This window comes from Saccharopolyspora mangrovi, from assembly GCF_035320975.1.
GTDB classification, from domain to species: Bacteria; Actinomycetota; Actinomycetes; order Mycobacteriales; family Pseudonocardiaceae; genus Saccharopolyspora; species Saccharopolyspora mangrovi.
On record NZ_JAWLNX010000012.1, the window covers coordinates 1 to 115,100 of the forward strand.

The window sequence follows — 115,100 nt, forward strand, 5'->3', positions numbered from 1 at the left end:
GACGTCGGCGACGAACTCCCGGTAGCTCCAGCGCCTGCCCGTTTCGCACTCCACCAGCGCGTCGCGGTCCGGGAACCGCGCCGCGGTGCGGTCCAGGTTCGCGCCGATCGTGTCGCCCAGCAGCGGCACGTCCGACACACCGGAGTCGTAGCTGTTCAGAGTCGGCTCGGTGTCCACGTCGACAACCTCCCCATCGCAGTGGCGCAGGTCACCAATCTTCACCTGCACCGCCGCCTCGGGCCAACCGCCGGGAGCACGCTGCCGCACGAGCCCACTTCGAATTTCGCGCGAAATTCGAAGCCCGGACGTAGCCCTCAAACTTCGCGCGAAATTCGACACGTCCCCCGCGCCCGGGTGTGTCTTCGCAGGTCAGAGCCCACCCCTGGCGTCGGGTGTCAGATTTCGCGCGCCATTCGACGCCCGAGGCCCCTGGTCTGACTTCGCGCGAATGGGACCGGGGCCTCGGGGATGCTCCGGTTCGTCAGGCCTTGAAGGGGTCCGTGACGTGGTCTCGGAGGTCCGCGATGGAGCGGACGACCTTGGTGGGGCGGTACGGGAACAGCTCCGCCGTGTCCTCGTCGGAGATGCCGGAGAGCACCAGGATCGTCTGCAGGCCCGACTCCAGCCCCGAGCGGACGTCGGTGTCCATCCGGTCGCCGATCATCAGCGTGTTCTCCGAGTGCACGCCCAGGTGGCGCAGCGCGGAGCGCATCATCAGCGGGTTCGGCTTGCCAACGTAGTACGGGGCGCGGCCGGTGACCCGCTCGATCAGCGCCGCCACCGCGCCGGTGGCCGGCAGCGTGCCCTCGCGGCTCGGGCCCTTCTCGTCCGGGTTGGTGGCGATGAACCGGGCGCCGTTCTCCACCAGCCGGATGGCCTTGGTGATGGCCTCGAAGCTGTAGGTGCGGGTCTCACCGAGGATCACGTAGTCGGGATCCCGGTCGGTGAGCACGTAGCCGATGTTGTGCAGCGCGGTGGTCAGCCCGGATTCACCGACCACGAACGCCGACCCGCCGGGGCGTTGCTGCTCCAGGAACTGCGCCGTGGCCAGCGCGGACGTCCAGATCGCCTCCTCCGGGATGTCCAGCCCGCTGCGCAGGAGCCGGGCCCGCAGGTCCCGTGGGGTGTAGATCGAGTTGTTGGTGAAGACCATGAACGGGATGCCGTGCTCGCGAAGAGCGGCGACGAACTCGTCCGCGCCGGGCACCATGTGCTCCTCGTGGACCAGCACGCCGTCCATGTCCATCAGGTACGTCCAGGTGGTTGGCTCAGTCACGCCCCTGATGATCCTCCGGATACCGGGTGGATGGCCACCTCGGTCGCTTTGATCACGAACCAGACTTCCTCACCTGCGGAGAGCCCGAGATCGGCGACGGCCGCCGGGGTGACGTCGGCGGCCAGTCCCGCCTCGGACGGGCCCGTCGCGCGCACCCGGACCACGTCGCCGCGCGGTTCCAGGGCGCTGACCGTCACCGGCAGGGCGTTGCGGGGACTGCCGTGCGGGCGCTCCCGGTGCACGGCCACGACCGCCGGGGCGAACACCGCGGCGGCCGGTTCCCGCGCCTGGAGCTCCTCGGCGATGCGGCCGCTGATGATCTCCTCGCCGATCCGCACTCCCCCGTCGATCGCGGTGCCCGCCAGCAGGTTCAGCCCCGCCAGCCGGGCGGTGAACGCCTCGCGCGGGCGGGACAGGACGTCGCTGGTCGGGCCCTGCTCGACGACGCGGCCGTCCTGCAGCACCAGCAGCCGGTCGGCGAGCACGACGGCGTCGAGCACGTCGTGGGTGACCAGCACGGTGGGCATCTCCTGGCGGCGGAGCACCTGGTGCAGCAGGCCGCGCATGGCCGGAGCGGCGTCGACGTCCAGCGCCGCGAGGGGCTCGTCGAGCATCAGCAGCCGGGGTTCGCCGGCGAGCGCGCGGGCCAGCGCGACCCGCTGGGCCTGCCCGCCCGAGAGCCGCGACGGACGGCGTCCGCCCAGGTCGGCGACATCGGTCTCGGCCAGCCAGCGCTCGGCGACCTCCCTCGCGCGCGCCTTGCCGAGCCCGGCCGCGCGGGGACCGAAGGCGACGTTGTCGCGCGCGGTGAGGTTGGGAAACAGCAGCGCCTGCTGGGCGAGCAGCCCCACTCCCCGGCGATGCGTCGGGACGTTGATGCGGCGGTCGGTGTCCAGCCAGGCGGTCCCGTCGAGCTCGACGACCCCGCGGTCCGGCACCAGCTGCCCGGCCAGCACCGACAGCAGCGTCGACTTCCCAGCACCGTTGGGGCCGAGCACCGCCAGCACCTCGCCGGGCGCCACCTCGAAGTCGGCGCGCAGCGAGAACTCCGCGCGGCGCAGCTCGACGTCCACCCGCAGGCCGTTCACAACCGTCCCTCCACGGCCCTGGGCCGGGCGATCACGATCACCAGCAAGGCCACCACGACCAGCAACAACGACATCGCCACCGCCGCATCCACATCGGACTGCGCGGTGGTGTAGATGGCCAGCGGCAGGGTCCGGGTGCTGCCCTGGAGGCTGCCCGCGAACGTGATCGTCGCGCCGAACTCGCCGAGCGCCCGCGCGAAGGTCAGCACCAGGCTCGAACGCAGCGCCGGGAGCAGCAGCGGCAGCGTGACGCGCCGGAACGCCAGCCACGGACCGGCGCCCAGCGTCGCCGCGACCTGCTCGTAGCGGCCTCCGGCCGTGCGCAGCGCGCCTTCCAGGCCGACCACCAGGAACGGCATCGCGACGAACGCCTGCGACAGCACGACCGCCGCGGTGGTGTAGGGCAACCGGATCCCGGCCACCGCCAGCACCCCGCCCAGCGGCCCGGTCCGGCCCAGCAGGTACAGCAGCGCCAGACCGCCGACCACCGGTGGCAGCACCAGCGGGAGCAGCACCAGCGCCCGCACCACGCGGAGCCCGCGCAGCCGGGAGCGGGCCAGCACCACGGCCAGCGGTATTCCGAGCACCGCGGCGAGCGCGGTCGCGATCAGGCCGGTGACCACCGACAACCGCAGCGCGTCGAGCGCGGACGGGCTCAGCAGCAGCGCGGGCAGCCGGGCCGGTTCGACCCGGGTGAGCAGGCCGAACACCGGCAGCGCCACCAGCGCCAGCGCGAGCGCCGCGGGCACCCACAGCACGGCGGGCACCTGCGGCGGGTGGCGCCGCATCACGGAACGTCGAAGCCGTGCGCGCCGAGCACCTCGCGCCCCCCCGGGCCGCGCACGAACGCCACGAAGTCGTTGGCCAGCTGCTCCTGCTGGGAGTCCTTGACGGTCGCGATCGGGTAGCTGTTGACCACCTGCGGGGACTCCGGGAAGTCGATCGCCTGGACCTTGTCACCGGCGGCCTCGGCGTCGGTGACGTAGACCAGACCGGCATCGGCCTCGCCCGCGACGACCTTCTGCAGCACCTGCTTGACGTCGTTCTCCTCGCTGACCGGCCGCAGTCCGACGCCTGCGGCCTTGGCGACCTGCTGCGTCGCCGAGCCGCAGGGCACCTGAGGTGCGCAGACGACGAGCCGCTTGTCCGCGAGATCGGCCAGCGAAGCCACGTGGGCGGGGTTGCCGGGCGGGACCACGATGGTCAGCCGGTTGGTGGCGAAGGGCTGCGGGGGCGAGACAAGGTCGGCGACCTTGGCCATGTTCTTGTCGTCGGCCGAGGCGAAGACGTCGGCCGGGCGGCCCTGCTCGATCTGCTCGGCCAGCGTCGAGGAGCCCTGGTAGTCGAACTGGACCTGCACGTCGGGGTGCTCGGCGGTGAACCGCTCGCCCAGCTCGTCGAAGGACTCGGTCAGCGAGGCGGCGGCGAGGACGGTGACCGTTCGCTGCTGCGCCGGGGCCTGCCCGGACTGGGCCTGGCCGCAGCCGGCCAGCAGGGTCAGCGCGAGCACCCCGCCCGCGATCATCTTGAGCTTCGACATTCAGCCCTCTCCCGGTGTTTCCACCACGACGTTGGTCGACTTGACCACTGCGACCGCCAGCGACCCGGGCACCAGCCCGAGCTCGCGGACCGCCTCGGTGCTCATCAGCGACACCACGCGGTGAGGCCCGCACTGGATCTCCACCTGCGACATCACCTTGTCCGAGACGATCTCGGTCACCAGCCCGACCCAGCGGTTGCGCGCGGAGCGCCCGACGGCCGACGGGTCCGGGGCGGACCTGGCCTGGTCGCGGGTGAACTCGGCGAGCGCGGCGCCGTCGACGACCAACCGTCCGGCGGCGTCGCGTTCCGCGGGCAACTGCCCGCCGTCGACCCAGCGGCGCACGGTGTCGTCGCTGACACCGAGCAAGGCGGCGGACTCTGCGATCCGATATTGCGGCACGCGCACGACAATACTTCCGCAGGTGCGGCGAAACCAGGGGGTATCGAACCGCGAACTCGGATGGTTAACCCCCGTCACGGCCCTGTTGACCAGGCATCTTGATCCGACCAAATCGCCGCTCGCGATCGAAAAGCGTCGGTGCGAGGAGATAGGGTCGAGTTGTGAACGCGGTGGACTTGGGAATCCCGCTCGTGCGCCGCACGACCGACTCCTCCGAACGGCCGGACACGCCGTACTTGGTGGACCGATTCGGCCGGGTGGCGACGGATCTGCGCGTCTCCCTGATCGACAAGTGCAACCTGCGCTGCACCTACTGCATGCCCGCCGAGGGTTTGCCGTGGCTCAAGCGCGACGAAATGCTCGACACCGACGAGATGAACCGGCTGATCCGCATCGCGGTCGAGGAGCTCGGGGTCACCACGGTCCGCTTCACCGGCGGCGAACCGCTGCTGCGGCAGGACCTGGTCGACGTCATCGCGGCCACCTCGTCGCTGCCCAGCCGGCCCACGACCTCGCTGACCACCAACGGCATCAACCTCGGCGGGTTCGCCGAGAAGCTGGTGGCGGCCGGGCTGAACCGGGTCAACGTCTCGCTGGACACCTTGGACGGAGCGGTGTTCAAGGAGCTGACCAGGCGCGACCGGATGCAGGACGTGCTCGACGGGCTGGCCGCGGCCAAGACGATGAAGCTGGAACCGGTCAAGGTCAACGCGGTGCTCATGCGGGGCATCAACGACCACGAGGCCCCCGAGCTGCTGCGGTTCTGCATCGAGCGCGGCTACCAGCTGCGGTTCATCGAGCAGATGCCGCTGGACGCGCAGCACGGCTGGGAGCGCTCCGCGATGATCACCGCGGACGAGATCCTGGAGCGGCTCAGCCGGGAGTTCACCCTCACCCCCGACGTCGCCGAGCGCGGCTCGGCACCGGCCGAGCGCTGGCTGGTCGACGGCGGACCGGCGACCGTGGGCGTGATCGCCTCGGTGACCAGACCGTTCTGCGCCGCGTGCGACCGAACGCGGTTGACCGCGGACGGGCAGCTACGCTCGTGCCTGTTCTCGACGACGGAGACCGACCTGCGCGGCCCCATGCGCGAAGGCGCCACCGACGCCGAGCTGATCCGGCTGTGGCAGGGCGAGATGTGGGCCAAGGCCGCCGGGCACGGGATGGATTCCGGCGAGTTCGCCCAACCATCAAGGCCGATGAGCGCAATCGGGGGTTAGCGGAGATGACCGCGGTGTCGGAGCACAGCGCCGGTTCGGCGAAGCGTGCGGTATCGGTTCAGGTCCGCTACTTCGCCGGCGCCCGCGCGGCGGCCGGTGTGCCGGAGGAGACGGTGCGGCTGAGCCCTGCGGAGGGCTCAGCGCCGACGGTCTCCGACGTCATCGCGGCGGCACTGAACCAGCACGACGAGAAGCTGGCCAAGGTGCTGCCCGCGTGCAGCTTCCTCCTCGACGGCGTGGCCGTGCGGGACCGCGCCACGCGGATCCCGGCCGACGCCACCCTCGACGTCCTGCCGCCGTTCGCGGGCGGCTGAACCTGCCGATCAGAGCAGGGCACTGTTCTCTTCTGCGCGCGTGCGGGTACGCGCGAATACAACATGCCCTGGCGTGTCGTACAGCCTCGTTCAGGTGACTTTTTGCTTGATTTATCCCTCATTCGATCTTGCTTCTGAGGGTGCCCGCCGGGTCGGCCGCTCGCCAGTCTGAACGCCACCCGTTCCAGCGATAGACCACTCACGCTCCGTCATTTCACGAACACGCATCGCGTCGGCGCTCTGCCACCCGTGTCCCCCACGACCCGAGGTTGCGCGGGCTCGCTCGACAGTTGGTGACCGCGTGACGGGGGTTCCCCAGTGGGAGCAGCGAGGTGACCCAAGCCTCACTTACGGTGATCGATATCGGCCCGGAAACGGTACGGTAACGACGCTCTGATCAGGGAAAATGAACGGGATCGCACCCCCTTTCCCCGGTGTTACTGTGACCAGCGTCACATGCTACAAGATTTCCGATCTTCGGATTGGTTACGTAGTGTCGCTCCTCGGTCGGCCCCGAACCGATCAGCAAGGAACTCGAGAGCCCGCAGCGCCGAACCTGTCCAGCGGGCTCTCACCCCGAAAACGAAACAGAACCGGACAGGAACGAGGGACATCTCAGGGCTCCCCGAAAGCTCCGAGATGCCGCCGGCTCCCCCGAGACCGGCGGACGCGGACCCGGCTCCCCCGAAGGAGCCAGACGAGGGTTCGACCCGAGGCGCGGCAGGAGAGAGGGACATGTCCAGCTATAAGGGCAAGCACCGTAAGCCTTCGAGTACCAAGCGCAACTTCGCCCGGTTCGCCGTCGCCGGCGCTGTGGTCGCCACCCCGATCGCGATCGCCGCTCCCGCCAACGCAGCGGACTGGGACGCCCTCGCCAAGTGCGAGAGCAGCGGCAACTGGAGCGCCAGCACCGGCAACGGCTTCTACGGCGGCCTCCAGTTCACCCCGTCGACTTGGGCCGCGTACGGCGGCACCCAGTACGCCAGCAGCGCCCACAACGCCACCCGCGAGCAGCAGATCGCCGTCGCGGAGAAGGTTCTCGCCTCCCAGGGCAAGAACGCGTGGCCGGGTTGCAGCGCGAAGCTGAACTGGACCAGCGGCTCGACCAAGTCGAGCACCAAGACCGAGACCACGCCGAAGAAGAAGACCACCACGACCAAGACCAAGTCGACGGTCAAGGCGGACGGCGCGGACTACACCGTCAAGGCGGGCGACACCCTGGGCAAGATCGCGCAGCAGTTCGGCGTGAACTACCAGGACATCGCCGCCAAGAACTCGAGCGTCATCAACGACCCGAACCTGATCTTCCCGGGTCAGCAGCTCGACGTGAAGTAAGACTGCACGGTCCGGCATCCCCCAACGCCGACCGGCAAAGGAGCACGCGCCGTCTCCCCCGACACGGCACGTGCTCCGCCAGGGAAACCCCCTCCACCGCAAAAGCCCCCTAAGCGGTGGAGGGGGTTTCCTGCTGGACGGAGACGGGGTCGGTTTGCTTGGCGGTGCCAGTGGCGGAACCTGAGACGCCGCCTGGACTCCGTGCGCCACTCCTGATGTATGGGTCAATACACGGCGTCGCGGCGTACTCGCCAGACGACGTCTCAGAACCCGCGGCGGTGCCAGCTGCGAGGGTGGGGTACGGAGAAAGCGGCTTCGCCGCTTGCCTGACGTTCTAGGGGCAGTTGACCCATTCTTCTGTGTTGTCGTCGAAGACCTGGCGCTTCCAGATCGGCAGGCGTCGCTTGACCTCGTCGACGAGTTCGGAGCACGCGTTGAACGCCTGCTTGCGGTGCTCGGCGGCGACGGCGCAGCCGAGGGCCACGTCGCCGATCTTCAGCATCCCGATGCGATGCGACACGGCGATGGCGCGGACGCCGTCGAACCGCCCGGCGATGTCGGCCGCGACCTCCTGGATCACGTCCTGGGCGATGGGGTGCCCGGTGTACTCCAGCTCCAGGACGCCCCGGCCGCCGTCGTGGTCGCGGACGACACCGCCGAAGGTCACCACGGCTCCGGCCGCGTTGTGCTCGACGGATCGGGCCAGCGCCTCGACGTCGATGGGTTCGTCGACGACGTCGGCGCGCAGCACGTCGGCGGGGTTCGGGGCGGCTGCGGTCGCGGATCCGGGGTGGTCTCCGCCGTGGAGCTGGTCGACGGCGTGGTCGAGGACGCCTTCGAGGACTCCGAGGCCGTCCTTGACGCCGCCGCTGGAGCCCGGGAGGTTCACGATCAGCGTGTGGCCGCTGACCCCGGCGAGGCCCCGGGAGAGCACCGCGGTGGGGACCTTCGGCAGCCCGGCAGCGCGGATGGCGTCGGCCAGGCCCGGGATCTGGTGGTCGAGCACCTGGGCGGTGACCTCGGGAGTGCGGTCGGTGGGGTTGATCCCGGTGCCGCCGGTGGTGATCACGACGTCGACGCCGCCGTTGACGGCGCTGCGCAGCTGGTCGCCGACCGGGTCGCCGTCGGGCACCACGAACGGGTCGGGGGTGTCGTAGCCCCGGTCGCGCAACCACTGCACGATCACGGGACCGGTGCGGTCCTCGTAGATCCCGGCGGCGGCGCGGTTGGACGCGGCGACGACTCGCGCAGTCCTCGTCATGGAGACCTCCCGTGGATTTCCCGGTTCCGGTGCAACGACGGCGAGCGGCGGATTAGTCCGCTTCGCGCTCCCAGAGGCCGGTCTTGCCGCCTTCCTTGCGCTCGACCTGGACCGCGTCGAGCACCGCGCCGGGATCGACGGCCTTGATCATGTCGTGCAGCGCGAGCCCGGCGACGGCGACCGCGGTCAGCGCTTCCATCTCGACGCCGGTGCGGTCGGTGGTCTTGACCGCGGCGGTGATGCGGACGTCGGTGTCGCCGAGCTCGAGCTCGACCTTCGCGCCGGAGATGGCGATGGGGTGGCACAGCGGGATGAGGTCCGGGGTGCGCTTGGTGCCCATGATCCCGGCGAGGCGGGCGGTCGCGATGGCGTCGCCCTTGGGCAGGCCGTCGCGGCGCAGCAGCGCGATCACCTCGGCGGTGGTGCGCACGACACCGCTGGCCACGGCCCTGCGGGCGGTGGCGTCCTTCTCGGACACGTCGACCATGCGCGCGGCACCGGCCGCGTCGACATGCGTGAGCTCATCCTGCGCCATGCCCCGAGCTTAGAGCAGCCCATCCCCCGACCGAATGCAGGGAAGGTCGAGAAACCGCAGGATTCGCACTGCCGAATCCTGCGGTTCTCGACCCGGTCGGTCGACCTCAGACGTCGAGGTCTTCGGCCATGCTCCAGGGCATGGAGGAACCGCCTCGGGATGCGGTTTCAGCGGGTTTGGCCGCCAGGGCCGCCTTCTTGACCGCGTCGGCGACGGCGGGGGCGACCGCGTTGTCGAAGACGCTGGGGACGATGAACGAGGCGTTGAGGCGGTCGCCGTCGACGACGTCGGCGATCGCGTTGGACGCCGCGAGCATCATGTCGTCGGTGATCTCGTGCGCGTGCGCGTCGAGCAGACCGCGGAAGACGCCCGGGAAGGCCAGCACGTTGTTGATCTGGTTCGGGTAGTCGCTGCGCCCGGTGGCCACGATGGTGGCGTGCTGCTGGGCCTCCAGCGGGTCGATCTCCGGGTCCGGGTTGGCCAGCGCGAACACGATCGCGTCGGAGTTCATGGTGGCCACGTCGTCGGCGGAGAGCAGGTTCGGGGCCGAGACGCCGATGAACACGTCGGCCTCGCGCACCGCGTCGGACAGCGTGCCGGTGCGGCCCTCCTTGTTGGTGCTGGCGGCGATGTTGCGCAGGTTCTCGTCGGTGTCGCCGCGACCGGAGTGCACGATGCCGTTGATGTCGACCGCGATGATGTCGGCGGGCTGCTTGTTCTGCAGCAGCCGGATGATCGCCGAACCGGCGGCACCCACGCCGCAGACCACGATGCGGCAGTCGGAGATGTCCTTCTCCACCACGCGCAGCGCGTTGCGCAGGGCGCCGAGCACGACGATGGCGGTGCCGTGCTGGTCGTCGTGGAATACCGGGATGTTGAGCTTCTCGCGCAGCCGCGCCTCGATCTCGAAGCAGCGCGGGGCCGCGATGTCCTCGAGGTTGATGCCGCCGTAGACGGGGGCGATCAGCTCGACGGCGCGGATGATCTCCTCGGTGTCCTGGGTGTCCAGGCAGACCGGCCAGGCGTTGACGCCTGCGAACTTCTTGAACAGCGCCGCCTTGCCCTCCATGACCGGCAGCGCGGCCTCCGGGCCGATGTTGCCCAGGCCCAGCACCGCGGAGCCGTCGGTGACCACGGCGACGGCGTTGCGCTTGACGGTCAGCCGGCGGGCGTCGTCGGGGTTCTCGGCGATGGCGGTGCACACCCGGGCGACGCCGGGCGTGTAGGCGCGGGAGAGATCGTCGCGGTTGGCCAGCGCGACGCGGGAGTTGACCTCGATCTTGCCGCCGAGGTGGACCAGGAAGGTCCGGTCGGAGACCTTGCGGACGCGCACGCCCGGCAGCGCTTCGAGGGTTTCGGTGACCTCACCTGCGTGGTCGGCCGAGAGCGCGTTGCAGGTGATGTCGACGACGATGCGGTCGGCGTGCGACTCGACGACGTCGAACGCTGTGATCACCCCGCCCGCGCGGCCGATCGCGCTGGTCAGGTCGCCGGCGGCGGTCGTCGACGGCGGAGCCTCGACGCGAACGGTGATCGAGTACCCAGGACCTGGAACCGGCATTGGCACACCCCTGTCGAGCGAACGGCTATGGACGTGGGTGCCGTTCTCCGGCGGCCTCCGGAGGGGCCGCGGCAGCAGATCGCCCAACCGCAGCGCAAGTCCCTCGAACCCGCTAAGCGACCGGAACTTCACCCAACACGAAAAAGCCTAAAACTTTCCTCGCTGTGAGCTAGATCCGGTCCGCTACTCGCCGGTCAGCCTTGACAGGAGTCGTTCGACGGGTGGTGAGATCCGGCGGCGCCGAACCGGCTGAGCGCCGGTTCGGCGTCAGGTCTCACTTGTTGATGACCGTGACCGGGTGCTCGTACGGGACGGCGTCCTCGTTGAGCGGGAACGTGGTGTCCCCGAACGGCGACAGGGCGCCCTGCTTGTCGGCCACCAGCTCGCTGACCGGGTGCTCTCCGGCACCGGCCTGGGGCCAGCTCGGGTCGATGCGGTCCTTCTTGTTCTTGCCGGCCACGTCGTCCTCCTGTGCATTCCGGCTACGGGCAACTCCAGTTTGCCGGATCGCGGCGATCGAACTCACCCAAGGGTGTCGGAGCTTGCACAACTCGTTCCCCCGGGCTGCCCAGGCACGTCACGTCGGGACGTGGGGCGGCCCGATTTCAATGGAAGTCGGGGACGTGATTTCCATTGAAATCGGGGATCTGATTTCCATTGGAATCGTGTCGACCCCGGTGGGGGCGTCGCGAGGGGGTGGGTCGGTGAGTTCGGGGAGTCGGGGACGACTACTGGGTATCGTGGGTTCGATGCCTCCAGTGGGAAATTGGCTCCGGGACCGCAGCGACGAGCAGCTCGTGGCGTTGCTGCGCGCTCGACCGGATCTGGCGACTCCGCCGCCCGCCGACCTGTCCGTGCTCGGTTCGCGGGTCGCGCAGCGGTCGTCGGTGGCCCGCGCCTGCGAGGAGCTGGACTCCTTCGCGCTGAGCACGATGGAGGCGCTGGTCCTGCTCGACGCCGACAAGCAGCCCGTCGCCCTGGACGCGGTGGCCGAGCTGCTGGGCGCCGAGGTGACGGTGCAGCGGGCCCGCCGGACGGTGACCGCGCTGCGCGACCTCGCACTGGTGTGGGGCGGCGACGACTCGCTGGAGATCGCCGGCACCGCGCGCGAGGTGCTGCCGACCTTCCCCGGCGGTTTGGGCCGCCCGGCCGAGGACCTGACCGAGGTGACGGCCAAGGCCGCGCTGGCGGAGATGGACGAGGAGGAGCGGCGGCTGGTCGGCAAGCTCGCCGACGGCTCCCCCATCGGCCGCACCAAGGACGCCTCCGCGCACGTGCCGCTGGAGCGCGCGACCAACCCGGTCCAGCGGCTGCTGGCCAAGGGTCTGCTGCTGCGCCGCGACACCGAGACCGTGGAACTGCCCCGGCAGCTGGCGCTGGCGGTGCGCGGCGACCACCCGATGGGCCGGGTCGAGCCCGAGGAACCGGCCCCTGAGCTCACCCAGTCCGACCGCGAGCGGGTCGACAGCACCGCCGGTGGTGCCGCGCTGGAACTGCTGCGGCACGTCGAGGAGCTGCTGCAGGCGTGGGAGGCCGAGCCGCCGGACGTGCTGCGCTCGGGCGGCGTCGGCATCCGCGACGTGCGCCGCACCGCCAAGACCCTCGAGATCGGCGAGCAGCACATGTCGCTGCTGGTGGAGGTGGCCGTCGCGGCCGGTCTGCTGGACCGCACCGAGGACGCCGAACCGCGCTGGCTGCCCACGATCTCCTCGGACACCTGGCTTGCCTCACCGGTCGAGCAGCGCTGGGCCGCGCTGGCGGCCGCGTGGCTGGACCTGCCCCGGCTGCCGGGCCTGACCGGCGCCCGCGACGAGAAGGACCGGTTGATCGGGCCGCTGTCGGACGAGCTGAGCCGTCCGCTGGCGCCGAAGGACCGCCGCCGCATCCTCGACTACCTCGACGAGCTCCCCGGCGGGTGCGGTGCCCGCCCGGACGACGTGGCCACCGTGCTGGCCTGGCGCGCGCCCCGGCACGCCGGTCGGCTGCGCGACGACCTGGTGCGCTGGACGCTGTCGGAGGCCACCGCGCTGGGCGTCGTCGCGCTGGACGCGATGACCACCGCCGGTCGGGCGCTGCTGTTCGACGGCCCGGCCGAGGCCGGGCACCGGCTGGGCGAGGTGCTGCCGGAGCCGCTGGACCACGTGCTGGTGCAGGCGGACCTCACGGTCGTCGCGCCCGGACGGCTCGAACCCGACCTGGCCGCCGAGATGAAGCTGGTCGCCGACGTCGAGTCCGCGGGCAGCGCCACCGTCTACCGGGTGAGCGAGGGCAGCGCGCGGCGGGCGCTGGACGCCGGCTACACCGCCGACGACCTGCACGCGCTGTTCCGGGACCGCTCCAAGACACCGATCCCGCAGGCGCTGACCTACCTGATCGACGACGTGGCCCGCCGCCACGGCAAGCTCCGCGCCGGGACCGCAGCGGCCTTCCTGCGCTGCGACGATCCGGTCGTGCTGACCGAGGTGCTGGCGACCCCGGCGAGCGAGGAGCTGGAGCTGCGGCGCATCGCGCCGACCGTGCTGATCAGCCCGCTACCGCTGGCGGACCTGGTGGACGGGCTGCGCACGGCCGGGTTCGCGCCGGTCGCGGAGGGACCCGACGGCAACGTGCTGGACCTGCGGTCGAGCGGTCGCCGCACCCGCGGCAAGACCCGGCAGCGCACGTCCTACGGGCCGCCGGTGCCCAGCGCCGAGCAGCTGGGCGCGATGGTCACGCAGCTGCGCGCCAACGACATCGCCGGATCGGCCCGCCGGGGCCGGGCGGTGGTCCCGGAACGCGGCCGACCGAGCGCTGAGGCAACGCTCGCGCTGCTGCGCGACGCCGCGGCCGACGAGCGCAGCGTGTGGCTGGGTTTCGTGGACACCCACGGGGTTCGCAGCCAGCACGTGGTCCGCCCGGTCAGCGTCGGCGGCGGGATCCTGCAGGGCGTGGACGCCGCCAACGACGAGCTCGGCAACTTCCCGCTGCACCGCATCACCTCGGTCGCCCTCGTGGAGGACTGAGCGGAGGTCAGTGCGAGGTGGCCAGCCGCTGGCGCATGGCGTGTTCGACCAGGGTGATGAGGGCCTTCTTCGTCGATTCCCGGTCCCGGGCGTCGACGGTGATCATCGGCACCGACTCGGCGATGGTCAGGGCCTCGCGGACGTCCTCCATGCGGTGGTGCGTGAGGCCGTCGAAGGTGTTGACCGCGACGATGTAGGGCAGCCCGCGGTCGTCGAAGAAGTCGATCGAGGCGAACGCGTCCGCCAGCCGGCGGGTGTCGACGAGCACGACGGCGCCGATCGCGCCGCGCACCAGGTCGTCCCACATGAACCAGAACCGGTGCTGGCCGGGCGTGCCGAACAGGTACAGGATCAGGTCCGAGTCGAGCGAGACGCGGCCGAAGTCCATCGCGACGGTCGTGGTGACCTTGCCGGGCGTGGCCGTCAGGTCGTCGACGCCGACGCTGGCCTCGGTCATCACCGCTTCGGTGGTCAACGGAACGATCTCGGAGACCGAACCGACGAACGTCGTCTTCCCGACACCGAAACCACCGGCGACCACGATCTTCGTCGAGGTCTTCTGGTTGCTCGGCTGCTGCGACCGGGGATCAGAGCCTGCGAAGCCCACTGAGCACCCTCTCCAAGAACTCCATGGACGGCCGATCACCGACGACCATGCCACTGTCATGAATCAGAACCAGCCCGGTGTCGGCCATGTCGCCGATCAGCACCCGCACCACGCCGAGCGGCAGCCGCAGGTGAGCGGCGACCTCGGCGACCGAACGGGCCTCCTGGCACAGCTCGGAGATCGAGCGGTGCTCGGGCCGGGATTGGGTCGCCTGGTTGCGACCTCGTTCGCTGGTGCTTACCAACGTCTCGATAGCAAGATCATAATCGGTGCGGGTGCGCCCCCGAGTGCGGGCGTACGGCCGAACGAGTGAACCGCCGCTGTCCTCGGCTTCCGGGTCGTCCATCGCCGGGATCGCCGGCATGGAGCCGGAAATCGACGGCATGGACTGGGAAATCGGCGACATCGACTGCGAGATGGACGGCATCGACACCGATGGCGGCCCGTTGTCCGGGCGCGGGGGCGGGGTGCCGCGGTCTTGCGAGCCCCAGCCGTCCTGCGACATCCAGCTGTCCTGGGACGCGCGGGGGTCCTGCCCCCACCCGTCCTGCTGGGCTTGGGCGCTCTGCCCGCCCGAGGAAGTGTCGCCGTATCCGCCGGACCCGAACAGGTCGGCACCCGGTCCCCCGAACAGCGCGCGGTCGTACCCCCCGCCGATGGAGTCGTCTCCCTGCGCGGACGGGTTGTCGTCGACGAAGTCGTCCTGCCAGGACTCCGCGCTCAGCCGCTTGTTGTAGAGGCGGAACAGGTCACCGTCCCAGCTGGGCTCGGAACCGGCGTTCATGGTCAGCTCCCCTCAGCTCTCCCCAGCCGGAATCACCGGCGACCCATGCCCTGCAGCTGCGCGCGCAGTTCCGGCGTGAGCTGACGGCCGACCCGCTCCACGAGCAGGGTCATCTCGTAGGCGACCAAGCCGATGTCGGCGTTGGGCGCGGCGAGCACGGCCAGGCACGAGCCGTCGCTGATCGACATCAGGAACAGGTAGCCCTGCTCCATCTCGACGACGGTCTGGGTCACCTCGCCTGCTTCGAAGCAGCGCGCTGCGCCTTGGGTGAGGCTGACCAGACCGGACGCGACGGCGGAAAGCTGCTCGGCGCGGTCACGCGGCAAGCCCTGGGAACCGGCCAGCAGCAGACCATCCGCGGACACGACCACCGAGTGCGCCACGCCGGGCACCCGGCGCACGAAGTCGGTGATCAGCCAACTGAAGCTGTTGCTGCTCATCGGTTGCTGCACGGACCCGTTCACTCCTGCTCCTCGGGACGGCTCGGATTCGAGCGGGGAAGTTCGGTGGAAACCGGTTCGGACTTGGCGTGCCTGCCCCGATGGACGCCCTGCTGGAAGTTCGCCATCCGGCCGCGAACGGCGTCAGCCGAGCGCGGGGCGGCGGGCTTGCGGCGAGGGGTCTGCGGGGAGCGGGGCGCTGCCGAGCCGGGCACGAGGTTGGTCTTCGGGACCCGCTTGGGAAGTCCGGCCGCGGTCGTCTCCTGGACCTCGTGGGTCTGCAGGAGCGCCTCGGCGGCTTTCCAACCGACGTCCGCTTGGCCCCAGCCCGGTTCGGGCGTGGTGGTGCGCGGAACTTCGTCGACGACCGGTTCCGGCTCGGAGCTCGACTGGGTCGAGGACTCGGCGCCTTCCGGCTCGGCGGGCTTGGGGTCAGCAGCGGCCGGGGTCGAGTCCTCGACGTCGGACTCGCGGAACCACTGCGAGAGCACGGCTTCGTAGATCGGCAGGCGTTGGGTAGGCGCATCGTCCATGTCCCAGGACTCCCTCGGCTCGTCGTCGGCGTAAGCCGTCGACCCGCCGTCGGAGCCCGGGTGTTCCGGACCGGAAGTGCCTCGCAGGGATGCGTTCTCGGACTCCCAGGACTCCGACGCCGACTCGGGCCGGCTTCCGTTTCCTGGGGCGCCCTCATAGCCGCCGCCGAAGGCCGCGCCGATTCCACTGCCGTTCAGGCCGTTGCCGTTCAGGGAGCCGCTGTCGGACTCGCTCCCGTTCAGGCCGCCACCGCTGAAGCCGTTCCGGCTGTCTTCGGAGCCCAACGGCTGGGACGGGGCGAAGTTCTTGGTCTTCTCCGCCTCGAACGGGCTGTGGAACAGGTCGGTCGACGAGGTCTCCGACGGTGCACCGCACTGCCCGTCGAAGCCCGGATCGATATCCGGCCAGGCTTCCGCCCCGACTTCGTCGTCGTGGGGCGCCCGGCCGTCATCCTCCCATTGGGGGACGCTCGTCGCACCGAACGAATCGCCGGAGGACGTCGTGAAGGAGTACTGCGCGGGCAACTCGGCGTCATCGTCCGGCTCGCCGGCGTGCCCCTGACCGTTGAACGACGCGATCCCCGGCATGGAGATCTCCGAGTCCATCGCCGCCTGGTTCATCGAGGTGAACGAGGTCGGCGGCTCGGAACCGCTCAGGCTGGGCAGCTCCGCGCGCGTGGTCGGCGCGTCCAGGCCCGGCTGCTGGCCGTTGCTGCCCGCGGCGGCGCGACCGCCGAAGGCCGCGGCCAGGCCCAGCTGGGTGCCGGTCTCGGTGAGCGAACCGCGCTCCTCCGGCTGCACCGTGCGCGGCATGTCGGGCATCGGCACCGGGCCGTCCGGCGTGAGCTGCACGACGAGCTCGCCGCTGAGGCGCACGGTGGCGGTGACGCCGCCCTCCAGGCCCTCGTTGTTGCCGAGCTCGACCTCGATGTTGTGCCTGCGGGCCAGCTGGCCGACCACGAACAGGCCCATGCGGCGGGAGACCGCGACGTCGATGTCCGGCGGCCGCACGAGCCGCTCGTTGATCTCGTCGATCTCGCCGGCGTCGATGCCCACACCGCGGTCGCGGATCTCGATGACCAGCTGCTGGCGGCGGTAGGCGGTGCGGACCGTGACCTCGGTGTCGGGGTTGGAGAACACCGTGGCGTTCTCCAGCAGCTCGGCGACCAGGTGCACGAAGTCGTTGACGACGCGGCCCTGCAGGGCCAGTTCGGGGGCGTCGACCACCGCGACCCGGGCGTACTGCTCGACCTCGGAGACGGCGGCGCCGAGGACCTCGTTGAGCGGGACCGGGCGCATGGTGCGCCGGGTGAGGTCGGTGCCGCCGAGGATCAGCAGGTTCTCGTTGTTCCGCCGCATGCGGGTGGCCAGGTGGTCCAGCTCGAAGAGGCTGGAGAGCTGGTCCGGGTCCTGCTCGTCCTGCTCCAGGCGGTCGATCAGGGCAAGCTGGCGCTGCACCAGGGTCTGCGACCGGCGGGCGAGGTTGACGAACAGGTCGTTGACGTTGTTGCGGAGCATGGCCTGCTCGACGGCCAGCCGCAGCGCCTGCTGGTGCACCGCGTCGAAGGTGCGGGCGACCTGCCCGATCTCCTCGTCGGTGTAGACCGGCACGGTCGGCACCGTGGTCTGGTGGGACGCGCCCGGGTTCTCGGTGACCCGGTTGATCGCGTCCGGCAGGCTCTGCTGGGCGATCTCCAGCGCGCTGTAGCGCAGCGTCCGCAGCGGCCGCAGCATGGAGCGGGCGATGAAGGTCGCGACGCCGAAGGCCACGATCAGCAGCAGCGCCACCAGGGCGGAGTCGCGGATCAGGGTCCAGGTGGCCGAGTCGGCCAGCGCGGTGGCATCGGAGTGCAGGTCGTCGAGGACGTCGGACTCGACCTCGCGGACCAGGTCGGTGCGCTGCCCGGACTGCTGCCCCCAGTCGGCCGGGGAGACGCCGAGGTTCTGGTTCTGCTGATCGTTGTCGTAGGCGATCAGCGAGCTCTGCTCCAGCTGCTCGGTGCGGTCGATCGCCGCACCGGCGACCCGCTCGGCGAACAGGGCGCGCTGCTCCTGGGTCGCCGCGGCCTCGAACTCGCCGTAGGCGGCCTCGTAGCGCGCGTCGGCGGCGCGCATCTGGTCGGGCTGGCCGGTGAGGAACTGGTTCCGCAGCGAGGCGCTGAGCAGGACCGAGCGCTGCCGCGCGAGCTGCTCCTTGGCCTGGCCGAGAGCGTCGGCGGCGCGGGCGGTCTGCGCGGTCGCGGTGTTGGCCGCGGAGTTGGCGACTTGGTTGTTGATGGTCAGCAGCGTGTCGATCACCGAGTTGTAGGCGATCATCGTCTGCGGGCTGGTGAAGCCGCTGTTGACGGTGCCGCGCAGCGCACCGAGGCTGCCGATCCGGTGCTCGGCGCTCTGGTAGGCGAAGCGGACCTCGGGGGTGAAGCCGGCGATCTGCGGCTCGAAGGCCAGCACCTGCTGGACCGCGGCGTCGACCCGCTGCCCCTGGGCGGCGTAGTCGCTGCCCGCGCTGCCGCCGTTGGCGGTGGTGAGCACGATCGCGAAGTCCCGCTCGCGCTGCAGCTCGTGGGTCAGGTTGGAGGTCTGCTGCGCCAACTCGACCTGGTCGACGATGGTCTGCATCTGGGACTGGCTGTTGAGACCGTCGTAGATGCGCACGCCACCGACGCCGAGCGCGGCCAAGGTCGGCACGAGCAGAACGGCGGCCATCTTGTACCGGAGGCGCCAGTTGCGCAGCCACCACTTCTTGGTCCGGGCGGCAGCCGGATCGGCTGCACCGGCTGCGGTCGCGGGGTCGTTGTTGAGCATCCCTGTTTCCTGCGCTGCGGCGGACATGTGCGGAACCGCCACGGCTAGCTGCCCTTCCTGGCCGTGGCGGTGGAGATCATCGTGCTGGGAATGTGCCCGCGAACCGACGCTGCCGCGCCGGGTACCCACGAGCGGGTCCACGTCACCTCGGTGATCGAGTTTCCGCAGACCCCGACTCTGTCAGCCGGGCTTGCCATCACACTCCCTGGTCACAACGTGCATTCCCCCGAAGCAAGAGGCCGGTCACCTCGACGGGCGAGACTATACTTAACCCGGCGTCACAAGTCAGGCCCCCAATATGGGTGTCCGTCACCCTTAAGAGTGCTGTGGACAACAGCTGGGCCGAACGTGTGACCCGTACTTAGTTACGCCTAGTTGTAAGCCGATAGTTCAAACCTTTACAGTCCTTTTTGCGCCCCACCCGTCACGACCGTCGATTATGAGGCCCGGCCCGCTCCGGCGCGCTCCATCGAAGGTCGTGGCCAAGTCCACAGTGCACAGACGCACCTGCGGGACCCTGTGCGGGGTTGTCCGCGCCGAGCCGGCGGAGTGCACGCTCCTCGGCGCGCCATGTCGTGCGTTCGCAAGGAGGACTCGATGACCCTGGCCAGTCGCGCTATGTCGCGGAGAGGGCTGCTCAAACTCGCAGGTGGCACAGCAACCGCAGGGGCGCTGATGGGCGCCAGCGGATGCGGGCTGCTCGGCGGTTCGCAGTCGGCCGGCGGTGGCGACGGACAGCTCGAGAAGCCCAACCTCAAGGTCGGCGCGATGCCGGTCACCGACCTCGCGCCGCTGCACCTGGCGGTGCGCAACGGGATCTTCCAGCAGGAAGGCCTCAACGTCGAGATCGTCACGACCTCCGACGGCAGCGCGGCCCTGACCAGCACCATCGGTGGTGACTACGACATCACCTACGCCAGCTACGTGCCCTTCTTCGCAGCTCAGGCCCGAGGCGTGGCCGACCTGAAGATCGTGGCCGACTGCGGAGCGGGCGCGCCGAACACCACCACGATCATGACCTCGCCGAGCTCGAAGGTGCGCACCCCGCAGGACCTGGCGGGCAAGACCATCGCCATCTCCGGCCCGCGCACCATCTCGGAACTGCTGGTCAAGGCGACCATGCGCGCCTACGGCGTGGACTTCTCCAAGTCCGAGTTCACCGCGATCCCGTTCATCAACATGCCGGCCGCGCTGCAGCAGGGCCGGGTGGACGCCGCGATCCTGACCGAGCCGTTCCTGACCCAGGCCGCGCGCGCCAGCGGCGCGGTCCCGGTGGCCGACACCAACACCGGCCCGCTCGAGGACCTGCCGCTGACCGGCTACGGCGCGACCGCCAAGTTCGTGCAGGAGAACCCCAAGACGGTGGCCGCGTTCCAGCGCGCGATGGACCGGGCCGTGGCCGAGTCGCAGGACCGCTCCAAGATCGAGCCGCTGCTGCCGGAGTTCGCCAAGATCGACAAGGAAACGGCGGCCATCATCTCGCTGCTGAAGTTCAACTCGCGCGCCGACGCCACGCGTCTGCAGCGGGTCCCGCGCCTGATGAAGGACTTCGGCTTCCTGGACAACGAGGTCGACGTCGCGAAGATGATCGTCCCGCCGACCCCGGCCTGATCTCAGCCGCAGGGCTGAGCGACGGTCCGCCCGGCGGATGAGCCCGGCGCCGGTCCTCCTCCGCCGAAACGCCGGTCGGGAACACCCTTCGATGCCCTGAAGTTGTCCGGAATCCGCCACGACGCTCGAGAAGCCGCAGATGGTTCGTCCGTTTCGAACCATCTGCGGCTTTTGTCACATCGGCATCCGTGTCATTGCCGTTGTTGACGCAGGGCCACTCGAACGCGATGCGGAAGCCACGCTTCGTGTTCTTTGCTTTCGCCAATGACGTGACCAGTGACACATGTTCGAGTAATGGCCGCAACGAGCCCATTACGGCGTGTTGTCGCCTCCTGATCAGGTCTCTAGAGTTCTGCAGGCACCGATGCAGCCGGTGATCCGGAGGACGCGGGACGTGCACAGCGGTCGCCATCGCCCCGGAACCCGCAGCGCACGAACTACCGCCTCCCGGCCGCGGCCTCGGTCCACGCAAGTCGCTCCAGCCGGCCCGCACGGGCCAGACCCCGCCATGCCAGGAGGAAACGAAATGCGTCCCAAGAACCGCCCGTTAGCCCGTCGAGACCTGCTCAAACTCGCCGGAGGTGCGGCCACGGCGGGAGCGCTGATGGGAGCCAGCGGGTGCGGGCTGCTGGGCGGAGCGCAGCAGTCGACCGGCAACGGCCAGGTGGAGAAGACCAAGCTGCGCGTCGGCGCGCTGCCCACCGCCGAGCTCGCCCCCCTGCACCTGGCCGTGGAGGCCGGCCACTTCCAGCGCGAGGGCCTCGACGTCGAGATCGTCACCGCCTCGGACGGCGGTGCCGCGCTCAACAGCACCATCGGCGGCGACTACGACATCACCTTCTCCAGCTACGTGCCGATCTTCGCCGCGCAAACCAAGGGCGTGGCCAACCTCAAGATCGTCGCCGACTGCATGTCCGCGGTGCCCAACAGCTGCTTGATCATGTCCGGGCCGAACTCCAAGGTGCGCACCGCGCAGGACCTGGCGGGCAAGCGGATCGCGATCTCTGGACCCGGCACCATCTCGGAGCTGATGGTCAAGGCCGCGATGAAGGCCAACAACGTGCCCTACGACAAGGCGCAGCTGATGCCGCTGGGCTTCATCAACATGCCCAACGCCATCAAGACCGGCCAGGTCGACGCCGCGTTCGTCGTCGAACCCTTCCTGACGCTGGCCGCGCGCGACGCCGATGCCGTGCCGGTGCTCGACACCGCCACCGGCCCGCTCGAGGACCTGCCGCTCGGCGGCTACGTCTCCAACGCGGAGTTCACCGACAAGAACCCCAAGACGGTCGCGGCGTTCCAGCGTGCGATGACCGCCTCGGTGTCCGAGGCGCAGGACCGGGCCAAGATCGAGCCGCTGCTGCCCAAGTTCGCCAAAATCGACAAGGAAACTGCGTCCATCATCACATTGCTGAAATTGAACGCCCGCGCAGACGCCACCCGCTTGCAGCGCGTTCCTCGTTTGATGCTGGAATTCGGTTACATCAACAAGGACGTCGACGTGGCGAGCATGATCATTCAGCCGCCGCAGAGCTGATCGGGACATGACCAGAACACTCCGGGGTCTGCTCGGACTGCTGGGCTTCCTGCTGTTGTGGGAAGCCTTCAGCAGGTCCGGGCTCGTCGACCCGCAGTACTTCCCACCGCCCACGGTGGTGCTGACCAGGTTCGTCGAGCTGCTCGGCGACCCCTCCTTCCTGCTCGACCTGATCGCGAGCGTGCTGGCCTGGGCCATCGCGCTGGGCATCTCGATCGCCATCGCCGTGCCCGCCGGCCTGCTGCTGGGCAGCGTGCGGAGCATCCGGGTGGCCACCCGGGCGATCATCGAGTTCCTCCGGCCGATCCCCTCGGTGGCGCTGATCCCGCTGGCCATCGTGCTGGTCGGGTCCGGGCCGGAAACCAAGATCACGCTCGCGGTGTACGCGGCGGTCTGGCCGATCCTGTTCAACACGATCTACGCGTTGGACGAGGTCGACCCGGTGATGGTGGACACCGCGCGGTCCTTCGGCTTCGGCCGGGCCCGCACGATGTTCACCGTGCTGCTGCCCAACGCCGCGCCGTTCGTGCTCACCGGCATCCGCATGTCGGCCTCGGTGGCGCTGATCCTGGTGGTCAGCACCGAGTTCCTGGCCGGTGGCGGGTCCGGGCTGGGCAGCTTCGTGCTGGACGCCTCGACCGGCGCCGGCCGGATGGACCTGGTGCTGGCCGGGACGATCGTCGCGGGCATCGTCGGCTACCTCATCAACGAGGCGCTGGAAACGGTGCACAAGCGCGGTCTCGCGTGGAGCGCGATTGATCGGGAGGCGGTGTGATCGGCCTTCATTTTCCCGGCGTTCACAATTTCCCGGGAATTGACATCGTGAATTCACTGGAATTCAACGTCCGGCTGCGGGGTGCGCTGTGAACAAGACGCGTGGATTTCTCCGCCAATGGCTCGTGTTCATCATCGTCGTGCTGCTGTGGGAACTGGTGACGCGGCTCGCGCAGCACCCATTCTTCCCGTCGCCGAGCCAGATCCTGGCCACGGCCGGGCGGAAGTGGTTCTCCGGGCCGCCGCAGTCGCTGTTCCTGACCACCGAGGCCACCGGCGACCTGCTCGCCAGCCTCGGCCGGGTCGCCCTGGGCTGGGTGCTGGCCGCGGTCATCGGCGTCGCCCTGGGCACCCTGCTCGGCCGCTCCCGCCACCTGCTGGACTTCGTCGGGCCGCTGATGGCGTTCATGCGCGCCATCCCGTCCCCGGTGCTGGTGCCGGTGTTCATCGTGCTGCTGGGCATCGGCTCGTCGATGCAGATCACCGTGATCGTGTTCAGCGTCGTGTGGCCGATCCTGCTCAACACGGTCGACGGCGTCCGCTCGGTGGACCAGGTCAAGATCGACACCGCGCGCTCGTTCCGGATCCCCCGCGCGCAGTGGATCACCGGCGTTGTGCTGCCCGCCGCGACGCCCAAGATCTTCGCCGGACTGCGCGTTAGCCTGTCGTTGTCGCTGGTGCTGATGGTCGTCTCGGAGCTGGTCGGCTCCACCAACGGCATCGGCTACCAGCTGATGTTCGACCAGCGGCAGTTCGACTTCCCGGCGATGTGGGCGGGAATCGTCCTGCTGGGCGTCCTCGGATACGTTTTGAACACCCTGCTGCTCGTGGTGGAACGCCGTGCGCTGAGCTGGCAGCCCTCGCAGGCGTCGGCGGACCAAGTTGTCGGAGGCTGACCAATGACCCGAACGAACACGATGCTGGAAGTCTCCGGACTCGGTCACCGCTACGGCGGGGCGAACGGGCACCAGGCCATCGCCGACCTCACCTTCGAGGTCCGCACCGGTGAGCTGGCGTGCATCGTCGGCCCGTCCGGCTGCGGCAAGTCGACCATGCTGCGAGGCATCTCCGGTCTGATCAAGCCGACCAGCGGCGACGTGAAGCTGCACGGCGAGCCGGTCGACGGCGTGCCCAGCGACCTGGCCGTGGTGTTCCAGGACTACAGCCGTTCGCTGTTCCCGTGGAAGTCGGTCCGCGCCAACGTCGAGTTCCCGCTGCAGGCCCGCGGCGTCAGCCGCGCCGAGCGCCGGGAGCGCGCCGACGAGGTGCTGGAGTGGGTCGGCCTGTCGGGTGCGGCGAAGAAGTACCCGTGGCAGCTCTCCGGCGGCATGCAGCAGCGGGTCTCGATCGCCCGCGCCCTGGCCTGCCGGCCGGCGCTGCTGCTGATGGACGAGCCGTTCGCGTCGGTGGACGCCCAGACCCGCTTCGAGCTGGAGGACCTGCTGCTGCGGGTGCGCAAGCAGTTCGACAGCACGGTCCTGCTGGTCACCCACGACATCGACGAGAGCATCTACCTCGCCGACCGGGTGTTCGTGCTGTCGAAGTCCCCGGCGACCATCGTCAAGGACCTGGAGATCCCGCTCGGCAGCGAGCGCGACCAGATCACCACGCGCGAGTCGGAGACCTTCGTGCACCTGCGCAGCGAGGTGGCCCGCCTCCTCGACGTCAAGAGCGCGGGTGCCGCCCCCGCTTCGGCGGCGGAGACCACTCAGGCCATGTGAGCAGCGAAGAAGGGGCGGTCCCGGGTCGGGACCGCCCCTTCTTCGCGCCTCAGTAGAGGAAGCGCTGGCCCGGGTCGACCTTGATGTGCAGCAGGCTCGGGCCCTGCTTGCCGGCGAACTCCTCCGGGAGGGCCTGGGAGAGCTCCTCCGGGGTCTGGATGAGCTTGGCCGGGCAGCCGAGGCTGGTGGCCAGCGCGACGAAGTCGATGCCGCCGAGGTCCACGCCGGGCAGCTTGCTGCCGCCCGCGGCCTCGCCGAGCACGGCGACCGCCGCGTACCGCGAGTTGTCCATGATCACGAAGGTGACCGGGGCCTGCTCGCGCACGGCCGTCCACAACGACTGGATGCCGTACATGCTGGAACCGTCGCCCAGCAGCGCCACCGTCCGCCGCGCCGGGTCGGCCATGCCGACGCCGACCGCAGCCCCGATGCCGTAGCCCAGCGCGCCGGAGAAACCGGTGAAGAACCCGCCGTCGGTGGAGCGGACCGGGAAGTACTCGTGCAGGTCGTTGCGGTGGCTCGGCGCCTCCTCCACGACGGCCGCGTCGGCGGGCAGCTGCTCGACGATGGTGTCGAAGACGTAGGAGGCGGTCATCGGCGTGGTCGCCGCGGGCTTCTCCGGCCGCGCCATCGTCGTCGGCGCCTGCCGGTCCAGGTCGTCGAGCTGCGCGTTGACCTGCGGAACCGCGTGCGCCATCGTGCCCATCACGCCGCGCCCGGAACGGGCCCGCGCCAGCACGTCGGGATCGTCGTTGACCAGGAACAGCTCGGGCAGCGCGATCTCGGCCTCGCCCCGGTAGACGTGGTAGGTGAACGCGGGCGCGCCCCACACCACGACCAGGTCGTAATCGGAGAGCTCCTTGCTGAGCAGCCGCTGCTCGGGCTGCAGGAACCCGGCGAAGCACGGGTGGTCCTCCGGGAAGGAGCAGCGCGGCGACATCGGCGGCACGAACACGGCCGCCTTGGTCTTCTCCGCCAGCCGCACCATCTCGTCCACCACGCCGTCGGCGTCGACCGCCGGACCGGCCACGAACGCGGGCCGCCGGCAGGTGCGCAGCGCCTCGGCGAGCTCGGCGACCGCGGCCGGGTCGGGCGCGAACCCCGGGGTGCGCGGGCGCGCGGGGACCTCGACGCCGGGCTCGTCCCAGTCGTCGGCCGGGACGGACAGGAACACCGGGCCGAACGGCGGCGTCGTCGCCATCTGGTAGGCGCGCACCAGCGCGGCCGGGACGTCCGCGGCGCGAGCCGGCTCGTAGCTCCACTTCACGTACGGCTTGGGGAAGTTCGCCGCCTCGGTGGCGCCCAGGAACGGCTCGCCGAACATCAGGCTGCGGGCCTGCTGACCAGCGGTGATGATCATCGGCGTGCGGTTGCGGTAGGCGGTGAACACCGCGCCCAGCGCGTGCCCGACCCCGCCTGCCGAGTGCAGGTTCACCAGCACCGGTTCGCGGCGGGACTGCGCGTAGCCGTCGGCCATCGCGACCACCGCGGACTCCTGCAGGCCCAGCACGTAGTGGAAGTCGTCGGGCCAGCCGGTCAGGAACGGGACCTCGGTGGTACCCGGGTTGCCGAAGACCGTGGTCAGCCCGAGCTCGCGCATCAACCCCCGGGTGATGTCCCGGACCGTGCGATCCTCGCTAGCCATTTCGCCCCCGATGTCCATGTCGGTAGTGCCTCCTCGCCGCCACGATGGTCGGTCACATCACAGCAGACCGCCTTCATTAGCGGTAGTAAAGATTAGATGCCCTGGACGTCGCCGAAGCAGACGGTTTTCCGGCTGAAGACGTAGTAGCCCTCGTCCTCGCCGCAGGCGGACTCCGGATCCTGCCCGCCGACGACCTTGGTGACCTGGTCCTCCGACTTCGAGCACTCGATCTTGAGCGGCAGGACCGACTCGTCCTGCTGGAAGGGCGTCAGGCAGTCGCCCGCCTTGACGTCGAGCACGACGCAGTAGGTGGTGCCGTCGGAGTAGTTGACGTAGTCGTCGCCGCACCCGTTGAGGCCGCGACCTTCCTGGACGTCGACGACCTCGTAGTCGGAGTCGGGCGTGCCGCAGTCGGCGGCGGCCATCCGGCCACCGCGCTCGTCGATCAGCGCCATGCAGTCGCCCGCCTCGACCCGGTTGCTCGCGATCACCGCGAGCGAGACCGCGATGATGCCTCCGACCAGCAACAACGCACCGCCGATGGCGAGACCGATGATCAACCCGGTGCGCTTCTTCCGCGGCGGCGGGGGCTGCTGGTTGTTCGCGACCTGGCGCCAGAACGCGTCCGACCCCTGCTGCGGGTACTGGTAGCCCTGCGGGCCGGGGCGGCCGCCGGTGTGCCAACCGCCCGGATACGGGCCGGACTGCGCACCGTGGGGATCCGGTTGCGGTGGGTAGGTCACTGGTCCTCCGTGGTCTTGTTCGCCAGGAGCAATCTACCCAGCCGGGGAAAACACCTGGTTAGGCGGCATCCCGGCGAAGGACGAACATGAACGGCTCGGCCAGGCCGCGCAGGTCCATCGCGCACAGCAGGGTGTCGTCGTCGACCTTGCGGAACGGGTCGTGGATCGGCAGCGCGTCGTAGACCATCGCCGCCGAGGACACGCCCCGGTACTCGACCACCCGCAGCCTGGCGCGGGGTTTCGCCGTGGTCATCAACGGCATCAGCAGCCGGAACAGTTTCGCCACGACCGGGTTGTGGAGCTTGTCGGCGATGCCGAGCATGAGCCCGACCGGCATGAAGGCCGGGTTGATGCTGACCACCCGGCCACCGCGCGCCGAGAACAGCAGCGGGTGCGCGTCCTCCGGGCCGCCGAACCGCTTGCCGTACCAGCCGAAGCGCTCCAGCAGCCCGTCGAACGGGTTGCTGGTGTCGATCCCGTTGCCCCGCCAGGTCCCGGCGAGTTCCTCGACCCGCACCGGCGGCAGCGAGTCGAACAGCTCCAGCACGTCCGGCAGGGAGGCTCCCGCCTCCAGCTCCCGCAACCTCTCCCCCGCGTTCTCCACGGTCATGACGCTCCTCACAGCCGGACAAGATCAACGAAACGCTCCCACCGCACCCCCGCCGCCACAATCCCCCAACCGCCCCACCCGCGTGCGTCGTCGCCTGGGAGTTCTGGTCAGAACCGCCTGCGGTCGATGTCCTCGTCGCCGGGCAGTACTGATCAGAGCTGCCCCCTGGCGAGGCCCGCACCGAGCGGCCGATCCGGTCCGGACCCGGCGGGAGCGGTGCCCGGCGAGTGGAATACTGGACCGGGACTCCGATCGGTGGCCGCCAATTGTGCCGATCACCTGCGGAAATGCCACCCGAACCCGAGGGAGCGCTCACCTTGACCGACGGACCTCTGATCGTCCAGTCCGACAAGACGTTGCTGCTGGAGGTCGATCACGACCTCGCCGACGACGCGCGCACCGCCATCGCTCCCTTCGCCGAGCTGGAGCGCGCTCCGGAGCACGTGCACACCTACCGGATCACGCCGCTGGCGCTGTGGAACGCGCGCGCCGCCGGGCACGACGCCGAGCAGGTCGTCGACGGGCTGGTGCGCTTCTCCCGCTACCCCGTGCCGCAGCCGCTGCTGGTCGACATCGTCGAGACGATGGGTCGCTTCGGTCGGTTGCAGCTGGTCAACGACCCCGCGCACGGGCTCGTGCTGAGCTCGGTGGACCGGGCGGTGCTGGAGGAGATCCTGCGCAACAAGAAGATCATCCCGATGCTGGGCGCCCGCATCGACGACGACACCGTCGTCGTGCACCCCAGCGAGCGCGGACGCCTCAAGCAGATGCTGCTCAAGGTCGGCTGGCCCGCTGAAGACCTCGCCGGCTACGTCGACGGCGAAGCGCACCCCATCGAGCTGGAGCAGAACGGCTGGAACCTGCGCGACTACCAGCGCCAGGCCGTGCAGTCCTTCTGGGCCGGCGGCTCCGGCGTCGTCGTGCTGCCCTGCGGCGCGGGCAAGACGCTGGTCGGCGCCGCGGCGATGGCCGAGGCCGCAGCCACCACGTTGATCCTGGTCACCAACACCGTCGCGGGCCGGCAGTGGAAGCGCGAGCTGATCGAGCGGACCTCGCTGACCGAGGAGGAGATCGGCGAGTACTCCGGTGAGAAGAAGGAGATCCGGCCGGTCACCATCGCCACCTACCAGGTCATCACCCGCCGCTCCAAGGGCGAGTACAAGCACCTGGAGCTGTTCGACTCCCGCGACTGGGGCCTGGTCGTCTACGACGAGGTGCACCTGCTGCCCGCCCCGGTGTTCCGGATGACCGCTGACCTGCAGTCCCGCCGCCGCCTCGGCCTGACCGCCACCCTCGTCCGCGAGGACGGCCGCGAGGGCGACGTGTTCTCGCTGATCGGCCCGAAGCGCTACGACGCGCCGTGGAAGGACATCGAGGCGCAGGGCTGGATCGCGCCCGCCGAGTGCGTCGAGGTGCGGGTGACGCTCACCGACGACGAGCGCCTGCAGTACGCCACCTCCGAGGCCGAGGACCGCTACAAGCTCTGCGCGACCGCGCGCACCAAGGCCCCGGTGGTCAAGGCGATCCTCGACCAGCACCCGGACGAGCCGGCGCTGGTCATCGGCGCCTACCTGGAGCAGCTGCACGAGCTCGGCGAGGCGCTGGACGCGCCGATCGTGGAGGGGTCGACGAAGAACAAGGAGCGCGAGGAGCTCTTCGACGCGTTCCGGCGCGGCGAGATCAACCGGCTCGTCGTGTCCAAGGTCGCCAACTTCTCGATCGACCTGCCCGAAGCCTCGGTCGCCGTGCAGGTCTCCGGCACTTTCGGATCCCGGCAGGAGGAGGCGCAGCGGCTCGGACGGCTGCTGCGGCCCAAGGCGGAACGCAAGCAGGCCCACTTCTACTCGGTCGTCTCGCGCGACACCTTGGACACCGACTACGCCGCGCACCGGCAGCGGTTCCTCGCCGAACAGGGCTACGCCTACCGGATCGTGGACGCCGATGACCTGCTCGGCCCGGCCCTCCCGGACGCAGGGTGAGGACGAACTCCGGGTGAGCCCCGGATAGCCGTCACTCAAAAGGGGTCCGCGTTCGGCTGCTTTGCAGCTACCGTTGCGATGAACGAACGCAGCGTCTGAGCTGCAAGACACTGGAGATCGGATGGAAACCGAGCACGAACGGCCGGCGATGGGCGGTGCGCACCGCTTCGTCGGCCTCGCGGAGAACCTCGAACGCTACGCCGGCACGCCCACCGGGGCTGAGCCGCCGAACGTGCACGGCAGCAACCGCGGCTACGGTCTGGTGTTCTTCTTCCTCGAAGAGCTCCATCTGACGACGGTGATCAGCAGCGGCCTGCGGTTCCAGCCGCTGGGCGCCGAACCGGCGCAGGAGCTGGCCTGCACGGTCTACAAGGAGCAGGCCGAGGCCGCCCGCCACCTGGTCGACCTCACCTCGGAACTGCTGGTGCAGCAGCGCACCTTCCTGGTGCCCGACCAGATCATCCCGAACGAGAAGCCGCTGCTGCCGGGCACGGAGTTCCACGGCGTCCTGGCCAGCGGTCACCCCATCTTCCCGTCGGAGTTCACCCGCTTCACCGACCCGGACGGGGTCGAGCAGCTGCAGGTGTTCACCCTGCTCCCGGTCACCCTCGGCGAGCTCAACTACATCCTCGACCACGGCGTGACCTCGCTCCGCCAGCAGTGGGCCCGCTTCGAGGTCGACGTCTTCGACCTCGGCCGCCCCAGCATCGCCTGACCCCTCACAACCACAGCGACATCCCGGAGGAACCGGATTACGCCGGTAATCGGGCACCTGAATACCGGCGTAATCCGGGTTCCGACCCCACTCCCCCGCGAGGGGACACTGATTACCGCCGTAATCGGGTTCCGGAATACGGCGGTAATCGGTGCTGAACGTGGCCGTCGTCGCGTCGCCCTCGGGGGCGCGGGGTTGGGTTCGGGCTGAAAGGATTGGGGCATGGCGAGCTTTGATCCTGCGGCGTTGGATGCGGTCCGGGTGTACGCGTTGCCGATGCGCAACCGGTTCCGCGGGATCACCGTGCGGCGCGGGGTGCTGATGTCCGGGCCCGCCGGGTGGGGGGAGTTCTGCCCCTTCGAGGACTACGACGACGCCGCGGCCGTGCCGTGGTTGAAGGCCGCGTTCGAGGCCTGCGGTGAGCGGTGGCCGGAACCGGTGCGGGACCGCATCCCGGTGAACTGCACCGTCCCCGCCGTGCCCGCCGAGAAGGCGGCGCAGATCGTGGCCGGTTCCGGGTGCCGGACGGCGAAGGTCAAGATCGCTGATCCGGGCCAGTCCGCCGCCGATGACCTGGAGCGGGTGGCGGCCGTGCGCGACGCGCTCGGGCCGGGCGGCGCGATCCGGGTGGACGCCAACGCGGCGTGGGACGTCGACACCGCCATCAGCCGCATCCGCGAGCTCGACGAGGCCGCCGGTGGCCTGGAGTACGCCGAGCAGCCGTGCCCGAGCATCGAGGAGCTGGCCGCCGTGCGGCGCAAGGTCGACGTGCGCATCGCCGCCGACGAGAGCATCCGCCGCGCCGAGGACCCGCTGCGCGTGGCCGTCGCCGGAGCGGCCGACGTGGCGATCATCAAGGCGGCGCCGCTGGGCGGGGTCCGCCGGGCGCTGCAGGTCGCGGAGGCCTGCGGGCTGCCGTGCGTGGTGTCCTCCGCGGTCGAGACCAGCGTCGGACTATCGGCCCAGCTGGCGCTGGCCGGGGCGCTGCCGGAGCTGCCGTTCGCCTGCGGTCTGGGCACGATGGCGCTGCTCGACGGCGACGTCGTCGCCGACTCGCTGCTGCCCGAGCAGGGGTTCCTGCCGGTCCTCTCGAAGCCCCCGGAGCCCGACCCGGCGCTGGTCGCGGCGGCCACACCACCCGCCGACGTGCAGCGCTGGTGGCTCGACCGGTTGGGCCGGGTCGGGGCTCTCCTGCGGGACTGAGTCAGGCGGCGCGCTTGCGGGCGCGACGCTTCTTGAAGCGGCGAAGCACGACGAACGCGACGAACAGGCCGACCGCGGCCGGGGCCAGGCGCTTGAGCACCGGGGCACCCGCGGTGCCCAGCAGGTCGATGGCCTCGTCGTTGGCGGCGGGCTCGGCGATCGTGGTCGTGCTCGACGCGTCCGCGCTGGCCGGGGTGACCCGCCAGCTGGTGTCCTTCCGCGCCGAACCCACGGCAGCACCACCGGCTGCGGCCGCACCGGCCGCTGCGGCGGTGCCGTTGCCGTTCGAACCGCCCGCGCTGCTCTGGGACTCGGCCGACGTCGACTCCTGCCCGGCCGAGCCCTCGCCCGCCGGTGCCTCCTGCTCGGACTCCAGCTTCTTGGCGAGGTTGTCGGCGAACTGGTTCAGGATCTTGCCGCCGACCTCGGAGATCAGCCCGCGGCCCAGCTGAGCGGGCTTGCCGGTGACCTTGAGGTCGGTGTCGACGGTGCCGGAGGTGGTGCCGCCCTCGTCGGTCAGCTTCACCACGACCGTCGCGGCCGCGGTGCCAGCGCCCCGCGAATCCTTGCCGCTGGCGTCGATGACCAGGCGGCGGTTCGTCTCGTCGATCTCCTTGAAGACGCCGGTGCCCTTGTACAGCAGCGTGACCGGGCCGAGCTTGACCTTCACCGAACCGGCGAACTCGTTGCCCTCGGCCTTGGTGAGCGTGGCGCCGGGCATGCACGGAGCGACCCGCTCGGGATCGATCATCGCCTTCCACGCCGCATCGATCGGCACCGGAACGCTGAACGTGTGCTGCATCTCCACTGGAAGGTCCTCCTGATTGACCGTGCTCGGCTCAGGCGCAGAGCCGTCGTTGAGTCTGAAGCTATAACGCCGTCCGCCCCTCAGCCTCCCAGGCCGGACGGCGTGCCGGTAGCCCGTTCGGCGCAGCGAGGCCGGACCACCCGCCCACAAGAACGATTCGGGCCTGGCGACGATTCCTCGGAAGCGCCGCCAGACCCGAACCCCGGTGATCGCGATCAGCCGCCCGCAGCCGCCAGGACCGCGCGTCCGGTCAGCACTTCGGCGAGGTGCTCCCGGTAGTCGGCGTCGGCGCTGGAATCGCCTGTCGCGCTGGTGCCTTCGGTGGCGTGCCGAGCCGCCGCGCGGACCGCGTCGGCGGTGGCCTGCTGGCCGACCAGCGCCTGCTCCACTCCTCTCGCCCGGATGGGGATGGCGCCCATGTTGGTCAGCGCGATGCGCGCTTCGGCGATCGCGCCGCCGGAGACCCGCACGCACGCGGCGACGCCGACGATCGACCAGGCCTGGGCGACCCGGTTGAACTTCTCGTAGTGGGCGTTCCAGCCGGTCCACTTCGGCATCCGCACCTCGACCAGCAGGTCCGCCGGTTCCAGCGCGGTGGTGAAGTAGTCGACGAAGAACTCCTCGGCCGGGACGGTCCGCCGGCCGGACGGACCGGCGATGACCATCTCGGCGTCCAGCGCGAGCGCCGGCGCCGGCAGGTCACCTGCCGGGTCCGCGTGCGCCAGCGAGCCGCCGAAGGTGCCCCGGTGGCGCACCTGCGGGTCGGCGACGGTGCGGGTGGCGAGCGTGATCAGCTCGGCGTGCTGACCGACCAGCGGATCGCGCTGGACGTCGTAGTGGCTGGTCATGGCGCCGATGACGAGCTGGTCGCCGTCCTCGCGGACGCCTCGCATCTCCGGGATGCGGCCGACGTCGACGACGGTGCTCGGATCGGCCATCCGCATCCGCAGCACCGGCAGCAGGCTCTGCCCGCCGCCGAGCACCTTGGCGTCCTCGCCCGCTGCGGCGAGCGCGGCGACCGCCTCGTCGACGTTCGACGGCGCGACGTATTCGAACTGGGCCGGGATCACCGGGCACCTCCCTCGGGGTTCATGGAACCGAGTCCGCCGCCCGCCTCGGGCGCCGTCTTCCCGGACTCACGAGCGCCGGTCATCGCGCGCCACACGCGCTGCGGCGAGCAGGGCATCTCGACGTCGTTGACGCCCATCGGGCGCAGCGCGTCGACGATCGCGTTCACCACCGCCGGTGTGGAGGCGATGGTTCCGGCCTCGCCCACGCCCTTGACGCCCAGGGCGTTCGAGGTCGCGCGGGTCTCGGTGCGATCGGTGGTGAACTCCGGCAGGTCGGCCGCCGAGGGCACCAGGTAGTCGGCCAGCGTGCCCGTGGTGAGCGTGCCGGTCTCGTCGTAGACGGCCTCCTCGTAGAGCGCCTGCGCGATGCCCTGGGCGAGACCGCCGTGCACCTGGCCCTCCACGATCAGCGGGTTGATCACCGATCCGATGTCGTCCACGCACACGTACTTGCGGATCTTCACCCGCCCGGTCTCGGTGTCCAACTCGGTGGCGCAGAGGTGGGTGCCGTGCGGGAAGGAGAAGTTCTCCGGGTCGAACGTGGCGTCGGAGTCCAGGTTCGGCTCCACCCCGTCGGGCAGGTCGTGCGCGGCGAACACCGCGAGCGAGACCTCGGCCATCCCCACGCCCCGGTCGGTGCCGCGCACCCCGAACCGGCCGGCGGAGAACTCCAGGTCCTCCTCGGCGCATTCGAGCATGTGCGCGGCGATCGGCCGGGCCTTGTCGATGACCTTGTCGGCCGCCGCGACGACGGCCATGCCGCCGACGGTCAGCGACCGGGACCCGTAGGTGTCCATGCCGCGCGGCGAGATCTGGGTGTCGCCGTGCAGCACCTCGACGTCCTCGAACGGCACGCCCAGCCGGTCCGCGACGATCTGGCTCCACGCCGTCTCGTGCCCCTGGCCGTGCGGGGAGGAACCCGTGACGACCTCGACCTTGCCGGTGGGCAGCATCCGGATCGACGCGTGCTCCCAGCCGCCCGCGCCGTAGGACAGCGAGCCCAGCACCCGGGAGGGCGCGAGACCGCACATCTCGGTGAACGTGGAGATGCCGATGCCCAGCTGCACCGGGTCGTTCTCGCGGCGGCGGCGCTCCTGCTCCTCGCGCAGCGAGGTGTAGCCGAACAGCTCCATCGCCTTGTCGGTCGCGGCCTCGTAGTTGCCCGAATCGTAGGTCAGGCCCGCGACCGTGTCGTACGGGAACTCGTCGTGGGCGATCCAGTTCTTCCGCCGCACCTCCAACGGCTCCATGCCCAGCTCGGCGGCCAGCTCGTCCATCATCCGCTCGATGCCGAAGGTGGCCTCGGGACGTCCGGCGCCGCGGTAGGCGTCGGTCGGCGTCTTGTTGGTGAACACGTTGGTGCAGCTGAAGTGGTAGGCCGGGATCTTGTAGATCGAGTTGAACATCAGCGCGCCCAGGATCGGCACGCCCGGCGTGACCAGCCGCAGGTAGGCGCCCATGTCGGCGAGCAGCTCGACCTTGAGCCCGGTGATCCGGCCGTCGCGGGTGGCCGCCATCGACAGCTTCTGGATCTGGTCGCGGCCGTGGTGCGCCGAGATCATGGTCTCCGAGCGGGTCTCGGTCCACTTGACCGGGCGGCCGAGCCGCTGGGCCATCAGGAACGCGAGCACTTCCTCGGGGGTGACCTGCAGCTTCCCGCCGAACCCGCCGCCGACGTCGGGGGCGATGACGCGGATCTTGCTCTCCGAGACGCCGAGCGTCATGGCCAGCATGACCCGCAGGATGTGCGGGACCTGGGTGGCCGACCAGACTGTGATCTGCTCACCGGTCGGGTCCACGACGACCGAGCGCGGCTCCATGAACGCCGGGATCAGCCGCTGCTGCCGGAAGGTCCGCTCGACGAGCACCTCCGCGCCGGACAGCACCTGCTCGACGTCGCCGCCGGTGCCGGCCTCGGCCGAGTCGAAGGTCCACACCGCGTTGGTGTTGGTGCCCAGGTCCTGGTGGACCAGCGGCGATCCCGGTTCGATCGCCGAGGGCATGTCCAGCACGACGGGGAGGTCCTCGTAGTCGACGTCGATGGCGTCCATCGCGTCGCGCGCCTCGGCGGCCGAGCGGGCGGCGACCATCGCCACCGCCTCACCGGCGAAGCGCACCTCGTCGACGGCCATCGGCGGCGCGGGAGGGGCCTTCATGTCCTCGGTGATCGGCCACGCGCACGGCAGGCTGCCCTGGACGTCGGCGATGTCGCGGCCGGTGACGACCGCGACCACGCCCGGCGACTGCTTGGCCGCTTGGGTGTCGATCGCGGTGATCTTGGCGTGCGCCATCGGTGAGCGCAGGATCGCCAGGTGCATGGTGCCGCTGGGCGCGAGGTTGTCGGTCCAGCGCGTGCGGCCGGTGATCAGCCGCGCGTCCTCCTTGCGCTTGCGGGAACGACCGAGTTCCGGCTCTGCCACTGCGGTCATGACTGGCGACCTCCCGCGGCTTCGGCGCCGGTCCGCTCGTCGGCGGGCCTGCGCTGCATGGGCGTGTCATCGGTGTGCTCGGCGGCGGGGCCGGCGCCGGGTTCCATGCGCTGAGCGGCGTCGCGCACGGCCCGGACGATGTTCTGGTAGCCCGTGCAGCGGCAGAGGTTGCCCTCCATGCCCTCGCGCACGGCCTGCTCGTCGGGTTCGGGGTCTTCGGCCAGCAGGTCGAGCGCCTGCATGATCATGCCGGGCGTGCAGAAGCCGCACTGCAGCGCGTGGTTGTCGTGGAAGGCCTCCTGCAGCGGGTGCAGCTTGCCGTCCTGGGACAGTCCTTCGATGGTGGTCACGTCGTGACCGTCGGCCTGCACGGCCAGGACGGAGCACGCCTTCACGCTGTGCCCGTCCATGTGGACGGTGCAGGCACCGCAGTTGCTGGTGTCGCAACCGACCACGGTGCCCGTTTTGCCTAGCCGCTCGCGCAGGTACTGCACGAGCAGCGTTCTCGGTTCCACTTCGTCGGTGTACTTGGTGCCGTCGACGTTGACGGTGATGCGGGGCATGGAACGGCCTCCTCGCCAGGAGCGCGGACGTTCGGGAACACGACTATCCGCCGAGTGACGGATGTCACTCCGCTAGAGGGTCCTACTCCGTCCCGGCGAGAGCAAGAGCACTCAGTCGTGGTGGTGGATCGGTCCCTCCACGTCCGAAAGCCTCACACCGCGGCCGCCCCAGCGCAGCGCGATCAGCTCCGCGCCGATGGAAACGGCGGTCTCCTCCGGGGTCCTGGCGCCCAGGTCGAGGCCGATCGGCGAGGACACGCGGGCCAGCTCCTCCTCGGTGACGCCTTCCTCGCGCAGCCGGTTCATGCGGTCCTCGTGGGTCCGCCGCGAGCCCATCGCGCCGATGTAGCCGACGTCCATGCGCAGGGCTTCCTTGAGCACCGGGACGTCGAACTTCGGGTCGTGGGTGAGCACCATGATCGCGGTGCGCTCGTCGAGCCGCCCCTCCTCCGCCTCGTTGGCGAGGTAGCGGTGCGGCCAGTCGACGACCACGTCGTCCACGCCCGGGAAGCGGCTGTTGGTGGCGAACACCGGGCGGGCGTCGCAGACCGTGACCCGGTAGCCGAGGAACGCGCCCATCCGGGCCATCGCGGCGGCGAAGTCGATCGCGCCGAAGACCAGCATCCGGGGCGGCGGCTCGAAGGAGTTGACGAACACCCGCATGCCCTCGCCGCGGCGCTGGCCCTCCGGGCCGTACTCGATGACGCCGCTGCGGCCGCTGGCCAGCATCCCGCGGGCGTCGTCGACCACCGCGTCGTCCACCCGCGACGCGCCGAGCGTGCCGCGCACCCGCTCGCGCCAGATCAGCAGGTGGGTGCCGACCTTCGCCTGATCGGGGTGCTCGATGACGGTGGCCACCGCGACCGGCTCCTCCGCGCGCACCGATGCGGCGACCTCGTCGAGGTCGGGGAAGGTCTCGCGGTCGATCCGCTCGACGAAGATGTCGAGGATCCCGCCGCAGGTCAGACCCACGGCGAAGGCGTCGTCGTCGCTGACGCCGTAGCGGCGCAGCACCGGTTCGGAGCCCTCCAGGACCGTCGTGCCCTCCTCGTAGACGGCGCCTTCGACGCAGCCACCCGAGACGCTGCCGACAGCTTCACCCTCCTGGGTGACGAGCATCGAGGCTCCGGCCGGGCGGGGCGCGGAGCGGAAGGTGGCCACCACGGTGCCCAGTCCGACGGACTCGCCGGCCTCCCAGCGCTTGGTCAAGTCGTCCAACACGTCACGCACAGCACACCTCCACGGGCCTTCCAGGCCCTTCAAGCATCCACCTGGGCCGGTGTCAGGCGAAACCGACCGGTACGCCGGGGAGCTGCTCCCCGGTCTGGGAAAGTCTGCGAACCCATGACCAGATGTCTTCCAGCGACCTCAGGCTGTGACCGGCCACCATCCGGTCAACGTGCGGGAGGGCCGCCACAATTCCGGATTGCACGGGTTGATACCCGTCGTGCCCGGCGTGCGGGTTCGCCCAGATGACGCCGCGCGCCAGGCGGTGCAGCCTGCGCATCTGCTCGGACAGCTCGGAGGCGTCGCCGCGCTCCCAGCCGTCGGAGAAGAGCACCACCACGGAACCGCGCGCCATGCCGCGCTGGCCCCACCTGTCCAAGAACACCCGGAGAGTGTCACCCAGTCGTGTTCCGCCGGAGAAGTCGGGGACCGCGCGAGAAGCCGCCTGCAGCGCGGATTCCGGGTCGCGCTGGCGCAACTGCCTGCTCACGCGAGTCATCCGGGTCCCCAGCGTGAAGACCTCGGTGCTCACCGGGGCGCGCCGGACCACGACGTGCGCGAAGCGCAGCAGCGCATCCGAGTACGGGCTCATCGAACCCGAGACGTCGATCAGCAGCACGACCCGGCGGGCCCGCCGCGAGCGGTGCTGCTTGGGCAGGCGCACCGGCTCACCACCGGAGCGCAGCATCGCCCGCAGCGTCGCTCGGGGGCTCAGCGCCCCGCGCTTGCCCGGCTCGCGCCGCAGCGCAGGGCGCGTCGGCGGCTCCGGGCGCAGCACCGCCAGCATCCGGCGGAGGTGATCGCGCTCAGCGGCGCTGAGCTCGGTGACGTCTCGGTTGCGCAGCACCTCGGCATCGCTGGCGGCCGCCGCGAGGGGGTCCTCACCGCCCTCGCCTTCCCCGTCGGAGGTCTCAGCGCTCAACGCCGCGATCTTCGCGGGCCGAGACACCGGCTTCCCGGGCTGCTCGATCGGCATCGGCTCGGTGCTGAACCAGGTCGCGAACGCGGCGTCGTACCGGGCGACGTCGTCGGGCTCGGAGCACAGGGTCAGCCGCCCGGCCCAGTACACGCCCTCCCGCTCGTCGAGCCCGACCTGCTCCACGGCGGCCAGGAAGCTCTGCACCCGGTTCGGCCCCACGGCCATCCCCGAGTGCCGCAGCGCCCGGGCGAACCCCACCAGCCCGGTCACGGTCTCCGCCATCAACACCCCTCCCTCCGCAGCTCACCACCTGCACCGGATCTCAGTGGAACTCGTGTTGCCGACTTCCACTGAAATCGCAAACCCGAGTTCCGCTGAAATCGGGGTCCCGAGTTCCGCTGAAGTTCGGTCAGGGGGTGAGGACGCCTGCTGAGCGGACTCGTTCCGCGTCTTCTCGGTACTTGAGGACCGCGCCGAGGGTGGTGGCGGCGGTTTCGGTGTCGAGGGAGGCCGTGCCCAGGGCCTGGAGGGCCTGGGTCCAGTCGATGGCCTCGGCCACGCCCGGGGGTTTGAGGAGTTCCATCTGGCGCATCCGCTGGAGGGCCGCGGCGACCTGCTCGGCCAGCCGGGTGTCCACGCCCGGGAGCCGGCGGCGGAGGATGGCGACCTCCCGCTCCAGGCCCGGGTGCTCCAGCCAGTGGTAGAGGCAGCGGCGCTTGAGGGCGTCGTGGACCTCGCGGGTGCGGTTTGAGGTGAGGATGACGATCGGCGGCTCCTCGGCCCGCACCTCGCCGTACTCGGGGATGCTGACCGCGTACTCCGACAGCACCTCCAGCAGGAACGCCTCGAACTCGTCGTCGGCCCGGTCGATCTCGTCGACCAGCAGCACGCACGGAGCCTCCTGCAGGGCCCGCAGCAGCGGCCTGGCCAGCAGGAACCGCGGCGTGTAGAGGGAGGATTCGGCGGCGTCGGCGTCCAGCTCACCGCCGGAGGCGGCCTCCAGGGTGCGCAGGTGCAGCAGCTGCCGGGGGAAGTCCCAGTCGTAGAGCGCCTGCGCGGCGTCGATGCCCTCGTGGCACTGCAGGCGGATCAGGTTCACCCCGAGCGCCGAGGCCAGGGCCTGCGCGAGCGCGGTCTTGCCGGTGCCCGGTTCGCCTTCGGTCAGCAGCGGGCGCCGCATCCGCATCGCCAGGAAGGCCGCGGTCGCGATCCCGTCATCGGGCAGGTAACCGGTCTCGTCCAGCGCCGCCGCGACCTCGGCCGGTGATTTCATCTCGGGAGCGTCAGCCACACCCCGAGCCTATTCGACCGCACGCCGTCACCCCATAGGATGCGCCTCGGTCGATCTAGGGGTGGTTCATGAGCAGGTTCCAGGGGTTCCCGGCGCACGTGGAGAAGCACGTCGGGCGGGTTCGGGGCGCCGACAGCCGCAGCGCCGGTGGGCGCGAGCGGGCCTACAACCTCGTGTACTGCGACCACGCCGACGGCGCCCACGTGACCGTGCTGACCAGCGGGCTCCGCGAGCACACCGCCGGTGCGCCGCTGCCGCAGGAGCTGCTGTGCACGCTGCGCGCGGACCAGGAGGTCTACGCCAAGCACCTGGTGGGCGTGGTCGCCGAGCTGCTCACCGAGTCGCAGGCCCGGGTCGGCTACGGCGCGCTGATCATGAACGACCGGATCCTGCTGCCCGACACCGCGATCGCCGGCGCCCTCGCCGCCCCGCACCCCTACCTGGGCGACGAGTTCGACGTCCTGCTCGACGACGGGCAGCCGGTGCTGCAGCTGATCACCCTCGTCCCGATCACCCGGGCCGAGTCACAGCTCGTGGCCCGGTACGGCCGCGACGCGCTCTACGACCGGTGGGAGGCCCAGGAGACCGATCTGGTCGACATCTTCCGGACCGACGTCGGCAGCGGGCAGATCTGACCGGTCGGAGGCACGGACAGCTCCGGCCCTGATCACCGCAGTCCGGGCGCCTGGGCGATGAAGGTGTCGAGGACACCGTCGGCCACCAGCACCTGACCCGCGGGGCGGACCTCGGCGGGGGTGGAGTGGATGCGCTTGGCCGAGTCGACCGCCCAGCCCGCCTCGTCGAAGCGCGCCCTGGCCATGCCCTCGTCACCGGCGGCACGGGCGTCCAGGCCGTTGGCCGTGGCCAGCAGCGCCTGACCCCACTGGTCGGTCGCGGCCAGCCAGTGGTCGGTGTCGGTGACGAAGTCCCTCGGCGCCCCGGCGCGGATGCGCTCCGGCGCGTTCGCGATGAGCTGCGCGTAAGCCCGCAGGTCCTGGACCGCCGCCCGGCGGTCGCCGCCAGCCCACGCCGCGCGGAACGCGTCGAGGCGCCGGGAGAGCTCCGGAGCCGGCGGCAGCCAGGCGGAACCGTTGGCGACCGGGGCCATGTGCTCCAGGTCGAAGAACGCCAGCAGCGACTCCACCGTCGCCGGATCGGCCTGCACGCCCGGCTCGTCACCCGCGAGCCGCTTGCCCGCCAGGTACTCGGCGGCGGCCCGCCACGACCGCTGCGGGTCGAAGTGCTCGTCGTTCCAGGAGAAGTCGGCCGCGCCGATCTCCACGACCTTGCTCGCCGCCGCCTGGTTCATCGGGTTCACCACGCCACCGGCCAGCTGATCGCTGAGCCCGCGCTCGCGCTTGTCGTAGGAGCCCAGCATGATCCGGCCGCGCGAACCGTTGAAGTCGTTGACCGGGTAGTTGTCCCACAGGAACACCTTGCGGCCCCACACGGTTTCGGCCTGCTGCGCGTCGGAAACCGTGATCTGGCGCGGGATCACGCCATCACCGGTCCACATCACCAGCACGCGCGGGTCCAGCACCTCGCGGATCGCCGTCTTGTACTCCGAGTCCTCGACGTCGGAGTACTCGGTCGGCACGAACTGCAGCGGCGCCACCCCGGGGTGGGTGTCGACGAACTCGCGCTGCACCCTGTTGAGCAGGTCGGCCTGCGCCCGGCCGGCCGAGCCCTCCGAGGGACGGCCGTAGGCCTGCTCGTCACCGGCGCAGTTCCAGCGGGTGTAGGAGATGTCGTCCAGCGGCAGCGAGAAGTCGCGGACGCCCTCGTCGTACATGGCCTGCAACTTCGCCTGCAGCGCCTGGAAATCGCGCGGATCGCTGTAGCAGATGGAGTTGCCCGGCGAGAGCGCGAAGGTGAACTTCACGTGGTGCGCCCCGGCCTGCCCGATCAGCTCGCGGACCTCGCCGAGCTCCTGCTCCGGGTAGGGCTCGCGCCACTTCTCCCGGTGGTACGGGTCGTCCTTGGGCGCGTAGACGTAGGTGTTGAGCTTGACGTCACCGTAGAAGGCCAGCTGGTCCATCCGCTCCTGGTGCGTCCACGGTGGACCGTAGAAGCCCTCGATCGCACCGCGCAGCGGCATCGCGGGCCGGTCCAGCACGCCGACACCGGCGATGCGGCCGGGCGAGACGAGCTGCCGCAGCGTCTGCACGCCGTAGTAGGCACCGGCCGGGTCGGAGGCTCCGATGAACACCTCCATGTCGGTGTCCGGGCGGACCGCCAGCACGTAGGCCTCTTTCTCCATCGGCACCGGCGCGCCCATGCGCGCGTCCTGCAGACCCTTGACCACGGTCGGCGAGGTGCGCTCCCCGATCCGCACGCGCAGCGCGGCGTCCTCGGCGGGGGCACCGGGTTCGCGGACCACGACCTCGTCGGCACCGGCGAGTTCGAGCACCTGCTTGGCGAGGTCCTGGGTCTGCCGGTCCACCAGCGGGTCGACCACGACCTCGACCTTGCCGCGCACCGCGACGTCCTGGCCGAGCCGGTCGATCGACTCCGGCTGCGGCACCACCGCCGGAACACCCTCGCCGGGCAGCGCGTCGGAGCTCTGCGGGGCGGGCTCCTCAGGCTGCGGCGGGGAGTTGGTGCAGCCGGCCAAGGCCATCATCCCGGCCACGCACACCGCGAACGACCTGGCACAAGCGCGCATCGAGCTCCCCATCCACTCCAACGGTGACACCCCAGTCCAACACACCGGGGCGTGACCCGACCGGGTCACCTACCCGCCTGGCGCGAAGACGAAGGGCCGCCCCCTGGTGGGGACGGCCCTCGTCAGCTGCGGGATGGACTCAGAAGCCCATGCCACCCATGCCACCGGTCGGGTCGGCGGCCGCGGCAGCCGCGTCCCCGCCCTTCTCCGGCTTGTCCGCGACCACGGCTTCGGTGGTCAGGAACAGCGCGGCGATCGACGCGGCGTTCTGCAGCGCCGAGCGGGTGACCTTGGCCGGGTCGATGACGCCGGCCTGCACCAGGTCCTCGTACTCGCCGGTCGCGGCGTTGAGGCCGTGGCCGGAGGTGAGGTTCTTGACCTTCTCCGCGACGACGCCACCCTCGAGACCGGCGTTGATCGCGATCTGCTTGAGCGGGGCCTCGACGGCCAGCTTGACGCTGTTGGCACCGGTCGCCTCGTCGCCCTCGAGCTTGAGGCCGTCGAAAGCGGTCTGCGCGGCCTGCAGCAGAGCCACGCCACCACCGGCGACGATGCCCTCCTCGACCGCGGCCTTGGCGTTGCGGACCGCGTCCTCGATGCGGTGCTTGCGCTCCTTGAGCTCGACCTCGGTCGCCGCACCGGCCTTGATGACCGCAACACCGCCGGCCAGCTTGGCCAGGCGCTCCTGCAGCTTCTCGCGGTCGTAGTCGGAGTCCGAGCGCTCGATCTCGGCGCGGATCTCGTTGACCCGGCCGGCGATCTGCTCGTCGTCGCCAGCACCCTCGACGATGGTGGTCTCGTCCTTGGTCACCACGACCTTGCGGGCCTGGCCCAGCAGGCTCAGGTCAGCGGTGTCCAGCTTGAGGCCGACCTCTTCGCTGATGACCTGACCACCGGTGAGGATGGCCATGTCCTGCAGCATCGCCTTGCGGCGGTCGCCGAAGCCCGGGGCCTTGACGGCGACGGACTTGAAGGTGCCGCGGATCTTGTTGACCACCAGGGTCGACAGGGCTTCGCCCTCGACGTCCTCGGCGATGATCAGCAGCGGCTTGTTGGCCTGCATGACCTTCTCCAGCAGCGGGAGGAGGTCCTTGACGTTGGAGACCTTGCTGCTCAGCAGCAGGATGTACGGGTCGTCGAGGACGGCCTCCATGCGCTCCGTGTCGGTCACGAAGTACATCGAGATGAGGCCCTTGTCGAAGCGCATGCCCTCGGTGAGCTCGAGCTCGAGCCCGAAGGTGTTGCTCTCCTCGACGGTGATGACGCCTTCCTTGCCGACCTTGTCCATCGCCTCGGCGATGAGCTCGCCGATCTGGCGGTCGCCGGCGGAGATCGCGGCGGTGGCGGCGATCTGGTCCTTGGTCTCGATCTCCTTGGCGTTCTTGAGCAGCTGCTCAGCGATCGCCTCGGTGGCCTTCTCGATGCCCTTCTTCAGGGCGATCGGGGAGGCGCCGGCCGCGACGTTGCGCAGACCCTCGCGAACCAGGGCCTGGGCGAGCACGGTGGCGGTGGTGGTGCCGTCACCCGCGACGTCGTCGGTCTTCTTCGCGACCTCCTTGACCAGCTCGGCCCCGATCTTCTCCCACGGGTCCTCGAGCTCGATCTCCTTGGCGATCGAGACGCCGTCGTTGGTGATGGTCGGCGCGCCCCACTTCTTCTCGAGCACGACATTCCGGCCCTTGGGGCCGAGCGTCACCTTGACGGCGTCGGCGAGGGTGTTCATGCCGCGCTCAAGACCGCGGCGGGCGTCCTCGTCGAACGCGATCATCTTGGCCATTGCGGTGTGGTCCTCCACCTATCAGGACGCCGACGGTGCACACTGGTGCGTGCACGACGGCAGGACTCTGCTCGGCCAGGCTCGGTGCCCGCGACGGACGATCGTGCGACGGCGCCGTCATGTGGCACCGCCGGAACGACCTCACCGTCCCGACCTGGCACTCAACCCTGATGAGTGCCAGTACCGTGTTTAGCACTCACCGGGGTCGAGTGCAAGCGACCTGACGCGGGCTCACCCGTCGGCGGTCGGCACCGAGGTCGGCAGTTCCCCGGAAGACGGCGTCGAGGGCGCGCCCGAACCGCCGCCGGACGTGGCCATCGCCACGAACAGCAGCACGATCACCAGCAGGGCGACGCCCACCAGCACCGGCACGATCCACTTCGCCGCACCGCCGGACGAGGTCTTGGCGAACGACGAGGACCCGGCGGGCATCGGCGGCCGCAGGCGCACCGGCTGCTGCTGGTAGCCGGGGTAGGACTGCTGCGCGTACGGCCCGGACTGCTGGGGCACCTGCTGCGGGAACGGCTGGGACGCGGGCTGCGGCACCGGCTGCTGCGCGACGCGCGGCGGTGCCGGGGCCTCCCCCGCGGCCGGTCCGAGCGCGGTGCGGGCCGCGGCGATCAGGGCCTGGCAGCTGGCGTAGCGCTGGTCGGCGCGCTTGGCCATGCCCCGGCGGAGCACCTCGTCGATCGGCGGCGGCAGCAGCACCAGCGATCCCGGCGTCGGCGGTTCGACGCCCAGGTGACCTTGGATGACCTCCTGCACCGACCCGCCGAACGGCGGGCGCCCGGTCAAGCAGGCGAAGAGCATGCAGGCCAGCGCGTACTGGTCGGTGCGGCCGTCGACCGGCTCGCCGCGCAGGTGCTCGGGCGCGGCGTAGGTCGGCGAGCCCAGGAAGTCGCCGGAGGAGGTGCGGTGGCCGGTGGCGCCCCGGCGGGTCAGCCCGAAGTCAGCGAGGTAGACGTGCTCGTGCGCCGACTCGCGCGAGGTGACCAGCACGTTCGCCGGCTTGAGGTCGAGGTGCACCAGACCGCGCTCGTGCAGCATGTCCAGCGCCTCGGCGATCTGCCCGAGCAGCTCCAGGGTGCGCTTCGGCGAGATCGGCCCCTCGGAGATCAGCCCCGCCAGATCGGTGCCCTCGACCAGCCGCATCGCGATGTACAGCAGGCCGTCGACCTCGCCGAAGTCGTACAGCGGCACGATGTTGGCGTGGTCGATGGCCGAGGTGTTGCGGGCCTCGTCGACGAAGCGCTCGCGGAACTCGGAGTCGCCGGTGATGTGCTCCCCCATCACCTTCAACGCGACCTTGCGGCCGAGCCGGACGTCGGTGGCGCGGTACATCACGCTCATCCCACCGCGACCGAGCACGCCGTCGATCTTGTAGTGGCCGAGCTTCCGACCGGTCAAATCATCCGACACACCCGGCAGCGTAGTCGCCGCGAGTCGCGCACGTGCGCAGGTTTCGGGGACTCCGCGCGCTGCGGCCCGGTTCTCCTGGTTCGGAGAACCGGGCCGCACGACGACCTGGTGCGAAGTTCTTGTCAGACCTTGCGAACGCCGTCGGCTTGAGTTCGGCCATCACGGCCGGCTTTCACCTCGAATTCGACCCGATCTCCCTCGGAAAGGGTGCGGAAACCAGACATGTTGATCGCGGAGTAATGGACGAACACATCGGATCCACCGTCCGTCGCGATGAATCCGTAGCCCTTCTCCGAGTTGAACCATTTGACCGTGCCGACCGCCACGGCGTCCTCCTCAAGAAAATGTGATGCACGACGCTAGCGCCGCTGGAGCATCGGCCACACTACTCCGGAAAATCGGGCTCGTCGCGGGTTCGGCAATACGACTTTTCCGTTAAACGCTGGGCCGAACGGGTGGCCGCTCCGGCCACGTTGCGTCATCGAAGGGAGCTAATTCCCCCGAGTGTCGCAATCGTTTTCCACTCCCGGCGAAAAACGGTGACGAAGTCGCACCCGATGAAACGCGGGCGCAACGCCGAACATGCGGATGGATCAGACCAAAGGCTCCCGAACACCATTCGCGATTGTTCCGAACGACGATGTCAGGAACGCGCGCCGAAGCCATTCGCGCGAAGCCAGCCGACCAAGCCGCGCGGATTCCGGGTCTGGGTCAGCACCTGTCCCGGACCGGCGAAGTCGAAAACCAGGCCCTCGCCGCTCTTGAGCGACTGCGCCACGCCCTGGTTCATCTGCCGCAGCTGGCTCTGCACCGTGTCGGCGTAGGCGACCACGTGACCGGTGTCGATCGTGACGTACTCGCCGGGCTGCAGCGTCACCACGTCCAGCGCGCCGTAGCAGGCCACCACCGCCGAACCGTGCCCGCTGAGCCGGGTGAGGAAACCGCCCTCACCGCCGAAGAGGTTCTGGAAACCGCCCCACTGCGCCTCCACCTGCACCGTGCTCGCCGAGGCCAGCCAGTTGCCCTTGGTCACGCACCAGCCGACCCGGCCGTCGAGCTCCAGCACGTTGAGATCACCGGGCAGCGTCGGCGCCACGTCGACCCAGCCGCCCTGCTGCGGCGCGGTGTAGGTCGAGACGTAGAACGACTCACCGCCCAGCGCGGAACGGGCCAGCGACTTGAGGAACCCGCCCTGCGCACGCGCCTCGACGGTCACGCCGTAGCTGGTGGCCAGCATCGACCCGGACTCCACCCGCACCGGCTCCCCCGGCGCCAGCATCAGCCGGGCGACCCCGTACGACGGCGTGTGACGAGTACGGACCTGCACAGCACAACCCCCTTCGGGTCCCCCACCGCTCGGCGCGGGCACGGCGATTCTACGAAGGCCGCTCCCGACCCCGGAAAGTCCGCGCCCCCGGCGGGAAACCCGCACCCCCGCGGAGAAGACCGGCATTGTGCCATCCGCTCGCGCGCGAGCAATCCCACGCCGATGGCGACAGCGCGGGTGCCGATGACAGATGATGCGTGGCGTGTCGTCCAACAACCCCGCACACGAGCTGACGTCGGTCGCCGATCACCGCGCGAAGGTCGCCTCGCTGCTGACCCGCACGCCGGTCGAAACGCGCCCGCTGGAGAACTGCCTGGGTCTGGCGCTGGCCACCGATCTGGTCGCGCCGATCTCGCTGCCGCCGTTCAGCAACTCCGCGATGGACGGCTACGCGGTCCGCTCGGTCGACCTGACCGAGGCCGCCCAGGACGCGCCGGTGAAGCTGCCGGTGTCCGAGGACATCCCGGCCGGCCGGGTCGACGTGCCGCCGCTGCAGCCCGGCACCGCGCACCGGATCATGACCGGCGCCCAGCTGCCCCCGGGCGCCGACGCGGTCATCCCGGTGGAGCGCACCGATGCCGGCACCGGCACCGTGGCGCTGTTCGGCTCGGTGCAGCCGGGCGCGCACGTCCGCCGAGCGGGCGAGGACGTCGCCGAGGGGACCACGGTGCTCACCGCGGGCACCCGGCTGGGCGCCGCGCAGCTGGGCGTGGCCGCCGCCGTCGGCGTCGCCGAGCTGGCCGTGCACCGGCCGGTGCGGGCGCTGGTGCTGTCGACCGGGTCGGAGCTGGTCGCACCGGGCGAGGAGCTGCAGCGCGGGCAGATCTACGAGTCCAACGGGCTGATGCTGGCCGCCGCGGTGCGCGAAGCCGGTGGCGAGCCGACGCTGCTGCGGTTCGTGCCCGACGACGTCGACGCCTTCCACGCGACCCTGCAGGACCACCTGGACTCCGCCGACCTGCTGCTGACCTCGGGCGGGGTCAGCGCCGGGGCCTACGAGGTGGTCAAGGACGCCCTCGCCGGCAACGGCGTGGAGTTCGCCAAGGTCGCGATGCAGCCGGGGATGCCGCAGGGCTGCGGCCGCTACCGGGACGCGTTCGCGGTGGTCACGCTGCCCGGCAACCCGGTGAGCTCGATGGTGTCGTTCGAGGTGTTCGTGCGCCCGGCGATGCTGGCCGCCGCCGGGCACGCCACGACCTCGCGGCCCGCGCGGCAGGCCGTGCTGGCAGAAGCGTTGACCGCGCCCGCGGGCAAGCGGCAGTTCCGGCGCGGGGTGTTCGACCCGGCCACCGGGCAGGTCAGCCTGCAGGGAGCACCCGGTTCGCACCTGCTCGGCAGCCTCGCGAAGGCGAACTGCCTGCTGGCGATTCCGGAGGACGTGACCGGTTTGCCCGCTGGGTCCACAGTGGACGTGGTGTTGCTGGACTAGATCAAGTCGATATCGCTTGTCACACCGTTGTTGACGGTTGGACTTGCAGTCGCGAAGACTGCGAGCCCGACCTTCCGCTTCCCCTCCGGAGTTTTGCACGTGCGTGGCCCCTGGCGCGCCGCCTTGGCGCTGGCGTTGCACATCGGTTTCTTCGTCGTGTCCCTCGGCCTGGTCGCCGGCCTGCTGATGCTGGCAGGCATGACTTTCCGCCGCGACACCGTCGGAGGGCTGAAGGTCGCCTTCGCCGCCGTCGTCGTCGGCGCGATCCTGGTCATCGGTTTGCGCGCGGTGCTGCGCAACCGGGTCCGGCCGCGCGGCGTCCCGGTGGACCGGGTGAACCAGCCCAACCTGTGGCGCACCATCGACCAGCTCGTCGACGCCACCGATTCCCCGCTCCCCGACGAGATCCGCATCACCTCCGAGCCGCGCGTGACCGTCCGCGAGGACACCGCGCTGCTCGGCCTGCGCACCCGAACCCGCTACCTGGAGATCGGGTTACCGCTGCTGGCGGCGCTGACCACCGCCGAGCTCGGGGCTTCGCTGGCGCATTCCGTCGGCAGGCTCACCGGCCGCAGCAGGCTCGCCGTGACCGCGCACCGGGTGCTGGCCAGCGTCCAGCGCACCACCGACGGGCTCACCACCGGCCCGGTGAAGTGGCTGTTCGCCGGCTACGCGCGGGTGTTCACCGCGATCGCGTCCACCACCACCAAGGAGCTCGTGCTCGCCGGGGACGCCGCCGCGGTGCGCGTCTCCGGCAAGCGGACGGCGGTGATGGCGCTGCGCAAGTCCGTGGCGGTGGAGCTCGGCTGGCGGGACTACACCGACGAGTACCTCAGCCTGGCCGCCACCATCGGCCACGCCCCCGACGTGCTGCTGGGCTTCCGCAGCTTCATGGACCACCCCGCGCGCAAGCCCGCGCTGGCCGAGCGCGCCAAGCAGGCCATCGCCGAGGAGCGCGGCGAACTGCCGGTGCGCGCCCGGGTCGAGCTGATGAAGCGGCTCTCCTCCGCCGACAAGGAGGTCGACGAGCGCCCGGCGTTCGCGATCCTGCGCAAGCCCCGCAACGCGGTGCCCGAGCTGGAGGACCGCCTGCTGGTGGACTCGCTCGGCCCTCGGATGCCGTGGCCGGAGGTCGTCCGGCAGGCCGGCGCCGCGCAGGCCGCCGAGAAGGCCGCGCAGCTCAGCGCCGCCGCGCACCAGTGCGGGCTCGGCGTGGACGCGACGATCCAGGGGTTCCTCGCGGCCATCCACCGCGGCCACGGCCGGGACCTGATCAACCCGGTGCTCAACCCCGGCCTGCACCCCTCGACGATCGACCGGGCCGCCGAGGACACCCTCACCGAGCTGCTCGGGTGCACCGTCGTCGACGCGCTGATCTGCGCCCGCCGCGCGCACCACGAGCTGGACTGGGGCGGCCCGCCCGGGGTGCGGCTGGCCAACGGCCGCCCGCTGGACCCGGACCGGCTGGTCCGCCCGGCCGTCGCCGACCCGCGGCTCATCCCCGGCCTGCACCGGGTGCTGGTCGACCTCGGCGTCCCGCTGCACCACACCCGCGAGCCCGCCGAGGAACCCGAGCCGACGCTGGCCGGCATCGTCAGCCCCGTGCAGTGCTCGGGCGAGGCCTACGACCTGCTGGTCACCGACCGGGGCCTGCTGCTGCTCCCCAGCGACGCCAGCGCCGCGAAGCGCCTGCTCGCCGGCACGCTCGCGATGCTCCGCGAGGCCGAGGAGGAGCAGCTCAGCGAGCTGGCCTCGCGCCCGATCATCGACCTGCGGGACCGCCCCGGAGCGCAGTGGGTGGACAGCCGCGACGTCGCCAGCGCGCGGCTCGACCAGGACAAGACCGGCTGGGTGCTGGCGCTGGACCTCTACCTGGACGAGTACGCGATGTCGACGCTGGACGAGGTCAGCGTGGCCGCAGGCCGCGACGAGGGCGTCTCGGTGCTGAGCCTGCGCAGCACCGCCGACGGCGTCGAGCACGGGGACCCGTACCACGGGCTGGCCGAGCTGATGGGCGCCCGCATGGAGCTGGACGAGCCCGCCCTGTCCCTGGACTGAGGCGCAGAACAAAGAGGCCGTTCAGCGCCTCCCCGTAGGCGCCGAACGGCCTCTTTGATATCGGGTCCGTGCGCCCCCCGACGGCGCACGGCCCTCTTTTCGCGGTCCGCGACACCTGGCAAGCGAAGGTGCCGTTCCCGGACACGAAGGAGATGCACTGATCAACGTTTCGTGACGCGGTTTCTAGTGTAATTGAGTTCACAGCTTGTCCGTAGCCGCTATCGGAGGACGTTGGCGACGCATTTGGTGACTCCGCGTCAACAAAACGCCAGCTAGCCCCACGACAGGATGGCGGACATGTCGGGGACGGAAGAGGGGTCGCAGCGCGTTGCGCGGGCCAGGTGAGGAGTGGGCCACACCTCCCGCCGTTCACCCGTCCGTGTGACTCCAGCCCTGCTTGGCTGTAGCATCTCCGCCACGAGATACGTGCAGGTCAGACGCGTTGCTCTTGATCAACTGTGGCCCCTCGGCACAGCGGAGACGGGGCGTCCGCGATGCTGTACGTCAACGGCGCAGGCAGGACTACCGCGCCGCGCTGACATGACCTCCGACGCAGGGGCGCGACCACCTAGATGAGCAGCACCCAAGAGAACCCGCTGGCGCACCTGATCGCGCTGGCCAAGGACACCGTTCCGCCGATGCACCCGGCAGGCAGGCCGTTCGTCATCGGTGCCGCCGTCGCCACGCTGGTGCTGCGCCGCATCTGGCGCCCGCTGGGCGCGGTCGGCGCCGTGCTCACCGCCTGGTGCGCGTGGTTCTTCCGAGAGCCCGCCCGCACCACCCCGACCCGCGAAGGCCTGGCCGTGGCCGCCGCCGACGGCGCCGTCGCGCACGTCGAGAGCGCCGTCCCGCCCGCCGAGCTGGGCCTCGGCGATGCGCCGATGACCCGCATCAGCACCTTCCTGACCATCTTCGACGTGCACGTCCAGCGCGTCCCGGTCAGCGGCAGGATCGACAAGATCGTCTACCGGCCCGGCAAGTTCCTCTCCGCCGACCTGGACAAGGCCAGCGAGGACAACGAGCGCAACTCGATGGCCCTCCGCACCGAGGACGGCACCCGCGTCGCCGTCGTGCAGATCGCCGGGCTCGTCGCCCGCCGCATCGTCTGCGAGGTCGCCGAGGGCGACACCGTCACCGCCGGTGCCACCTACGGCCTCATCCGGTTCGGCTCGCGCGTGGACCTCTACGTGCCCGCCGACAGCAAGGTCCTGGTCGAGCCCGGCCAGCGCACCATCGGCGGCGAAACGCCGCTGGCCGAACTGCCCAGGGGGAAGCGCGAACGATGAGCATGCGGACCACCCCCGGCGTCCGGCTGCTGCCCAATGCGATCACCGTGCTGGCGATGTGCGCCGGCCTGTCGGCGATCCAGTTCGCCCTCAACGGGCAGCTGGACTTCGCGATCGGGTCCGTCGCCGTCGCCGCGGTGCTCGACGGCCTCGACGGCCGGATCGCCAGGCTGCTCGACGCCACCTCCAAGATGGGCGCCGAGCTGGACTCGCTGGCCGACGCGATGTCCTTCGGCGTCGCCCCGGCGTTGACCCTCTACGCCTGGCACATGCAGGACAACCGGGCCGGCTGGGTGGTGTCGCTGATCTTCGCGGTCTGCATGGTGCTGCGGCTCGCGCGGTTCAACACGCTGCTCGACGACGCCGAGCAGCCGCCGTTCGCCAAGGAGTTCTTCGTCGGCGTGCCCGCCCCGGCCGCGGGTCTGCTGGCGCTGCTGCCGCTCGCGCTGACCGCGCACTTCGGCTACCCGGGCTGGTGGGCCAACCAGCCGGTGGTGATGGTGTGGATGGTGCTGATCGCCGCGCTGGCCGTCAGCCGGGTGCCCACGCTGTCGCTGAAGACCGTCAAGGTGCCGCCGAAGCTCGCCGCTCCGCTGCTGGTCGGCGTCGCGCTGCTGGCCGCGCTGGTGGTGGTGTTCCCGCTGATCTCGCTGGCCATCGCGATGGTGCTCTACCTGCTGCACATCCCCTACGCGGTCTACCGCTACCAGTGGCTGTCGCAGCACCCCGAGGCCTGGGACGCCGCCCCGCGCGAACGCCGCGCGATCCGCCGCCGCAACCAGCGCCGCCTGGGCATCCGCCCGCCGCTGCGGCGCAGCATGGCTGGGGCGGCGCGACGCGTCCGCCTGCCCCGCCGCCCCACCGAGCCGGGGCACCCCCGCCGCAGCTGGCGCCGCCTGGAGCTCCGCCGCAACCGCGACGACTACTGAGTCCTCCGGTCCGTTGACGACGTCGCGCTCGGCCTTCAGCCGCTAAGGTCGGCGGGGTGGCTTCGATCAGCTTGACCGCGCGCGTGTCCACCTCCGCCCGCGACACCCGGCGCGGCGTCGTGCGACTGCACCCGGAGGTGCTCGACGCGCTGGGGCTCCGGCCGTGGAGCGCCGTGCGGCTCACCGGAGCGCGCGAGACCGTCGCGCTGGCCGCCGCCGCGGAGCGGACCTCGCCGACCGGGTTCCTGCTGCTCGACGACGTCGCGCTGCTCAACCTCGGGGTGACCGAGGGGTCCTCCGTCGCCGTGGCCCCCGCCCAGGTGGAGGTCGCCAAGCGGGTCGGGATCACCGGATCGCGGATGGCGCGAGCGACGGTGTCACCGGAGACGGCACGGCTGGCGCTGACCGGCAAGGTCTTCTCGCTCGGCGACGCGGTGTCGCTGCTGCCGCAGGACCTCTCCCCCGCCTCCTCGTCCCGCGCGGGTGAGGTCCGCAGGCAGATGTCCGCGGCGATCGGCTTGACCTGGACCAACGAGCTCATCACGATCGCCGCCACCGAACCGGCCGGAGCCGTGGCCGTGCAACCGTCCACGGTGGTCGAATGGCGGGACGGTGCGCCCGCACGAGAAACCCCCGCCGCACCGGAGGAGACCGCTGCTCCCGAGGCGCGCCCCGACGTGCCGGTGGCGGACCTGGTGGGTTCGCGCGACACCGCGCGCCGGCTGACCGAATGGCTGCGCCTGGCCTTCGACCAGCCCGAGCTGCTGCGCAGGCTCGGCGCCGAACCGCGGCTCGGCGCGCTGATCAGCGGCCCGCCGGGGGTGGGCAAGGCGACGCTGGTGCGCGCGGTGTGCGCCGACGTCGGCGCCGAGCTCGTCGAGGTCGCCGCCCCCAGCATCGCCGCGCTGGAGGCGCGCACCGCGGCGTCCCGCCTGCAGCAGGCCGTCGACCGCGCCACCGCCGCGGCGGGCAACCGGGTCCTGCTGATCACCGACGTCGAGGCGCTGCTGCCGGAGTCCGACCCGCCGCCGCTGGCCACCGTCGCGCTCGACGCGATCCGCGGCGCCATCGGCCACGACGCGCTGGCGGTGATCGTCACCAGCGCCAACCCGCAGTCGGTCGATCCCCGGCTGCGCGAACCCGGCCTGGTCGACCGCGAGCTCACCATCGGACTGCCCGACGACACCACCCGCGCCGACCTGCTCGGCGTGCTGCTGCGCGGGGCGCCGCTCGAGGAGGACGTCCGGTTCGCCGAAATCGCCGAGCGCACACCGGGTTTCGTCGTCGCCGACCTGATCGCGCTGTGCCGGGAGGCCGCCTTGGGCGCCGCGCTGCGGCACCGCGACGCCCCCGCCGACCCGCGGATCTCCCGGCAGGACCTGCTCGACGCGCTGTCCTCGGTCCGACCGATCTCGATGTCCACGTCGGACAACCTGCAGACCGGCGGGCTCACCCTCGACGACGTGGGCGACATGACCGAGGTCAAGCAGGCCCTCACCGAGACCGTGCTGTGGCCGCTGCAGTACCCGGATTCGTTCACCCGCCTGGGAGTCGATCCGCCGCGCGGCGTCCTGCTCTACGGGCCGCCGGGCTGCGGCAAGACCTACCTGGTGCGCGCGCTCGCGGGCAGCGGACGGCTCAACGTGCTCACCGTCAAGGGCGCTGAGCTGATGGACAAGTGGGTCGGCGAGTCCGAGCGCGCCGTCCGGGAGCTGTTCCTGCGCGCCCGGGGCGCTTCGCCCGCCCTGGTGTTCCTCGACGAGGTGGACGCGCTGGCCCCGCGACGCGGCCAGTCCTCGGACTCCGGCGTCGCGGACCGCGTGGTCGCCGCGCTGCTCACCGAGCTCGACGGCGTCGAGCCGATGCGCGACGTCGTCGTGCTGGCCGCCACCAACCGGCCGGAGCTCATCGACCCCGCGCTGCTGCGCCCGGGTCGCCTGGAACGCCTCGTCTACGTCCCGCCGCCGGACGCCGACGCCCGCCGAGCGATCCTCGCCGCAGCGGTCAAGAACACCCCGCTGTCCGACGACGTCGACCTCGCGTCCCTGGCCGGAGCCCTCGAAGGCTACTCAGCCGCCGACTGCACGGCCCTGGTCCGCGAGGCCGCCCTCACGGCCATGCGCGAATCCCTCACGGCCACCGAGGTGACCGCCACCCACCTCACCGCGGCCCGCAAGGCGGTGCGCCCCTCGCTGGACCCCGCCCAACTCGAAACCCTCGCCAACTACGCCAGCACCCACCAGTGACCCAGGGGAGTCGAATTTCGCGCGAAGTTCGAGCCCGAACTCCAGCACTCGAATTTCGCGCGAAATTGGAAACCCCCAGATCAGAGCACTCCGGGACGCGGGTTGCCCAGCCTGCGGGGATGAGACGAGAGCCGGGTTCGAACTTCGCGCGATATTCGAACCCGATCGTCGAGAGTCGAACTTCTCGCGAAATTCGAGTGGTCACTTGCCGACCGAGGGGCCCTTGTAGTCGTTGGTGATGATGGCGATCAGGCCTGGCGTGGCGTCCTGTATCCCGTCGAAGCGGGCGTCGGCGCGGGCGCCGATCCGCGCGGCGAGCTCCTCGGCCTGCCGCTCCTCGTCGGTGCCCGGCCGGAAGTAGACCGTGGTGGTCGGGATCTTGCCCGCCGAGTAGTTGCCGACCTCGGGCACCTGGTACCCGGCCTTGCGGAGGTCCTCGGCGGCCCGGTGCGCCAGCCCGGAGATCGTCGAGTTGTTGTAGACCCGCACGATGATCTGCTCGCTGCCCTTGCCGGAGCCGACCGGGATGTCCTGCGACTGACCGGAACCCGGGGCCTGGACGTTGCCGGAGCCAGGCTGGGTGGTCTGCGGCGGCTCGGCCACCGGCGGCTGCACCGCCGGGGGCTGGACCGCGGGCGGCTGCACCGGCGGTGCGACCGGCGGCGGGGCGACCTGGGACGGGGCGGGTCGCGGCGACTGGACCTGCGAGGTGGGTTCCTGCGGCAGCGGCTGGGCGGTGTCCGAAGACTCGCCGGACATCAGGGTCACGGTCCCGAACACGGCCGCGAGCACGCCGACCCCGATCAGACCCAGGCCGATCAGCTTGGCCCCGCCGGGCCCGCCGGACGGTTCCCCAACACTCATCAGTGCAACTCGATTCCCAGTCGTTGAGCGGCCCTCGCGCGCTGCCGTGCCGCCCGTGCCTTGCGCAGTCTCTTGATCAGCATAGGGTCCGCGCGGAACGCCGCGGGAGAATCCAGCAGCGTGTTGAGCAGTTGGTAGTACCGCGACGCGGACATGTCGAACAGTTCCCGGATCGCGACGTCCTTCTTGCCCGAGCGCTTCCACCACTGCGCTTCGAAGGCGAGGATCCCGAGGTCCCGATCCGTCAGCTCCCGATCGGCCGGGGCCGGTTCTCCCCCGGGCGGTTCGACGATCCGCTCGATGGGCTGGGTGATCGGGTCGGCCAGGTGCAACCGCCGCCGCTCCGGTGCGGGCGCGCGCCCGTGCGTGCGCGCGAGTTGTTCGCACTGACGGGCGATCTCCTGCGCGGTCAGCATCTGGGCGGCGTCCATCCGACTCCTCGCCTCGCGATTCGGTCGCGGAGAATCACACGGCTGTCATTCCCGGCTCAATTGAACCATGCCTCGATCCGGACGGGGAGCCGATCGCACCCCCGGTTCGCGCGCAAGAGCGCCCCGGGTACCTCACCTGCGGGGCCGATAGAGTCCGCGCATGGCTGTTCACCCCATCCGCGTCTACGGCGACCCCGTGCTGCACAACCCGACTCGCCGGGTGGAGCACTTCGACGAGGAGCTGCGGACCCTCGTCGAGGACATGTTCGAGACGATGGCCGCCGCCAACGGGGTCGGGCTCGCAGCCAACCAGATCGGCGTCGACCTGCGCCTGTTCGTCTACGACTGCCCGGACGACGAGGGCGTGCAGCACCGCGGCCTGGTGGTCAACCCCGAGCTGACGACCTCGGAGGTCCCGGAGACGATGCCCGATCCGGACGACGACTGGGAGGGCTGCCTGTCGGTGCCGGGTGAGTCGTACCCGACCGGCCGGGCGAGCTGGGCGAAGGTCACCGGGTCCGATGTGGACGGAAAGCCGGTGGAGGTCGAGGGAACGGGGTTCTTCGCACGCTGCCTGCAGCACGAGACCGACCACCTCGACGGCTACGTCTACCTGGACCGGCTCACCGGCAGGCACGCCCGGGCGGCGAAGAAGATGATCAAGCGCAACGAGTGGGGCGTTCCCGGCCTGAGCTGGGACCCGGCGGAGATGGGCGACCCCTTCGCCGAGTGAGGGTGCCGCCGTCCGGATAAAGCTGTTGTCCTCGACCACCTTCACCCCGTAACCTCGGGCACTGCACAAATCAATCCGCGGGAGCTCGCACCAACAGCGGGCTGAGAGGGCGGCTGGAGAACTCCGGGGCCGCCGACCGCACGAACCTGACCGGGTAATGCCGGCGTAGGGAGTGGACGGCAGTGGCCGACGTGTATCCGAACGCATCCGGAATCACCACGGGACCCATCGAGGGATCCCGAAAGGTCTTCAGCAGCACCGAATCCGGGCTGCACGTGCCGTTCCGCCGCATCGAGCTGACCAACGGTGAGCACCTCGACGTCTACGACACGTCGGGGCCGTACACCGATGACGCCGCCACCGTGGACGTCCACAGTGGTCTGGCTCCGACGCGCGCGGGATGGCGGGACGGACGCGAGCACAACACCCAGCTGGGCTGGGCGAAGGCGAGCGTGATCACCCGCGAGATGGAGTACATCGCGCACCGCGAGGGGGTTTCGCCGGAGTTCGTCCGCGACGAGGTCGCCTCGGGCCGCGCGGTGATCCCGGCGAACCGGTGCCACCCGGAGAGCGAGCCGATGATCATCGGCAAGAACTTCCTGGTCAAGGTCAACGCCAACATCGGCAACTCGGCGGTCACCTCCTCGGTCGAGGAGGAGGTGGAGAAGATGGTGTGGGCGACCCGCTGGGGCGCCGACACCGTGATGGACCTGTCCACCGGCAAGCGCATCCACGAGACCCGCGAGCGCATCCTGCGCAACTCCCCGGTGCCGATCGGGACCGTGCCGATCTACCAGGCGCTGGAGAAGGTCAACGGCGACCCGGCCTCGCTGACCTGGGAGATCTACCGCGACACCGTGATCGAGCAGTGCGAGCAGGGCGTGGACTACATGACCGTGCACGCCGGCGTGCTGCTGCGCTACGTGCCGCTGACCGCCCAGCGCGTCACCGGCATCGTCTCGCGCGGCGGGTCGATCATGGCAGCCTGGTGCCTGGCGCACCACCGGGAGAGCTTCCTGTACACGCACTACAGCGAGCTGTGCGAGATCCTGCGCGCCTACGACGTGACGTTCTCGCTGGGTGACGGGCTGCGGCCGGGTTCGATCGCCGACGCCAACGACCGCGCCCAGTTCGCCGAGCTGGAAACCCTCGGCGAGCTCACGCACATCGCCCGCGAGCACGACGTGCAGGTGATGATCGAGGGCCCGGGTCACGTGCCGATGCACAAGATCGCGGAGAACGTGCGGCTGGAGGAGGAGCTGTGCGGTGAGGCGCCGTTCTACACGCTCGGTCCGCTGACCACCGACATCGCGCCCGCCTACGACCACATCACCTCCGGCATCGGCGCAGCGATGATCGCCCAGGCCGGTACGGCGATGCTCTGCTACGTCACCCCGAAGGAACACCTCGGCCTGCCGAACCGGGACGACGTCAAGACCGGCGTGATCACCTACAAGATCGCCGCGCACGCCGCCGACCTGGCCAAGGGCCATCCGCGCGCCCAGGAGCGCGACGACGCGCTGTCGCAGGCGCGCTTCGAGTTCCGCTGGACCGACCAGTTCAACCTGTCGCTGGACCCCGACACCGCTCGGGCCTTCCACGACGAGACGCTGCCCGCGGAACCGGCGAAGACCGCCCACTTCTGCTCCATGTGCGGCCCGAAGTTCTGCTCGATGAAGATCACCCAGGACGTCCGCAAGTACGCCGAGGAGCACGGCCTGACCAGCGTCGAAGCCATCGAGGCGGGCATGGCCGAGAAGTCCGAGGAGTTCACCCGCACCGGCGGCGAGGTCTACCTCCCGATCGCGGCCAACGACTGACACCACGAGGGGCGACTCCGGGCGGAGTCGCCCCTCACGTCAACGGCACGCTCCGCCGCACCAGGTAGGAACGACCGGACGGGGCGGAATGCAGGTACGACATCGGACCTTCCTCCGCGAAGAGGTCGACGAGGATGAAGTGCGGAACGCCGGCCAGCGCATATCTCGCCGGCTTGGTCGTGCGATCGACGTCGGCCGTCCGCTTCGAGGTGACCTCGACGGCGAGCAGCAGGCATCGCGCCGGAGCCGGGTAGTCCGCCTCGCGCAGCCAAGCACGCGGGACCACTGCGATGTCGGGAACGAAGAGACACCGCTCCTGCGGGATCTGCACGGCCAAGGCCTGGAAGACACCCCAGTCGCCCGGCGTCGCCCGAACCAGGTACCGGTGCAGCAGGTTGATGATCACGCCGTGAGTCGAGTCATCCGGCGGCGCCACGACGACGGTCTCGTCGATGATCTCGGCGCGCCAGGCCTTGTCCGGCAGGTCCAGGGTCTTCCACGTGCCGATCAGATCCGCCCAGGTCGTGTAGGACGTCAGCGAGACCTCGTCCATGGTTGAACACCCTCCGCAGTCATTCGATGCGGAGAGCACTCGACGTAGCATTTCGGGAATGCATGAGATGACCGCTCCGCCCACCGCGCTGACGATCGCCGGTTCGGATTCCGGTGGTAGCGCCGGGATGCACGCGGACCTGCGGACCTTCTTCGCCTGCGGGGTGCACGGCATGACCGCCGTGACGGCGGTGACCGTGCAGAACACCACGGGCGTGTCCGGCGTGGTGGAGGTCCCGGCGGAGACCGTGGCCGCGCAGATCGACGCGGTCGCCTCCGACATCGGCGTCGGCGCGGCCAAGACCGGCATGCTGGCCTCGGCGGCCACCATCGACGCGATGCTGGCGGCCTGCGACCGGCACGGCATCGGCCGGGACGGCCGCACGCCGTTCGTCGTCGATCCCGTCGCCGCGGCGCGCAGCGGGGAGCCGCTGCTGCACCCCGACGCTCTGGACGCGCTGCGCAACCGGGCCTTCCCCCGGGCCACGCTGGTCACCCCGAACCTCGACGAGGTGCGGCTGCTGACCGGCATCGACGCGCGCACCCGCGACGACCTGCTGGACGCGGCCAAGGCGATCTACGACTTCGGCCCCGAGTGGGTGCTGATCAAGAGCGGCCACCTGCCCGACGACCCCGAGTGCGTGGACCTCCTCTTCGACGGCACCGCCGCGCTGCCGCTGCCCGGTCCGCGCTACGCCACCGAGCACACCCACGGCGCCGGTGACGTGTTCGCCTCGGCGATCACCGCCGCGCTGGCGAAGGGAGCTTCGGTGCCGGACGCGGTGCGCGGCGGCAAGCGGTTCGTCACCCGCAGCGTCGCCGACGCCTACCCGCTGGGGTCGGGCGTCGGGCCGGTGTCGACCTTCTGGCGGATCAGTCCTCGCTCGTACTGACCAATCAATAGGGTGATTCTCACCCCCACCCCGTAACCCGATAGGTACTACTCGTCGACATATGTTCGAGAGGGGCGTAATCCCAGGGCGCGGAACCTGGAGCGCGGCGAGGGACGACAGGGGTTTGCGAGAGCGTGGCTAGAGCGGTGTTGACAAGGGCGCGGGGATGGATGGCCACCGAGGCGGGTGCGCCGGATCCCCGGCAGCGCCAATACGTGCTGCTGGTGGTCGTCGCCGTGATCGCCGGAACGTTCGTCGGCTGGTTCTTCGAGCTGGAGACCCCGGTGCTGCTGGGCGCGCTGACCACGGTGCTGGCGCTGACCGCCACCAGCGGTCAGGCGCTGCGCTCCGACCTGCGCAGGTTCATGTGGCTGACGCCGGCGCTGGTGCTGATGATGGCCGTCGGTCCGATGCTGACCAAGGTTCCGCTGCTGGCCGGGATGGCCGTGGCGATCGTGGTGTTCGGCACCGGGATGCTGCCCGCGCTGGGTGAGCACTACCGGATCGGCGGGCAGATCTTCGCCGCCGCGACGCTGGTGACCACCACCACCGGCATCGGCAACGACCAGCCGTTCCTGATCCTGCTCGCCTCGACCGTCGCCGGTGGGCTGTTCGCGCTGCTGCTGCGGGTGATCGTCGGACTCGGCGATCCCGGGCACGCGACCCGCGTCGCGGTCGCGCGGACGCTGCTGGTCCCGGGCCCCGGCGTGCTGGAGTCGGCCGCCGCCGCGTGGCGGGCCGACGGTTCCAGCACCTGGCTGGGACAGGTGCTGGCCGGGTCGGCCCGCTTCCGGGCCGCCCGCGAGACGCTGCTCGCGCAGGCACAGCAGAGCGACCGGATCGAGGCCGAGCGGCTTCGCGACATCGTCGCCGAGGCCGATCGGGTCGCCGCCGAGCTCGCCCGCGCGATCCGCTCCCGCGCCTGCACCGGGCTGCCGATGGCCGCCCGCCGCGATCCCGCGCAGGCCGTCGTCGCCCGCGGCGGCCGGCAGGACCTGCCCGACGCCGTCGCCGGTGTGAACCAGGGCCTGGACCGGATCCGCGCGGCCGTGGTCAACCGCGACGAGACCCCGGTCCCGCCCGCCGAGGACGGCGCGCTGCGGGAGCGGTTGGTGGGCGCGGTGCGCGCGCACCTGTCGTTCCGGTCCTCGCTGTTCCGGCACGCGCTGCGCTGCACGCTGGCGGTCGCGGTCGGCATGGTGATCGTGCTGCTGCTGCGCGACCCGTCGGCGTCGAGCCTGCTGCTCGCGCTGTACGTGGTGCTGGCGCCCGCGGCGCGCGACAGCATGACCGGCGCCCTGGAGCGCACCGGTGGTGCGGTGCTGGGCGTGACGGCGCTGGCCATCCTGATCACCCTGCTGCCGGGCGCCTACCTGCTGGTTCCGCTGGTCATCGGCGGGATGCTGCTGAACATGCCGAGGTTGCGCGCCGAGTACCAGGTGGTGCTGGGCTGCCTGATCGTGATCACCGTCGTGGACCAGGCGATGGCGCTGGACCGGCCGCTGGTCAACGTCGGCATCAGCTTCGCCGCCAACACCGCGGTGGGCGCGGCGATCGCGCTGATCGTCGGCTACGTGAGCTACCTGGTGCTGCCCAGCAGCATCGTCCCGGACGTGCGCGGCGCGGTCCGCTCGACCGTCTGGTCGGTCTCGGAGCTGCTGCGCAGCGTCCGCGCCTCCGGTCAGGGCGCGGACCTGCCGAAGGCCCTGCAGGCCGCCAACGTCCTGGCGCTGCGCCGCACCCAGGACCTGCTGGGCATGCCCGCGCTGCTGGACGGCACCGGCGAGGAGACCGACGACAACCACGCCACCCGCGCCGCCGCGATCGCCCTGGACGCGCTGCGCCAGGACGTGGCCACGCTGGCCTTCCGGCCCGCTGACGAGCGCAAGGTCGCGGTTCCGGCGCTGCGCTCGGTGGACGACCTGCTGGGCGGCAAGTCCACGGCCAAGATCCCCGACATCCCGGCCAGCGGCGCCCCCGCCTCGGAGCTGCTGGCGAGCTCCCTGGTGGAGAACGCCCTGCACGCCCGCCAGGCCATCGACCGCACCTTCGGCTACGACAACCCCTGGAAGAGCTACACGATCAGCTTCGTCCGCCCCGAACGCCTCCACATCCGCTGAGCGGGGAGTTCGAATTTCGCGCGAAGTTCGACTCCCGCGAGGCCGGGTCGAATTTCGCGCGAAATTGGAATCCGCACCGCGCTCGGACGCGTTCTTGCCGGTCAGCCCATCGGGGTGCCGGGGCTGGAGGCTTGGGCCCAGAAACGCTGGGGGATCCTGCCCGCCTGGGAGGCGAGGCGTCCCGCTTCGACCGCTGCTCGCATGGCCGTGGCCATGCGCTCCGGGTCCTGGGCCCGGGTGACCGCGGTGGCCAGCAGGACGGCGGAGCAGCCGAGCTCCATCGCCAGGGCGGCGTCGGAGGCCGTGCCGATGCCCGCGTCGAGGACGATCGGGACGTCAGCGCGGGAGACGATCATCTCGATGTTGTGCGGGTTGCGGATGCCCAGGCCGGTGCCGATCGGCGAGCCCAGCGGCATGACCGCCGCGCAGCCCACCTCCTCCAGCTTCAGCGCCAGCACCGGGTCGTCGTTGGTGTACGCCAGGACGACGAAGCCCTGGTCCACCAGCTGTTCCGCCGCGTCGAGGAGCTCGATCGGGTCGGGCAGCAGGGTTTCCTCGTCGGCCACCACCTCCAGCTTGACCCAGTTGGTCTCCAGCGCTTCGCGGGCCAGCTGGGCGGTGAGCACCGCTTCGGCCGCGGTGCGGCAGCCCGCGGTGTTGGGCAGCGCCTCGATGCCGAGCTTGCGCAGCAGGTCCAGCACGCCGGTGCCGCCGCCGGCGTCGGCGCGCCGCATCGCGACGGTGGTCAGCTCGGTTCCGGACGCGATCAGCGCGCGCTCCAGGACCGAGAGGTTGCCCGCCCCTCCGGTCCCGGTGATCAATCGCGAACCGAACTCGCGCCCGGCGATCACCAATGGGTCGTCCACGGTCACCCTCCTTGCACTGCGGTGAGGACTTCGATGGTGGCGTCGGCGTGCAACACCGTGCCAGGCCACGACGCGCGCGGCACCACCGCGCCGTCCAAGGCCACCGCCACGCCCTTCTCCGGCACGCCGAAGTCGTCCAGCACCGACGCCAGCGTGGCGTCGGCGGCGGTCTCTCGCGCCTCGCCGTTGATCACGACCTTCACTGCTGCCCTCCCAAACGGCTCGGGTCGGTGGCCTTGATGAGCGCTCCGGGGTCGTCGCCGCGCAGCAGCGCCAGCACCGCGTCGACGGTGACCGGTGTGAGCAGGAACCCGCCCCGGTGGTGGCCGGTGGCGGCGAGCACGCCCGGCTCCAGCCAGCCGATGACCGGCAGGTTGTCGGCGGTGCTCGGGCGCAGCCCGGCGGTGGCTTCGAGCAGCGTGTACTCGGCGATGCCGGGCATCACGGTCTCGGCGTCGGCGAGCAGGTCGCGGACGCCTGCGACGGTGACCTCGGTGTCGAAGCCGACCTCGTGCTGGGTGGCGCCGAGCACGACTCCCCCGTCGTCGCGCGGCACCAGGTAGCAGGGCCTGCCGCGGACCGGGCCGCGCACGGTGCGGGTCGGCGGCGGCAGCGCCGTGGCGCGCTTGCGCAGCCGCAGGATCTCGCCCTTGACCGGGCGGATCGTCCCGGCCAGCGCGGGGTGCAGCGAGCCGGAGTGCGCACCCGCGGAGATCACCGCGACATCGCACTCCACAGTGGACTCGGCGAGCTCCACGGCTCCCGGCCGGACCCGCTCGGCGCGTTCCCGGACGAACTCCACGCCCGAGGCCTTCGCCGCCGCCTGCAGCGCGGTCAGCGCCATGCGGTTGTCCACCGCCAGATCACCGGGGATCTCCAGCCCGCCGCGCACCGACGGGCCCAGCACGGGTTCGCGCTTGCGCACCTCGCGGCCGGTCAGCCGGGTGACGCTGCGGCCGAGCCCGGCCAGGTGCCCGGAGACGTTGTCGAGCTCTTCGCGGTCGGCGCCGTCGACGCCGATCATCAGCGTGCCCTCGGTGCGCAGCCCGGACGGCAGTCCGGCGGCGCAGCTGAGCTCCTCGGCGAAACCAGGCCAGCGGGTCAGCGACGTCGAGCCCAGCTCGAGCAGTTCTTCCTCGCCCGGCCAGGCCTCGGCGAGAGGTGCGAGCATCCCGCCCGCGACGTACGAAGCGCCGGAGGCGGGTTCGGGGTCGACCAGGCTCACCCGGTTCCCGGCCGCGGCGGCCCGCCAGGCCACCGAAAGGCCGACGACTCCGCCGCCCACCACGACGACATGATCAGTTCGTTTCTCAGACAACTCCACGCTCCCTGCGCCGGCATGACCCGGATCAGGTTCGACGGTCGGAGCCCTGCGCTCCCTCTCAGCCCGGTCCGCCGGGCTCCCGTGCTCACCACCATCCACCGTACCCGCCCGCAGATCACGACGTCAGCAGCTGGTCGGCGAATCTGCGGGCTAGGCTGGAGGGCATGCCTGGATTGGACGGCTTCGGCATTCGCGCCCGCCTCGGCGAGGCGAAGTTGTACCTGTGCACCGACGCCCGCAGCGAGCGAGGTGATCTCGCGGAGTTCGCCGACGCGGCCCTGGCGGGTGGTGTCGACATCATCCAGCTGCGGGACAAGAGCCCGAACGGCGCTCCGCTGGAGGCCCGCCAGGAGCTCGCCGCGCTGGAGGTGCTGGCCGAGGCGTGCGTCCGGCACGGCGCCCTGCTGGCGGTCAACGACCGCGCGGACGTCGCGATGGCCGCCGAGGCCGACGTGCTGCACCTGGGGCAGGACGACCTGCCGGTGGACGTCGCCCGCCGCGTCGTCGGCGACCACGTGGTGGTCGGCCGGTCCACGCACGACATCGCCCAGGCCGACTCCGCTGCCACCGAACCGGGCGTCGACTACTTCTGCACAGGCCCGGTGTGGACGACGCCGACCAAGCCCGGACGTCCGGCCGCGGGCGTCGAGCTGGTCCAGCACGCCGCCGAGCACCGGGGGCACGGCCGTCCGTGGTTCGCCATCGGCGGCATCGGCCCGGACAACGTCGACGAGGCCGTCAAGGCCGGTGCCGAGCGCATCGTGGTGGTCCGCGCGATCACCGACGCCGAGGACCCCGCGGCCGCGGCCCGGGACCTGCGCTCCCGCCTCCCCTGATCCGAACGCGAACGACCCCCGGGAGCTGGTCCCGGGGGTCGCGCGGTTTCAGCTGGGAACTCCCGAACCGGTCACTGGGTCAGCAGGGAGACGCCGTAGGCCGACAGCGCTTCGCCGACGGGCTGGAAGTAGGTCGTGCCACCGCTGGTGCAGTCGCCCGAGCCACCCGAGGTCATGCCCTGAGCCTGGTCACCGGAGATGAACGAGCCACCGGAGTCGCCCGGCTCGGCGCAGACGTCGGTGCGGGTCAGGCCCTCGACCGTGCCCTGCTCGTACTGCACGGACTGGTTCTTGGCCTGGACCGTGCCGCAGTGCCAGCCGGTGGTGGAGCCGGAGCGGCAGATCGACGCGCCCTCGGCGGCCTCGGTGGAACCGGCCACGGCCTGGGTGCCGCCGCTGTAGTTGTTCACGGCGGGCTGCGGGGTGTCGTCGGGGCCGACGGAGATGTAGGAGTAGTCGTCACCGGGGAAGGACGAGCCCTCGAAGGTGCCGCTGGGCTCGGTGGTGGTGTCACCGGCGCCGCCGCAGTGGCCCGCGGAGACGAAACCGCCGTCGACGGCGAAGCCGACGGAGCAGCGGGCGCCGCTGCCGATGTAGTAGGCGTTGCCGCCGACCACGTCCATCAGCGTCTTGGGCTGCTCCTGCGACTCGACGACCTGCACCGCGCCGGCCGGCGCACCGGTGGCCTGCGCGAACTGCGCGGCCTCGGCGGCGGCACCGGGCTTGACGGTGACGACGACGGCGTTCTGCTTGCTGCTGGCGTACCAGCCGGTGACGCTCTTCGGCGCCTGCGCCTTGCTCGCGTTGAGGCCGTCGACGACGCCGCTGAGCTGCTTGGCGCTGAAGGCGACCTGGCGGACCTCGGCGCCGGCGGCGCGGACCTGCTCGGAGCGGGCGGCGTCGGTCACGCCGACCACGAGCTTGCCGGTCGCGGAGTCGAAGTGGGCACCGCCGAAGGAGTCGGCTAACGCGCCGCGCAGGTTGCTCTCGGTGCGCTGGGCGGCGGATTCGAGCTGGAGCCGGTCGAGGGCCTGCTGCTCGGTGAGGCCGAGGTCGCGCTGCATCGCCTCCAGCAGCGTACCCGCCACCGGGGCTGCGGTGGGTGCGGTAGCGGTGGCAGGCACGGTCAGCGCGGCGACCGTGCCCGCGGTGACCAGAACGGCCCCGGCAATGCGAGCCGCGAGTCTACGTTTCATCTCGTGTCTCCCTTGTAGTGACCTGATCTCTCAAGGCCCCGTCGCCGGTCCAGTATCAGATTCCCTCAGGGAAATCACATCCAGCTTTTAGCGCAATGTGCGCAATACAACTCCCATTGCTCGCTGATCAACTCTGGAATGACGATCATTTCACCATTTTTCGCACTTATCCGAGCGGCAGTCCCGGAACCGCCGACTCGGGAGCCGGTTGCGTCGTCGAGGATTCCGCTGGGGGAGAAGCGGTTTCGGTCGGCTGCGTCGTCGGCGGCGCGCTCGGCGCGGGCTGCTCGCTGGTGCTCGGCGGAGCGGATGGTTCCGTCGACGGCGCTTCGCGAACCGGAGTCGGTTCGCTGGTCGTGGGCTCGGGCCGCTCGGTCTTGACCGGAGCCCGCGGCGCGGGCTGCAGCACCTGACCGAGCGTGGTGCCGTCGCCGCCGGAGAGCGGGCGGCCGGTGACGCCTTCGAAACCCGTGACCAGCAGCATGCTCACCGCGAACACCGCCGCGCAGGTCGCGCCGACCAGCGCCCAGCGCCCCCACCTGCGACGCGGCACCGGCGGGGAGAGCACGGTCCGGGCGTCGATCAGCTCGGTGGCCGGTTCCTCGACGGCCTCGCCACCGGGCCACTGCAGGCCGGTGACCTCCAGCTTCCGCGTCGCCTCCTCGGTGCCGAAGATCTGCCCGGGCATCGGATGCCCCAGCTGGGTGCGACGTTTCCGCAGCTCAGCGGCCTTAGCGGCGGCGACCGTCGCCTTCTCCCTGGTCTTCTCGATCGACCGCTGGTACAGCGCGCCGCCCACCGTGATGATCACGCTGGTCAGACCCGCGCCCACGACGGTTCCGGCGACCCCCAGCCGCGAACCCAGGAACGCCGCCGTCACCGACGCCAACGCCGCGCCACCGACCTGGGCCGGCGACACCTGCGTCTTCTTCTCGCTCTGCTTCTCCGGCTGATCGTCAGCCGAAACCGCTCCGCCCCTCGCCATTTCCCTCACACACGCAATTGGAGGCACTCACTCTGCAACACCCAACGCGCGTGCCGGGCCGGATTTCTCCCCACCCACCTCTTTCGTGAGTACTCCCACGATGTGTAACGAAAAACGGTGCCACTGGAATCAGGCCGGCGGATTCAGCCGCGCGACGAACTTGTACCGGTCGCCGCGGTAGATGGAGCGGACCCATTCGACCGGGCGGCCCTCGGTGTCGAAGGAGTGCCGGGACAGCAGCAGCATCGGCAGGCCGACGTCGGAGCCGAGCAGCTCGGCCTCCTCCGGGCTGGCAAGCGCGGTCTCGATGGTCTCCTCGGCGTGCCCGAGCTCGACGTCGAAGGTCTCCCGCAGCACCTGGTACAGCGAGCCGCCGGACTCCAGCCTGGCGGTCAGCCCCCGGAAGCGGGTCAGCGGCAGGTGCGTGGTCTCGATGGCCATCGGCTCGGCGTCGGCCAGGCGCAGCCGGCGCAAGCGCAGCACGGCGGAACCCGCCTTGGTGCCCAGCAGCACCGCCAGCTCCTCGTCGGCGGCCTCCTCGACGACCTCCAGCAGCCGGGAGGTGGGCTGCCTGCCCTGGGCGCGCATGTCCTCGGTGTAGGAGGACAGCTGCAGTCGCTGGGCGACCTTCGGCTTGGCGGCGAAGGTGCCCTTGCCCTGCACGCGCAGCAGCCGGCCCTCCACGGTCAGCTCGGCCAGCGCCTGGCGGACCGTGGTGCGGGAGACGTCGAACTCCGATGCCAGCGAGCGCTCGGTCGGGATCGGCGAACCGGGCGGCATCGATCGCAGCAGGTCCAGCAGGTGCTGCTTGAGCCCCCAGTACTTGGGTTCCCGTGGCGCGCGTCCCTGCGAATCCGCCCCGCCGGACACGGTCGTGTCGAGCATCGTTCCTCCTACCCGCCGCAGCCTGACCACCGAGCATGCCCGACCGCGCGGCCACGCGGAACGCGTCTCCGGCAGATCGTGCGCGCTGATCAATTCAGACTTTGGTGTGCGAGCACACTAACGCCGATTCCTGTTGACAATGAGTGTCGCTCACCACAATCCGTGACGCGCTCGCGGTCGCGGTGAAGCCGACCATCGGACGAACGAAGGTGCTCCGCGGTTCCGGACCGGGTATAATTGGTCTGGACCTTATGGAAGGGATGGGCCCGAGATGTCCGGCACCCCCGGCACGCACATGAAGGACGAGATCGGGCAGCAGCCCGCGATCTTCGCGGACCTGCTGGCCGCGCGCGAGCAGTTCGCCGAGGTCGCGGCAGTCGTCGCCGAACGACGCCCGCGGTTCGCGCTGCTCGCCGCGCGCGGCTCCAGCGACCACGCCGCGCTCTACGCCAAGTACCTCATCGAGGTGCTGCTGCAACTGCCCGTCGGTCTGACCTCGCCGTCGACCACCACGCTCTACGGCGCTCAGCCCGACCTGACCGACGTGCTGCTGGTGACGGTCAGTCAGAGCGGCGGCTCCCCCGACCTCGTCGCGGTCACCGAGTCCGGCCGGGCGCGCGGCGCGCTGACCGTCGCGGTCACCAACACCGCCGACTCCCCGCTGGCCGAGGTCGCCGAGCTGTCGCTGACCATCCGCGCCGGGAAGGAGCAGGCGGTCGCCGCGACCAAGACCTACAGCGCCACGCTGCTGGCGTTGTACCTGCTCATCGATGCCATTCGCGGTGGGGACGGCGCGCACGCCCGCGCGCTGCCGGACCTGGCGGCCACCACTCTGACGGGCGCGCGGGACGCCGTCGAGGAAGCGGTCCAGCGGTACCGCTTCGCGGGTCGCATGGTGACCACCGGGCGCGGCTACTCGCTGGCCAGCGCGCACGAGACCGCGCTGAAGCTCGCCGAGACCAGCTACCTGTCGGCCCGCTCCTACAGCGGCGCCGACCTGCTGCACGGGCCGGTCGCCGCCATCGACGCCGAGACCGCCGTGCTCGCGCTGTGCAGCGCGGGACCGGGCGGCGAGTCGACGCGCGAGGTCATCGAGGCGGTGCACGGGCGCGGCGCCGACATCTGCGCGATCGGCTCGGCGTCGGCGAAAACGCCTGCCACGCACCGGATCCCGGTCCCGGAAACGGCCGAGGAGGTCGCACCGGTGCTGGAGATCCTGCCCGCCCAGCAGCTCGCCCTCGGCCTGGCCCTGGCCAGGGGAATCGACCCCGACAACCCGCGCGGCCTGCAGAAGGTCACCAAGACGACCTGAGGAGCCCGCTGAAACCGCGGTCGCCCTGACCGGTGGCGGAGTTCCCGCGGGACTTCGCCACCGATCAGAGGTTGTAGATCTCGCGGGCGGTGGTGTCGAAGATCGCGGCCCGCTCGGTGCCGCTGAGGCCCGCGGTGAGGTCCTTGGCGACCCCGAGGACCTCGGTGTAGGAGGCGGCGAGCAGGCAGACCGGCCAGTCGGAGCCGAACATCACCCGGCTCGGGCCGAACGCCTCCAGGACCACGTCGGTGTAGGCGCGGAGCCGGGACGGGTCCGGCTGGGCCGCCCAGTCGTCCTGGGTGACCAGGCCGGACAGCTTGCAGACGACGTTGGGGTGCGCGGCCAGCGCGCGGATCCGGCTCGCCCACGGCTCCAGCTCGCCCTCGGCCACCGCCGGTTTCGCGCAGTGGTCCAGCACGAACGTCAGCTGCGGGAACTGACCGACCGCCTTGATCGCGGCGGGCAGCTGGTGCGGGCGGACCAGCAGCTCGTAGAGCAGCCCGGCGTCCTCCACCGAACCGAGCCCGGTCAGCACGTCCGGCCGGATCAGCCAGTCCGGGTCGGGCTCGTCCTCGACCTGGTGGCGGATCCCCCGCAGCCAGCCGCCGGACGGGTGCGTCTGCAGCCGGCCGATCTGCTCGCGGGCGTCCTTCGCGGTCAGGTCGACCCAGCCGACGACGGCGGCGATGCGGTCGACCGTTTCGGCCAGCACCAGCATCTCGGGCGTCTCGTCCGGGTCGGAGACCGTCTGCACCAGCACGGTCGCGTCCACCGAGGTGCCGCGCACCGCGGCCTGCAGGTCCGCCGGGCGGAAGTCGCAGCGCAGCGGGTCCAGCTCCGAGCCGGTCATCCAAGGCTGGTCGCGGACGTCGAGATCCCACAGGTGATGGTGGGTGTCCACGGTCATCGAGCGCCTCCGCGAATGTCCACATCAGACCGAACGCGGCAGGCGCTCCTACAGGCGTCGCCCATGTTCTCTTCTCTCCCCGACCGATGAAACGACGTCTCGATGTATAGCGGCTCACCACTCCGGAGACCAGGCCTTGACTTGGCCACTTCCCGTCGTGGCGCCCGCCGAGCGGGCCGCGCGAGAGTACAAAGAACGCATGCACGGTGATGACACGCCCCTCGTCCTCGGCCTGGACGTCGGCGGAACCAGCAGCCGCGCCCTGGTCAGCGATCTGACCGGCCGGGTGCTGGGCACCGGCGAAGCCGCCGGTGGCAACCCGAACTCACATCCCGCGCCCGACGCCGTCGCGCAGATGGCGAGCGCGGCCGCGGACGCGCTGGCCGGGCACGATCCGGCGGCGGTGCGCGGCTGCGTGCTCGGCATGGCCGGGGTGAGCAAGATGGCCGATCCCGCGTTCGGCGAGCACTTCCGCGCCGAGTGGGCCCGGCTCGGGCTGGGTTGCGCGACGACTCCGGTCAGCGACGGCGTGGTGGCCTTCGCCGCCGGGACCCCGGAGCCGAGGGGAACCGCGCTGATCGCCGGGACGGGCGCGGTCGCCGAGCGCATCGAGGACCACCGCACCACCGCCACCATCGGCGGTTGGGGGTGGCTGCTGGGTGACGAGGGCTCGGCCTACTGGCTGGGCCGCGAGGCCGTCCGCGCCACGCTGCGCGCGCTGGAGCGCGGTGCCGTCGTCGAGGGCCTGGCCCAAGCGGTGTGCGCCCACCTGGGCGTGCCGCCGGAGCGCAAGGCGCTGATCACCGCGGCCAACGCGAGCAGACCGATCCACCTCGCCGAACTCGCGCCACTGGTCACCTCCGCCGAGGACGACGCGGCCGAGGACATCGTGCACCGCGCCGCGGTCCTGCTCGCCGACACCGCCGCGACGGCCCGGCCCGGCCCGGATTCCCCGGTCGTCCTCGCCGGCGGCCTCCTCGCCCCGGACAACCGCGTCGGCCAGGCCCTCCGGGCCGAACTCGAAGCCCGCTCCTGGCCCGAGCCCCATACCGCAGGCCCAGGCGCGGCAGCAGCGGCCTGGCTGGCCGCCCTCCCCCTCACCCAAGACCCCAACACCCTCCACAAAACCCTCCTCACCCGGACCTGACCGGATTACCCCGGTAATCAGGCCCCTGATTACGGCGGTAATCCGGCAGGACCCCGAATACTCCGGTAATCAGGTCCCCGAATACGGCGGTAATCCGGGTTGACGGTGCGGGTTACCCGGGCCCCGGAGGGGCGAGTACCGGGGTTTTCGCTGATGGGGGCGAGGTCGGGTGGGGTCAGAGGAGGCCGAGGTCGGTGAGGGCCTTCCGGATGACCTGGAGTTCGGAGTCGTCCGGTTCGACCAGGGGCAGGCGCGGGGCGCCGACCTCGTGGCCGAGGAGGTTGAGGGCCGCCTTGACCGGGATGGGGTTGGTCGTGACGCCCAAGGCCGAGTAGAGCGGCTTGAGCGCGGCGTCGATCTCGGCGCGGCGGGCGGGTTCGGTGACCATCTGCTTCATCTGCGGGCCGACGAGGTGGCTGGCCACCAGGATGCCGCCGACGGCGCCGAGGTCGAGGGCCTGGGCGAAGCCGTCGTCGTTGCCCGCGTACAGGCCGAGGCCGTCGATCTGGGCGAGCGCGTCGTTGTCGGCCTGCTTGACGTAGTCGAGGTTGTCGATCTGCCCGAGCTCGGCCAGCAGCTCGTTGTCCAGTGACAGACCGATGCGCGACGGGACGTTGTAGAGCACCACGGGCTTGTCGGTGGCCTTGCCGATCTCGGTGAAGTGCCGGACCAGGCCGCGCCGGTTCGGCTTGTTGTAGTACGGCGTCACCGACAGGATGCCGTCGGCGCCGATCTCGGTGGCGCGCTCGGTCATCCAGCAGGCGTGCGCGGTGTTGTTCGAGCCGGTCGAGGCGATCACGGTGGTGCCCTCGGGCCGCTCCCCGACGGCCAGCTCGACCAGCCGCAGGTGCTCGGCGTCCGACAGCGTCGGCGCCTCACCGGTGGTGCCGCACACCACCACGCCGTCGGAACCGTGCGCCAGCAGATGCCGGTACAGGGCCAGGAACGCTTCTTCGTCGACCTTCTGCCGGTCGTCGAACGGGGTCACGATCGCGGTGATCACGCTGCCGAGAGACATGAGCGCATTGTGCGCCCGCGTCCCGGAGGTGTCACATCGCGGGTTCCCTCGGGTGGCGCATGCCCGGGTGGTCGTCGGGCAGCGAGCGGCGCAGCACCCACCAGCTCACCGCGACGCACACCGCCACCAGCGGCCAGGTCAGCACGACCTGGGCGATGGTCAGCGGACCGGTCGCCCCGGCCAGCCACAGCGGGATGAACACCAGCAACCGCACCGCGTACTGACCGACCCACACCCAGCTGGCCCGGCTGTAGCCGCGCAGCAGGTCAGGATCGTGCCGCCACTTGCGGCCCTGGCCCAGCGCGACGCCGACGACCACGCCGAGCAGCGGCCAGCGGATCGCGATGCTGGTCATCCAGGCCAGCGCGCTCAGCGCGTTGCTGGCCAGGCGGGGCAGGAAGAAGTCGGCGGCGTCGCCGGTGCGGAGCGCGATGAGCGCTCCCAGCATCACCGCCAGCAGGCTGATCAGGACGGCCAGCGGGCGGGCGCCCTTGTGGAGGCGGTAGCCGCCGAGGACGGCGCCGACCACCACGGCCGCCGTTCCGCCGATGACGATCGACTCGCCGCCGAAGAACCAGCCCGCGCCGAAGGCGATGGGCGGCAGGCTCGCGTCGATCGCGCTGCCGCGACCGCCGAGCAACTGCATGAACGAATCGCGATCGTCCCGCTCGATGTCCGTCTCCTGCGTCACGCCACTAAGCCTGCCCTAAGTTCTGGCCGAACCAAAATGTCCGATCCCGGGCTCCAGCTCTACCCGAGGTGGCGGGCGCGTTCCACCAGGGTGGCGATCTCAGCGGCGATCGTGGGCTTGTCGGCGGGCTGGCAGGCCACCGCGTCCTGGCCGTCGACCCGCTCGCCCCGCATCGCGTAGCGGCCCTGGTCGGTGTCGAACCAGATGAGGTTGGGCACGCGCGCCCGCCGGGCACCCGCGACGACGTAGTGGCCGAAGCGGAACTTGGGCCTCGACGTCACCGCGCGCAGCTCCGGCAGGCCCTCGATGTCGGCGTCGGCGGGCATGCCGCCGCGCCGGTCGGCGACCGCGCGCAGCGCGGTCCCGGCGCCCACCGGGGCGTCCGGCAGCAGCTCGGCGGCGGTGCGCGGCAGGTTGCTGGGCGGCAGGAACGTCATCCGCATGCCCCGGCCGTCGAAGACGCCGAGCACGCCGACCTCGCCGGTGGCCACCACCCGCGCTGCGAGCCGGTGCCCGGCGCGGACGTCGAGCAGCCCGGACGCCGCGATCGACACCTCGGAGCTGCACAGCAGGTACAGCGCGTCCTCGACCTCGGGTTCCGGGCGGCCGTTGCGGGCCAGCCCGGTGGACTCCAGCTCCTGCCAGACCCGCTGGACGACCTGGTTGCGGTCCTCCGGGAGCTCGGCGATGCGGGGCAGCTCGAACGGGTACTGCCGGACGGTGAGGTTCAACTGCTCACCGAGCAGATCGACCGCGGGGGCCGACAAGGTGATCGTCTCCACCATCACAGCTCACATTTCGCGTTAGCGGTACCCGTTGTTATCAGTGCGTCGTTGTCGTGCGTCCGGGCGCGAACCGGCCCGGAGACCGGTTCGCCAGCGGTTCCGCGGCGTCAGAAGTCCCGGAAGCTCGCCGGGGACTCGCCGATCACCGGCGGCGCCACGAGCCTGCCGCCGTCATCGTCGTCCCACAGCTCGTCGGCCTCGATGAGGAACTGCGGCACCGCCCCGCTGCCGTCCTCACCCGGCTTGTAGCCGGAGCCGGCGCGCAGGTCGTCGCCGCGGTCGCGGCGCTCTTCCTTGAAGTCGTCCGCCGACCACGAAGTGTTGCGCCCGTAGCCGGGACGCCCCGCCCCGCTCGCCCAGGAACCGGCCGAGCCCATCGGGCCGAACCCGCCGTCGGCGCGCTCGTTGGTCTTCGGCGGGCGCACCGTCCGCGTCTTCGGACGCTGCTGCTCCTGGCGCTGCTCCGGCGGGCGCGGCGGTTCGGGCCGCGGCGGCGGTTGCTGGCGTTGTTGCTGCGCGGCAGGCGGTTCCACCGGCTGCTCGGCCTGCGGCGGCGCCGGCGGTGGCCCGGCCGGACGCGGCGGGGGCGCCATCGGCGGCGGGCCCTGAGGACGCGGCGGAGGCTGCTGCTGACCACCGTTCGGCGGCGCGGGCGTTCCCACGGGCGGCGACGGGTGCGGCGGCTGCGGCCCAGGCGGGGCCTGGTGCGCGGGCGGCGGTCCGGCCTGCGGCATGGGGCCGCTCGGCGGCCCGGGCGGTGGCGCCATCGGGCGCTGCCCGCTCGGCGGGCCGGCCGGGGGCATCCCGGCGGGTGGGCTCGGCGGCGGACCGTCAGGCCGCGGAACCTCCGCGTGCTGCGATTCCGGCCGCGGGGGCTCGGGCCGCTGAGGTTCCGGCCGCGGGGGCTCGGGGCGCTGGGCCTCCGGGCGCGGCGGTGCCGGGGGTTGCTCGGCGACCGGCGCTTCCGGTGGTTCAGGCATCGGCGGGCGCGCCGGCGGGGCCGCTTCCGGGGCGCCGGGCAGCTGCGGGACCGGGCCGCTGGGCGGGCCGTCGGGCAGCGGACCGCCCAGCACGCCGTCGCCCACCTGCGGACCGCTCTCCGGTGGGGGAACCGGTGCGGGACGGTGGTTCTCGGGCGGGAGCAGCGAACCGCTCAGGCTGGCGGCCTCCGGGCGCCCGTGGCGCGGCTCGTCGGGCTCCGCGAGGGACCCCGACATCTCGACGGGTCGCGCGGGGGCGCCGCCGAGGTCACCGGACAGCGACGGGAGCCCGCCGGTGGACGGGCGCGCGGGCTCTGCGACGGGCCGGCCGGCCGCGCCCGATCCGCGCTGCTCCCGCTCGAAGCGCTCGGGGAGTTGTTCCGCCCGCTGCCAGAAGGCGAACGGGTGCGGTTCACCGGCCAGCGCGGCCAGTTCCGCGCGCACGTCGAAGTACCCCGGGCGCTGCGCGGGTGGCGCCGGGCGCGCAGGCGGGGGCGCGGGCGGACCGGCGGGCGCGGCGTCGCTCAGCGAGCCGCGCAGCGGTGGTTCCGCCCGGCGCCTGCCGCCCGGCTCTGGACCTCCTCGCCGGTTCGGCGCCTCGAAGCCCGCCGGCCCCGGCGGGGACGCCGGATTCTGCGGTGCCGTCACGATTCCCCCAGGTGTAAAGGACGGTTGCGGAGACCGGCGATCAGAGTCGCGGTCACAACGGAATCGACGCAATGCCCCATGCCGTCGTTCCCCATCAACCGGTCACGACGGCGGGAGCGCGCAACACCTGCTCCGGCGTCCTGTGAGAGGACGCGCGTCGAGCTGTGACCTGCAGCGATCGCGTCATCGTGAGCCCCCTTGTCACTTCTGTTACCGCCGAAGGACACTAGCAGCTGACGTTCACCCGTATCGGTGTTTCCCGCCAAGATCCACCTTCTCGGCCCCGTGACGAGCAGATACACCGCACATCAAGGAAAAGCATCGTTTCAGCAAAGTCAACCGACCAATCGGACATAATTTCTAGACTGCCCAGTGCCGTTTGTCACTTGCCGGGAACCTTCGGTGGCGTAGGTACGTTCCCGAGGGCCACTGTTGATTTCGCACCATCACGCGGGTGGGATGAGCAGGAGGGACGAGTCGAAATGGGATCGGGGCGCTGGGACAGCTTCGTCGCGCTGGGTGACAGCTTCACCGAAGGTCTGGCCGATGCCACTGCCGAAGCCGACGTCTACCGAGGTTGGGCCGACCGGCTGGCCACGCACATCGCCGAGCACGACCCGGATCTGCGCTACGCCAACCTCGCGGTGCGCGGGAAGCTGATCCGCCAGATCGTCACCGACCAGGTGCCGCACGCCATCGCGCTCAAGCCCTCGCTGGTCGCGCTGACCGCGGGCGGCAACGACATCATCCGCCCGGGCAGCGACCCCGACCTGGTGGCGGCGCTGTTCGACGACGCGGTCGGCCGGATCCGCGCGACCGGAGCCGACGTGCTGATCGGCACCGGCTTCGACACCGCGCGCACCCCGGTGCTCAAGCACGTGCGCGGCAAGGTCGGCACCTACAACTCGCACCTGCGCTCCATCGCCGACAAGCACGACTGCTACGTGATGGACCTGTGGTCGATGCAGGTGCTGCAGGACCCGCGCGCGTGGTGCGAGGACCGGCTGCACCTGTCCGCCGACGGGCACCGCAGGGTCGCGCTGCGCGCCTGCGAATCCCTCGGTCTGCCCACCGCGGAGGACTGGAACGAGCCCTGGCCGGTCCAGGACGAGCGCAGCTGGCAGGAGCAAGCGTCCGAGGACATCAAGTGGGCCCGCGAGTACCTCGCCCCCTGGATCGGCCGCCGCCTGCGCGGGGTCTCCAGCGGGGACGGCCGCACAGCGAAGCGCCCCTGCCTGGAGAAGCTCCCCACCACCTGACGTCAGGCAAGCACCGAAGGTGCTTTCGCTCTTTACCCACCTAAGCAACTCGCACCGCTGTGTTTTCCCCTGCGGGGGATTTCTGAGCGGTGCTGTGGCGAGCACGCCGCGACGCCGTGTATTGGCATACATCAGGAGTGGCGCGCGGAGTCCACAGCGCCGCTCAGGTTCGCACCGCCAAGCAAGGTGACCACCTAAAACCCCAAAAAGAACGAGCGCTCGGGCGGCTCCCCCGAACCGTCCGAGCGCTCGTCCACACCCCCACACCCGGATCCCCGGATGCCCATGCATCCCCCGCGCGGGGGGGCCCCCCGGGGCCGGGCGGGACGACCGGGGCGACAATCCCCCCTTGGACTCCCCCAGAGCCGCCCGTGCGCGGATCAAGCACGGACCGATCCGCACGATCAAAGTTGGCAGCCGGGCCTACACATCCGCTAAACGCGCGCTAAACGATCCTCAACCGGCCTGCCGGCCGACCTCGTCCAAGCGCTGCTTGACCTCTCTGACCTGCGGAGATCCTTCGGCTTCGAAGATCGACAGCGCGGTCTCCCAGCGGGTGCAAGCGACCGGGGCGTCGCCGCGCAGCCTTGCGACGTCGCCGAGCCCGAGGTTGGCCGATGCCTGCCGCACGGCCGACCCGCACTGCCGGGCGACCTCCAGGGCCTCGTGGTGGAAGCGCTCGCCGTCGTCGAGGCGGCCGAGGTCGATGCTGACCTCGCCGCAGTTGTTGAGCACCATCGCCAGGGTTTCCAGGTCGTCGGCCTCGCGGTACAGCTCCTCGGCCTCCCGCAGGTGCTCCAGCGCCGCCTCCAGCTCGCCGTTGACCTGCTCGACCATCGCGAGGTTGTTGAGCGCACCGGCCACGAAGTAGCGGTCGCCGAGCGAGCGGTAGACCTTCAGCGCGTCCTTGGAGTGCACCTTGGCCTCTTCGTAGCGGCGCAGCCGGAACAGCACGCTGGAGAGGTTGACCTGCGTCATCGCCAGCCGCTCGGAATCGCCGGTCTGCACGGCGACGCGGTAGGACTCCTCGTAGTGCGCCAGGGCCTCGTCGAGCTGCCCGGACCGGGCGCAGGCGACGCCGAGACCGGCCGACATGAGCACCTTGCCGACCGGGTCCGCCACGGCGCGGGCGGATTCGGCGCCGTCGGAGTAGATGCGGATCCAGTCCTCCCACGGGCAGCGGACCATCAGGTAGTTGAACTGCAGCCGGGCCAGTGGCCAGACCATCTCGTGCAGCCCGGCGAGCTTGGCGGCGCGGACCGCGGCGACCAGGTTCGGCCACTCGGCGTCGAACCACTCCAGCGCCTGCGAGCGGGAGCCGACCTCCGGGCGGTGGTCGCTCGCGCCGGAGAAGTCGAGCTCGTCGCGGGCGGGGCGCAGGAAGCGGCGGGCGTGGTCGGCGGCGCCCAGGTAGTGCCGCAGCAACCTGCGCAGCGCCTCGGCGTCGGATTCGCCAGCATCTCCGGCCGGGAGTTCGCGGGCGTAGGCGCGCAGCAGGTCGTGCATGCCGAAGCGGTCCGGTTCCGGCTCGGTGACCAGGTGCGCCAGCGCCAGCGCCCGCAGCCTGCGCTGCGCCGAGGCCGGATCGGTGCCGCACAGGGCGGCGACGGCGTTGGCGGTGAAGGTCTGGCCTGGGATCAGGCCCAGCATCCGGAAGGTCTCGGCGTGCACCGGCGGCAGGCTGCGGTAGGAGATGTCGAAGGCGCGGCGCACGCTGGTGTCGGCGTCGTCGTCGATGTCCAGCGCCTGCAACCGGTTTCGCTCGTCGGTGAGCTCGTGCACCAGGTCGGAAACGCCGCGCGCCGGGTTGGCGGCCAGCCGGGCGGCGGCGATGCGCAGCGCCAGCGGCAAGCCGCCGCACAGCTCGGCGAGTTCGGCGGCGGCGTCGGGTTCGGCCGCCGACTTGCCCGGCACCCCGGCGCGGTCGAGCAGTTCGATGGCGGTCTCGGTGGGCAGCGTCTCCAGCGGCAGCACGCGCGCGCCCGAGCGCACCACGAGCCCGTCCAGCCGGCGCCTGCTGGTGACCACGACCAGCGAGGCGGCGCTGCCCGGCAGCAGCGGCAGCACCTGGTCGGAGTCGCGGGCGTTGTCCAGCAGCACCAGCACCTTCCGCTTCGCCAGCAGCGAGCGGTAGAGCGCGGTGCGGTCGTCGAGCTCGACCGGGATCGCGTCGGCCGCCACCCCGAGCGTCTTGAGCATGCTGGTCAGCGCCTCGCCGGGGGTGAGCGGCTGGTGCTCGGAGTCGAACCCGCGCAGCGAGGCGTAGAGCTGGCCGTCGGGGAACTCCTCGGCGACCCGGTGCGACCAGGTCAGCGCGAGCGCGCTCTTGCCGACACCGGCGGTGCCGGTGAGCACCGTGATCAGGCTGGAGCCCTGCTCGCGGGTCTCCAGCATCGCGTTCAGCGTCGCCACTTCCAGCGTCCGGCCGACGAATCCGGCTGGTGCGGGCGGCAGTTCGGCCGGCACCGGGCGGCGGATGCCGAGCCCCGGTTCGGCGCGGCTGGGGTGGTTGCGCAGCGCCGGGTCGTCGCGCAGCAGCTTCTCGTAGAGCTCGCGCAGCTCGGGGCCGGGGTCGATGCCGAGCTCGTGGGACAGCCGGTGCCGCAGCTCGTGGTAGCGGGCCTGCGCTTCGGCCCGGTGACCGGCGCGGTAGTTGGCCAGCATGAGCTGCCCGGCCAGCCGTTCCCGGATCGGGTGCTGATCGACCAGCGTGGACAGTTCGGCGATGAGCTGGTGGTGCTTGCCCAGCTCCAGGTCCGCGGCGATGCGCTCCTCCAGCGCCAGCAGCCGGAGCTCGTCGAGGTTCGGCGCGACCATCCGGTGCAGCCCGCTGCCCGCGATGTCGGACAGCACCGGCCCGTTCCACAGCGACAGGGCCTCGGTGAGCAGGCGCGACCGTTCGGCGGGTTCGAGCCCGTGCGCGCGGGTGATGAGGCTGCGGGCGCGGTGCGCGTCGATGCGATCACCGTTGACGCGCAACAGGTACCCGGGCGAGCGGGTGATGATCTCGGGCCCGCTGCTGCCGAAGAACTTGCGCAGCCGGGACACGTAGCCCTGGATGATGGTGCGCGCGCTGGCCGGTGGTTCGTCGTCCCACAGGGTGTCGATCAGCCGGTCCATCGGCACGACCTGGTTGGGCTCCAGCAGCAGGCAGGCGAGCAGCGCCCGCACCGGCGTGCGACCCACTTCCAGCGGAACGCCGTCGAGGTGCACTTCGAGCGGGCCCAGCAAGCGGAACTCGAAGCCCGCGCTGACCCCCTCCAACCCCCCGTACGACGTCATTCAAAGCACCTGTTCCGACTTCCGGCCCTACGCCTGCGACCGACACACGGTAGCGATCCGAGACGCGACTGAGACCGGCGCGTTCTTCAGGCTCACACCAATGGAGTATGCCCGAATTACCAGGTGAATGATCAGCTCGTCGCTTTCGTCTCAGGTGAACGTCTCCCGCCCGCGACAACGGGCAAGTAAAGTCTGACTACGTCGATCACCCGAACGAGTGGCGTAGCAGGACGCCGCGGAAGGAGCACCACCCGTGCCGACGACGTCCACAGTGGTCGATCGGGCGGTGGGCTGCCTGCTGGGCGGCGCCCTCGGCGACTCGCTCGGCACCCTCGTGGAGTACTCACCGCTGGAGGACATCCGCGCCGAGTTCGGCCCGGACGGGCTCACCGAACCCGCACCTCAGGCCCTGCTCGGCGACGCCACGCAGATGGCGCTGTTCGCCGGCGAGGGCTACCTGCACGCGTGGACCACGGGCAACAACGGCGGCCAGTGGCGGCCCGTCGAATCCACCGCCGCGGCGCTGCGCCGCTGGCTGCTGACGCAGCAGGAGGACAAGCCCGCCCCCGGAGCCACCGGCCTGCTCGCCGAACCCGAGCTCTACGTCAGCCGCGCACCCGGCCTGACCAGCTTGCGCGCGCTGGAAGAACCGGAGCTCGGCACGCCGGACCGGCCGCGCAACACCTCCAAGGGCTGCGGCGGCCTGGACCGCAGCACCCCGATCGGCTTCTCCCCCACCGCCGAGATGGCCTACCAGCTGGCCTGCCAGTGCGCCGCGCTCACCCACGGCGGAGTCGGCGGCTGGTCGTCGGCGGGCGCGCTGGCGCTGATCGTGCACCTGGTCGCGGTGCAGCAGCGGCGGTTGCCTGCGGCCGTCGACCAGGCCGCCGGGCGCGTGCTGCGCGAGGACTTCGAGACCGCCAACGCCCTCGCCGAGGCCGCCACGCTGGCCCGGCTCGGCGCGAGCGTCGGCAACATCGAACGCCTCGGTCAGGGCTGGGTCGGGCCGGAGGCGCTGGCCATCGGCGTCTACTGCGCGCTCGCGCTGCCCAAGCCCGAGCAGTTCGCCGACGCGATCCGGCTGGCGGTCAACCACTCCGGCCACAGCGACTCCACGGCGGCCGTCACCGGCAGCATCCTCGGCGCCCGCCACGGCACGGCCGTCCTCCCCCGGAACTGGCTGGCCCGGCTGGAACTCGCCGACGTCATCGAACGCATCGGCCACGACCTCGGCGCCTCCTGCACGGGCGAATCGTTCAACGAACGCCGCTACCTCGGCCTCGCCTGACCCCGGGGGATTCGAATTTCGCGCGAAATTCGGGTCCCGAACGTCGGAGTCAAATTTCGCGCGACATTCGAATGCCCCGGTCAGGAGTCGGGGGTCACCCGGCTGGGGGCGTGGAGAAGGTGGGGCGCAGCGCCGAGACGGCGGTGCCCAGGTAGGCGATGTTGAACGCGATGTGGATCGCGACCAGCGCCCTGGCAGGCTGGGTCTCGGGGTGGATGTCGCCGAAGCCGACCGTGCCCGTGATGGTCAGGGAGAAGTACAAGGCATCGGTCTTGGTGCTCAGGCCCGGCAGCGCGCCCGGGACGTGGACGGACATGGCGTAGTAGACGGCCGCGAAGAACAGCACCGCCAGGTAGAAGGCCGCCACCACCCAGGCGATCGACGTGCGCCCGGTGCGGTACCCGCGGACCTGGAAGAAGATCAGGCCCGCGACGACGGCCAGCCCGATCGCGAAGACGGCCACCGCCCACACCGTGCCCCGCAGACCGCGCTCGCCGACCGGCAGCAGGTAGTAGCCGGTGGTGCACAGCACCACCGCGACAGCCGTACCGGCGAGGTTCCACGCCCGGAGCACGGCCGCCAGCGTCGGTCAACGCGGGCGGCCGCGCCAGTCAGGCCGCGACCGGCACCGACGCCCGCGAGGCCCGGGCGAGGCGGCGGGTGCCGATGGCGCGGCAGACCAGGTAGATCACGAACGAGATGATCGTGACGAAGGCGCTCACCGGGGCGCCCGGCGCCAGCGACAGCAGGATCCCGCCCAGCACGGCCACCTCGGCGAACACCACGGCCAGCACGGTCGCGCGGACCGGGCTCGCGGTCACCCGGGCGGCGGCCGCGCCCGGCGTGACCATCAGGGCCAGGACCAGCAGCGCACCCACGGTGTAGACGCCCAGCGCGGTCGCGACGCCGACCAGGACCGCGAACAGCGGCGTCAGCACGCGCGTCGGCACACCGCGCGCGGTGGCGACGTCGGGGTCGACGCTGGCGAACAGCAGCGGTCGGTAGACGAAGGCCAGCACCAGCAGCACGACCAGGGCGCAGCCGCTGAGCAGCAGCACGTCGGCCGAGTCCACCCCCACGATCTGGCCGACCAGCAGGCTGAACTTGTTCGCGGTGCGCTCCGGGTTCAGCCACAGCAGGAACACGCCCACGCCCAGCCCGAACGACAGGATCGCGCCGATCACCGAATCGCGTTCGGTGTGCTTCTGCCCCAGCAACCCGAGCAGCAGCGCGGCCACCACCGCACCGGCCAGCGCACCGACGCCGACGCTCGCGCCGACCAGCAGCGCTGCGGCGGCACCGGTGAAGGCCAGTTCGGCGGTGCCGTGCACGGCGAAGGACATCTTGCGGGCGACCACCAGCGGCGCCAGGCAACCCGACACCAGGCCGAGCGCGGCGGCGGCCAGCAGCGCCTGCTGCACGAACGGGTAGCCGAGCAGGGTGATCATGGTGTCGAAGTCGAGCACCTTGCTCAGCGATTCACCGACGTCGTTCACGCTTCTTCCGCTCCCAGCACGTGGTGCTCGTCGTTCTCGGCACCGGCGACGACCAGCCGTCCGCCGACGCGGGCGACCTCGATGTCGGTCCGGTAGAGCTCCGAGAGCGTCTCGGAGTTCATGACCTCGTCCGGCGTGCCGATCCGGAACCGGCCGTCGACCAGGTACAGCACCCGGTCCACCAGCGGCAGCACCGGGTTGATCTCGTGCGTCACGAACAGCACGCCCGCGTTGGTGCGGCGGGCCTGCTCGGCGATCAGCCGGGAGACCTTGCGCTGGTGCGAGAGGTCCAGCGACAGCAGCGGTTCGTCGCACAGCAGCACCGACGGGTCACCGACGAGCGCCTGCGCGACCCGCAGCCGCTGCTGCTCACCGCCGGAGAGCAGGCCGACCGGCATCTTCGCGTACTCGGTCGCCTCGACCGCGCGCAGCGCGTCGGCGACCCGCCGCTTCCGCTCCCGGCGACCGCCGAAGCCCATGCCCCAGTGGTGACCGTCGAGGCCGAGGCCGACGAGGTCGCTGCCGCGCACCGTGACGTTGGCCTCCAGCGCGCGCTGCTGCGGGATGTAGCCGATCCGGTCGCTGCCGCGCCGCGCGGGCTCCCCTCCGATGTGGACGGTTCCGGCGTTGAGCGCCTGCAGCCCGAGCAGCACGCGCAGCAGGCTCGTCTTGCCCGAGCCGTTCGGGCCGAGCACGGCCACGAACTCACCGGGCGCGACGTCCAGGTCCAAGCCGGACCACAGGGTTCGCTCGCCGTAGGCCAGCGTCGCGCCGCGCAGCGAAACGGCCGGAGACCCGGCGGCGGCCTCAGCCGCCACCGGGTCCCGGTTCTCCGCGAGCTGTTCTGATGTCATCGGTTGAGCGCACCTTGCAGAGCGGTGATCTGGGCGTCCATCCACTGCACGTAGCTCGTGCCCTGCGGCAGCGTCTCGGTCAGCTCGACGACCGGGATGCGCTGCGCGTCGGCGGCGCTGCGCACGTTGCGCGTCACCGGCGACTCGGTCTGCGGGTTGTAGACCACAGCCACGGCCTGGTGGGCGTTGATGGCGTTCTGGATGTCGGCCACGGCGGCGGCCGACGGGTCGGTCTCGGCCTCGATGGCGTTGACGAACGAGGGCGGGGTCACGTCGTTGAGCTTGGCGGCCTCGATCATGTAGTGCGCCACCGGCTCCGTGACGATCACCGGCTTGCCCTGGTGAGCTGCGGCGATCTCGCCGACGCGGCCTTCCAGCCCGGCGACCTGCTGCTCGAAGGCGGCGGCGTTGGCCTCGAACTGCTGGGCCTTGGCGGGCTGGAGCTTGCCGAGCTCGGCGGCGACCTTGTCGGCGACCTCGTGCACCACGTGCAGGTCGTACCAGACGTGCTCGTTCACCGAGTGGTCGTGCCCCGCGTGCCCGCCCTGCGGCTCCTCGGCGTGAGGTTCACCGGCGTGAGGTTCACCGGCGTGAGGTTCGCCGGCGTGAGGTTCGCCAGCGTGAGGTTCGCCAGCGTGCGGTTCACCGGCGTGCTGTTCCCCAGCGTGCGGTTCGCCCGCGTGCTGCTCCCCTGCGTGCTGCTCGCCCTGCGGTGGCGCGGGCTGCGGCGGCGCGGGCTGCTCGTGCTCGGCGTCGACGGCCTGCACGGTCGGCTTGGCGTTGCCGCCCAGCACCTGGGTCATGAACTCGTCGTAGCCGCCCCCGTTGAGCACCACCAGGTTCGCGTCGCTGATCTTCGCGGCGTCCTGCGGGCTGCTCTCGTAGGAGTGCGGGTCGGACGCGGCGTCGCTGATGATCGACTCGACTTCGACGCCGTCGCCGCCGACCGCCTGCGCGACGCTGCCCCACACGCTCGTCGACGCGACGATCTTGATCTTGTCGTTGGGCCCAGGTGCGGCGGGCTGGCCCGCCGAGCAGCCGCTCAGCGCGATGGCGCCGACGGTCATTCCGGCTAAGGCGGTCACAGCGGTGCGGCTGCGGACGGTCATGGATGGCACTCCCGGGTGATCAGTTCAGGACGCTGTCGAGCGACTCCAGATGCGAACGGTAACGGAAACCGTTGTCAACTGCAGTCTAAGCACCCTTCAACCAAACACTCCAGCCCCCGGCGTATTTCCGAACGCGACATGCCCCACACGCAGCAACAACGCCCCCGACCGGAAACCGGACGAGGGCGTTGGCGCGATCGCCGACCCCGCAGGAGACGGCGGCGATCGGAACCGAGGGTCAGGCGGCCAGGCGGTCGCCTGTTTCGGGGTGGAAGAGGTGGACTTCGCCGGCGTCGCGGAGGGCGACCTTGACCTTCTGGCCCAGCGCCGGGGGCGTGCGGCCGTCGGCGCGGACGACGAAGCGCTCCGAGGAACCGCCGACCGTGATCGAGCCGTGGATCAGCGCGTCCGCGCCCAGCTCCTCGACCAGCTCCACGGTCATGTCCAGGCCCGCGCTGTCGCTGGAGGCCAGCTCCAGCGCCTCCGGGCGGACGCCGAAGGTGACCTCCTTGAGGTCGCCGGCGGCGGCCAGCGCCTCGCGGGACAGCGGCACCGTGGTGCCGTCGAGCACCGCGCCTTCGCTGCTCAGCGGCACCGTCTTGAGGTTCATCGCCGGCGAGCCGATGAAGCCCGCGACGAAGGCGTTGGCCGGGTTCTCGTAGAGCTCGCGCGGGGTGGCCACCTGCTGCAGCAGACCGTCCTTGAGCACCGCCACGCGGTGGCCCATCGTCATCGCCTCGACCTGGTCGTGGGTGACGTAGATGGTCGTGGTGCCCAGGCGCTTCTGCAGCGCGGCGATGTTGGCGCGGGTCTCCACGCGCAGCTTGGCGTCCAGGTTGGACAGCGGCTCGTCCATCAGGAACACGCTGGGCTCGCGGACGATCGCGCGGCCCATCGCGACGCGCTGGCGCTGACCGCCGGAGAGCGCCTTGGGCTTGCGGTCCAGGTACTTCTCGAGGTCGAGCATCTTCGCCGCCTCGGTCACCTTCTCGTGGATGACCGCCTTCGGCGTCTTGCGCAGCTTGAGCGCGAAGCCCATGTTCTCCGCGACCGTCATGTGCGGGTAGAGCGCGTACGACTGGAACACCATCGCGATGTCGCGCGACTTGGGCGGTGTGTTGGTGACGTCGTTGCCGCCGATGGAGATGCCGCCCTCGTCGATGTCCTCCAGCCCGGCCAGCATCCGCAGCGCCGTGGACTTTCCGGACCCGGACGGCCCCACCAGAACGAGGAACTCGCCGTCTTCGACGTCCAGTTCCAGCTGGTCGACCGCCTTGACCGGCGGACTGCCCGGGTAGACGCGAGAGGCGTTGACGTACGCGACCTCAGCCATATGTGACACCCTTCACTACAATCGGTCCAGGAGAAAGTAACCTGTCGTCGTCTGGACGTCACCCCTCCGAGTGCCGCAATTCCAGAGCGTGATCACTGCGCGTCGCTCCGTGTTCGGCATTCGAACATCAGTGGGACGTAGGTCATGCTCGCTTCACCCTCGGGTTCTGAACCGTTACGGTTCCTGCATGGCGCGGTCAACGAATGCCCGGCGGCCTGCGACCCTCGCGTCGCTCGCTGCGGAACTCGGGGTTTCCCGGACGACGGTGTCGAACGCCTACAACCGTCCGGATCAGCTGTCCCCTGAGCTGCGCAAGCGCGTCCTGGAGACGGCGCGGCGGCTCGGGTACCCGGGACCGGACCCGGTCGCACGCTCGCTGCGCACCCGCAAGGCGGGTGCGGTCGGCCTGCTGCTCACCGAGAACCTCTCCTACGCCTTCCGCGACCCGGGAGCCGTCGGGTTCCTGGAGGGACTCGCGTTGGCCTGCGAAGACGCCGGGCAGGGACTCACCCTCATACCGGCCAGCCCGGAGCGCGAGGACGTCGCCTCGGTGCACCGCGCCGGTGTCGACGGTTTCGTCGTGTACTCCGTCCCGGAGGACGACCCGCACCTGGCCGCGGTGCTGGAACGCCCCGTGCCCGTGGTGGTCTGCGACCAGCCGCGCCTGGACAACCTGGACTGGGTCGGCCCGGACGACCGCAAGGCCATCAAGGCCGTCGCCGACCACCTGATCGGGCTCGGCCACCGCCGCATCGGCGTGCTGTGCATGCGCCTGGCGCGCGGCCGCAACGACGGCCCCGCCACCGTGCAGCGGCAGGCCAACGCCAGCTTCCACGTGCAGAAGGCCCGGCTGACCGCGCTCGCCGAGGAGTTCAGCGAGGCCGGTGTGGACTGGACGACGGTGCCCGTCGTGGAGCGCTTCGACCACACGCTGGACTCGGGCGCTTCCGCCGCCGCGCAGGCGCTGGAGATCGACCCGGAGATCACCGCGCTGGTGTGCACCTCGGACATCCTGGCGCTGGGCGCGCTGCGCGAGGCCGGCAACCGAGGCCTGCGCGTGCCGGAGGACTTGACGATCACCGGGTTCGACGGCATCCCGGACGCCGAGCGCGCCGGGCTCACCACGGTCCGCCAGCCCTGGCTGGAGAAGGGCCGCGCCGCGGGCCGCCTGCTGCTGGAGACCGCCGAACCGAGCCGTCCCCGCCACATCCAGCTCGAAACCCAGCTCATCACCGGCACGACGTCGGGCCCGCCCCGCTCCGGTGAGGAGTTCTGGTTCGGCCCCTGACCAGCCCTTTTCCAATTTCGCGCGAAATTCGACGTCGACGTTTCGGGGTCGAACTTCGCGCGAAATTCGAATCCCCCCTGGGCGGGTGACCACGGATGCGGGGTCAAGGGCCTGCGCGGGTCAGTAGTTGGACCACTCGCTCTGGGTGTAGTCGAGGATCGTCGGGTGCATCAGGGTGGAGACCTGGAGGTCGGTGAGGCGGCCCCGGTCCGGTGGGAACGCTTGGGCCGCCTGCAGCGTGGGCCCATCCAGGGAGCGCAGCGGCGGGGCGTCCGGGGCGAGGCGCGGTTCCGGAGGCGCTGATCCCTTGGTGGCCAGGTGGAATCCCCACTCGCCGAAGGTCGGGACCGAGACCTCGTAGGGCGTGGTCGCCAGGCCGGTGGAGCGGAGCGTGGTCTCGACGCACCAGTAGGCCTGCGGGGCGAAGTACGGCGACCCCGACTGCACCACCATCCGCGCCCGGTCGGTCATTGCGTGGCCGACCAGGCCGTAGAACTCCGCCGAGTACAGCTTCGCGGTCGCCGTGGAGTCGGCGTCGGGCATGTCGACGTACACCACGTCGTAGCGCTCCCGGTTCTCCCGCAGCCAGGTGAACGCGTCGGCGGAGATCGCGCGCACCCTCGGGTCCCGGAAGGAGTCGTGGTTCAACGAGGTCACGCGCTCGTCGGTGCGGGCGAGCTCCAGCACCGCCGGGTCGAGGTCGACCAGCGTCACCTCGCGCACGTCCGGGTAGCGCAGGATCTCCCGCAGCGCCAAGCCGTCCCCGCCGCCGAGGACGAGCACGCGTCCGCGCGGCCCGTTCATCGCCGGGTGCACCATCGCCTCGTGGTAGCGGTGCTCGTCGACCGAGCTGAACTGCAGGTCGCCGTTGAGGAAGAGCCGCGTGTCGGGCACACCGGTCAGCGACACCTTCTCGGTGAGCACCACGTCCTGGTACGGCGAGCGCTCGGCGTGCACCACCGGGTCCTTGTACAGCGCTTGCCGAGCGGTGACCTCGAAGTCGTCGGCCAGCGCGCAGGCGCTCACCAATACCCCGCCGACCAGCACCGACGCGCTGATCAGCAGCAGCTTCGCCCGCTTGGACAGCTCGTGGCGGAAGACCGTGAGCACCAAGGCGATCCCGGCGGCGGCGTTGAGCATCCCGACCAGCAGCGCGCCCTGCATCTGCCCGAACAGCGGCAGCAGCAGGAACGGGAACGCCAGGCCGCCGACCAGTCCTCCGACGTAGTCGGCGGCGAACAGGTCGGCGACCGCCGATCCGGCGTCCTGCCTGCGGATCCGCTGCAGCATCACCATCAGCAGCGGGATCTCGGCACCGATCAGCACGCCGAGCACCAGCGCCGTCGCCACCAGCGCCGGCAGGTAGAGGTGCAGCCACGCGAAGGCCGCGTACAGGCCGAGCACGCTGAGCCCGCCGAGCAACGCCAGCAGCAGCTCGATCCCGGCGAACGACGCGGCGGCCCAGGGCTGCAGCGGCTTCGCGACCAGGGCGCCGACGCCCATCGCGAACACCATCAGAGACAACACGATCGAGGCTTGCCCGATCGTGTCCCCGATCAGGTAGCTGCCGAGCGCGACGAGCGCGAGCTCGTAGACCAGACCGCACGCGGCGCAGACGAACACCGCGACGAGCACCGACGTCCGGGCGATCCGGCCGCGCGGTGCGGGCGCGGTGTCCTCCTGCTCGAGCGGGACCTGCGTGGCCGTCAATAGATCGCCGCGGCGATGATCACCGCGAGCACGACGTGCGCAGCCGCCGACACCCAGGTGGCCGGGTGCAGGTTCGGCGAGGACAGCTCGTCCCCGAGCTTGCCCGGGGTGATCGCGTCGACCAGCACGAACGCCAGGCTCATGAGGACCAGGCCGAGCAGACCGTAGGCGACGGTGCCGATGAGACCGGCGAGCAGGTCGTCAGCGCTGGCGTAGATCGCCGTGGTGAGGATGATCCCGACGCCGAGCAGGCCGGAGACCAGCAGCAGCGCGGCGTTCGGGTTGCGGTCAACCCAGATCAGGTCGCGCAGTTTGCCCGGAGTCGCCAGGTCGACGAGCACGTAGCCGAGCGCCATCATCGCCACCCCGATCACCCCGTAGGCGACCGCGGCGAACAAACCGGCGGGCAGTTCGTAGAGCAAGGTAATCGGCCTTCCAGTCGTGGTGTGTCAGCGTCGGAACCCGGTGGGTCCCCCACATCATTTGCCTTCTCCGGGCCCGCCGCCGCGGAAGCCCTCCTCGTAGGTGGAGCTCCAGGCCCAGATCCCGCCGAGGTGGGAGTGGTAGCGCCGGTAGGCGTCGTCGGCGTCCATCAGGTGGATCACCGAACCGGGGCCGTTGGGCTGGATGACGATCGCGTCATCGGAGTAGCGCAGGTAGATGCCCGCCGCGTCGCTGCTCTCGGACTGCGGGCGCCACTTGGCGGTGATCTCGCGGGAGACGACCGGCGGCGCCTTCGGGCTGGTGTAGGCCTCGTTGTCGTCGTCGCCCGGGATGTCGAGCTGGGCGGCCCGGGTGTAGTTGTCGGCCACGTAGCCGTGCGGTCCCGAGCTCTTGGCGAAGATCATCACCATCGCGACGATCAACGCCACCACGGCGACGAGCACCGCGATCAGAATCCAGTACCTGGGTTTCATCGCCCCGTCCCCTTTGTGCCTGATTGGCGATCAGGCTATAGGCCGGAGATCACCCGTGTGGCTCAGTTGGGTGAAAAGCGGGCCGCCACCGCGAAGGTGGACGGCCCGCTCGTCAACGACGACTACGCCGAGAGCAGCTGGGCGCAGCGGATCAGGCCCAGGTGCGAGTAGGCCTGCGGGTGGTTGCCCAGGGAGCGCTCCGCGATCGGGTCGTACTCCTCGGACAGCAGGCCCGTCGGCCCCGCCGTGTCCACGATCTGCTGGAACAGCTCCTCGGCCTCGGTCCGGCGACCGGTGAGCAGGTAGGCCTCGATCAGCCACGCCGCGCACAGGTGGAAACCGCCCTCGTCACCGGGCAGGCCGTCGTCGCGCCGGTAGCGGTAGACGGTGGAGCCGCTGCGCAGCTCCGCCTCGATGGCGGTGACGGTGGCGCGGAACCGCTCGTCGGACGGGTCGATCAGACCCGACAGCCCGACGTAGAGCGACGCCGCGTCCAGGTCGGAGCCCTCGTAGGCGGTGGTGAAGGCCTGCACGTCCGGGTGCCAGCCGTTCTTCACCACGTCCTCGGCGATCTGGTCGCGCAGCGGGATCCAGCCTTCCTCGATCTCGCGCCCGTAGGCCTCGGCGATCTTGATCGCGCGGTCCAGCGTCACCCAGCACATCACCTTGGAGTACACGTGGTGCCGGGGCGCGTCGCGCTCCTCCCAGATGCCGTGGTCGGGCTCGAACCAGCGCTTGCCGACCGCGTCGGCCATCGCCGTGACCAGCTCCCAGTCGTTGTCCCGGACAATGCCGGTGGCCTGCGCCAGGTGCGCGATGAGCTCCACGACCGGTCCGAACACGTCCAACTGGACCTGCTGGTCGGCGAGGTTGCCGACGCGCACCGGGCGCGAACCGGCGTAGCCGGGCAGGCTGTCGATCACGGCCTCCGGACCGAGACCGGTGCCCTGCAGCGAGTACAGCGGGTGCAGCCGCTCCGGGCCCGGGACGGACTCCAGCACCCGGTGCAACCAGTCCAGGAACGACTCGGCCTCGGCGTTGGAACCGAGCGTGACCAGCGCCTGGGCGGTCATCGCACCGTCCCGCAGCCAGCAGTAGCGGTAGTCCCAGTTGCGGACGCCGCCGATCTCCTCGGGCAGCGAGGTGGTGGCCGCGGCCATGATCGCGCCGGTGTCGGAGTGCACCAGGCCGCGCAGCGTCAGCGCCGAGCGGGCGACCAGGTCGCGCTCGACCTCCGGCAGCGACAGCGTCTTCATCCACTCCGACCAGTACGCCTCGGCCTCGGCCCGGCGGACGGGCTCGTCGGTGGGCGTGAGGTCCTCGGTGCCGCCGCGCATCTCCAGCACCACCGGATCACCTTCGGTGAGCTCGATGACGGCCTTCGCCGACTGGTGCATGCCGTCGGAGGTGATCTCCCACTGCACGCCCGGCGAGTGCAGCACCATCGGCTCGGAGGTGCCCTGCACTCGCAGGCCCCCGGCCTCCGGGGTGATCCGCACCGGCACCTGGCCGAACTCCGGGCGCGGCGCGAACTCCACCGACACCGTGGTGCTGCCGTTGATCACCCGCACCAGGTCGGTGCGGTGGCTGTCGGTGCCGTGCGCCAGGTAGTCGGTCACCAGCAGCCGCGACCAGCGGGTTTCCACGGTCATGGTGTTGGGGACGTAGCGCTGGCCCAACGGCAGCGGGCTGCGCTGGCCGCCGTTGCCCACGGCGTGCGGGCGGATGCTGAAGTGGCCGGCGGCGGTACCGCCGAGCAGGTCGGCGAAGACCGCCGCCGAGTCCGGGCCGGGGTGGCACATCCAGGTCACCCGGGCGTCCGGGGTCACCAGCGCGATGTTGCGCTCGTTGGACAGCATGGTCAGCCGCTCGATGGGCGGCGCCTGCTCGCCGTAGAGCCAGGTGCGCCGCTCCTCCATCAGGAACGCGAGCACGGTGGCCACGTCGGTGGTGCTGTTGATCCGGTGCCCGGCCAGCGACTCGCCGTCGCCGACCTTGATCCCCAGGTCAGGGCCCTGGAGCCGAGCGAAGGCCTTCTCGTCGGTGACGTCGTCGCCGAGGAAGACCGCGGCGGTGGCGCCGACCTGGTGGCGCAGCGCGTCGAGCGCGTTGCCCTTGTCGGTCTGCACCACGGCCAGCTCGACGACGGCCTTGCCCTCGGTGACCTGCACGCCGTCCCACTGCGCGGGGCCGTTGCGGACGGCGTCGAGGACGGCGTCGGCCACCTCCTGCTCGGCGCGGCGGACGTGCACCGCGACGCTGGCCGGCTTGGCCTCCAGCGTCACGCCGGTCCGGCCGCGCACGATGTCCTGCACGGCGATCTGGAGTTCAGTGCGCAGCTGGGTGGCTTCGGGTTCGAGACCGTGCACGAAGCCGACGTCGAACTCCGAGCCGTGGGGGCCGCCGCGGGGGGCCACGGCGGGCCGCCCGGCCACGGTGGCGAGGACACGCCCCGCGCGACCCGCGATCACCGCCGTGGTGGTGGCGGGCAGCGCGGCGAGCGACCGCAGCGCGTGCACCGATTCGGGCAGGGGTTTGGCCTGGGTGGGATCGGCCACGATCGGTGCGAGCGTGCCGTCGTAGTCGCAGGCGACCAGAAGTCGAGGTGTCCGCGCGAGCTGCACGATCACGCGACGCAGCTCCGCAGGCAGGGCTTCGGCGGTCAACGCCATACTCCTTGGGGGCGGGTCAAGTCTGGATGGATCGATCCGGTTCGCCGCCGCGATCTGCTGGCGACCGGTTCTGCTCAGTATCACCGACGTCGTGCGATCCGTGTTGCGGACCGGTCACCGTCAGCTACTCCACGAGAGGTGCGCCCAACGCTTCGAGGAACGACCGCGCCCAGCGGTCGACGTCGTGCGTGAGCACTTGCCTACGCAGAGCGCGCATCCTACGGCGACCCTCCGCCTCGTCGATCTCCAGGGCGGCCAGCAGCGCGTCCTTCACGCCGTCCAGGTTGTGGGGGTTCACCAGGAACGCGCTCGTGAGTTCAGCGGCGGCACCGGCGAACTCGCTGAGCACCAGCGCGCCGCCCAGGTCGTAGCGGCAGGCGACGTACTCCTTGCAGACCAGGTTCATCCCGTCGCGCACCGGCGTGACCACCATGACGTCGGCAGCGGCGTAGAGCGCGACGAGGTCCTTCTTGTCCACCGAGGTGTGCAGGTAGTGCACGGCGGGGTGGCCGACGCGGCCGAACAGGCCGTTGATCCGGCCCACCTGGCCCTCGATGTCCTCGCGCATCTGCTTGTAATGCTCGACGCGTTCCCGGCTGGGCGTGGCGACCTGGATCATCGTCACGTCCTCGGCCTTGATGTGGCCTTCGGTGAGCAGTTCGTGCATGGCGTGCAGCCGCACGTCGATGCCCTTGGTGTAGTCGAGCCGGTCCACCCCGAGCATGATCTTGCGGGGGTTGCCGAGGTCGGCGCGCAGCTTCCGGACCCGCTGCTGCACGTCCTTGCTGCGCGCGAGCCGGTCCAGCTCGGTGGAGGCGATGGAGATCGGGAACGCGCCGACCCGCACGGTCCGGTCGCCGACCTGCACGACACCGGGCCGGTTGCGCACGCCGACCTGTCCGCGGCTGGGTTCGAAGCCGGCGAGCCTGCGGGCCAGCCAGAGGAAGTTCTGCGCGCCGCCGGGCCGGTGGAACCCGACCAGGTCGGCGCCGAGCAGGCCGCGCACGATCTCGGTCCGCCACGGCAGCTGCATGAACAGCTCCACCGGCGGGAACGGGATGTGCAGGAAGAAGCCGATGCGCAGGTCGGGCCGGAGCTCCCGCAGCATCGCCGGGACGAGCTGCAGCTGGTAGTCCTGCACCCACACGGTGGCGCCCTCGGCGCTGACCTCGGCCGCGGCTTCGGCGAACCGGCGGTTCACCCGCTGGTAGGCGTGCCACCAGGAGCGGTCGAACACCGGGGGAACGACCACGTCGTGGTAGAGCGGCCACAGCGTGGCGTTGGAGAAGCCCTCGTAGTACTCGGCGAACTCGTCCGCCGACAACCGGACCGGGTACAGCTGCATCTCGTCGTCGTCGAAGGGCTCGACGTCGACGTCGGCGACACCCGGCCAGCCGACCCAGGCGCCGCGGCGGGCGCGCAGGAACGGCTCCAGCGCGGAGACCAGCCCGCCGGGGCTGTGCTTCCAGCGCTCGGTGCCGTCGTCCAGCCGCTCCAGGTCGACCGGAAGCCGGTTGGCGACCACGACGAAGTCCGCCCGGCTGGAACTCCTGTTGGGCTCGTCGCCCTTGCTCACCGGAAACCCTCCCGCCGTGTATCCACCTGTAGTTGCGAGGCTACTCAAACGACCTCGTCATCGCGTGCTTCGTGTGGACCAAACACACCCGCGTGTTTCGGTCCGGATGGGGCCTTAACTTCGCTGCCGTTGCGCAACGCGGCAACTCGCGGGTCAGTCCAGCCGCCGCCGGCTCGGGCGCAGTGGACCGGACAGCCGGGGCCCGGAGATCCGCCGCTCCAACCGGCCGAGCCTGCTGCGCACCGGCTGCGCCAGGTACTCGCCGAGCACCACGCCCGCGCCGAGCGCGAGCCCGGTGGCCACCGCCAGCATCAGCGTCGCCACACCGGCCGGGCTGCGGAGCACCGACAGCTCGAACAGCCCCCGGTAGGTCGCCAGGCCGGGCAGCAGCGGCGACACCGCGGAGACCGCGATGACCAGCGCCGGGATCTGCAGCCGCCGGGCCACGATGCCGCCGACGAAACCGACGACCGTGGTGGCCACGGCACCGGCGAGCACCGGGTTGACCTCGACACCGCCGGGCACGGTCAGCACCGCGTGCACCCCGGCGGCGACACCGCCGCCGATGCCGGCGATCAGCAGCGGCCGCGGCGGCGCGTAGCTGGCCAGCGCGAAGCACGCCGACGTGGAAGCACCGGCCAGCACCTGCACCGACAGCACCAGGCCGGGTGCGCTCACCTGCGCGCGCCCCAGCGACTGGGCGTCGAGCCCGGCGACGCTGTCGCCGCCTATGCGCAGTCCGATGTAGAGCGCGAGCACCACGCCCGCGATCAGCCCGGCGGTCATCATCGCCAGTTCGGCCATCCGGCCGGCCGCAGTGACGTTGTAGCCGGTGATGGCGTCCTGCATGGAACCGACGACGGTCATACCGGACAGCAGGACGATGATGCTCGCGGCGATCGCCAGCGGCGGGTCGTGCAGGATCCCGGCGGCGTAGGCGCCGAGCGCGAGGCTGGTGGCGATCACACCGCCGACCGCCTGCTGGAAGAAGAACGGCAGGGCGCGCTTGTTGAGCAGCCGGCCGATGCGGTCGACCAGCGCGGTGGTGCCCGCCGCGACCATCGGGAGGAACGGGTCCTCGCCGCCGCCGAGCAGCACCGCCAGCGAAGCGGCCATGCCCGCCCAGGCGAGGGTGGCGACCCAGCGCGGGAAGGGGTGCGCGGCGGTGGTGATCCGGTCCAGCTCGGCGTAGGCGTCACTCGCGCTGATCTCGCCCGCGGTGATCCGCCGCAGCAGCTTCTCCACGTCGGCGAGGCGCGTGTAGTCGATGGAGCGGTTGCGGACCACGCGCAACGAGGTGATCGGCGGCTGCTCGGTGCCTCGGTAGCAGGAGACCGTGATCGACGTGTAGATCACGTCGACCTCGCAGTGCGGCAGACCGTAGGCGCTGACCACGCCGATGATGGTCGCGGTGACGTCGGAAGCACCGGCGCCGCTGGCCATCTGCACCTCGCCGATGCGCAGGCCGAGGTCCAGGACCAGGTGGACGGTTGATTCCTCGGGCAGCGAAGGCCCGTAGACGACGTTGCGAGAGCCCGGGACGATCGTCTGCTCGGGGTCGCGCCGCCGCAGCACACCACGCGCGCGCTGCGTGATTCCCACCGCGGTCTTTCCTTCCTGCCGCACCCCGCGAGCGGAGCGCCGCCGTGGCTGATCTTCCCCTCGGGCATCGCCTGTCATGAGCGGACCGTTGCACTCGGCATCTGTGGCTTCCATCACTGGTCGTGGGCGCACGCGCGGCCGCTTCCCGATCCGAGCGCCGCGGCGCTTACGATGTTCGCGCACACCTCGTTCGTGCGTCGCCGCTGTAGCTCAGTTGGTAGAGCGCCCGCCTTGTAAGCGGATGGTCAGGGGTTCGAGTCCCCTCAGCGGCTCCGAGCGTACCTGACCTGGCCTTTTAACCGAGCGGGTACGCCTGTGTCCGCTCCGCCACAGCCATACGAGTGGAATTTGGTCCCGAGACCAGCAAAAATGTAACGGCGGGCCCACAACCTGCGATTACGGCCCCTTTTCGGATGCGCCGAAGGTCACTTCCGACGACGCGGCTGGACATCGGACGACCCCGACCTATACCGTCGCTGCGGATGTCGATCGTGAATTCTGGTGGGGTTGCTGGTGCGCATTGTCGTTGACGATCTGACAGGCCCGGAGATCGAGGCTTTCCTGCAGGGTCACATCAGCGAGATGCGGGCGATGTCACCGCCGGGGAGCACCCACGCGCTGGAGCTCAGCTCCCTTCGCCGACCTGGGGTTACGTTCTGGACCGCACGTGAGGGCGACGCCGTGCTCGGCTGCGGGGCGATCAAGGAAATCGACCTCGAGCACGCCGAGATCAAATCAATGCGGACCGACCCCGCTCACAAGAATCGCGGAATCGCGTCGGAACTCCTGACGCACATCATCGGCGAATCGAAACTCATGGGCTACACGCGGCTGAGCCTGGAAACGGGCTCCGCCGAGTTTTTCGAACCCGCCCGCAAGCTCTACCTCAAACACGGCTTCGACTACTGCGACCCCTTCGCCGAATACCGGAAAGACCCCAACAGCGTCTTCATGACCCGAACCCTCTGACCCGGCGCGACAGCGCGGCCCGACTCCCCGCCCCGAGCCGCTGGGGCCCGACGCCTCCGCGGGTCCGCATCGGCGATGGGGCGCATGATGTGGGTGTGGGCGCTGAGGTGACGCTGACCGATCGGTTGTTCCGGGTGGCCGTCTGGATCAAGGGGCTGGACGCCGTGGGGCAGCTGGCCGGCGGCGTGCTGCTGATCTTCTTCCCGCCGGCGGCGCTGACGCGGATCGCGCACGGCGTGGTGACCCGCGACCTGCTCGGCCCGCCGACGGGGGCGCTGGCCGGGCACTTCGAGGAAGCCCTGCACCACCTCGCCGACGGCAGCGCCCGCACCTTCGTGATCGGCTACCTGCTGGTGCACGGCCTGATCAAGCTCGGCCTGGTCGTCGCGCTGCTGCGCAAGGAGATCCGCTGGTACCCGGTGGCCATCGCCGCGCTGGGGCTGTTCGTGCTCTTCGAGCTGGTCCGGGGCGTGCAGACGCACTCGCTGGTCTTGCCGCTGCTGACCGTCCTGGACATCGCGATCATCGTCATGGTGATCAAGGAGTACCGCGAGCTGCGCCGAGAACCCGCCTGAGGCACCGATCTCCAGCCCGAGCGACATCCGCGGAGTCCGAATTCCGTTGGGAAATACTGGGAATTGCCGCCCCGCGCATTTCCCAGTAATTGGCGAGAAGTGCTCAAACAATGGACACCGTCACTCGGTGGAGTGATGGTCGATTTCGGTCCTCGCCAATCCGCGAACCGAAGGAGACCAACGTGTCGCTCGTCCGCAATCTCGCCGGACTCGCCGGTGCCGTGATCGCCGGCGGCCTGCTGGCGGTGCCCGCGCAGGCTGATACCACTCCGCAGGACGTCCAGCCGTACATCATCGACGGCCGCGAGGTGGACAGCGCGCCGTGGGCCGCCCGGCTGTTCGTCGACGACCAGGAGACCTGCACCGCGTCGATCATCGCGCCGGAGTGGGTCCTGACCGCTCAGCACTGCGTCGCCGACGCGGCCGACGGCAACGGCCTGAGCTTCAACATCGGCGACGTCGACCAGACCAAGGGTGAGCGCGCCAACGCCATCCCGGGCGAGGTGCACATCCACGACACCGCCGACATCGCGCTGGTCAAGATCGACCACGCGGTGCAGACCTCCTACGCGCCGCTGGGCGACCCGGGCGCGGTCAAGGTCGGCGACACCGTCCAGACCTACGGCTGGGGCGCGACCTGCACCGACAAGCCCGAGATCGAGTGCCAGGCGCCCATCCTCAAGGTCGCCGACGTCAACGTGACCGGCGTGAACGGCGACTGCACGGACTACCGCGGCGGCCAGGCCGTGTGCGCCTCGCGCGGCGACGGCATCCCGGCCGGCGGCGACTCCGGCGGCCCGATGTTCGCGGGTGACAAGCAGGTCGGCGTGGCCTCCACCAGCGACCGCGCGAGCTCGACGGCCTACACCAACATCACCGAGTACCGCGACTGGATCTCCGGGCTGGCCGGCGTCTGATCGACCTCCCACCGGGAGCCCGCCGCAGGCACGGGCCTCCCACCACCGAGCGGGCGCACTCGCCCGGGGCGTGCCGGCCCCGCGAGTGCGCCCGCTCCCTTTTTTCACCGGATCCGAGCAGTATTTGCAACACCGGAAGATTTCCTGTCCGACGCTGATCAACGACTCGTGAATTCGACGTTTCCGCAGGTCAGGGCGGGCTGAAAATTGTCCTGCTAATCTCGCAGGATGGGGGCTAGCACCGGCTGAGACGGGGAATCAACGCTTCTGTAGTGCTTCTCACGTGTAAAATTGCGAATCGCCTGGTAGGTGCCGGAAGAAAGGCGTGAGAACCTGACGCGTTACGGATGTTCTGTTAAGTTGGCAAAACATGACCGGCGATAAACCGAGCCATAAACACAAAGATCGGAATGGCGGAAGCGGTTCAGCCGGACGGTTGGAGATCGACGCTCCGGTCGTCGCGGACGGCCCTGAGCTCTACCGAATCACCCGCGATTCGGCAGTGCTCGATGTGAACTCGTCCTACGCATATTTGTTGTGGTGCCGGGACTTCTCGCAGACCTCCGCGGTGGCGCGTGTCGACGGTGCGGTCGTGGGCTTCGTGACCGGGTTCATCCGGCCCGACGCCCCGGACACCCTCGTGGTGTGGCAGATCGCCGTCGATGCCTCCCAGCGCGGTGGTGGCGTGGCCGGCAAGCTGCTGAACCACCTGGTCGACCGCGTGCTGGGGCGCGGCGTGCGGTTCCTGGAGACCACGATCACACCGGACAACACCGCATCGATCAAGCTTTTCAGCGCACTGGCGCGAGACCGAGCAGCAGAGATCAACAGCAGCGAGTTGTTCACCGCTGACCTGTTCCCCGACTCGCACTTGGGGGAAGACCTGTACCGCATCGGGCCGTTCGACGCCGCCTGAGACAAGCCACCCAATCTTGTTCGTCCCTGAAGCGCCGGGCGCCCGCGCGCCATCGGCGGAACGGAGGATCCGTGAACGACATCTTCGCCACCCATGAGTCCGAGGTCCGCAGCTACAGCAGAACCTGGCCGGCCACGTTCGACCGGGCGGTCGGCAGCTACCTCTACGACGAGGACGGCGCCGCCTACCTGGACTTCTTCGCCGGGGCCGGTGCGCTCAACTACGGGCACAACAACCCGGTGCTGAAGCAGAAGCTGCTCGACTACATCGCCCGCGACGGCGTGACGCACGGTCTCGACCAGGCCACCAAGGCCAAGGCCGAGTTCCTGGAGACCTTCCACTCCCACGTGCTGCAGCCGCGCGGCTTGAACTACAAGGTCCAGTTCCCCGGCCCGACGGGCACCAACTCGGTCGAGTCGGCGCTGAAGCTGGCGCGCAAGATCACCGGCCGCGAGTCGATGATCAGCTTCACCAACGCCTTCCACGGCATGACGCTGGGCTCGCTGTCGGTCACCGGCAACTCGATGAAGCGCGGTGGCGCCGGCATCCCGCTGGTGCACGCCACGCCGATGCCCTACGACGACTACTTCGACGGCCAGGTCCCCGACTTCCTGTACTTCGAGCGCATGCTCGAGGACAGCGGTTCGGGTCTGAACGAGCCGGCGGCGGTCATCGTCGAGACGCTGCAGGGCGAGGGCGGCATCAACTCGTCCCGCCCCGAGTGGCTGCGCGGCCTCTACGACCTGTGCCAGAAGCACGGCATGCTGATGATCGTCGACGACGTGCAGATGGGCTGCGGCCGGACCGGTCCGTTCTTCTCCTTCGAGGAGGCCGGCATCCAGCCCGACATCGTCTGCCTCTCGAAGTCCATCGGCGGCTACGGCCTGCCGCTGGCCCTGACGCTGATCAAGCCGGAGCACGACGTGTGGGAGCCCGGTGAGCACAACGGCACCTTCCGCGGCAACAACCCCGCGTTCGTGACCGCCACCGAGGCGTTCAGGCAGTACTGGGCCGACGACTCGCTGGAGAAGTCGACCATCGCCAAGGGCGAGCGGGTCGGCCAGGTCCTGGAGGAGATCGCCGCCGAGCACGGTGGCGCGATGGCCAAGGGCCGCGGCCTGGCTCGCGGCCTGGGCTTCGAGGACACCAACGTGGCCGGCAAGGTCTCCAAGGCCGCGTTCGACCGGAAACTCCTGATGGAGACCTCCGGCCCGTCCAGCGAGGTCCTGAAGATCATGCCGCCGCTGACGGTGTCGGACGAGGAGCTGGAGAAGGGCCTGGAGATCGTCCGCGACTCCGTCCGTGCCGTTGTGGCCTGATTTGACGTTCGCAACCCCGGGTCGGGAGGGTGAAAAGGTCGTCGATCGGCCTTCGCCTCTCCCGGCCCGGGCACGTCGTGCGGCAAGCTGCGTGTGGCGCGAGCCCGCGCAGTGCACCAACACAGATTCACTGGAGGAAACGTGATCGTCCGGCACCTCTCGGAGATCGAGGACACCGACGCCGACATCAAGACCGAGAACTGGCGCAGCAAGCGCATTCTCCTCGCCAAGGAAAAGCTGGGCTTCTCGGTGCACGAGACCACGCTGTACGCCGGCACGGTGAACGACTTCTGGTACGCCAACCACATCGAAGCCGTGTTCATCACCGAGGGTGAGGGCGAAGTCGAGAACAAGGCGACCGGTGAGGTCCACCAGCTCAAGCCGGGTTCGATCTACGTGCTCAACGACGCCGACAAGCACCAGGTGCGCCCGAAGACGACCATGAAGACCGTCTGCGTGTTCAACCCGCCGGTCACCGGTCGCGAGGTGCACGACGAGAACGGCGTTTACCCGCTGATCGTCGAGGACGAGGTCGCCAGCTGAGTTAACCGACGCCGCGCGGCGGGTACCCGACCGAGGGGGACCCGCCGCGCTGTCTTTCACACACCAGGGTTTTCCCCGCGCGTCGACGCGGGGGAACGCGGGCACTCGACGTGTGCCGCTTCTCAACGAGGAACCGAGAAATGGCGGGCGGTGTCAACCAGACATCGACTCGCTCCGGCGGGAATTCGCGAAGGAGGCGCAACCCATGACCGTCGCTGATCTGAGCACCACGGACCGCTACCCGACGCGGGGCTCCGACTCGGCGCTGCTCGATCGGGCCGACCCGACCGTCTGGCCGGGTGGTTCCACCGGCCCGGCCGCGCGCGAGGAGCTGGCCGCTCACGATGCCAAGGGCTTCCACGTCGTCGAGGGGCTGCTGTCCCCCGCCGAGGTGCAGACCTACTGGCAGGAGCTGGAGCGGCTGACGCGCGATGAGGAGGTCCGCAGCGACGAACGCACGATCATTGAGCGTTCGTCGAACGAAGTCCGCTCGATCTTCGAGGTGCACCGGATCAGCCCGCTGATCGGCGAGCTCGCCCGCGACCCGCGGGTGCTCGACCGCGCCCGGCAGATCCTGGGCTCGGACGTCTACGTCCACCAGAGCCGGATCAACTACATGCCCGGGTACCGCGGCACCGGCTTCTACTGGCACTCGGACTTCGAGACCTGGCACGCCGAGGACGGCATGCCGGCCATGCGCGCGGTGAGCATCTCGATCGCGCTCACCGACAACTACCCGTTCAACGGCGGTCTGATGATCATGCCGGGTGCGCATCGCACGTTCGTGTCGTGCGCGGGTGAGACGCCGGACGACAACTACAAGTCCTCGCTGAAGAAGCAGGAGGCCGGCGTCCCCTCGGAGGACGACATCACCAAGCTTGCCTACGAGCACGGGATCGAGCAGTTCACCGGCTCGGCGGGCTCGGCGCTGTGGTTCGACTCGAACTGCATGCACGGATCGGGCAACAACATCACGCCCTACCCGCGCTCGAACATCTTCATCGTGTTCAACAGCGTCGAGAACACCCTGGTCGAGCCCTACGCGGCCAAGTCCCGGCGCCCGGACTACATCGCAGCCAGGGACTTCACCCCTGTGAGGCGCTGAGCCGAGCCCTGCCCGGAGCCACGACGAGAACTCCAGGCAGGGCCCTGACCAGGAGGTTTCCAATTACGCGCGAAATTCGAATTTCCCACCGCAGGGGGTCAGCGGATCGGGTGGGCGGCGAGGACCTTGCCGATCTCCGCCGCGACCGCGGGGTCGAGGAGGGGGTACCTGCCTCCCGCTACGAAGCGCTCCGAGAGCTCGAAGGTGATGACCTCGCCCTCGGCGAGGAGGTTCGCCGTGCCTTGGGGGTTGGTGGCGACGTTGTCCGGGTGGGTGATGGTGACGTCCGCGTGCGTCGCCGCGAGGTAGGGGCTGGCGAACTGGCTGAAGGAGTCGCCGACCACGCGGACCGGCTCGGTGATCATGCCGGGTCTGGGCGCCGACCTCAGGTGCAGCGGCTGGTGGAAATCGCTGGGCTTGAACTGCGTGTTGTCCGCTCCCCCGTCCGGCGCGAGCGCGTAGGCCTGGATCGGGACCGTGCGCTCCTGGCCCAGCAGATCAGGGATGTCGGCGCTGTGCGGGTACTGCCGCGACGGCGTCATCTTCCACGTGCCGGTGATGCCCGGCGACAGCCGTTCGGCCAGCTGGTAGACCATCGTCGCGCCGCCCTCGTGGGTCCAGTGCGTGTCGATGTCGTGGTAGATCGGGTGCCCGTTGCGCTCGGCGGCCCGCCGCAGCGGTCCGCGCAGGTCGATCGCGCCGGTGGCCTTCGGGACCTCGCGCCAGAACTCCTCGCGGGCCGCGACCGAGCAGTCCTCGCCGGGGTAGTTCTCCGGCAGGTGCTCCGGGTACACGGTCGACTTGTCCGGGGCGATGACCAGCTGGAACTTCCGGCCCGACGACTCGACGGCCTTCCGCCAGGCGCGCAGCCCGGCGATGATCTCGCCCGTGGTGCGGGTCGGCACGCAGCGGTAGGACACGTCGTGACCGAGGTACAGCCAGCCGTCCCGGCCCTCGATGACCGGCGGGAACACGCTCTCGTCGATCGGCGGCTTGGCGTCCACCTGACCGGCGCCCACTGGCGAGCTGTGCGAACCACCGGCCAGCGGGGCCGGTTCGCCGAACACTCCCCTGCTGATGCCGCTGACCGCCTGCACCGCGCCCTTGCGGAACGGCAGGTGATCGGTGGCCCACGCGTTCAACCCGGTGAAGAACCCGAAACCTCGGCTGATGCTGGGGAATTCGGCCAGCGGGCGGTTCTCCAGCTGCTCCGGCCGCGCGCCGAACAACCAGCTGCTCAGCGGGGCGCTGAAGAACGCCAGCGCGCAGATCAACGCCACCAGCTGACGCCGGCCGTGCCGCGGCCGGTGCAGCGGGTGTTCCCGCGGCAACCACGCCTCGTGCACCGGCGGCAGCTCAGGAGATCTCACGTCGCTCACGCCCTCAGAACTGGTAATAAAGGAACGGACTGAACGTGCCGGTGGCGACCAGCAGGCCCGAGTAGCCCAGGCCCGCCGTCAGCACCGCGGCCCGCAGGGCGTAGGCCTCGCGGGTGCGGACGGCCTCCAGGAACGGGCCGGTGCCCGACCCCGCCGGCAGCAGCACCACGACCAGCGCGACCAGCAGGAAGAACAGCCGCTGGTGGGTCACCGAGGCCGAGACGATGTCGGTCAGCCCGGCCAGGTCCGGTACCAGCATGTGCCCCAGCATCACCAGGGCGCTGCCCAGGTCCGGCGCGCGGAAGAACACCCAGCCGACCACCACCAGCAGCATCGTCAAGGCCCGCCGCCCCAACCGGAAGCGCCAGTCCGAGGGTGCCGCCGACCAGCCGAAACGCCGCTCCAGCACGAGCAGCGCACCGTGGAACAGCCCCCACACCAGGTAGGTCCACGCCGCGCCGTGCCAGAAGCCGGTGAGCACGAAGATGATCGTCAAGTTCCGGTAGGTCTTCACCGCGCCCGACCGGTTGCCGCCGAGCGGGATATAGACGTAGTCGCGGAACCAGCGCGACAGCGACATGTGCCAGCGCCGCCAGAACTCGGTGATCGTCACCGACGAGTAGGGCCGCGCGAAGTTCTCCGGCAGCCGGAACCCCAGCATCCGCCCCAGGCCGATGGCCATGTCCGAGTAGCCGGAGAAGTCGAAGTACAGCTGCATCGCGTAGCCGATCGCGCCCAGCCAGGCGATCGCGAACGTCATGTCGTGCGCGGGAGTCGCGAAGCAGGCGTCGACCGTCGGCGCCAGCGTGTCGGCGATGACGACCTTCTTCGTCAGGCCCCACGCGAAGCGCGGGAAACCGGCCGCGATGTCGTCGAGCCGGTGCGTGCGGCGCTGCGGCAGCTGGTCGGCGATCTCCCGGTAGCGCACGATCGGGCCCGCCACCAGCTGCGGGAACATCGCGATGTAGGTGATGAACGAGACCGGGTCTCGCAGCGCCGGGCGCTCACCCCGGTAGATGTCCACCACGTAGGAGATGTGGTGGAAGGTGTAGAAGGAGATCCCGATCGGCAGCGCCAGCTGCAGCACCGGGTAGTCGCCGCCGAACCAGCGCGCCAGCACCGCCAGCTGCTCGGTGGCGAAACCCGCGTACTTCCACACCAGCAGGATCGCCAGGTTGAACGCGACCACGCCGACCAGCAGCCACTTGCGCCGTTCCCGCTGGCCCGGCCACTCGTCGCCCGGTTCCAGACGACGACCGGCCAGGAAGTTCACCACGATGCACGCCAGCAGCAACAACGTCGTGCCACCCGCACCGCTGGCGTAGAACACCAGGCTCGCGATCGCGATGACGACGTTGCGCCCGCTGCGGGGTGCCACCAGCACGACCGCCAGCACGGCCGGCAGGAAGTACCACAGGAACAGCGGTGAAGCGAACGACATGAAGGGCCTCGGTCACGGGAGGCCCACGCCTCCTCGGTCGGTTACCGGAGAAGGAGCCTAACCGAGGTCAGCGTGCCGCAGGCCCGGAATGGACCGGGCTCTCACCCTCAGCGGATCCGACGGCGCCGGGCGACCTCGGAGAGCACCACACCGGCCGCGACCGAGGCGTTGAGCGACTCGACCCCGGTGGCCATCGGGATCGAGACCGTCTGGTCGCAGGTCTCGCGCACCAGCCGCGACAGGCCCCGGCCTTCCGAGCCGACGACGACCACCAGCGGACCGGTGGCCAGCTCCAGCTCGTCGGAGGTGATGTCGGAGTCGGCGTCCAGGCCGACGACCATCAGCCCGGCTTCCTTGTAGTCCTTGAGCGTGCGCGTGAGGTTCACGGCCTTGGCGACCGGTAGCTTCGCCGCCGTGCCGGCGCTGGTCCGCCACGCCACCGCGGTGATGCCCGCGCTGCGCCGCTGAGGCACGACCACGCCGTGGGCGCCGAACGCCGCCGCCGAGCGGATCACCGCGCCCAGGTTGCGCGGGTCGGTGACGCCGTCAAGCGCCACGATCAGCGGCGGCAGGCCGGTGTCCTGCGCGGCGGTCAGCACCTCCTCGGGGTGGGCGTAGTCGAACGGCGGCACCTGCAGGGCCAGGCCCTGGTGCATCGCGTTGCTGGTCAGCCGGTCCAGCTCGACGCGCGGCACGTCGACCACCGGGATGCCCCGGTTCTTGGCCTCGCGGACCGCCTCGGTGACCCGGTCGTCGACGTCGATGCCCTGCGCGACGTACATGCCGCTGGCCGGGACACCGGCGCGGACGCACTCGACCACCGGGTTGCGCCCGGCGACCAGCTCAGGCGCGTTCTCGGCCGCGGTCTGGCGCTTGGCGCGCTGCTGGTCGGCCTTGGCGCGCTGGTCGGCGCGCTTCTTCGCCGGGTGCGTGACGCGGTCCTCCGCCTTCGGCGTCGGGCCCTTGCCCTTGAGACCGCGCCGTCGCTGCCCGCCGGAACCGACGACCATGCCCTTCTTGTTGGTCTTGCGCACGCCGCCGCGGCGTTTGTCGTTGCCGGCCACGAGTTACCCGTCTTTCAATGTCCACGTCGGACCGTCGGGGGTGTCCTCGACGGCGATCCCGCCCTCCTGCAGCCGGTCCCGCAGCAGGTCGGCGGTGGCGAAGTCGCGCTCCGCACGCGCCTTCTGGCGCTGTTCGAGCACCAGGCGCACGGCCTCGCCGAGCGCGTCGTGCGCGGCGTTGCCGCTGTCCTCCGCCCACTGCGGCGACAGCGGGTCCAGGCCGAGCACACCGGTCATCGCGCGCACCGACGCGGCGGCGACGCGGGCCGCCTCGTCATCACCGCGGTCCAGCGCCGCGTTGCCCTCGCGGACCGCCGCGTGCACGGCTGCGGTGGCCTGGGGCGTGCCCAGGTCGTCGTCGAGGGCCTTGGCGAAGTCGTCGGAGATCTCGCCGGGCTCGACCGAACCGGTGCGGTCGGCGACCTTGCGGACGAAGTTCTCGATCCGGCCGTACGCCGAAGCCGCTTCCTTCAGACCGGCTTCGGAGAACTCGATCGTCGACCGGTAGTGCGGGGTGACCAGGTAGTACCGCAGCTCCACGGCACGCGCGCGCTCCAGCACCGCCGGGATGGACAGCACGTTGCCGAGCGACTTCGACATCTTCTCGCCGCTCATGGTGACCCACGCGTTGTGCATCCAGTACTGCGCGAACCCGTCTCCGGCCGCGTTGGACTGCGCCAGCTCGTTCTCGTGGTGCGGGAACACCAGGTCCAGGCCGCCGCCGTGGATGTCGAACTCGCCGCCCAGGTAGAACGTCGCCATCGCCGAGCACTCCAGGTGCCAGCCCGGGCGACCGTGCCCCCACGGCGTCGGCCAGCTCGGCTCGCCCGGCTTGGCGCCCTTCCAGAGGGTGAAGTCGCGGGGGTCGCGCTTGCCGGAGGCCAGCGACTCGCCCTGCTGCACCTCGTCGAGGCGCTGCCCGGACAGCCGCCCGTACTCCTCGCCGTAGGAGGCGACGTCGAAGTAGACGTCACCGCCGGAGGCGTAGGCGTGGCCCTTGTCGATCAGGCGCTGGATCAGGTCGATCATCTGCGTGACGTGCCCGGTCGCGCGCGGCAGCACCGACGGCGGCAGGCAGCCCAGCCGGTCGTAGGCCGACTCGAAGGCGCGCTCGTGCGTGGCCGCCCACTCCCACCACGGCCGGCCCGCTTCCGCGGCCTTGGTGAGGATCTTGTCGTCGATGTCGGTGACGTTGCGCACCAGGCGCACGTCGTAGCCCGAGTGCTGCAACCAGCGCCGCAGCACGTCGAAGTTCAGCCCGCTGCGGACGTGGCCGACGTGCGGAACGCCCTGCACGGTGGCACCACAGACATAGATCGACGCCACTCCGTCGCAGCGCGGGTGGAACTCGCGCGTCGTGCGGGTCGCTGTGTCATGTAGGTGCAGGCTCACGCCCCCGATGGTACGGGGAAGCACTTCGGGGCAATCACGACAGGCCGGTTGTCGTCAAGTGCGATCCGGAGCCCGGGATTTCAGCGCAGCAGGTCTCCCACCGCGTCGATCAGGCCCCTCGGGCGCTCCGAGGTCGGCGCAGGGTCGACGATCGCGACCTGGCACCCGACAGCGGCCGCGCCGCCGTCGGCCTCCTCGCTGTCGCCGACCATCAGCGCCTCCTCCGGCGCGACGCCGAGGCGCTCGCAGGCCCGCAGGAAGATCTTCGGGTCCGGCTTGATCACCTCTTCGAGGTACGACAGCAGGAACTCGTCAACGTGCTTGCTGATGTCGAGCCGGTCGAAGGCCGGGCGGATGTCGAAGGCGATGTTGCTGATCACGCCCACCTTCACGCCCTGCTCGGACAGCCTGCGCAGCACCTCGGCGGTGTCCGGGTACGGGGTCCACTGATCGGGGTCGATCAACCGGGCGTAGAGGCCGTCCGCCTGCGGGTCCGGAACCCCGGAGCTGCGCAGCACCTCGACGTAGACCTTGCGGTGCAGCGCGGGGTCGAGGTCGCGCTTCTCCCAGGCCTCCAGGTACTCATCGCCGAGCTCGACGATCTGACCGGTGGGGGCGGTCATCCGGCGCATGATCTCGGCCTGCGCCGAGAGGTCGAAGGGGCTTCCGCCGGAGTCGGTGAGGTCGGCGTACCAGGACGGGTTCTCCTCCAGCCGGAACAGCGTGCCGGAGAAGTCGAAGATCACCGCTCGGAGAGTCACACCGGCAACGGTATGCGGGCCCGGCGAACCCCACATGAACATGCGGCCAAGCTCACGACCAGGGACGGGGATTTCCCCCGTTCGCCGGGCCGCGAGCTCACCCGACGACGGTCCTCGCCGGAACCGACCGGACGAAGGGGACGTCGATCACGGGCACGTTTCACCGAACTGCCCGCAGCGGACGCGCGATTCCGGATTGTGGAATCGGCGGTTCGGATCGTTCTTCATCGGGACGACGATGGCCGCGATGCTGGCCGAGGCGCTCAGCCACAGCAGCACGACCGCCAGCGCGAGGTCGAGCTCGTCGCCCAGCGACCACAGGACCATCGACACCGGCCACATCACCAGCGGCTGCACGACGAGCAGCCGACGTACCCACCGGTTCCGCTCGATCATCATGGTTCGAGGATCGCGCGCGAGCACCCCGGATCAGAAGAGCGCGGCCCCTGAGTTTTCCCCGACTCCAACTACCCGACACACCCGGGTACCTGCTCGTCACTCAGCGGAAAACCAACGCCGTCGCCACCGCCGCGATGCCCTCGCCGCGCCCGGTCAGCCCGAGCCCGTCGGACGTCGTGCCGGACACCGACACCGGCGCTCCGACCGCCTTGGACAGCACCTGCTGCGCCTCCTCGCGACGCTTGCCGATGCGCGGCGCGTTGCCGATCACCTGCACCGTCGCGTTGCCGATCACGTGGCCCGCGGCCTCGATCCGCGAGCGGACCTCCTCGAGCAGCTCCGCGCCGTGCGCGCCGGCCCAGCGGTCATCACCGGTGCCGAACACGGCGCCCAGATCACCCAGGCCAGCGGCCGACAGCAGCGCGTCGCACAGCGCGTGCGAGGCCACGTCGCCGTCGGAGTGCCCGGCGCAGCCGTCCACACCCGGCCACTGCAGCCCGGCCATCCAGCAGTCGCGCCCGGCCTGCACCGGATGCACGTCCACGCCTTGCCCGACGAACGGCAGACGATCAGTCACTCGGGGAACTCTCCTCGGCGGCCAGGACGGCCTCGGCGACCGCCAGGTCGAAGGCGGTGGTGATCTTCAGGGCGTCGGGGTGGCCCTCGACGACGTGCACCTTGCCGCCGACGCGCTCGACCAGCCCGGCGTCGTCGGTGGCGATGTCGCCCGCGGAGGCGTAGGCCTGCCGCAGCACGTCGATGTTGAAGCCCTGGGGGGTCTGCACCGCTCGCAGCGGTGCGCGGTCGACGGTCTCCACGACCACGCCCAACTCGTCGACCTTCTTGATCGTGTCCGTCACGGGCAGCACCGGGACCACGGCGGGCGCACCCGCCTCCACCGCGGACACGACGTCGCGGATCATGCTCGCCGGGGTGAAGCACCTCGCGGCGTCGTGCACCAGCACGACGTGCGCGTCCGGAGCGACCTCGGCGACCGCGCCGAGCGCCAGGCGCACCGAGTCGGTTCGCTCGGCACCGCCCGGCACCACGTGCGCGTTCGGCAGCGTGGCGAGCTCGGCCGCCACGACCTCGACCTGGTCGGGCGGCGAAGCCACCACGACGTGCTGCACGCAGCCCGAGCCCAGCAGGCCCCGGACCGCGCGCAGCAGTAAAGACTCACCCTTCACCGGAACAAGCGCCTTGGGCCTGCTCAACCCCAGGCGCACCCCGCGACCAGCTGCGGGGACCAGCGCGACAACGCTCACGCTCGAGCCGTTCCGATGATCAAACCGCGGCGGCGAGGACTTCGTCCAGCAGCGTTTCCGCCTTGCCTTCGTCAGTGCCCTCCGCCAGCGCCAACTCGCTGACCAGGATCTGACGGGCTTTCGCCAGCATTCGCTTCTCGCCTGCGGACAGGCCACGATCCTTCTCGCGTCGCCAGAGGTCGCGCACCACTTCGGCCACCTTGTTCACATCGCCGGAAGCGAGTTTCTCCAGGTTGGCCTTGTACCGACGAGACCAGTTCGTGGGCTCTTCGGTGTGCGGGGCCCGCAGCACGTCGAAGACTCGATCCAGACCCTCTTGACCGACGACGTCCCGAACGCCGACGATCTCGGCATTGTCCGCGGGAACGCGCACCGTCAGGTCGCCCTGCGCGACCTTGAGGACGAGGTACTGCTTCTCCTCGCCCTTGATCACACGAGTCTCGATTGCTTCGATGAGCGCGGCACCGTGGTGCGGGTAGACGACGGTCTCTCCGACCTTGAAAACCATGTGTCCTCTGCCCCTTTCGCTACCCCCACTTTACCACGTAGGGCAACCGGGCTTCGACCACCTAGCCATCCGTAATCGCAGGTCAGAGCCTGGGCAGGACTTGACAAGAGGTGCTCCGACGTGCAAGGCAGCTCCTTTCGGCCCTGTGAAACCGTCCATTATGGACCGTCCGGACGGGTGGTCTTCCGGGCCTGTCGCGGGCCCGCGATACGTAGTTCGGCAAGCCCCTGCGCGACCCCCGTCGGGCGGGGATTAAGCTCCACGTGGTTGTCCGGCAATCAGGAAGGGACGCTGCAACCGTGAGCCGCCCTCAGCACCTCAAGGCCGTCCGCCTGCGGTTGATCCCGGCCGCACTCGGGCTCGGCGCCGTCGTCGCCCTCGCCGGCTGCAGTGCCGGTCAGGTCACCGAGACCGACACGCAGGTTGCCGCCGTCAACGGCGGTAGCGGCGACGCGAAGCAGGTCGCCGTCCGCAACGCCACGCTCGCCTTCCCGACCGAGGGCGCGTTCTACCGCGCGGGCTCCTCGGCGCCGCTGGAGCTCGTCCTGAGCAACGAGGGCCCGAACGACAAGCTCGTGCAGGTCTCCAGCCCGTACGCGGCATCGGCGCAGGTCAGCGGCACCACCGACCTGCCGAGCCACACCGCCCTGCACGCGACCGGCCCGTCGGCGCAGCCGGCGAGCGCCGACCAGCGCAAGGTGCAGATCACGCTGAACGGGTTCAAGCAGGACATCACGCCCGGCGTGACCGTGCCGGTGACCTTCGTGTTCGCCCAGGCCGGTCAGGTCACCGTGCAGGTCCCGATCGGCTCGGACCACAACCCGCGCCCCGAGCACGGCAGCCCCGCCCCCGGAGGCCACCAGGCCGGCGGCGGTCACTGACCCGAAGAACTCACCTGAAGCCCGGGGCGATCACGGCGATCACCCCGGGCTTCGGCGCGTCACGACCCTGATCAGGGCGGTATTCCGGTCCCTGATTACGCCGGTATTCGGGCCCATCATTACGCCGGTGCTCGGGAACCCTGATTACGGCGGTAATCCGGGTCCCGATTACGGCGGTAATCCGGGTCGTGGGGCCTCGGGCGTGCTCCGGCGAGTCCGCACCGGTGATCGTCGGGGTGGGTGGATAGCCTCTGGTCGTGCCGCCCAAGACTCGCGCTTCTCGCCCTGCCTTCCGCTGCGCCGATTGCGGTCATGAGGTCGCCAAGTGGGTGGGGCGGTGCCCCGGGTGCCAGGCCTGGGGGACGATCGAGGAGGCCGCACCAGCCCGACCGGCGCTGGCGAAGGTGTCGGCCGGTGCGCCGAGCACGCCGGCGCGGCCGATCGCCGAGGTGGACCTGGACTCGGCGCGGTCGGTGTCGACCGGCATCGGCGAGCTGGACCGGGTGCTCGGCGGCGGGATCGTGCCCGGGGCCGTGGTGCTGCTCGCGGGCGAGCCCGGTGTGGGGAAGAGCACACTCCTGCTGGAGGTCGCGCACCGCTGGGCCTCCGGGGCCTCGCCCGGCGCGTCCCTGTACGTCACCGGCGAGGAGTCCGCGGGGCAGGTCCGGCTTCGGGCCGAGCGGACCGACTCGGTGCACCCCGAGCTGTTCCTGGGCGCTGAGAGCGACCTGTCGGCGGTGCTGGGCCACGTCGACGCGGTCAAGCCCGGCCTGCTGATCGTCGACTCCGTGCAGACCGTCCAGTCGCCCGACGCCGACGGCAGCCCGGGCGGCGTCACGCAGGTGCGGGCGGTGACGACCGCGCTGGTGGCCCTGGCCAAGGAGCGCGGGCTGCCGGTCGTGCTGGTCGGGCACGTCACCAAGGACGGCGCGGTCGCCGGGCCGCGCGTGCTGGAGCACCTGGTGGACGTGGTGCTGCAGTTCGAGGGCGACCGGCACTCCTCGCTGCGGATGCTGCGCGGGGTGAAGAACCGCTTCGGCCCGTCCGACGAGGTCGGCTGCTTCGAGCAGCGCGACGACGGCATCGCCGAGGTCCCGGACCCGTCGGGGCTGTTCATCAACCGCCAGGAAGCGGCCGTGGACGGCACCGCGGTCACGGTCATGGTCGAGGGCAAGCGACCGCTGCTGGTGGAGATCCAGGCGCTGCTGATGAAGACCGAGATGGCGATGCCGCGCCGCTCGGTGAGCGGCCTGGACTCGGCCCGGGTGTCGATGATGCTGGCAGTGCTGGGCAAGCACGGGCACATCCCGACCGGCTCGCACGACGTGTTCGCGGCGACGGTCGGCGGCACCAAGATCGGTGAGCCGGCCGCCGACCTGGCGATCGCGATGGCGGTGGCGTCCTCGCAGACCGGGCGCCCGCTGCCGCCGAACCTGGTGGTGATCGGCGAGGTCGGTCTCGCCGGGGAGATCCGCCGCGTCAACGGGGTCGGCCGGCGCCTGGCGGAGGCCGCGCGGCTCGGGTTCGACCGGGCGCTGGTCCCGCCGGACCCGGGACCGCTGCCCAAGGGCATCAAGGTCACCGAGGTCGCGACCATCAAGGACGCGCTCAAGCTCGTCCGCCGCCGCAAGCAGGCTTCGGAGCCGAAGCCGGACGCGGACTAGGGAACCACGCGGAACGGCACCGGAGCGCTGGTCAGCGAGGTGAGCCTGGCGACGGCGACGTAGTCGCCGGGCGGGACGCGGTCCTGCCGGGCGGCGCAGCCGGGTGCGGAGGTCAGCCCGGCCCACAGGACGTCGTTGCGGACGGGCTTGCCGGGTTCGAGGACGGGCTGCTCGTTGGTCGATTCGGCGTAGCAGTCGTTGCTGGACCACACGTGCCGTCCGGCCGGGGTGGTCACCTCGATCTCGCGGAGCATCCGGTTGAGGTCGCGCAGGCACGGACGCGGGCTGGTGTTGGTGACGACGACGGCGAGCGCGATCCGCTCGCCCACCCGGAACGCCGGCTGCCCGGTTTCGGCGGCGACGCGCATCGCCTCGTCGGGACATGCCTGCGGTGTGCTGTCGGCGGCCACCGCCACGGGCTGACCGGGGGTTCCGGCCGCTCGCGGCGCCGACTCGGGTTCACCGGAGCCTGCGACCAGGGCGATCACACCCCATCCGAGCAGCGCCACCACTAACAGCGACACCGCGATCGCCACCGCACGGCGACGCCAGTACACCGCAGGTGGCAATGGACCGTTCGGATCAAACACGAACTGACAGTAACTCGTTGAATACGCTGAATGGACCTTTCGATGATCGCCCGATGGGGCGTATCCGCTGCTGCCGACGGTGATCACCGGCCTTCTTCCGGGCGATCACCGACCACCTGGCAGTATCGAATCCGCCATGAACAGTCCCACCACCGCAGCCGACACCCGGCTCGACCTCGACGCACTGGCCGACTGGTTCACCGCCACCGCCCGCCCGCTGCCCTGGCGCGCTGCGGGCGTGACCGGCTGGGGCGTGCTGGTCAGCGAGACGATGCTGCAGCAGACGCCGGTCAACCGCGTGCAGCCGATCTGGGAGGAGTGGATGCGCCGCTGGCCGCGTCCTTCCGACCTGGCCGCCGAGTCGCAGGGCGAGGTGCTGCGCGCCTGGGGCAAGCTCGGCTACCCGCGTCGCGCGCTGCGGCTGCACGAGGCCGCAGCGACGATCGCCGCCGACCACGACGACGTCGTTCCGTCCGATGTGGACACCTTGCTCGCGCTGCCCGGCATCGGCGCCTACACCGCCCGCGCGGTGGCGGCTTTCGCCTACGGCAGGCGCGCTCCGGTGGTCGACACCAACGTCCGCCGCGTGGTGGCGCGCGCGGTGCACGGAGCCGGTGACGCGGGCCCGCCGTCGACCAAGCGCGATCTGGCCGATGTGGACGTCCTGCTGCCGTCCGAGGACGGGCCCGCCGCCACGCTGTCGGCGGCGTTGATGGAGCTCGGGCAGGTCGTGTGCACCGTCCGCTCGCCGAGCTGCGAGCGGTGCCCGATCGCCGCGGACTGCGCCTGGCAGCACAACGGCCGCCCGGCCTACGCGGGTCCGCCGAAGAAGGTGCAGAAGTTCGCGGGCACCGACCGCCAGGTGCGCGGCAGGTTGCTGGACGTGCTGCGGGGTTCGACCGGCCCGGTCACCCGCGAGCAGCTCGACGCCGCCTGGAACGAGCCCGGTCAGCGCGACCGCTGCCTGGACTCGCTGCTGGTGGACGGCCTGGTCGAGCAGACCGACGACGGCCGCTTCGCCCTCCCCGGGGAGCGCTGATGGCCGACGCGCTGGTGTTCCACTTCGACGACGAGACCGAGTCGCGGATCCGCGAGCTGTGGGAACGCCTCGACGCGGCGGGGATTCCCGGCGCTGGGCACCGGCCGAGGGTGACGCTGGCCGTCGCGGGCAGCATCCCTCCCCCGGCTCGCAAGGCGCTGCGCGGCGAGCTGGAGCTGCTGTCGATCCCGGACCTGTGGCTGCACACCCTGGGCGCGCTGCCCGGTGACGAGCGGGTGCTGCTGCTGGGCGCGGTCGTCGACACCGAGCTGCTGGCGGTGCACTCGGCGGTGCACGACGTGCTGGCGGG

103 protein-coding genes, 1 tRNA gene, 1 pseudogene and 1 riboswitch (1 of these 106 running past the window's edge) are annotated in these 115,100 nt (G+C 70.7%); of the genes and pseudogenes, 40 read left to right on the forward strand and 65 right to left on the reverse strand.

Annotated elements, in window-relative coordinates:
• The 6 genes and pseudogenes from R4I43_RS17835 to R4I43_RS17860 all read right to left on the reverse strand — a co-directional run.
• Window positions 1–177: pseudogene (locus tag R4I43_RS17835) on the reverse strand (AMP-binding protein); the annotation flags it as partial.
• A gap of 304 nt (window positions 178–481) precedes the next feature.
• Window positions 482–1,246, reverse strand: coding sequence for an HAD-IIA family hydrolase (locus tag R4I43_RS17840; RefSeq protein WP_186459660.1), 765 nt, complete (start codon window positions 1,244–1,246; stop codon window positions 482–484).
• Between the two features lie 26 nt (window positions 1,247–1,272).
• Window positions 1,273–2,364 carry a sulfate/molybdate ABC transporter ATP-binding protein gene (locus R4I43_RS17845; protein ID WP_324266770.1) on the reverse strand — a complete coding sequence of 364 codons (1,092 nt, stop codon included), beginning with the start codon at window positions 2,362–2,364 and terminating at the stop codon, window positions 1,273–1,275.
• Entirely contained in the window at window positions 2,361–3,152 is a 792-nt protein-coding gene (locus R4I43_RS17850; RefSeq protein ID WP_324266771.1) for an ABC transporter permease, read from the reverse strand. Before R4I43_RS17850 ends, R4I43_RS17845 begins: the two co-directional genes overlap by 4 nt.
• Window positions 3,152–3,904 carry a molybdate ABC transporter substrate-binding protein gene (gene modA, locus R4I43_RS17855; protein WP_324266772.1) on the reverse strand — a complete coding sequence of 251 codons (753 nt, stop codon included), beginning with the start codon at window positions 3,902–3,904 and terminating at the stop codon, window positions 3,152–3,154. Before modA ends, R4I43_RS17850 begins: the two co-directional genes overlap by 1 nt.
• Window positions 3,905–4,306 carry a TOBE domain-containing protein gene (locus R4I43_RS17860; RefSeq protein WP_324266773.1) on the reverse strand — a complete coding sequence of 134 codons (402 nt, stop codon included), beginning with the start codon at window positions 4,304–4,306 and terminating at the stop codon, window positions 3,905–3,907.
• 161 nt (window positions 4,307–4,467) lie between these two features.
• Here R4I43_RS17860 and moaA point away from each other — a divergent pair, with 161 nt between their 5' ends.
• The 3 genes from moaA (at window position 4,468) to R4I43_RS17875 (ending at window position 7,175) form a co-directional block, all read left to right on the forward strand.
• The gene (moaA, locus tag R4I43_RS17865) at window positions 4,468–5,526 is read left to right on the forward strand and encodes a GTP 3',8-cyclase MoaA (RefSeq protein WP_324266774.1); all 1,059 of its coding nucleotides are present in this window, start codon (window positions 4,468–4,470) and stop codon (window positions 5,524–5,526) included.
• A gap of 5 nt (window positions 5,527–5,531) precedes the next feature.
• On the forward strand, window positions 5,532–5,840 hold the full coding sequence (locus R4I43_RS17870; protein WP_324266775.1) for a MoaD/ThiS family protein: 309 nt from the start codon (window positions 5,532–5,534) through the stop codon (window positions 5,838–5,840).
• Between the two features lie 735 nt (window positions 5,841–6,575).
• Window positions 6,576–7,175, forward strand: coding sequence for a transglycosylase family protein (locus R4I43_RS17875; RefSeq protein WP_324266776.1), 600 nt, complete (start codon window positions 6,576–6,578; stop codon window positions 7,173–7,175).
• Between the two features lie 334 nt (window positions 7,176–7,509).
• Here the strand turns inward: R4I43_RS17875 and R4I43_RS17880 are convergent, their stop codons facing one another.
• The 4 genes from R4I43_RS17880 to R4I43_RS17895 form a co-directional block, all read right to left on the reverse strand.
• Window positions 7,510–8,436: a molybdenum cofactor biosynthesis protein MoaE gene (locus R4I43_RS17880; RefSeq protein WP_324266777.1), complete on the reverse strand. Its 927-nt coding sequence runs from the start codon at window positions 8,434–8,436 to the stop codon at window positions 7,510–7,512.
• Window positions 8,437–8,488: 52 nt separating this feature from the next.
• Complete coding sequence (moaC, locus tag R4I43_RS17885) at window positions 8,489–8,971, reverse strand: cyclic pyranopterin monophosphate synthase MoaC (RefSeq protein ID WP_324266778.1); 483 nt, start codon at window positions 8,969–8,971, stop codon at window positions 8,489–8,491.
• A gap of 106 nt (window positions 8,972–9,077) precedes the next feature.
• On the reverse strand, window positions 9,078–10,532 hold the full coding sequence (locus R4I43_RS17890; protein WP_324266779.1) for an NAD-dependent malic enzyme: 1,455 nt from the start codon (window positions 10,530–10,532) through the stop codon (window positions 9,078–9,080).
• A gap of 274 nt (window positions 10,533–10,806) precedes the next feature.
• Complete coding sequence (locus tag R4I43_RS17895; protein WP_324266780.1) at window positions 10,807–10,992, reverse strand: hypothetical protein; 186 nt, start codon at window positions 10,990–10,992, stop codon at window positions 10,807–10,809.
• A gap of 289 nt (window positions 10,993–11,281) precedes the next feature.
• Between R4I43_RS17895 and R4I43_RS17900 the strand changes: the two genes are divergently transcribed.
• Window positions 11,282–13,534: a helicase-associated domain-containing protein gene (locus R4I43_RS17900; protein ID WP_324266781.1), complete on the forward strand. Its 2,253-nt coding sequence runs from the start codon at window positions 11,282–11,284 to the stop codon at window positions 13,532–13,534.
• A gap of 7 nt (window positions 13,535–13,541) precedes the next feature.
• Here R4I43_RS17900 and R4I43_RS17905 read toward each other — a convergent pair whose 3' ends face one another.
• From R4I43_RS17905 to R4I43_RS17920, 4 genes are read right to left on the reverse strand one after another with little or no spacing between them, the layout of a single operon-like run.
• The gene (locus tag R4I43_RS17905; RefSeq protein ID WP_132676688.1) at window positions 13,542–14,141 is read right to left on the reverse strand and encodes a GTP-binding protein; all 600 of its coding nucleotides are present in this window, start codon (window positions 14,139–14,141) and stop codon (window positions 13,542–13,544) included.
• Window positions 14,122–14,925 carry a DUF742 domain-containing protein gene (locus tag R4I43_RS17910; protein WP_324266782.1) on the reverse strand — a complete coding sequence of 268 codons (804 nt, stop codon included), beginning with the start codon at window positions 14,923–14,925 and terminating at the stop codon, window positions 14,122–14,124. The genes R4I43_RS17905 and R4I43_RS17910 overlap by 20 nt, the downstream gene beginning before the upstream one ends.
• A gap of 32 nt (window positions 14,926–14,957) precedes the next feature.
• Window positions 14,958–15,365 carry a roadblock/LC7 domain-containing protein gene (locus R4I43_RS17915; RefSeq protein ID WP_175548002.1) on the reverse strand — a complete coding sequence of 136 codons (408 nt, stop codon included), beginning with the start codon at window positions 15,363–15,365 and terminating at the stop codon, window positions 14,958–14,960.
• 20 nt (window positions 15,366–15,385) lie between these two features.
• Window positions 15,386–18,730: a sensor histidine kinase gene (locus tag R4I43_RS17920; RefSeq protein ID WP_324266783.1), complete on the reverse strand. Its 3,345-nt coding sequence runs from the start codon at window positions 18,728–18,730 to the stop codon at window positions 15,386–15,388.
• Between the two features lie 570 nt (window positions 18,731–19,300).
• On the opposite strand from R4I43_RS17920, the gene R4I43_RS17925 reads away from it, so the two are divergent.
• From R4I43_RS17925 to R4I43_RS17945, 5 genes are all read left to right on the forward strand, one after another.
• Entirely contained in the window at window positions 19,301–20,314 is a 1,014-nt protein-coding gene (locus tag R4I43_RS17925) for an ABC transporter substrate-binding protein (protein ID WP_324266784.1), read from the forward strand.
• Between the two features lie 526 nt (window positions 20,315–20,840).
• Window positions 20,841–21,851, forward strand: coding sequence for an ABC transporter substrate-binding protein (locus R4I43_RS17930; protein ID WP_324266785.1), 1,011 nt, complete (start codon window positions 20,841–20,843; stop codon window positions 21,849–21,851).
• A 7-nt stretch (window positions 21,852–21,858) separates the two neighbouring features.
• Window positions 21,859–22,626 (forward strand): ABC transporter permease, encoded by a 768-nt coding sequence (locus R4I43_RS17935; protein ID WP_324266786.1) that lies wholly within the window; start codon window positions 21,859–21,861, stop codon window positions 22,624–22,626.
• An 88-nt stretch (window positions 22,627–22,714) separates the two neighbouring features.
• Window positions 22,715–23,521: an ABC transporter permease gene (locus R4I43_RS17940; protein ID WP_324266787.1), complete on the forward strand. Its 807-nt coding sequence runs from the start codon at window positions 22,715–22,717 to the stop codon at window positions 23,519–23,521.
• A 3-nt stretch (window positions 23,522–23,524) separates the two neighbouring features.
• Complete coding sequence (locus R4I43_RS17945; protein WP_324266788.1) at window positions 23,525–24,346, forward strand: ABC transporter ATP-binding protein; 822 nt, start codon at window positions 23,525–23,527, stop codon at window positions 24,344–24,346.
• A 49-nt stretch (window positions 24,347–24,395) separates the two neighbouring features.
• Here the strand turns inward: R4I43_RS17945 and mdlC are convergent, their stop codons facing one another.
• From mdlC to R4I43_RS17960, 3 genes are all read right to left on the reverse strand, one after another.
• Window positions 24,396–25,991 carry a benzoylformate decarboxylase gene (gene mdlC / locus R4I43_RS17950; RefSeq protein WP_324266789.1) on the reverse strand — a complete coding sequence of 532 codons (1,596 nt, stop codon included), beginning with the start codon at window positions 25,989–25,991 and terminating at the stop codon, window positions 24,396–24,398.
• 92 nt (window positions 25,992–26,083) lie between these two features.
• Entirely contained in the window at window positions 26,084–26,734 is a 651-nt protein-coding gene (locus R4I43_RS17955; RefSeq protein ID WP_324266790.1) for a hypothetical protein, read from the reverse strand.
• 58 nt (window positions 26,735–26,792) lie between these two features.
• Complete coding sequence (locus R4I43_RS17960; protein ID WP_324266791.1) at window positions 26,793–27,344, reverse strand: DUF4334 domain-containing protein; 552 nt, start codon at window positions 27,342–27,344, stop codon at window positions 26,793–26,795.
• A 317-nt stretch (window positions 27,345–27,661) separates the two neighbouring features.
• On the opposite strand from R4I43_RS17960, the gene R4I43_RS17965 reads away from it, so the two are divergent.
• The 3 genes from R4I43_RS17965 to R4I43_RS17975 all read left to right on the forward strand — a co-directional run bounded on the left by R4I43_RS17965 (window position 27,662) and on the right by R4I43_RS17975 (window position 31,241).
• Window positions 27,662–29,323 (forward strand): DNA repair helicase XPB, encoded by a 1,662-nt coding sequence (locus tag R4I43_RS17965; RefSeq protein ID WP_324266792.1) that lies wholly within the window; start codon window positions 27,662–27,664, stop codon window positions 29,321–29,323.
• A gap of 121 nt (window positions 29,324–29,444) precedes the next feature.
• A complete protein-coding gene (locus tag R4I43_RS17970; RefSeq protein ID WP_324266793.1) occupies window positions 29,445–30,038 on the forward strand; it encodes a suppressor of fused domain protein in 594 nt (197 codons plus the stop codon).
• A 222-nt stretch (window positions 30,039–30,260) separates the two neighbouring features.
• Window positions 30,261–31,241 carry an o-succinylbenzoate synthase gene (locus R4I43_RS17975; RefSeq protein WP_324266794.1) on the forward strand — a complete coding sequence of 327 codons (981 nt, stop codon included), beginning with the start codon at window positions 30,261–30,263 and terminating at the stop codon, window positions 31,239–31,241.
• A gap of 1 nt (window position 31,242) precedes the next feature.
• Here R4I43_RS17975 and R4I43_RS17980 read toward each other — a convergent pair whose 3' ends face one another.
• The 7 genes from R4I43_RS17980 to R4I43_RS18010 all read right to left on the reverse strand — a co-directional run bounded on the left by R4I43_RS17980 (window position 31,243) and on the right by R4I43_RS18010 (window position 39,530).
• Window positions 31,243–32,049 (reverse strand): SRPBCC family protein, encoded by an 807-nt coding sequence (locus tag R4I43_RS17980; RefSeq protein ID WP_324266795.1) that lies wholly within the window; start codon window positions 32,047–32,049, stop codon window positions 31,243–31,245.
• 215 nt (window positions 32,050–32,264) lie between these two features.
• On the reverse strand, window positions 32,265–33,119 hold the full coding sequence (locus R4I43_RS17985; RefSeq protein WP_324266796.1) for an FAD binding domain-containing protein: 855 nt from the start codon (window positions 33,117–33,119) through the stop codon (window positions 32,265–32,267).
• Window positions 33,116–35,548 (reverse strand): xanthine dehydrogenase family protein molybdopterin-binding subunit, encoded by a 2,433-nt coding sequence (locus R4I43_RS17990; RefSeq protein WP_324266797.1) that lies wholly within the window; start codon window positions 35,546–35,548, stop codon window positions 33,116–33,118. The genes R4I43_RS17985 and R4I43_RS17990 overlap by 4 nt, the downstream gene beginning before the upstream one ends.
• Entirely contained in the window at window positions 35,545–36,111 is a 567-nt protein-coding gene (locus tag R4I43_RS17995) for a (2Fe-2S)-binding protein (protein WP_324266798.1), read from the reverse strand. The genes R4I43_RS17990 and R4I43_RS17995 overlap by 4 nt, the downstream gene beginning before the upstream one ends.
• Window positions 36,112–36,222: 111 nt before the next feature.
• Window positions 36,223–37,341 (reverse strand): XdhC/CoxI family protein, encoded by a 1,119-nt coding sequence (locus R4I43_RS18000; protein WP_324266799.1) that lies wholly within the window; start codon window positions 37,339–37,341, stop codon window positions 36,223–36,225.
• A gap of 52 nt (window positions 37,342–37,393) precedes the next feature.
• Window positions 37,394–38,539, reverse strand: a complete 1,146-nt coding sequence (locus R4I43_RS18005) for a vWA domain-containing protein (RefSeq protein ID WP_324266800.1) — start codon at window positions 38,537–38,539, stop codon at window positions 37,394–37,396.
• Between the two features lie 127 nt (window positions 38,540–38,666).
• Entirely contained in the window at window positions 38,667–39,530 is an 864-nt protein-coding gene (locus tag R4I43_RS18010; protein WP_324266930.1) for an AAA family ATPase, read from the reverse strand.
• An 86-nt stretch (window positions 39,531–39,616) separates the two neighbouring features.
• On the opposite strand from R4I43_RS18010, the gene R4I43_RS18015 reads away from it, so the two are divergent.
• On the forward strand, window positions 39,617–40,183 hold the full coding sequence (locus R4I43_RS18015; RefSeq protein ID WP_324266801.1) for a suppressor of fused domain protein: 567 nt from the start codon (window positions 39,617–39,619) through the stop codon (window positions 40,181–40,183).
• Between the two features lie 32 nt (window positions 40,184–40,215).
• Here the strand turns inward: R4I43_RS18015 and R4I43_RS18020 are convergent, their stop codons facing one another.
• The 5 genes from R4I43_RS18020 to R4I43_RS18040 form a co-directional block, all read right to left on the reverse strand.
• The gene (locus tag R4I43_RS18020; protein WP_324266802.1) at window positions 40,216–42,213 is read right to left on the reverse strand and encodes a beta-N-acetylhexosaminidase family protein; all 1,998 of its coding nucleotides are present in this window, start codon (window positions 42,211–42,213) and stop codon (window positions 40,216–40,218) included.
• A gap of 139 nt (window positions 42,214–42,352) precedes the next feature.
• Complete coding sequence (groL, locus tag R4I43_RS18025; protein ID WP_324266803.1) at window positions 42,353–43,990, reverse strand: chaperonin GroEL; 1,638 nt, start codon at window positions 43,988–43,990, stop codon at window positions 42,353–42,355.
• A gap of 231 nt (window positions 43,991–44,221) precedes the next feature.
• Window positions 44,222–45,409 (reverse strand): serine/threonine-protein kinase, encoded by a 1,188-nt coding sequence (locus R4I43_RS18030; protein ID WP_324266804.1) that lies wholly within the window; start codon window positions 45,407–45,409, stop codon window positions 44,222–44,224.
• A 122-nt stretch (window positions 45,410–45,531) separates the two neighbouring features.
• Window positions 45,532–45,735, reverse strand: a complete 204-nt coding sequence (locus tag R4I43_RS18035; RefSeq protein WP_093268692.1) for a cold-shock protein — start codon at window positions 45,733–45,735, stop codon at window positions 45,532–45,534.
• Between the two features lie 317 nt (window positions 45,736–46,052).
• Complete coding sequence (locus R4I43_RS18040) at window positions 46,053–46,736, reverse strand: TIGR00266 family protein (RefSeq protein ID WP_324266805.1); 684 nt, start codon at window positions 46,734–46,736, stop codon at window positions 46,053–46,055.
• Window positions 46,737–46,929: 193 nt separating this feature from the next.
• On the opposite strand from R4I43_RS18040, the gene moeA reads away from it, so the two are divergent.
• From moeA to R4I43_RS18065, 5 genes are all read left to right on the forward strand, one after another.
• Window positions 46,930–48,165 (forward strand): molybdopterin molybdotransferase MoeA, encoded by a 1,236-nt coding sequence (gene moeA / locus R4I43_RS18045; RefSeq protein WP_324266931.1) that lies wholly within the window; start codon window positions 46,930–46,932, stop codon window positions 48,163–48,165.
• A gap of 99 nt (window positions 48,166–48,264) precedes the next feature.
• A complete protein-coding gene (locus R4I43_RS18050) occupies window positions 48,265–50,223 on the forward strand; it encodes a M48 family metallopeptidase (protein WP_324266806.1) in 1,959 nt (652 codons plus the stop codon).
• Window positions 50,224–50,795: 572 nt separating this feature from the next.
• Window positions 50,796–51,509 (forward strand): phosphatidylserine decarboxylase, encoded by a 714-nt coding sequence (locus tag R4I43_RS18055; protein ID WP_324266807.1) that lies wholly within the window; start codon window positions 50,796–50,798, stop codon window positions 51,507–51,509.
• Window positions 51,506–52,438, forward strand: coding sequence for a CDP-diacylglycerol--serine O-phosphatidyltransferase (pssA, locus tag R4I43_RS18060; protein ID WP_324266808.1), 933 nt, complete (start codon window positions 51,506–51,508; stop codon window positions 52,436–52,438). The genes R4I43_RS18055 and pssA overlap by 4 nt, the downstream gene beginning before the upstream one ends.
• Window positions 52,439–52,494: 56 nt before the next feature.
• Window positions 52,495–54,684, forward strand: coding sequence for an AAA family ATPase (locus R4I43_RS18065; protein ID WP_324266809.1), 2,190 nt, complete (start codon window positions 52,495–52,497; stop codon window positions 54,682–54,684).
• Between the two features lie 201 nt (window positions 54,685–54,885).
• Here the strand turns inward: R4I43_RS18065 and R4I43_RS18070 are convergent, their stop codons facing one another.
• Complete coding sequence (locus R4I43_RS18070; protein WP_324266810.1) at window positions 54,886–55,548, reverse strand: LytR C-terminal domain-containing protein; 663 nt, start codon at window positions 55,546–55,548, stop codon at window positions 54,886–54,888.
• Window positions 55,548–55,850 carry a DUF3263 domain-containing protein gene (locus tag R4I43_RS18075; protein ID WP_324266932.1) on the reverse strand — a complete coding sequence of 101 codons (303 nt, stop codon included), beginning with the start codon at window positions 55,848–55,850 and terminating at the stop codon, window positions 55,548–55,550. The genes R4I43_RS18070 and R4I43_RS18075 overlap by 1 nt, the downstream gene beginning before the upstream one ends.
• Before the next feature lie 289 nt (window positions 55,851–56,139).
• Between R4I43_RS18075 and R4I43_RS18080 the strand changes: the two genes are divergently transcribed.
• Entirely contained in the window at window positions 56,140–56,712 is a 573-nt protein-coding gene (locus tag R4I43_RS18080; protein ID WP_324266811.1) for a peptide deformylase, read from the forward strand.
• Window positions 56,713–56,894: 182 nt separating this feature from the next.
• On the forward strand, window positions 56,895–58,532 hold the full coding sequence (gene thiC, locus R4I43_RS18085) for a phosphomethylpyrimidine synthase ThiC (RefSeq protein ID WP_324266812.1): 1,638 nt from the start codon (window positions 56,895–56,897) through the stop codon (window positions 58,530–58,532).
• 34 nt (window positions 58,533–58,566) lie between these two features.
• On the opposite strand, the gene R4I43_RS18090 is transcribed toward thiC, so the two are convergent.
• Window positions 58,567–59,085: a Uma2 family endonuclease gene (locus R4I43_RS18090; protein WP_324266813.1), complete on the reverse strand. Its 519-nt coding sequence runs from the start codon at window positions 59,083–59,085 to the stop codon at window positions 58,567–58,569.
• Window positions 59,086–59,152: 67 nt separating this feature from the next.
• On the opposite strand from R4I43_RS18090, the gene thiD reads away from it, so the two are divergent.
• Complete coding sequence (thiD, locus tag R4I43_RS18095; RefSeq protein ID WP_324266933.1) at window positions 59,153–59,977, forward strand: bifunctional hydroxymethylpyrimidine kinase/phosphomethylpyrimidine kinase; 825 nt, start codon at window positions 59,153–59,155, stop codon at window positions 59,975–59,977.
• A gap of 170 nt (window positions 59,978–60,147) precedes the next feature.
• The gene (locus R4I43_RS18100; RefSeq protein WP_324266814.1) at window positions 60,148–62,097 is read left to right on the forward strand and encodes an FUSC family protein; all 1,950 of its coding nucleotides are present in this window, start codon (window positions 60,148–60,150) and stop codon (window positions 62,095–62,097) included.
• 101 nt (window positions 62,098–62,198) lie between these two features.
• Here R4I43_RS18100 and thiG read toward each other — a convergent pair whose 3' ends face one another.
• From thiG to thiO, 3 genes are all read right to left on the reverse strand, one after another.
• The gene (gene thiG / locus R4I43_RS18105) at window positions 62,199–62,963 is read right to left on the reverse strand and encodes a thiazole synthase (RefSeq protein WP_324266815.1); all 765 of its coding nucleotides are present in this window, start codon (window positions 62,961–62,963) and stop codon (window positions 62,199–62,201) included.
• Window positions 62,964–62,965: 2 nt separating this feature from the next.
• Window positions 62,966–63,166: a sulfur carrier protein ThiS gene (gene thiS, locus R4I43_RS18110; protein WP_324266816.1), complete on the reverse strand. Its 201-nt coding sequence runs from the start codon at window positions 63,164–63,166 to the stop codon at window positions 62,966–62,968.
• Window positions 63,163–64,281 carry a glycine oxidase ThiO gene (gene thiO, locus R4I43_RS18115; protein ID WP_324266817.1) on the reverse strand — a complete coding sequence of 373 codons (1,119 nt, stop codon included), beginning with the start codon at window positions 64,279–64,281 and terminating at the stop codon, window positions 63,163–63,165. Before thiO ends, thiS begins: the two co-directional genes overlap by 4 nt.
• Window positions 64,273–64,380, reverse strand: a riboswitch (TPP riboswitch). (Overlaps the previous gene by 9 nt.)
• 71 nt (window positions 64,381–64,451) lie before the next feature.
• Here thiO and thiE point away from each other — a divergent pair.
• The gene (thiE, locus tag R4I43_RS18120; RefSeq protein ID WP_324266818.1) at window positions 64,452–65,123 is read left to right on the forward strand and encodes a thiamine phosphate synthase; all 672 of its coding nucleotides are present in this window, start codon (window positions 64,452–64,454) and stop codon (window positions 65,121–65,123) included.
• A 71-nt stretch (window positions 65,124–65,194) separates the two neighbouring features.
• On the opposite strand, the gene R4I43_RS18125 is transcribed toward thiE, so the two are convergent.
• The 3 genes from R4I43_RS18125 to R4I43_RS18135 form a co-directional block, all read right to left on the reverse strand.
• A complete protein-coding gene (locus R4I43_RS18125; RefSeq protein WP_324266819.1) occupies window positions 65,195–66,319 on the reverse strand; it encodes a S1 family peptidase in 1,125 nt (374 codons plus the stop codon).
• 166 nt (window positions 66,320–66,485) lie between these two features.
• Complete coding sequence (locus tag R4I43_RS18130) at window positions 66,486–67,238, reverse strand: hypothetical protein (RefSeq protein WP_324266820.1); 753 nt, start codon at window positions 67,236–67,238, stop codon at window positions 66,486–66,488.
• A 195-nt stretch (window positions 67,239–67,433) separates the two neighbouring features.
• Entirely contained in the window at window positions 67,434–68,189 is a 756-nt protein-coding gene (locus R4I43_RS18135; RefSeq protein WP_324266821.1) for a GntR family transcriptional regulator, read from the reverse strand.
• A gap of 271 nt (window positions 68,190–68,460) precedes the next feature.
• Here R4I43_RS18135 and R4I43_RS18140 point away from each other — a divergent pair, with 271 nt between their 5' ends.
• Window positions 68,461–69,501, forward strand: a complete 1,041-nt coding sequence (locus tag R4I43_RS18140) for an SIS domain-containing protein (protein ID WP_324266822.1) — start codon at window positions 68,461–68,463, stop codon at window positions 69,499–69,501.
• A gap of 64 nt (window positions 69,502–69,565) precedes the next feature.
• Here the strand turns inward: R4I43_RS18140 and R4I43_RS18145 are convergent, their stop codons facing one another.
• Entirely contained in the window at window positions 69,566–70,408 is an 843-nt protein-coding gene (locus tag R4I43_RS18145) for an amidohydrolase family protein (RefSeq protein WP_324266823.1), read from the reverse strand.
• Between the two features lie 199 nt (window positions 70,409–70,607).
• Here R4I43_RS18145 and R4I43_RS18150 point away from each other — a divergent pair, with 199 nt between their 5' ends.
• Window positions 70,608–71,555, forward strand: a complete 948-nt coding sequence (locus R4I43_RS18150) for an N-acetylglucosamine kinase (RefSeq protein ID WP_324266824.1) — start codon at window positions 70,608–70,610, stop codon at window positions 71,553–71,555.
• A 175-nt stretch (window positions 71,556–71,730) separates the two neighbouring features.
• On the opposite strand, the gene dapA is transcribed toward R4I43_RS18150, so the two are convergent.
• From dapA to R4I43_RS18170, 4 genes are all read right to left on the reverse strand, one after another.
• Window positions 71,731–72,573: a 4-hydroxy-tetrahydrodipicolinate synthase gene (dapA, locus tag R4I43_RS18155; RefSeq protein ID WP_324266825.1), complete on the reverse strand. Its 843-nt coding sequence runs from the start codon at window positions 72,571–72,573 to the stop codon at window positions 71,731–71,733.
• Window positions 72,574–72,604: 31 nt separating this feature from the next.
• Entirely contained in the window at window positions 72,605–73,264 is a 660-nt protein-coding gene (locus R4I43_RS18160) for a DUF3159 domain-containing protein (RefSeq protein ID WP_324266826.1), read from the reverse strand.
• 59 nt (window positions 73,265–73,323) lie between these two features.
• On the reverse strand, window positions 73,324–74,049 hold the full coding sequence (locus tag R4I43_RS18165; protein ID WP_324266827.1) for an ESX secretion-associated protein EspG: 726 nt from the start codon (window positions 74,047–74,049) through the stop codon (window positions 73,324–73,326).
• 107 nt (window positions 74,050–74,156) lie between these two features.
• Complete coding sequence (locus R4I43_RS18170; protein WP_324266828.1) at window positions 74,157–75,677, reverse strand: hypothetical protein; 1,521 nt, start codon at window positions 75,675–75,677, stop codon at window positions 74,157–74,159.
• Window positions 75,678–76,159: 482 nt separating this feature from the next.
• Here R4I43_RS18170 and R4I43_RS18175 point away from each other — a divergent pair, with 482 nt between their 5' ends.
• Window positions 76,160–76,936 carry an SGNH/GDSL hydrolase family protein gene (locus tag R4I43_RS18175; protein WP_324266829.1) on the forward strand — a complete coding sequence of 259 codons (777 nt, stop codon included), beginning with the start codon at window positions 76,160–76,162 and terminating at the stop codon, window positions 76,934–76,936.
• 456 nt (window positions 76,937–77,392) lie between these two features.
• On the opposite strand, the gene R4I43_RS18180 is transcribed toward R4I43_RS18175, so the two are convergent.
• The gene (locus R4I43_RS18180) at window positions 77,393–80,218 is read right to left on the reverse strand and encodes an AfsR/SARP family transcriptional regulator (protein WP_324266830.1); all 2,826 of its coding nucleotides are present in this window, start codon (window positions 80,216–80,218) and stop codon (window positions 77,393–77,395) included.
• 253 nt (window positions 80,219–80,471) lie between these two features.
• On the opposite strand from R4I43_RS18180, the gene R4I43_RS18185 reads away from it, so the two are divergent.
• Window positions 80,472–81,506, forward strand: a complete 1,035-nt coding sequence (locus R4I43_RS18185; RefSeq protein ID WP_324266831.1) for an ADP-ribosylglycohydrolase family protein — start codon at window positions 80,472–80,474, stop codon at window positions 81,504–81,506.
• Between the two features lie 94 nt (window positions 81,507–81,600).
• Here the strand turns inward: R4I43_RS18185 and R4I43_RS18190 are convergent, their stop codons facing one another.
• From R4I43_RS18190 to R4I43_RS18210, 5 genes are all read right to left on the reverse strand, one after another.
• Complete coding sequence (locus R4I43_RS18190; RefSeq protein ID WP_324266832.1) at window positions 81,601–82,080, reverse strand: ion channel; 480 nt, start codon at window positions 82,078–82,080, stop codon at window positions 81,601–81,603.
• A 37-nt stretch (window positions 82,081–82,117) separates the two neighbouring features.
• Entirely contained in the window at window positions 82,118–82,954 is an 837-nt protein-coding gene (locus tag R4I43_RS18195; RefSeq protein WP_324266934.1) for a metal ABC transporter permease, read from the reverse strand.
• Window positions 82,955–82,998: 44 nt separating this feature from the next.
• Window positions 82,999–83,856 (reverse strand): metal ABC transporter ATP-binding protein, encoded by an 858-nt coding sequence (locus R4I43_RS18200; protein WP_324266833.1) that lies wholly within the window; start codon window positions 83,854–83,856, stop codon window positions 82,999–83,001.
• Window positions 83,853–84,965, reverse strand: a complete 1,113-nt coding sequence (locus tag R4I43_RS18205; RefSeq protein ID WP_324266834.1) for a metal ABC transporter solute-binding protein, Zn/Mn family — start codon at window positions 84,963–84,965, stop codon at window positions 83,853–83,855. The genes R4I43_RS18200 and R4I43_RS18205 overlap by 4 nt, the downstream gene beginning before the upstream one ends.
• A gap of 238 nt (window positions 84,966–85,203) precedes the next feature.
• Complete coding sequence (locus R4I43_RS18210) at window positions 85,204–86,298, reverse strand: ABC transporter ATP-binding protein (protein WP_324266835.1); 1,095 nt, start codon at window positions 86,296–86,298, stop codon at window positions 85,204–85,206.
• A gap of 187 nt (window positions 86,299–86,485) precedes the next feature.
• Here R4I43_RS18210 and R4I43_RS18215 point away from each other — a divergent pair, with 187 nt between their 5' ends.
• Window positions 86,486–87,586: a LacI family DNA-binding transcriptional regulator gene (locus tag R4I43_RS18215; RefSeq protein ID WP_324266836.1), complete on the forward strand. Its 1,101-nt coding sequence runs from the start codon at window positions 86,486–86,488 to the stop codon at window positions 87,584–87,586.
• A 120-nt stretch (window positions 87,587–87,706) separates the two neighbouring features.
• Here R4I43_RS18215 and R4I43_RS18220 read toward each other — a convergent pair whose 3' ends face one another.
• From R4I43_RS18220 to R4I43_RS18245, 6 genes are all read right to left on the reverse strand, one after another.
• Window positions 87,707–89,296 (reverse strand): polyamine aminopropyltransferase, encoded by a 1,590-nt coding sequence (locus R4I43_RS18220; protein WP_324266837.1) that lies wholly within the window; start codon window positions 89,294–89,296, stop codon window positions 87,707–87,709.
• A complete protein-coding gene (locus R4I43_RS18225; protein ID WP_324266838.1) occupies window positions 89,293–89,718 on the reverse strand; it encodes a DUF350 domain-containing protein in 426 nt (141 codons plus the stop codon). Before R4I43_RS18225 ends, R4I43_RS18220 begins: the two co-directional genes overlap by 4 nt.
• Window positions 89,719–89,775: 57 nt before the next feature.
• A complete protein-coding gene (locus tag R4I43_RS18230; protein ID WP_324266839.1) occupies window positions 89,776–90,213 on the reverse strand; it encodes a DUF4247 domain-containing protein in 438 nt (145 codons plus the stop codon).
• Between the two features lie 122 nt (window positions 90,214–90,335).
• On the reverse strand, window positions 90,336–92,885 hold the full coding sequence (otsB, locus tag R4I43_RS18235; protein ID WP_324266840.1) for a trehalose-phosphatase: 2,550 nt from the start codon (window positions 92,883–92,885) through the stop codon (window positions 90,336–90,338).
• 124 nt (window positions 92,886–93,009) lie between these two features.
• Window positions 93,010–94,461 carry an alpha,alpha-trehalose-phosphate synthase (UDP-forming) gene (locus tag R4I43_RS18240; RefSeq protein WP_324266841.1) on the reverse strand — a complete coding sequence of 484 codons (1,452 nt, stop codon included), beginning with the start codon at window positions 94,459–94,461 and terminating at the stop codon, window positions 93,010–93,012.
• Window positions 94,462–94,614: 153 nt separating this feature from the next.
• The gene (locus R4I43_RS18245; RefSeq protein ID WP_324266842.1) at window positions 94,615–96,063 is read right to left on the reverse strand and encodes a threonine/serine exporter family protein; all 1,449 of its coding nucleotides are present in this window, start codon (window positions 96,061–96,063) and stop codon (window positions 94,615–94,617) included.
• A gap of 199 nt (window positions 96,064–96,262) precedes the next feature.
• Here R4I43_RS18245 and R4I43_RS18250 point away from each other — a divergent pair.
• The 8 genes from R4I43_RS18250 (at window position 96,263) to thpD (ending at window position 102,407) form a co-directional block, all read left to right on the forward strand.
• Window positions 96,263–96,335, forward strand: a tRNA-Thr gene (locus R4I43_RS18250).
• 229 nt (window positions 96,336–96,564) lie between these two features.
• Window positions 96,565–97,032, forward strand: a complete 468-nt coding sequence (locus R4I43_RS18255) for a GNAT family N-acetyltransferase (RefSeq protein WP_324266843.1) — start codon at window positions 96,565–96,567, stop codon at window positions 97,030–97,032.
• A gap of 95 nt (window positions 97,033–97,127) precedes the next feature.
• Entirely contained in the window at window positions 97,128–97,607 is a 480-nt protein-coding gene (locus R4I43_RS18260) for a DUF2127 domain-containing protein (RefSeq protein ID WP_324266844.1), read from the forward strand.
• 182 nt (window positions 97,608–97,789) lie between these two features.
• Window positions 97,790–98,524, forward strand: coding sequence for a S1 family peptidase (locus tag R4I43_RS18265; RefSeq protein ID WP_324266845.1), 735 nt, complete (start codon window positions 97,790–97,792; stop codon window positions 98,522–98,524).
• Between the two features lie 436 nt (window positions 98,525–98,960).
• Window positions 98,961–99,440 (forward strand): diaminobutyrate acetyltransferase, encoded by a 480-nt coding sequence (ectA, locus tag R4I43_RS18270; protein ID WP_324266846.1) that lies wholly within the window; start codon window positions 98,961–98,963, stop codon window positions 99,438–99,440.
• 71 nt (window positions 99,441–99,511) lie between these two features.
• Entirely contained in the window at window positions 99,512–100,759 is a 1,248-nt protein-coding gene (ectB, locus tag R4I43_RS18275; RefSeq protein WP_324266847.1) for a diaminobutyrate--2-oxoglutarate transaminase, read from the forward strand.
• A gap of 141 nt (window positions 100,760–100,900) precedes the next feature.
• The gene (locus tag R4I43_RS18280; protein WP_324266848.1) at window positions 100,901–101,302 is read left to right on the forward strand and encodes an ectoine synthase; all 402 of its coding nucleotides are present in this window, start codon (window positions 100,901–100,903) and stop codon (window positions 101,300–101,302) included.
• Window positions 101,303–101,507: 205 nt separating this feature from the next.
• Window positions 101,508–102,407, forward strand: coding sequence for an ectoine hydroxylase (gene thpD, locus R4I43_RS18285; protein WP_324266849.1), 900 nt, complete (start codon window positions 101,508–101,510; stop codon window positions 102,405–102,407).
• 98 nt (window positions 102,408–102,505) lie between these two features.
• Here the strand turns inward: thpD and R4I43_RS18290 are convergent, their stop codons facing one another.
• From R4I43_RS18290 to R4I43_RS18330, 9 genes are all read right to left on the reverse strand, one after another.
• Window positions 102,506–103,786 (reverse strand): alginate O-acetyltransferase AlgX-related protein, encoded by a 1,281-nt coding sequence (locus R4I43_RS18290; RefSeq protein WP_324266850.1) that lies wholly within the window; start codon window positions 103,784–103,786, stop codon window positions 102,506–102,508.
• Between the two features lie 4 nt (window positions 103,787–103,790).
• Window positions 103,791–105,227, reverse strand: coding sequence for an MBOAT family O-acyltransferase (locus R4I43_RS18295; RefSeq protein ID WP_324266851.1), 1,437 nt, complete (start codon window positions 105,225–105,227; stop codon window positions 103,791–103,793).
• 107 nt (window positions 105,228–105,334) lie between these two features.
• Window positions 105,335–106,291 (reverse strand): 23S rRNA (guanosine(2251)-2'-O)-methyltransferase RlmB, encoded by a 957-nt coding sequence (gene rlmB, locus R4I43_RS18300; RefSeq protein WP_324266852.1) that lies wholly within the window; start codon window positions 106,289–106,291, stop codon window positions 105,335–105,337.
• Window positions 106,292–106,294: 3 nt separating this feature from the next.
• A complete protein-coding gene (gene cysS / locus R4I43_RS18305) occupies window positions 106,295–107,683 on the reverse strand; it encodes a cysteine--tRNA ligase (RefSeq protein ID WP_324266853.1) in 1,389 nt (462 codons plus the stop codon).
• Between the two features lie 80 nt (window positions 107,684–107,763).
• Window positions 107,764–108,444 carry an HAD family hydrolase gene (locus R4I43_RS18310; RefSeq protein WP_324266854.1) on the reverse strand — a complete coding sequence of 227 codons (681 nt, stop codon included), beginning with the start codon at window positions 108,442–108,444 and terminating at the stop codon, window positions 107,764–107,766.
• A 147-nt stretch (window positions 108,445–108,591) separates the two neighbouring features.
• Complete coding sequence (locus R4I43_RS18315; protein WP_324266855.1) at window positions 108,592–108,843, reverse strand: hypothetical protein; 252 nt, start codon at window positions 108,841–108,843, stop codon at window positions 108,592–108,594.
• 100 nt (window positions 108,844–108,943) lie between these two features.
• A complete protein-coding gene (gene ispF, locus R4I43_RS18320) occupies window positions 108,944–109,420 on the reverse strand; it encodes a 2-C-methyl-D-erythritol 2,4-cyclodiphosphate synthase (RefSeq protein ID WP_324266856.1) in 477 nt (158 codons plus the stop codon).
• Window positions 109,413–110,108, reverse strand: a complete 696-nt coding sequence (gene ispD / locus R4I43_RS18325) for a 2-C-methyl-D-erythritol 4-phosphate cytidylyltransferase (protein WP_324266857.1) — start codon at window positions 110,106–110,108, stop codon at window positions 109,413–109,415. The genes ispF and ispD overlap by 8 nt, the downstream gene beginning before the upstream one ends.
• A 19-nt stretch (window positions 110,109–110,127) precedes the next feature.
• Complete coding sequence (locus R4I43_RS18330; protein WP_132623361.1) at window positions 110,128–110,616, reverse strand: CarD family transcriptional regulator; 489 nt, start codon at window positions 110,614–110,616, stop codon at window positions 110,128–110,130.
• A gap of 299 nt (window positions 110,617–110,915) precedes the next feature.
• On the opposite strand from R4I43_RS18330, the gene R4I43_RS18335 reads away from it, so the two are divergent.
• Together R4I43_RS18335 and radA are read left to right on the forward strand one after the other, a co-directional pair.
• On the forward strand, window positions 110,916–111,497 hold the full coding sequence (locus R4I43_RS18335) for a copper chaperone PCu(A)C (protein ID WP_324266858.1): 582 nt from the start codon (window positions 110,916–110,918) through the stop codon (window positions 111,495–111,497).
• A gap of 257 nt (window positions 111,498–111,754) precedes the next feature.
• The gene (gene radA / locus R4I43_RS18340; protein WP_324266859.1) at window positions 111,755–113,161 is read left to right on the forward strand and encodes a DNA repair protein RadA; all 1,407 of its coding nucleotides are present in this window, start codon (window positions 111,755–111,757) and stop codon (window positions 113,159–113,161) included.
• Here radA and R4I43_RS18345 read toward each other — a convergent pair.
• Window positions 113,158–113,751 (reverse strand): hypothetical protein, encoded by a 594-nt coding sequence (locus R4I43_RS18345; protein ID WP_324266860.1) that lies wholly within the window; start codon window positions 113,749–113,751, stop codon window positions 113,158–113,160. The two genes, radA and R4I43_RS18345, sit on opposite strands and share 4 nt — an antisense overlap.
• A gap of 136 nt (window positions 113,752–113,887) precedes the next feature.
• Here R4I43_RS18345 and R4I43_RS18350 point away from each other — a divergent pair, with 136 nt between their 5' ends.
• Together R4I43_RS18350 and R4I43_RS18355 are read left to right on the forward strand one after the other, a co-directional pair.
• The gene (locus tag R4I43_RS18350; protein ID WP_324266861.1) at window positions 113,888–114,790 is read left to right on the forward strand and encodes an A/G-specific adenine glycosylase; all 903 of its coding nucleotides are present in this window, start codon (window positions 113,888–113,890) and stop codon (window positions 114,788–114,790) included.
• Window positions 114,790–115,100, forward strand: the 5' portion of a protein-coding gene (locus R4I43_RS18355; protein ID WP_324266862.1) for a 2'-5' RNA ligase family protein. It continues 202 nt past the right edge of the window; the window shows 311 of its 513 coding nt (coding positions 1–311); its start codon is at window positions 114,790–114,792; its stop codon lies beyond the right edge, outside the window. The genes R4I43_RS18350 and R4I43_RS18355 overlap by 1 nt, the downstream gene beginning before the upstream one ends.

What these genes read in the sequence shown, in the direction of transcription:
- R4I43_RS17840 (WP_186459660.1), bottom strand. Translation starts at nt 1,246, where the DNA reads ATGGACATGGACGGCGTGCTGGTCCACGAGGAGCACATGGTGCCCGGC.
- R4I43_RS17850 (WP_324266771.1), bottom strand. Translation starts at nt 3,152, where the DNA reads ATGCGGCGCCACCCGCCGCAGGTGCCCGCCGTGCTGTGGGTGCCCGCG.
- modA (WP_324266772.1), bottom strand. Translation starts at nt 3,904, where the DNA reads ATGTCGAAGCTCAAGATGATCGCGGGCGGGGTGCTCGCGCTGACCCTG.
- R4I43_RS17870 (WP_324266775.1), top strand. Translation starts at nt 5,532, where the DNA reads ATGACCGCGGTGTCGGAGCACAGCGCCGGTTCGGCGAAGCGTGCGGTA.
- R4I43_RS17875 (WP_324266776.1), top strand. Translation starts at nt 6,576, where the DNA reads ATGTCCAGCTATAAGGGCAAGCACCGTAAGCCTTCGAGTACCAAGCGC.
- R4I43_RS17880 (WP_324266777.1), bottom strand. Translation starts at nt 8,436, where the DNA reads ATGACGAGGACTGCGCGAGTCGTCGCCGCGTCCAACCGCGCCGCCGCC.
- moaC (WP_324266778.1), bottom strand. Translation starts at nt 8,971, where the DNA reads ATGGCGCAGGATGAGCTCACGCATGTCGACGCGGCCGGTGCCGCGCGC.
- R4I43_RS17890 (WP_324266779.1), bottom strand. Translation starts at nt 10,532, where the DNA reads ATGCCGGTTCCAGGTCCTGGGTACTCGATCACCGTTCGCGTCGAGGCT.
- R4I43_RS17900 (WP_324266781.1), top strand. Translation starts at nt 11,282, where the DNA reads ATGCCTCCAGTGGGAAATTGGCTCCGGGACCGCAGCGACGAGCAGCTC.
- R4I43_RS17910 (WP_324266782.1), bottom strand. Translation starts at nt 14,925, where the DNA reads ATGAACGCCGGTTCCGAGCCCAGCTGGGACGGTGACCTGTTCCGCCTC.
- R4I43_RS17915 (WP_175548002.1), bottom strand. Translation starts at nt 15,365, where the DNA reads ATGAGCAGCAACAGCTTCAGTTGGCTGATCACCGACTTCGTGCGCCGG.
- R4I43_RS17920 (WP_324266783.1), bottom strand. Translation starts at nt 18,730, where the DNA reads ATGTCCGCCGCAGCGCAGGAAACAGGGATGCTCAACAACGACCCCGCG.
- R4I43_RS17925 (WP_324266784.1), top strand. Translation starts at nt 19,301, where the DNA reads ATGACCCTGGCCAGTCGCGCTATGTCGCGGAGAGGGCTGCTCAAACTC.
- R4I43_RS17930 (WP_324266785.1), top strand. Translation starts at nt 20,841, where the DNA reads ATGCGTCCCAAGAACCGCCCGTTAGCCCGTCGAGACCTGCTCAAACTC.
- R4I43_RS17935 (WP_324266786.1), top strand. Translation starts at nt 21,859, where the DNA reads ATGACCAGAACACTCCGGGGTCTGCTCGGACTGCTGGGCTTCCTGCTG.
- R4I43_RS17945 (WP_324266788.1), top strand. Translation starts at nt 23,525, where the DNA reads ATGACCCGAACGAACACGATGCTGGAAGTCTCCGGACTCGGTCACCGC.
- mdlC (WP_324266789.1), bottom strand. Translation starts at nt 25,991, where the DNA reads ATGGCTAGCGAGGATCGCACGGTCCGGGACATCACCCGGGGGTTGATG.
- R4I43_RS17960 (WP_324266791.1), bottom strand. Translation starts at nt 27,344, where the DNA reads ATGACCGTGGAGAACGCGGGGGAGAGGTTGCGGGAGCTGGAGGCGGGA.
- R4I43_RS17970 (WP_324266793.1), top strand. Translation starts at nt 29,445, where the DNA reads ATGGAAACCGAGCACGAACGGCCGGCGATGGGCGGTGCGCACCGCTTC.
- R4I43_RS17975 (WP_324266794.1), top strand. Translation starts at nt 30,261, where the DNA reads ATGGCGAGCTTTGATCCTGCGGCGTTGGATGCGGTCCGGGTGTACGCG.
- R4I43_RS17990 (WP_324266797.1), bottom strand. Translation starts at nt 35,548, where the DNA reads ATGACCGCAGTGGCAGAGCCGGAACTCGGTCGTTCCCGCAAGCGCAAG.
- R4I43_RS17995 (WP_324266798.1), bottom strand. Translation starts at nt 36,111, where the DNA reads ATGCCCCGCATCACCGTCAACGTCGACGGCACCAAGTACACCGACGAA.
- R4I43_RS18005 (WP_324266800.1), bottom strand. Translation starts at nt 38,539, where the DNA reads ATGGCGGAGACCGTGACCGGGCTGGTGGGGTTCGCCCGGGCGCTGCGG.
- R4I43_RS18010 (WP_324266930.1), bottom strand. Translation starts at nt 39,530, where the DNA reads ATGAAATCACCGGCCGAGGTCGCGGCGGCGCTGGACGAGACCGGTTAC.
- R4I43_RS18015 (WP_324266801.1), top strand. Translation starts at nt 39,617, where the DNA reads ATGAGCAGGTTCCAGGGGTTCCCGGCGCACGTGGAGAAGCACGTCGGG.
- R4I43_RS18020 (WP_324266802.1), bottom strand. Translation starts at nt 42,213, where the DNA reads ATGCGCGCTTGTGCCAGGTCGTTCGCGGTGTGCGTGGCCGGGATGATG.
- groL (WP_324266803.1), bottom strand. Translation starts at nt 43,990, where the DNA reads ATGGCCAAGATGATCGCGTTCGACGAGGACGCCCGCCGCGGTCTTGAG.
- moeA (WP_324266931.1), top strand. Translation starts at nt 46,930, where the DNA reads ATGCGTGGCGTGTCGTCCAACAACCCCGCACACGAGCTGACGTCGGTC.
- R4I43_RS18055 (WP_324266807.1), top strand. Translation starts at nt 50,796, where the DNA reads ATGAGCAGCACCCAAGAGAACCCGCTGGCGCACCTGATCGCGCTGGCC.
- pssA (WP_324266808.1), top strand. Translation starts at nt 51,506, where the DNA reads ATGAGCATGCGGACCACCCCCGGCGTCCGGCTGCTGCCCAATGCGATC.
- R4I43_RS18070 (WP_324266810.1), bottom strand. Translation starts at nt 55,548, where the DNA reads ATGAGTGTTGGGGAACCGTCCGGCGGGCCCGGCGGGGCCAAGCTGATC.
- R4I43_RS18080 (WP_324266811.1), top strand. Translation starts at nt 56,140, where the DNA reads ATGGCTGTTCACCCCATCCGCGTCTACGGCGACCCCGTGCTGCACAAC.
- R4I43_RS18090 (WP_324266813.1), bottom strand. Translation starts at nt 59,085, where the DNA reads ATGGACGAGGTCTCGCTGACGTCCTACACGACCTGGGCGGATCTGATC.
- thiD (WP_324266933.1), top strand. Translation starts at nt 59,153, where the DNA reads ATGACCGCTCCGCCCACCGCGCTGACGATCGCCGGTTCGGATTCCGGT.
- R4I43_RS18100 (WP_324266814.1), top strand. Translation starts at nt 60,148, where the DNA reads ATGGCCACCGAGGCGGGTGCGCCGGATCCCCGGCAGCGCCAATACGTG.
- thiE (WP_324266818.1), top strand. Translation starts at nt 64,452, where the DNA reads ATGCCTGGATTGGACGGCTTCGGCATTCGCGCCCGCCTCGGCGAGGCG.
- R4I43_RS18125 (WP_324266819.1), bottom strand. Translation starts at nt 66,319, where the DNA reads ATGAAACGTAGACTCGCGGCTCGCATTGCCGGGGCCGTTCTGGTCACC.
- R4I43_RS18135 (WP_324266821.1), bottom strand. Translation starts at nt 68,189, where the DNA reads ATGCTCGACACGACCGTGTCCGGCGGGGCGGATTCGCAGGGACGCGCG.
- R4I43_RS18140 (WP_324266822.1), top strand. Translation starts at nt 68,461, where the DNA reads ATGTCCGGCACCCCCGGCACGCACATGAAGGACGAGATCGGGCAGCAG.
- R4I43_RS18145 (WP_324266823.1), bottom strand. Translation starts at nt 70,408, where the DNA reads ATGACCGTGGACACCCACCATCACCTGTGGGATCTCGACGTCCGCGAC.
- R4I43_RS18150 (WP_324266824.1), top strand. Translation starts at nt 70,608, where the DNA reads ATGCACGGTGATGACACGCCCCTCGTCCTCGGCCTGGACGTCGGCGGA.
- dapA (WP_324266825.1), bottom strand. Translation starts at nt 72,573, where the DNA reads ATGTCTCTCGGCAGCGTGATCACCGCGATCGTGACCCCGTTCGACGAC.
- R4I43_RS18165 (WP_324266827.1), bottom strand. Translation starts at nt 74,049, where the DNA reads ATGGTGGAGACGATCACCTTGTCGGCCCCCGCGGTCGATCTGCTCGGT.
- R4I43_RS18175 (WP_324266829.1), top strand. Translation starts at nt 76,160, where the DNA reads ATGGGATCGGGGCGCTGGGACAGCTTCGTCGCGCTGGGTGACAGCTTC.
- R4I43_RS18180 (WP_324266830.1), bottom strand. Translation starts at nt 80,218, where the DNA reads ATGACGTCGTACGGGGGGTTGGAGGGGGTCAGCGCGGGCTTCGAGTTC.
- R4I43_RS18195 (WP_324266934.1), bottom strand. Translation starts at nt 82,954, where the DNA reads ATGATCACCCTGCTCGGCTACCCGTTCGTGCAGCAGGCGCTGCTGGCC.
- R4I43_RS18200 (WP_324266833.1), bottom strand. Translation starts at nt 83,856, where the DNA reads ATGACATCAGAACAGCTCGCGGAGAACCGGGACCCGGTGGCGGCTGAG.
- R4I43_RS18205 (WP_324266834.1), bottom strand. Translation starts at nt 84,965, where the DNA reads ATGACCGTCCGCAGCCGCACCGCTGTGACCGCCTTAGCCGGAATGACC.
- R4I43_RS18210 (WP_324266835.1), bottom strand. Translation starts at nt 86,298, where the DNA reads ATGGCTGAGGTCGCGTACGTCAACGCCTCTCGCGTCTACCCGGGCAGT.
- R4I43_RS18215 (WP_324266836.1), top strand. Translation starts at nt 86,486, where the DNA reads ATGGCGCGGTCAACGAATGCCCGGCGGCCTGCGACCCTCGCGTCGCTC.
- R4I43_RS18230 (WP_324266839.1), bottom strand. Translation starts at nt 90,213, where the DNA reads ATGAAACCCAGGTACTGGATTCTGATCGCGGTGCTCGTCGCCGTGGTG.
- otsB (WP_324266840.1), bottom strand. Translation starts at nt 92,885, where the DNA reads ATGGCGTTGACCGCCGAAGCCCTGCCTGCGGAGCTGCGTCGCGTGATC.
- thpD (WP_324266849.1), top strand. Translation starts at nt 101,508, where the DNA reads ATGACCGTCGCTGATCTGAGCACCACGGACCGCTACCCGACGCGGGGC.
- R4I43_RS18295 (WP_324266851.1), bottom strand. Translation starts at nt 105,227, where the DNA reads ATGTCGTTCGCTTCACCGCTGTTCCTGTGGTACTTCCTGCCGGCCGTG.
- R4I43_RS18315 (WP_324266855.1), bottom strand. Translation starts at nt 108,843, where the DNA reads ATGATGATCGAGCGGAACCGGTGGGTACGTCGGCTGCTCGTCGTGCAG.
- R4I43_RS18330 (WP_132623361.1), bottom strand. Translation starts at nt 110,616, where the DNA reads ATGGTTTTCAAGGTCGGAGAGACCGTCGTCTACCCGCACCACGGTGCC.
- R4I43_RS18350 (WP_324266861.1), top strand. Translation starts at nt 113,888, where the DNA reads ATGAACAGTCCCACCACCGCAGCCGACACCCGGCTCGACCTCGACGCA.